This window comes from Falsarthrobacter nasiphocae (assembly GCF_031456275.1).
GTDB classification, from domain to species: Bacteria; Actinomycetota; Actinomycetes; order Actinomycetales; family Micrococcaceae; genus Falsarthrobacter; species Falsarthrobacter nasiphocae.
Genome location: NZ_JAVDUI010000001.1, coordinates 1255751 through 1371093, shown reverse-complemented (window position 1 = coordinate 1371093; position 115343 = coordinate 1255751). Strand labels below are relative to the sequence as shown.

Genomic DNA, 115343 nt, shown 5'->3' with positions numbered 1-115343 from the left:
CACCTGCGCGGCCTGCTCGAGCGCATGGACAGCGCGGACACGCCCGCCGAGGAGTTCCACCTGCTCGACACCCAGTTCCACACCGAGGCCACCGCCCTCGCAGGGAATGTCGTCATCGAGACGGTCATGGGGTCCCTGCGTGAGGCGATCCGCTCGTACGTCACGGCCGCCGTTGCCACAATGCCGCACTGGGGCGAGGTGGCGGGCTGCCTGCGCCAGCAGCACCACGAGATCCTCGACGCGCTCGCGGAGGGGCGCGGCGACGACGCGGCGGGTCTCGTGGAGTCCCACATCCGCTGGTTCGACGCCCTGCGGCGCGGCATGGCCGCCGATTTTGACGCGACGCCGTGCTCCTGATAGAGTCATATCCACATGCGGCTATAGCTCAATGGTAGAGCGCCTGCTTCCCAAGCAGGATACGTCAGTTCGATTCTGTCTAGCCGCTCCAAGAGAAGCAAGGAGGGACTCGCCACGCGGCGAGTCCCTCCTTGCTTTGCCTGCGCGTGCCGTGCGCACGGCAGCGCCCCCGAGTTCGCCCCGAGCTCGTCGCCCCGCCGACGCGCGCCGACTGAGCCCAAGGCGCAGGCCCATTCCCACCCCACCCTTTTGCGCAGGAGGGCCACTCGCCCATGAGGGCGCAAAGAATGACCCGGCCGAATTCAACGCCCGGGCCACTCGCCCCGCTCACAAAGTCAGCAGCCGATTGTCTTCTGGTAACGGAAAGAGATGTTGCTGAGGAAGATCTTCTGATCCGTGTCCACACCGCTGAAGTATGTCGCGGCACTCCAATAGGCGATCGAGAAGCCGCCCGTCTTCGGGTAGAAGACCTGCGCGCTGCCCTGGCCCGAGTGATTCGGGACGGGGCCGTTCTCGGCGGTGGTCCGCAGCGGATCCGACGTCGTGCCGGAGCCATGGACTCCCGCGCCGAGGCTCGTGAGCGCGAAGCCGGAGGACAGGGCCACGCAGTCCCAGAAGTCGCCCGCGGTGGAGTCGATGTCCGTGATCGTGAACCTGAGATTGGAGACCACCACGGGGGCGCCGGCCCCGTCCGTGAATGCCACGGAGTAGATGACCCGGTTGTTCCACCCGCCGGGCTGGGCAGAGGTCTGGGACTGGTGGAAAGTCAGCCCGGGGTCCGGCGTTCCGCCGATGGGCTCGGGGCTGAGCGCCAGGCTGTCGTTGCCCTTGGCACCGTCAATCGATCCGAGGCGCATCGAGCCGACGATCCTCGTCGCCACGGTCATGCGCAGTTCGTTCGGCTTGCCCGCATTGAGGACCGCGCGCGCCCAGGCGCCACCCGGGTCGCGGGTCCAAACGGCCTGGTTGGACCAGTCGACGACGAGGTCCTGCGGGACGCATGGATCCTCGGGACGAGGGGGAGTCGAGGCCGATACGGCGGGCGCCGTCGAGCAGAGAGCGATGGCCGGGGCGGACCAGGCCGCCCCTCGCGCCACAGTCCGGCGCGTGACACGGGGGGCGATGGCGCCAGAGGGATGGTCGGACATGAGGGACTACTCCTGAGATTGAGGGGGATGTCGGCGGGCCGGAAAAATCAGGCCGCACACCGAGCAAGACCACTCAACAATAATCAAGGAAATGCGCCGCGAGCAAACCCTCTGAAAGAATTAGAGCCGCTAACACTCAGCACTTCCCCGAAAGGGCGCGGAATGGCTCATAAAAAAACATCCCGCTCAAAACTGCGCTGAATTGAATTCAATTCGTTATATAACATTCGGCACACTCCCCCGGCACCCGGTGCGAGCCCCGCCACCGCCCCTCGGGTGCCCGTCCACATCAACCGGACGGTGGAGCCCGCCGGGCGCCTGCCCCCGATACGGTGGTTGTTATGAGAAAGCTCTTCACGTCCGCAGCCCTGTACGCAACGCTCGGCCTCCTCGCCGGCCTCTTCTACCGCGAGTTCACGAAGTCCCGCGGCTTCACCGGGGAGACCATGCTCTCCGTCGTGCACACGCACGCGCTGGCCCTCGGCATGATCGTCTTCCTCGTGGCACTCGCCCTCGACAAGGTCTTCGACCTCTCCTCAGCGCAGTCCCCGGCCAAGACCCTCTTCTCCCTGTTCTTCTGGTTCTACAACGCGGGCCTCCTCGTCACGCTGACCATGCTCACCACGCACGGCGTCATGCAGGTCCTCGGCGTGCACGCCTCCGCGGCCGTCTCGGGCATCGCTGGCCTCGGGCACATCGCGCTGACCATCGGCATCGTCCACCTCTTCCTCGCCCTCAACAAGGCCATGAAGCACGGGCAGGAGCCCGTCCGGCACTGACGCAAGGCCGCCCCGGGGCGAGGTCGAGGGCCTAGACTCGGAACCATGACCAGCGCACCCGATCTCTCCGACCTCATCCGGGAGGGCCGCGCAGGCCGGCTCTCGCAGCCGGACTTCGCCCGCGCGTTCGCGGAGACCCGCATCCTCGTCCTCCTCGCCACGCCGGCGGAGGGGGACTCGGTGCAGCCGCTCGTGCTCGAACTGCCGAATGGCGAGCCCGCGGTGGCCGCCTTCAGCGGGCCCGGCGCCGTCGTCGACGACTACCTCCAGGCCGCCCCGCACCCCATTGCCATGACGGGACGGGAGCTCCTTGAGATGCTGCCGGAGGGCGTGGGCCTCGCGCTCAACCCGGGGCAGGAGCACAGCCTCCCCATTGAGCCTGACGAGGTCCGCCTCTTCGGCTTCGTGGCCCTCTCCCCCGCATCCGCGCCCGACGACGCGGCTGGCGCCCCCGCCGAGCCCGCCGGAGGGCCCGAGGACACCGCACACGGTGACGCCGCCGCGCCGGAGGGCGCCCCCAGCCGAGAGCAGTAGCACACCCCATGCTCAAGGTCGTCGAGGGGTACGCCATCATCTGGCTCGTGATCGCGGTGGGCTACATCCTCGGCAAGCGAAACCTCCTCGGGGAAGGCGCCCAGCCGATGCTGGGCCGGCTCGCGTTCTGGGTGACCGGGCCCGCGATCATGTTCCAGATGCTCTCCACGGCGGACCTCAAGGCCGTCTTCGGGGCGCCCCTGACCATCGCGGCAACATCCTCGGCAATCGCCTGGGCCATCATGTTCGCCTGGTTCCGGGCCCGCCGACGCCCTGCTGATGAGGCGGTGATCGGCGCCCTGACGGGCAGCTACGCGAATGTCGGGAACCTGGGCCTGCCGTTCGCGGCGTTCGTCCTCGGCAGCCCCTCCTACCTCGTGGCGCCGATGATCTTCCAGTTCGTCCTGCTCCAGCCCCTCACCGTCATCCTCATGGACACGACAGCGCCCGGACGCTCCCGGAACCCCCTGAGGGTGATCGTCCAGCTGCTGCTCAACCCGATGATCTGGGGAACGATCCTCGGAATCGTCATCTCTCTGGCGCGGATTGACCTGCCTGACGTCATCACCGAGCCCGTCCACCTCCTCGCTGCCGCGCAAGTGCCCGTGCTGCTGCTCGGGTTCGGCATCTCGCTCGTGGGCGCGCGACTCTTCGGCGCGCGTGCCGGGCGGACAGACATCGTGGCGGCGTCCATCATGAAGATCGTCGGCATGCCGCTCATCGCCTGGCTCATGACCCTGGCCATGGGGCTCGACGCCGAGGCCACGTTCATCATCGTCAGCCTCGCTGCGCTGCCCTCGGCCCAGAACGTCTTCGTCACCGCCACCCGCTACGGCGTGGCCACGGCCCACGCCAGGCAGACCGTGCTCCTGACCACCGTGGCCTCGGCTCCCATCATGATCGGCCTGGCAGGGCTGCTGACCTGACGGCCGCCAGGCAACGTCGTCGGACACTTGTCCACAGAACGCGAGGCGAGGCCGCGGGCGAGGCCCTCCACTCGGTACTCTGGGGCCATGGCTACTGACGACCAGCTCTCCGCGATCTCCACCGGCTACACCTTCACAGGGGAGGTGATCCGGCTCGGTGCCGCGCTGACCGAGGGGCAACCCCACCCCGAGGTGCAGGTGGGCCTGCCTCTGTCCATGATGACTCGGCACGGGCTCGTGGCCGGCGCCACGGGCACCGGCAAGACCAAGACCCTCCAGTCCATGGCGGAGCAGCTCTCCGCACACGGCGTGCCCGTGTTCCTCGCGGACATGAAGGGTGACCTCTCGGGGCTCGCGGCGCCCGGCGAGGCGAACGAGAAGCTCACGGCGCGCACCCAGGGGATCGGCCAGGACTGGGCGCCCGCATCCTTCCCCGTGGAGTTCTACGCGCTCGGCGGGGACGGCCAGGGTGTGCCCGTGCGGGCCACGGTGTCCTCGTTCGGGCCCATCCTCCTCTCCCGCGTCATGGACCTCAACGAGACGCAGGAGTCCAGCCTCCAGCTGATCTTCCACTACGCGGACCAGAACGGACTCGAGCTCTACAACCTCGCGGACCTCCGCGCCGTCATCCAGTACCTAACGTCCCCGGACGGCAAGGCCGCGCTGGCGGACCTCGGCGGGCTCTCCAAGGCCACAGCCGGTGTCATCCTCCGCGAGCTCGTGGGCCTCGAGGCAGACGGCATGGACGCCTTCTTCGGCGAGCCGGAGTTCGACACGTCCGAGCTCCTGCGCACCGCCGCCGACGGCCGCGGCATCATCTCCGCGCTGGAGCTCTCCAACGTGCAGGCCAAGCCGCAGCTCTTCTCCACGTTCCTCATGTGGCTCCTCGCGGACCTGTTCCAGGACCTGCCCGAGGTGGGAGACGTCGACAAGCCCAAGCTCGTCTTCTTCCTCGACGAGGCGCACCTGCTCTTCAACGGCGCGTCCAAGGCGTTCCTCTCCGCCATCACTCAGACCGTCCGGCTCATCCGCTCCAAGGGCGTCGGCATCTTCTTCGTCACGCAGACCCCCAAGGACGTGCCGGCCGACGTCCTGGGGCAGCTGGCCAACCGCGTCCAGCACGCCCTGCGCGCGTTCACCCCGGACGATCAGAAGGCCCTCACGGCCACCGTCAAGACCTTCCCCAAGTCCGGGTACGACCTCGAGTCCGTCCTGACGAGCGCCGGCATCGGCGAGGCCGTGGTCACCGTCATGACCGAGACGGGCGCCCCCTCGCCGGTGGCATGGACGCGCATGTTCGCGCCGCAGTCCCGGATGGCCCCGGCCCCCGAGGCCATCGCGGCAGCCGTGTCCTCGAGCCCACTCATGGGCAGGTACGGGACGGTGCAGGACTCCTACTCCGCGTTTGAGAAGCTGCGGGACGCGCGGGGCGGAGGGGCCGACGCCACGGCTGGCGCCGGGGCCGGGCCGGGCGAGGCTCAGGGCGCGCCGGACAACGGCGGCTTCCGCCCCTATGGCGAGGGTGCGCCCGCAGGGGACGCGAAGGCCGCCGAACGCGCCGCTCGCGAAGAGCGCCAGGCCGCCGAACGCGCCGCCAAGGAGGAGGCGGCCCGCCAGAAGGCCGAGGAGCGGGAGCGCCAGAAGCGCAACGACGCCATCATGCGCGTGGGGACCAACGTGGCCTCGACGCTCGGGCGGGAGATCGTCCGCAGCGTGTTCGGCACGTCCCGGTCCCGCAGCCGCAAGGGCGGCGGGGGCCTGCTCGGGGGCCTGTTCGGCTAGGCCGGGTCTGCCCGCGTCCGCCGCCCCGGGGCGCTCACCCCGGGGCCGGACGCACAAGACTCAGTGTGCGGGACCTTGCCCGCAGGCCGGGCGGGATGGTCCGTCGGGCCCTACAGGGCCATGGCCCGGAAGTCGGCGGCCCCGATGAACACAAGCCGCTGGCCCGCAAGCCGGTATTGCGCGGCCTTGCGCTCCTTGGCGCTGCCGAGGAGGGGGTTGTAGTCCGGCCCAATCCGTTCCCGCCCCGCGACGACGAGCACGCTCGTCCGCTTCGTCACGCCCTTCTCCACCTGAGCCCCGCACCGGGCCAAGGCCTCAAAGGCGTCCCACCGGGAGCACCCCGGGATCTCCCCCGTGATGCACACCCGCTGCCCGTAGAAGAAGTGGGCGGGGTCCGCGTCCGGGCTGGGCGCGGGCAGCTCGGCCACGCTGGCCGAGTATCCGCGCCCCGTGTAGGCACCCATCCCGGCGCCGCGCGAACGGGCCGGCGGCCAGAGCTCGTCCACGCTCACGGCCCCGGACCGCCCGGCCATGCGCAGGACCGCCTCCGCGGTGACGGCGGCGTCTGACCCCGCGTCGTGGTGCGTGTGCCCCTCGATCCCGAGGTGGTCCACCACCGTCGAGAGCCTGTGGTTCGGCAGGTCGAGGACGCGCCGACTCACGCTCAGCGAATCGAGCCAGCGGCGCTCGGGCAGGGTCAGGCCGAATGCGTCGCAGCACCATCCGAACACCGTTCTGTCGAACGCAACGTTGTGCGCCACAAACGGCAGGTCCCCCGCGAATGCGTGCATGCGCTCCACCGTGGCAGGCCAGTCCAGCGGCGATCCGCGCAGGAGCGCCTCGGGGGTGATCCCGTGGATCCGCACGTTGGCCGCCTCGAAGGAGTCGAGCCCCGTGGGCGGGATGATGAGCCACGCCTCGACGGCCTCGAGCCTCCCACCCCGCACGCGTGCCAGTCCCACTTGGCAGGCCGACTCGTGACGCCGGTTGGCGGTCTCAAAGTCGACGACGACGAAGTCGAGCCCCGTCACGCCCGCGCGGCACCGGCCACAGACTCGACGGCCGCGCGGAGGCCCCGGCCCAGGTCGGCGAACGTCAGCGACGGCGCCGAGACGCGGTCCGCGAGGGCGCCGTCCGTCTCGGCACCCACGGTGGCCTCGCCCTGCGAGCGCACCGCCGGGACGTGGATGAACCCGGCCCGCGCCCCGCGGGACTGCGCCAAGCGCACGCCCTCGTAGAAGACGTGGTTGCAGACGAAGAGGCCGGCGTCGTCGGATGCCTCTGCGGGGAGGTCCACCGCCCGGATGGCCTCGACGAGCGCCTCCACGTCCACGAGGGACTCGAGATCGGTGCCGTTCGGGTCGATGGGCTCGTTGACTGGCTGTGCGCCCTCGTTGTCCGGGATGCGAGCGTTGTCCAGGTTCCGGGCGTTGCGCTCCGGCGTGATGGCCGCGCGTCCCCCGGCCTCGCCGATGCTGAGGATGACGTCGGGCTCGTGGCGGTCCACGAGCTCCGCGAGGACGCGCCCCGAGCCGGCGAACGTCACCGGGAGGATTTCGATGGCCACATAGGGCTCCTCGCCGTCGACGGTGAGAGGCTCCGCGGTGAGGAGGCGGCTCAGCTCCGCCACCGCCTGCCCGCTCGCGTTCTCCTGGTCTCCCCCGAAGGGCTCAAAGCCGGTCACAAGAATTCTCATGAATCCATCATCCTATGAAAAAGCGGGCACCCCGCAGATTGGGGGCGGCTCCCAGAGACAAGGCGTCTTCTGGCAGCCGTCCCCGAATCACACGGGGTGCGGTGCGCTGTTGCGCGGGGTGATTCAGCGGCGAGGCTACTTGGCTGCGTCCTCGGCGGCCTGGCGCTCGGCCATTTCGCGGTCGAGGCGGAGCAGGCCGGGGCCGTCGTTGCCGACGAGCTCGAGCTGCGCGATGATCTCGGAGACCGTGGCCTCCTCCTCAAGCTGCTCGTCGACGAACCAGTTGAGGAGCGGGATCGAGTCGATGTCCCCGTCCTTCTGAGCCTGGCGGTAGAGGTCGCGGATGGACTCCGAGACCTTCTGCTCGTGCTTCAGGGCTGCCTTGAACGCGTCGAGGGCCGTGGGGGCCTTGACGGCGGGAGCCTTGATGTCCCCGATGCGCGCGTGGGCCTCGCGGTCCGACATGTGATCGATGAACTTGTTGGCGTGGACGATCTCCTCTTCCGCCTGTGCGCGGAACCAGCCGGCAATGCCGGGGAGGTCGATGACATCCATCTCAATGGCGAGCTGGCGGTACACGATCGAGGCCTCGACCTCGAGCGTGACCTGATCGTTGATGGCCTTGGCAAAATCTCCGGTGAGCTTCATGTCTCTGACATTAGTCAGAGCAACTGGGTAAATGCTAGAGAGTTGAGGCACAGCTTCTTGAGGCCAGGCTCGCCTTAGCGCTTTTCAGCGGCGGACGACGACGCGCCTGGCGGCGGTTTCAGCCCCTGGCGCGCGGCCGCTCTGCGGCGGGTGGCGGGCTGCAGGAAATCCAATCCCCGAGTTTGATTGACAAGTACCAACCACTGGGCGGCATACTGTTCCCATGATCACGTATTCATGGACGCCGCTCTCCGAGGACAGCACCGCACTCCTTGAGCAGGTGTGCGCCCTGCACAACGCCGAGGCCCGCACGCACGTTGGGGACGCCGCCTCGCTCCTGACCCCCCGGGCCCTCCTCGCGAGCGCCGCCTCCCCCGACATGGAGATCCGCGTGCTCGTGGCGAGCGAGGACGGGCAGGTCCTCGGCTCCGCGGAGGTCTGGGCACCGCTTCTGGAGAACCGCCAGCTGGGCGTCGTCGACCTCGTCGTGGCCCCCGAGCGGCGCCGCGAGGGGATCGGCACCGCACTCGCGACCGAGGCCCTCGCCGAGTGCCAGCGCATGGGGCGGACGACGATCGACTCCTACACCTCCCACCGACAGGACACCCTCGTCCCGGGCGGCGACACGGTCAACGCAGGAGACGAGGCCGACGGGGAGACCCAGCCCGCCGCCTCGATCTCCGTCCCCGAGACCACGTGGCGGCTCCCCGCGGAGGACCCCTCCGTGGCCTTCGCCCGCTCGTGGGGGTTCAGGCCCGCCCTCATGGAGCGCGTCTCGACGCTGGAGCTCTTCTCGCCAGCGGCGGACGAGTTCCTCGCGGCCACGCCGTCGTCCGCCCCTGAGGGGTACCGCACGGTGACGTACGAGGACGCCGCGCCCGAGGAGCACGCCGAGGCGCTGTGCACCCTGCTGTCCATCTTCGCGGACGACATCCCGGTCGGCGAGGCCACCACCGAGTCCGAGATCTGGACGCCCGAGCGCCTGCGCCGCACCGAGGAGCGGCTGCGGTCGCAGGGGCGCACCACGGTGGACACGCTCATCATCCACGAGGCCACCGGGGCCGTCGCCGCACAGACCTCCTACGCCTGGAAGAAGGAGCAGCCGCACCTCGTGCAGCAGCGCGGCACCGTCGTGGCGCGGGAGCACCGCGGGCGTGGGCTCGGGGCCATCGTCAAGCGGGCCAACCTCGCGGCGGCCCGGGCGGCCTGGCCTGAGGGGCGGGTCATCGTCACGGAGAACTCGGACCACAACGTGCACATGCTCCGGATCAACAGCGCCATGGGCTTCGCGGCCGCCGCTGCCGATGTGGCCTGGCGGCGCACGCTGGACGAGGAGCGTGGTTGAACTGCGTCACGATTGATCAAACTGCGTCAGGATCGAGGCGAGTTTTCGCGGGCCAAACCCGGGAAACGTGACGTGGATTCGTCAAAGGCGGCATGGATTGACAAGGCCGTTGGCGCAGAGACGGACGCGGCCCGGAACCCCTCACGGGAACCGGGCCGCTTGCGCCGCTCCCACGCCACGTCTGCGTGACTGCGGGGGTGCGCGGAACTAGCCGATGAGGTCGCGGACGACGATCGTCTGATCGCGGTCCGGGCCCACGCCGATGGCCGAGAAGCGGGCGCCGCTGCGCTCCTCCAAGGCCAGGACGTAGTTGCGCGCGTTCTCGGGGAGGTCCTCGAGGGTCTTGGCGCCGCTGATGTCCTCCGTCCAGCCCGGGAAGTACTCGAAGATCGGCTTGGCGTGGTGGAACTCGGTCTGCGTCATGGGCATCTCGTCGTGGCGCTCACCGTCCACGTCGTACGCGACGCACACCGGGATCTGCTCGATCCCCGTGAGGACGTCCAGCTTCGTCAGGAAGTAGTCCGTGAAGCCGTTGACGCGCGATGCGTGGCGGGCCATGACCGCGTCATACCAGCCGCAGCGGCGCGGGCGCCCCGTGTTGACGCCGTACTCGCCGCCGGTCTTCTGCAGGTGGATGCCCATCTCGTCGAAGAGCTCCGTGGGGAACGGGCCGGCGCCGACACGGGTCGTGTACGCCTTGATGATGCCGATCGTCCGCGTAATCCGCGTAGGGCCCACGCCCGAGCCGACGCACGCGCCGCCCGCCGTGGGGTTCGAGGACGTCACGAACGGGTACGTGCCGTGGTCCACGTCGAGGAACGTCGCCTGGCCGCCCTCCATGAGGACCACCTTGCCCTCGTCGAGGGCCGTGTTGATGAAGTACGTCGAGTCCACGACGAGCGGGCGCAGCCGCTCCGCGAAGCCGAGGAAGTACTGCACAATCTCCTCGATCTCCACGCTGCGGCGGTTGTACACCTTGACGAGAAGCTGGTTCTTCTCCCGAAGCGACCCCTCGACCTTCTGGCGGAGGATGGACTCGTCGAAGACATCCTGGACGCGCAGGCCCAGGCGAGCGACCTTGTCCTGGTAGGCGGGGCCGATTCCGCGGCCCGTCGTGCCGATGGCGCGCTTGCCGAGGAAGCGCTCAGAGACCTTGTCCAGCACCTGGTGGTACGGCGCCACGAGGTGGGCGTTGGCGCTGACCTTGAGGCGGGAGGCGTCGCCGCCCCGGGCCTCGAGCCCGTCGATCTCCTCGAAGAGCGCCTCGAGGTTGACCACGCAGCCGTTGCCGATGACCGGAGTGGCATTAGGGGACAGGATGCCGGCGGGAAGGAGCTTGAGCTCGTACTTCTCGCCGCCGACGACCACCGTGTGGCCCGCGTTGTTTCCGCCGTTCGGCTTGACGACGACGTCAACGCGTCCGCCGAGCAGATCCGTGGCCTTTCCCTTGCCTTCGTCGCCCCACTGGGCGCCGACGATCATGATGGCTGGCATGGGATTCCTCCCTCATTCGGCTGATTCGCAGCCTGTGCATGGGGCAGCCCCAGACAGGGGCCCTTACGTGGCGAGTTTACCGGACGCGCCTCCCCGGGGCCTGTGGGTCTCTCCAGGCGGGCCCCCGGGCTCCACGGGCCGGACCTCACGGTACCGCCGGGCAGGCCCCGCGCCGCCGTGGCGGCCGGGCCCCTGAGGCGTCGCGTCTAGTTGACGCCGCGCAGGTCGAGAACGAGCTCGCCGTCCACCTCCGCGGCGCCGGGCTCCACGACCGTCACCGGGATGCCCCAGTCCTGCTGGTACAGGTGGCATGCCGCATGGTCGGGAATCTCGCCCCCTGGCTCACCATCGCAGGCCGCGGCCCGGGCGGTGATGTGGAGGACGCCCTCGGAGACCTCGGGATTGATGCTCAGCTCCCGGGTCAGGCCCGTGCTCGTGCCGGCCCCTCCCAGGAGGAGCTCCTCCGGCGAGGAGCTGACCTTCAGCTGGGTCGGGTCCCCCCAGCGGTCGTCCAGCTTCTGGCCCGTGGGCGCGGCGAAGCGGACCGTGAGCGGCAGGGCACCGGCGGCGAACGGCGTGCGCGGGCGCTGCGTGGCCGCCGCGCCCTCATCCACGGTGAGCGCCTCCTTGGGCAGGGGGACGCGGATGACGGCGTGCTTGTTCGTCTCGACGACGAGCAGCCGCGGCTCCTCTCCCCCGCCTGCGGCGCCGGCCTCCAGGAGCACGTCTGACGGCTCGGCGAGCCCGCGCGCCAGGGTGGACACGGTGCCCGTGGCGGGCTCGTACCGGCGGACGGCCCCGTTGTAGGTGTCGGCGAAGGCCACGGAGCCGTCCGGCAGCGCGGTCACGCCGAGGGGATGCTGGGCGCGGGCCTCGGCGGAAGCGCCGTCCCGGTAGCCGAAGTCGTACAGGCCGACACCGAGTGCGGTCTCGACGGCGACCGCCCCGTCGTCGTCAATTCTCAGGACGCGCAGGGCGCTGGTCTCAGAGTCGGCAAGCCAGATGTCGCCGTCCGCGTCCTCGGCGAGGCCGGACGTCTGAGCGAACCATGCCTCGTCCGCCGGGCCGTCCAGCAGGCCCTCGTTCCCCGTGCCGGCGAGGAGGCTCACGCGCCCGGTCACGGGCTCGAACGCGAAGATCTGGTGGGTGCCGGCCATGGCCACGACGGCCTGGCCCAGCTTGCGGGACCACACGAGGTCCCACGGGGAGGACAGGGCCACCTCGACGGCCGGGTGGTCGGCGAGATCGGCGGCCTCGCGCGCGGCCGCTCCCGGGTCCTGGATGAGGCGCTGCACGCCGTTGCCGGCCACCGTGGTGACCTGCCCCGTGGCCGTGTTGAGGCCGCGGAGGCGGTGATTGACGGTGTCTGCCACGAGGACGTCGTACCCGGCCGCCGCCGCGACGTCCGCGGGGAGGGGCAGGACACCCTGCGGCTCGTTGAACTGGACCGACCCCGCGTCCCCGTCCGCGAACCCCTTGACGCCGGACCCGTAGGCCTGGCGGAGGGTCTGCGCGTCCGCCTCGAGGTGCGTGATGCGGTGGTGCCCCGAGTCCCCGACGAGGTAAGAGCCGTCCGGGAGCGCGGCGATCTTGCCCGGGAATCGGAGGTCCCCGGACTGGGCGGGGGCCGGCACGTATGGCCCGTCCCCGCGGTGGAGGGTTCCCTTGGCCTCGTGCTCCTCGATGAGCTCCTCGATGAGCCGGCCGAGCCCGCCTCCGTGCCCCTCGCCGGAGAGGCTCGCGGCGATGTACCCCTCAGGGTCGACGACGACGAGCGTGGGCCAGGCCCGCGCCCCGTAGGACTGCCAGGTGATGAGCTCGGGGTCGTCGAGGACCGGGTGGTGGATCTCGTAGCGCTCGACGGCCGCGGCGAGCGCGTCCGGGTCTGCCTCGTGCTCGAACTTGGGCGAGTGGACGCCCACCGTCACGAGCACGTCCGAGTACTTCTCCTCGATGGGCCGGAGCTCGTCCAGGACGTGGAGGCAGTTGATGCAGCAGAACGTCCAGAAGTCCAGCAGCACGATCTTCCCGCGCAGCTTCTCCAGGCTGAGCTCTGCGCCGCCCGTGTTGAGCCAGCCGCGGCCTTCGAGCTCGGAGGCGCGGACGCGCCCCTGGATTCGGATGGACTTCTCGGCGCTCACGGTGCCTCCTCGCTCGACATGCATGGTTCTTCCACCCTAGGCCACGGCGCCGGGCGGGCCGGTCGGCTTCCCGCAGGGCGGACGGCGAAACGCCGCGGCCGCTTGCCTAGTCGAGTTCGAGCGCCTCGATCTCGTCCCAGAAGACGTTGCGCATCTCCTGCCTGTGCCACGAGGGGATGTCCATGTCCGGGTCCCCGAGCGCGAGGCAGACGTCGATGAGCAGCGCCCTGTCGATGTCAGAGGGGATGCTGGGCCGCGTCCACTTCCGCAGCACGGACTCCACGCGCCCCACGGCCACGAGGGACGCCACGGTCTGGCGCACCACCTGCTCGATGGCCTCGTACATCGTGGCCGCCTCTTGCTTCTCGATGTCCTCGAGGCGGGCCCCTGGCGAGGGCGAGCGGTAGACGATCTCCTGCTTCTTGATCGGCACCAGCTTCGGGGTGATGGGCATGGGCACGCGCGGGGCGGCCTCCTGCTGCTGGGCCCCGGGGCGCGCCACGGGAGTGGACGACGACGGTGCTGGCGCGGCGCCTTCGCCGCCGCTCGCGCTGGACTCGGCCCGGACGGCCCTCCCCGGGGCGGCGGAGCCCGCGGGCGCACTGCCCCCGGCGGCCGCCGCCTCACCGGGGCGGCCCGCAGCGCTGGGCACCGCCGGCACGGCAGGGGCCCGCCCCGCGGTGACCGCGCTGGGCGTGTCCGTGGGCCGGGGCGGAGCCTGCGTGCCCCCGGCCTCAACAGCGAGGCCGCCGGTGGCCACCGCCTCCGGCGAACCGGCGGGCTCAAGGGCCGCAAGGTCGGCATCGGCCCCTGCCCCTGCGCCCGCAGCCGCCTCGGAGACCGCTGCGGCCACCGCCTCAGCAGACCCGGACCCGGCCGCTGCGGCCGCCATGCGAGCCACGGCGCCGATCCTGTCCTCGCCGTCCTCTTCCCGCAGGATGCGCGGCGCGATGCTCGCGGCGCGCTGGATGACCTCGGGGGAGATCGTGTGGCGCTCGTCCGCGCGGCGGGCGAGGTTCGTGGCCGTGGAATAGAGGCCGAACCGGGCCTTCGCGGGCGAGCCCTCGATGGCCGCGACGTTGTAGAGGTGAACGCGGACGCCATAGTCCTGGGCGATCTCGACGGCCTCGGTCAGGTCGTCATCCCCCGAGACGAGATACATGTCCGTGACGAGCCCGCGCATGGCCAGGTTGACGATGTCCAGGGCGAGCTTGACGTCCACACCCTTCTGGTTGCCGAAGCTCGTGCGGCCGATCCGCGTCTTGGTGCGGGAGATCGCGTCGATCGCATAGAACGCCTCCTCCGCGGAGCGCTTGCCCTCCGAATCCTCGGGCGGCGAGTCATACCACTGCACTCGCAACAGCTGCGAGCCCGGGGACTGGCTCTCCTGGCGCTCAGCGATCTCAAGTTTCATCTGGGCCACGAGCTTCTCCCACGACACCTGGATCATGTTGCGGTTGGACGAGCCCGTCAAGACCCGGGCCATTGAAGCGAGAAGGTATCCAGCATCTACAAGGACGACGTAACGGTTCATCTCAAGCCTCCAGAGCAATGTTCATCATGCGATATGTATATGTTCTGTCCGGTAACACCACCCCCACGGTATCCGACGGCACCGAACGAACCCTGAGTGGGCCCCGGCCAACATCGTCCATATTTTGAGACGGCACAAAGCGGGGAAGGGCCGTAAGACATACGAGACTCGGGCGAGCCGTCCAGTCCCTGTTTCAGGGAGGGCGAGACAGCGTACGCCCTAAGACAAAAGATGGCCCTAGCACTGGGACGGCCAAGCATACAAACGGAGCCTAACAATCTGCGTAGGATCGACCTGTTCCGCCCTCTCGCCGCCCAACTGCACGCCGGGCACGGCAGCCAGCCCCCGCGGCCTGCCGATTCCCCCGCGCGAGGGGGCGGGACCACGTCTCACGCCCGGCGGCCAGCCGGCCCGCAGCCCCGACGAGCCGAGAGGCCCCCACCGGGCCGCCGCGCGACCAGGCCTACGGGCGGGGCCCACCCATGCGGGCCCGCTGGGCAAGCATCTCGTTGTAGGCGCGCAGCTCGGCGTCGTCATCCCGGTCCGCCGCGCGGTCCTTGCGGGCAGACTCCCGCGTGTCCGCGCGAGACCACTGGAGCATCACGCCAAGGGCCACGACCAGGGTGGGCAGCTCGCCCACGCCCCACGTGATGCCGCCGCCGAGCTGCTGATCCCCGATGGCGTCAAGGCCCCACGGCCGCCCCATGTTGCCGAACCAGAACGGCTGCAGAAGCACGTCCGAGCCCATGAGCGTCACGCCGAAGAACGCGTGGAAGGCCATCGTGGCGAAGAGCAGCACGAGACGCAGCGGATACGGGTACCGCTTGGGCAGCGGATCCTGGCCGATCATCGTCAGCACGAAGATGTAGCCCGTGAGCGTGAAGTGCAGAACCATGAGCTCGTGACCCACGTGGTAGGTCATCGTCAGGCCGAAGAGGTCCGTGTAGTAGAAGAGGATGATCGAGCCGACGAAATTCGCGGCCGCGACGAGCGGGTGCGTCACCAACCGGGACCACCACGAGTGGACGAGGATGAGGATCCACTCGCGCGGCCCCCGCGTGCCGTCCTGCCTGGGCGCAAGGGCGCGCAGGGCGAGGGTCACGGGTGCGCCCATGACGAGGAACATCGGCACGAACATCGTCAGCGCCATGTGCTCCAGCATGTGCTGCGAGAACAGCACCTGGCCGTAGACGGCCGGCGCCCCGGACGTGAAGTACGTCAGCGCCGCGAGCCCCACGACGAACGCGGCGAACCGGGCAATGGGCCACGAGTCCCCGCGCCGGTGCAGCCGCACGACGCCGCGCGCGTACGCGACGAGGAGCGCCACGGCCACCGCGATCCACAGCCAGTCCGGCCGCCACACATCGACGAAGCGCTCCGCCGTCAGCTCGGGCGGGAGGTCGTACCCCGTGAGAATGCGCGCGGGGGTCGCCGCAGGCGGCAGCTCCTCCGGGCGGGGCGGCGACGTGCGCCCGAGGCCCGCCGCGAGCCCCGACACGAGCCCCAGCACCAGGGCCTCGACGAGGATGAGGCGGCCGAAGAGGCGCGGGGCCTCCGGCAGGCGGGGAATGGTCACGCTGCGATGCAGCCAGCCGAGGTAGCCGGCCGCGAGGGCGAGGACCGTCTTGAGGAGAATGATCGTGCCCCAGGGGGTCAGCAGCTGAGCCGGCTCGGTGATGCGGACGAGCGCGTTGACCACGCCCGACGCGACGACGAGCACGAGCGAGACCGCCGCCACCGGCGAGAAGCGCGCTGCCGCCACAGCGAGGTCCTCCGCGACGATGTCCTTGCGGGCCAGGGCCCGAACGCCGACGACCGCGAGGACGAGCACGCCGCCCACCCAGAGGCTCGCCCCGAGCAGGTGCAGCCCCATCGAGTTGACGGCGGCCATGTGGTCGTCACCGCTCGCGGAGTGCCCGGTGAGCGCCATGGGCACAATCCCGAGGACCGCCAGAATGAGCGTCAGCCCCAACGCGGTCAGGGAGCGCACGGCGAAGGTCAGTGTGGTCACCACACACGCCACGAGGAACGCGGCGAGCCATGCGCGCCCCAGGTCGAACTGCGTGAAGAACTCCCCGAGCGCCTGGGTGTAGGCCGCGTCCCCGGAGAGCGGGAGCCCGGAGGCGTCCGCGTAGGTCAGGATTCCGACGGCGGCGGCCATGGCCGTCCAGACGAGCGCCGCGGCGCCCGCGAGCCCAGTGGCGGCGCGCTGCACCGGCGAGTCCGGGCGGACGATGCAGGACGCAAAGAGAAGGCCGCCGATCGCGGCGGCGGAGGCCACGTCATAGATCGAGCGCGCCAGGGGCAGCCCCCAGCGGACGGCGGGGCCGGGATCGCCGAGGTCCCGCGGCGCGGCCGCGCCCGTCATGACGAGCGCGGCCACCACCCCGGCGAGCGCCGCCGCAAGCGTCAGGCTTGCGGCAAGCGCCCACCGGGGCACGCGAGAGGACACTGGACTAGTGATGGTGACCGCCTGCGGCCGCCTCGCCCGCGACCAGGTCGAGGTGCGCCGGGCCGTCGGTCGTGGTCAGCGTGATCTCGAGGCTGTCCCCCTTCTTCATCCCCGCCTTGAGATCCTTGACGGCGATGTGGAACCCGTCGTCCTTGAGCTCGAGGGTCTTGCCGGGCTCGATCGTCCAGCCCTCGGTGTCGACGCTCATCGTGCCATCGGCTGCGGTCTTGTGGAGCTCGACCGTGCCCGCGTACTTGCTCGAGGCGCTCTTGATGGTGATCGCCGTGGTGCCCGTGTTCTTGAGCGTGCCGAGAACGTACGTCTTCCCGCCCTTCTCAGCGGGGGCGAACGTCGCCGACACGGACTCGATGGGCGCGTGGTGGTGCGGCTTGGACTCGTTGACCGAGGCGCTCGGCGACGCGGCCGGCGAGGCGGCGGACGCCGAGGCACTCGGTGCTGCGGACGCGCTGGCCGAAGCCGAGGGCTGCGCGGTGCCGCCCCCGTTGGAGCAGGCGGCGAGGCTGAGGGCCAGGGCGCCGGCGGCCGCGAGGGTGAGGATGGGCTTCGTGGACTTCGTGGAGAGGTTCTTCATGGCTGATCAATCCTTCTTGCGCATGCGCATCCCGAGGATGCCCCCGGCGATGCCGCACGCGACTGCTGTGATTCCGACGATGAGGAGCGGCCAGTTGACGCCCGGCTGCTCCTGGTAGGGCACGGCCGTCGTCTTCGGCTGAGAGGCCGGCGACGAGGCCGTCGGAGTCGCAGTCGTGCTCGCGCCCGGATCCGCAACAGTGAAGGCAATGATCCCCTCGATCGGGTGTCCGTCCGAGGACACAACCCTCCAGCGGAGGGTGCCCTCCCCGAGCGGCAAGTCCTCATCCAGCGTGAGCCGGAGCTGGTCCCGCGAGATCTGCGGGGTCAGGGTCCGGCGCTTGCCCTTGGCGTCCTCGAGGATGACCTCGGCGCCGAACGTCTGGATCTTGTCCGAGTACGTCAGCGTGAACGCCCGCTGGGACGCGGGGATGGTCTGGCCGTCTCTCGGGTCAGAGGAGACGAGGAGATCGTGGGCCGTGGCAGGGACTGTGGCCCCAGCAGTCAGCCCGAAGAGGAGAAGTGCGGCGAGGAGGACTCGCCTGAATGCGGCTCTCATGGGAATTGCCTTTCGTGGGTCCTGACGTGAGTGGAGACTGCGTCAGGACACGGGCGGCCCGCGCACCCCGAGGGGCGCCGAGAGAATGCTGGACCTCGCGCAGCGCGGCGAGGCCTCCGCCTCGAGCCGCACGGTGCGCAGACGGGACTCGAGCCGCGCGCGGACGGCCGCGAACGTCTCGAAGAGAATGAGGGCGGCGCCCGGGCCGAAGAAGCCCGCCGGCGCCGGCGAGTGGGCCATCCTCACGGCGCCAGCGGTGCGGTCCGCTGCGCGCAGGGCCCAGAGGACGACGACGACGCTGGCCAGCCACGCGGCCCCGTGCAGGGAGAGCATCGCGGGCTCGAGGAACGAGGCGAAGGCACTCTGGCCCGCGCCCGCAGCGTGCGGCACGGGCACGGCCGGGTAGCCGTGAGCGGCGTGGCCGCCCAGCACCGCGGGAGCCGAGGCGGCGGCGGAGGCCGCCGCGGCGTGGGCGTCGTCGTGAGAAGCGCCGTGGGCGGTGAGAATGAAGATCGCGTGGAAGCCCAGCTGCCCGAGGCCCAGGATGGCCGCGAGGCCAGCCGCCGAGCGCCGGAAGCGCGTCAAGACGGAGGCGACCATGACGGCCATGAGCCACGCCACCGCGAAGCCGCCGAGCGAGAGCCCGTGGCCCCCACCGCCCGCCAGCGAGGCGAGCGCGTGACCGGCGGACGCGAAGAGCGTGGCGAGCGCGGCCAGAAGGGCAGCGCGCGTCAGAGTGCTCATCAGCCGCCCCTTCCGTTGCCGTCCGCCGTACCCGTCCATTCTACGCGTCGGCCGCGAAACGCCGAAGGCCGCCCTCCCCTGCTCGGGGAAGGCGGCCTCTCGCCGTCAGACGGCGACTGAGAACTACTTGGCGACGGCGGCCTTGAGCTTGGAGCCGGCGGTCAGCTTGACGCCGTGGCCGGCCGGGATCTCGATCTCGGCGCCGGTCTGCGGGTTGCGGCCCTTGCGAGCGGCACGGTCCGTGCGCTCGACGGCGAGCCAGCCGGGGATCGTGACCTTCTCGCCCTTGGAGATCTGGGCGGTGAAGACCTCGAAAACGGCGTCGAGAACGCCGTTGACGGCGGCCTGCGAGTTGCCCGACTTCTCTGCGACGGCTGCGACGAGTTCGCTGCGATTCATTGCCATAGTGTCCTCCTGGACCTGGTTGGTATGCGGTGAGCTCGGAGCGAGCTCCGGCTTCTGCCTCCGAACATACCAGCGTTCGAGCCCTCGATGGCAAGATTCGGCCCGGATTCGCGGGGTTTTCACGGATGGCGGGGCCTGTGACGGCGGAGGGAACGCCGAAAGGCGCCATCCCCGTGAGGGAATGACGCCTTTCGGTCTGCACACAGGCGGCCTGCCCTGTGCTGGGCCGGGCCGCGGGGCGCGTCCTACCAGGAGGACTTGGTGATGCCCGGGAGCTCGCCCTTGTGGGCCATCTCGCGGAAGCGAACGCGCGAGATGCCGAACTTCTGGAAGGTGCCGCGCGGGCGGCCGTCGATCATGTCGCGGTTGCGAACACGAACGGGCGACGCGTTGCGGGGAAGCTTCTGAAGACCCAGGCGGGCCTCCTCGCGAGCCTCGTCCGTCGCGTTTTCGTCGACGAGCGTCTTCTTGAGCTCGGCGCGCTTCGCGGCGTAACGCTCGACAATGGCCTTGCGCTGCTCGTTGCGAGCGATCTTGGACTTCTTAGCCATGGTCTAGCGCTCCTCTCGGAAATCAACGTGCTGGCGAACAACCGGATCATACTTCTTGAGGACCATGCGGTCCGGGTTGTTCCGGCGGTTCTTGCGGGTCACGTACGTGAAGCCCGTGCCAGCGGTGGACTTGAGCTTGATGATCGGACGAACGTCCTTGTCCTTCTTGGCCACTAGAGCTTCACTCCCTTCGCGATGAGGTCGGCGACGACGGCGTCAATGCCGCGGACGTCGATCACCTTGATGCCACGGGCCGACAGGGTCAGCGTGACGTTGCGGCGCAGGGACGGGACCCAGTAGCGCTTCTTCTGAATATTCGGATCGAACCGACGCTTGGTGCGGCGGTGCGAGTGCGAAATGCTGTGGCCGAACCCAGGCTGGGCTCCGGTCACCTGGCAATGTGCTGCCATGATCACTCCTCAAAGATGTAGTAACTAGCGGGGGTTCTTTTCTACAGATCCCTCTGCGATCGAAGTGCCCCCGCCGCCAGTAGTGACACCGTGCGTACTGCAGCTTTCGAAGAGGGTGACCAAGCTGGGTGAGATCCAGCCGCGGGCCCCCCGCCGCGAGAAAACCGGTGAGAACCAGCTCTCCCGTTTTTCCCCAGGAGAGCGGTCTGCGTTGCGGGTGCTGCGCCCGCCAGCGCCTCCTGCGGATCAGACCGAAGTGAAGGCACGGCAAAGCGCGACTTAACGCCTTCCCATCCTAGTCGCCCAAACCCCTCAGGCCAAACCCGGGCCACTTGGCCCTCGTCACACCCGCGCCCCGCAGGACGCGGAACGGCGCCCCGCCCGCCGGATCTCTCCGGGCAGACGGGGCGCCGTCGCTGACGCGGGGGTCGCCGTGGAGCGGCGTCCCCCAGGCGGGTCAGTCCGCCGCGCGGCGGGGCGCCGCCGGGTGCGGGTCCACGTCCGGGTCCACGCCCAGGCCGGCGGCAGGGTCGACGCCGAGGCCGCCCGCGGCGCCCGCTCCCTGGCCGGCGGTGTGCGTGCGCGCCTCGGCCAGGACGTCGTCGCCCATGGAGGACAGCGGAACCTCAAGGGTCTCCGCAGAGTCCGCAGGCAGCGCGTCCGGGTGGCGCACCGGCACGACGTCGAGGGGAAGGAGATCGTGATCGATGTTCTCGTTCTCCACCTGGTTCTCGACGATCTCACGCGCCTCCTCGTCCGTCTCCACGGAAGGCATCGAGCCCGGGAGCGGGCGGTTCGCCGACTCCTTGAGGAAGATCACCGCAATGGCGCCGACGACGCTCGTCGCCATGAGCCAGTAGGCGGGCATCATCGTGTTGCCCGTCGCCTGAATGAGGGACTCCATGATGAGGCCGGCAGTGCCGCCGAAGATCGCCACGGCGAGGTTGTAGGCGATGCCCATGCCCGCGTAGCGCGAGGCGGTCGGGAACTGCGCCGGCAGGGCCGAGGCCAGGTTGGCCACGTAGAAGAGCACCGAGAGGGCCATCATGCCGAGGCCCAGCGCGGTGGCCCAGACCTCGCCGCGCTGCATGAGCATGAACGCGGGGATCGCCAGGACGATCGTCAGGCCCGACGCCAGCCAGAGCACCGGGCGGCGGCCGATCTTGTCAGAGAGCTTGCCGCCGAACGGGATGAGGAGCGCCATGGCGACGAGGACCGGCACCGTGACGGCCGTGCCCTTGAGCACGTCGTAGCCGAGGCTCTCCGTGAGGTAGGTCGGCATGTACGAGGTGAGCGCGTAGCCCGCCGTGTTCGCGGCGGCCACGAGCGTGAAGGCCACGAGGATCTCGCGCCAGTAGTGCTTGAGGACGCCCTTCGTGCCCGTCTCCGTCATCTTCGGATCGATGGCGTCCTCGTTGCGGGCCTCCGCCTGGTCCAGGGCCGCGGCGTACGCCGGGGACTCCTCGATCTTGAGGCGGAAGTAGATCGCCGAGGCACCGAGCGGGATGGCCACGAGGAACGGGATGCGCCAGCCCCACGCGAGCATGGTCTCCTCGCCGAGGCCGACCTCGAGCAGCGTCACGAGGAGCGCGCCGGAGGCGAAGCCCAGGTAGGAGCCGAGGTCGAGGAAGGACGCGAAGAAGCCGCGCTTCTTGTCCGGCGCGTACTCCGAGACGAACGTCGTGGCGCCCGCGTACTCGCCGCCCGTCGAGAAGCCCTGGATGAGCTTGAGGAGGATGAGGATGCCGGTGGCCCAGACGCCCCACGTCGCGGCCGTGGGCAGGATGCCGATGATGGCCGTGCTCGCGGCCATCATGATGAGGGTCAGCGCGAGGATCTTCTGGCGGCCGATCTTGTCACCGAAGTGACCGAAGACGACGCCGCCGAGCGGGCGGGCGATGAAGGTGACGGCGAAGGTCGCGAGGCCGAAGAGGCTCTGCGCGGCCTCGCTTCCCTCGGGCAGGAACAGGCGACCCATCGTCACGGCAAGGTAGCCGTAGACTCCGACGTCGTACCACTCCATGAAGTTGCCCACGAGGGTGCCGCCCATGGCGGTCTTGAGGGTCGGCTTGTCGACGACGTTGACGTCGTCCTGTTCGATCCGGCGCTTGCGGACCTTGATTGTGTTCTTCCGGGCGGCCGGGGACTTGGCCTCAGCCGGGGTAGCGGGGGGCATAGGATGCCTTCTCTCCGTTATTCGGCGACGAGGCCGCGCGGCGGCGGCCCCGGCTGGGGCACTCGGCCCCAGGCACGGCAAGCAACCTTACAGAAGGCAAGCGAACGACCCGAGTTGAGCCCCTCGAATCCGGCCCTTCACCCTGTGCAGGGACCCGGCACATCCCCTGAAATCACGGAGGATCAGGCGGACTCGGTGAGATCTGCCACAAACTCCGGGTACTTGGGCTTCATGCCGTCTCCGGACGAGACGCCGCGCACCCTGCGCCCCACCCATGGCACAAAGTGCTTGCGGGCCCAAACCAGGTCCGCCTCGATGGCCTCCAGGCGCCTCAGGCGAGGGGCCTCACCGAGGTCCGGGACCTCCACCTCCTCGGCCTTCCCGAGCGCCGCCAGGACGTTCTCGGCCATGCGCGCGTGACCCAGCGAGGCAAGGTGGAGCCGGTCCTCGTCCCAGTACCGCCAGTCCTGGAACTCCTTCATCCTCCAGAAGTCGACGACGGCGAACCCCTCGCGGTCAGCGCCCTCCCGCAACAGCTCGTTGTAGAGCGCCGCGCGGCTGCGGGTGGCTGTGAACGTCTTGGAGGCGCCGCTGTCGAACGCCGTGAACACGGCGACCTCGCAGCCCGCATCCACGAGGCGAGCCAGGCCTGCGACATACGCGGACACGACCGCGTCGAGGTCCACGCTTGGGCGGAGGAAGTCGTTGCCGCCCGCGTAGCAGGTCACGAGCGTGGGCTTGAGGCGGAGCGCCTCGGGGAGCTGCTCAGCGAGAACCTGGCCCGCCTTCTTCCCGCGCACGGCGAGGTTCGCGTAGCTCCACTCCCCCGTGGCGATGAGCTGCTCGCCCACCCGGTCCGCCCACCCGCGCACGCCGTTCGGGCGAGAGGCGTCCCAGTCTCCGACGCCCTCAGTGAAGGAGTCTCCGAGGGCCAGGTAACGGTGGGGGCGGTCCGCAGGGTTTTTCACCGGATCAGCCTACGCCCCGAGCGCACCGGATTTCGAGCCTCGCAGCGCACCGCGCGGCGGCTACGAGGCCTGGGCCTGTCCTCGCTTCCAATAGCCCATGAAGGCCACCGAGCGGCGGTCGATCCCGCACTCCTGGACGTAGAAGCGGCGGACGTCCCGGACGGCCCCCTGCTCGCCCGCGACCCACACATACGTGGATGCGCCCTCTGCGGCGTCCCCGGCCTCCCAGAGGAGGCCCTCGGCGGCGTCCGCGTCGTCGTCGCCCGCAGTGTCCGCCGGAGGCGAGGCGGGCAGCACGACCGGCAGGGCAGGGAGGGGCTCCCCCGCGAGGAAGCGCGCATGCGCGGCGCCCCGAGCCCCCCAGACCTCCTCGACGAGGCGAGCCCCGAGCGTCTCGCCGGAGACGACCCACTCGACCTCGACGCCCTCGCGCTCGAGGGGGCGGCGGTCGGCCTCGTGCGGGATCTCAACGAGGACGCGCGCCTCAGCGCCCGGCCTGGCGGCCGCGTCCCAGTCCCGGAGGATGGACTCGATGGCGGGCAGCGCGGTCGCGTCCCCGACGATGACGATCCGCCCGGCCTCCCCCGGCGCGAACTCGATCGCGTGGTTCCGGGCCCCGCTGCGGCTCCAGTAGGCGAGCTCGGGGCCGATCACGTCGAGCTCGTCCCCGACGGCCGCGGAGTCGATCCACTCCGCCGCGGGCCCCCGCCCCTCGTGCGGGGCGTGGAGGGCGAACTCGACGTCGATCTCCCCGGGGCGGGCCGCCACGATGCTGAACGTGCGCATGGCACCGCGCTCCTCCGGGGCCTGCTCGCGCCACTGCGAGTACCAGCGCGAGCCTCGAATGGGCCCCTCGGCCAGCCGCGCCCCCTCGGACCCGCCGAAGATGATCTTGATGCGGCAGTCCAGGTACGGGCCGCCGTCCCCCATGAGGGTGAAGCCCTCGGAGGCGAGCGTGACGCGGGCGAACCCGGGCGAGACGCGGCGGATCTCGGTGACGGCGCCGCGGACGCAGCGCAGCAGGGCGGGCTCGCTGGGGGTCTCGGTGGCGGTCTCAGGCATGGCTGGTCCTCTCGGCTGCGGTGGATGCGGGCACGACGAGCGGCTTGCCCGTCTCGGGGCACTCGGTCACGGTGGACTCGAGGCCGAAGATCTCGCGGACGGCCTCCCTCGTCAGGACGTCCTCCGGCCGCCCCTCGCCGACAACCCGCCCGCCCCGCATGGCGATGAGGTGGTCAGCGAAACGGGCCGCGAGATTGAGGTCGTGCAGCACCATGACGACGCTGCCCCCGCGCTCGCGCTGCGTCTTGAGGACGAGGGAGAGGACGTCCATCTGGTGGGCGAGGTCGAGGTACGTCGTCGGCTCGTCAAGGAGGAGGATGGGCGTCTCCTGCGCGAGCGCGAGGGCGATCCACACCCGCTGCCGCTGGCCGCCCGAGAGCTCGGCGACGTCCCGCGACGCGAGCTCGAGCGTTCCCGTCTCCGTCAGGGCGCGGCCCACCGCGTGCCGGTCCGCGTCCGTGAAGCGGCGGAAGAGGCCCTGGTGCGGGTGGCGGCCCCGGCCCACGAGGTCGCGGACCGTGATCCCCTCCGGGGCGATGGGCTGCTGCGGGAGCAGGCCCAGGCGCTTCGCCGACTCCTTGAGCGGCATGGCGGCGAGCCGCTCGCCCTCCACGAAGAACGTCCCCCGCGTGGGCGGCAGGAGGCGGGCGAACCCCCGCAAGAGGGTCGACTTCCCACAGCCGTTGGGGCCGACGATGACCGTCACCTTGCCCCGGGGGATCGTCACGCTCAGGTTCTCGACGACGACCCGGCGGTCGTACGCCAGGCTGACCCCCTCCGCGCGGAGGGCGGGGTGGGGCGACTGCGAGGCATTCACTTAGGCAGCCTTTCCGCGGCGGGACTGGGCCCGTCCGCTCAGCAACAGAAGAATCAAGGCGGGAGCGCCCACCACGGCGGTGATGATGCCCACCGGAAGCCCCCAATCGTAGAGGAGCCCTGAAGACAGGAACTGCGCCCCAAGGACAATGACGGCACCCGTCAGCGCAGCCGCCCCGAGAGACAGCCTGCGCCCCGTCAGCCACCGCGAGAGCGGACCGGCCAGGAACGCCACAAACGCAAGGGGGCCGACGACGGCGGTGGCAAGCGCCGACAATAGGACGCCGGCCGCAATGACAAGAAGCCGGGAGCGCCCCACATCCACGCCCAGCCCCTGCGCCAGGTCATCCCCCAGCTCCAGCATCCGCAGCCGGCGGGCAATGAGCGCGACGCCAGGCAGCAGCACGGCGAGGGCCGCCGCAAGGATCCCAATCCGCTCCCACGTCACCCGGCCGAGCGAGCCGCTCATCCACAGGAGCGCCTCCTGGGCCTGGTTGATGCCGACGCGCGTCAAAAGCCAGCTCGTCAGCGCGCTCGTCATGGCGGCGAGGCCGATGCCAATGAGGATGAGCCTGCCGCCGGCCTGCGTCGTCGTCCTCCCCCTCATGGAGAGCACATAGATGACGGCCGCGACCAGGAGGCCGCCGGCCACCGCCGCGCCGCTGATCTGCATGCCCTGCGCGCCCCAGAGGAGGATCGCGAGGACCGCGCCCGTCGACGCGCCGCTGTTGACCCCGATGATGTCGGGGCTCGCCAGCGGGTTGCGCAGAAGCGTCTGGAAGAGGGCGCCGGAGAGGCCGAACGCGAGCCCCACGAGGAGCGCCGCAACGGCCTTGGGGAGCTTGGACTCCATGACGATGTAGCTCGCGCCGGGGATCGTCTCGCCGCCGAGGATGCGGAAGAAGTCGGGGATCGTCACGGTGTAGTCGCCGAGGAGGACGCAGCCCGCAAAGAGCGCGACCACCGCCACGGAGAGGGTGATGACGGCCTTCACTGGGTCATCGCCCCCTTCTTCGAGGCCGCGAGCCAGACGAGCACCGGCGCGCCGACGACGGCCGTCAGCACGCCCGCCGCCACCTCCGACGGAGGCGCGACCACGCGGCCGAGCACGTCCGCCGCCAGCACAAGCACCGCCCCGCCCAGCAGGCTGAGGGGCATGATCCGCCGATGGTCCCCGCCGAGCAAGAGCCGGAGCATGTGCGGGACGGCGAGCCCCACGAAGCCGATGGGCCCCGCGACCGCCGTGGCTCCCGCCGCGAGGAGGACGAAGCCGCCGCCCACCGTCCAGCGGGCCCGGCCCAGGGACACGCCCAGGCCGCGCGCGACGTCCTCGCCCAGCGCGATCGCGTTGAGCGCGCCCGCGTTGGTGAGCAGGAGCGCCGCGCCCGCAAGGAGCAGCGGCAGCACGGGCACAAAGGACTCGAACGAGTTCGTCGCCACCGAGCCGATCTGCCACCGCCGGAAGACGTCCAGCGTCACCTGGCTGTTGAGGAGGATGGCGCCGATGACGGCGCTGCACGCGGCGCCCACGGCCGCGCCCGCGATGGCGAGATTGACCGCCGAGCCGTTCGAGGGGCCGAACTCCGCGATGAGGAACACGAGCAGGCTCGCGGCGGCGGCCCCGATGAGGGCGGCCGCCATCGTTCCCACGAGCCCGCTCACGCCGAACGCGAAAATGCCGACGACGACGGCGAGCGCCGCCCCCGAGTTCACCCCGAGGATGCCCGGGTCCGCGAGCGGGTTGCGGGTCAGGCCCTGCATGCCTGTGCCCGCGAGCCCGAGGGCCGCCCCCGCGCAGGCCGCGAGGACCGTGCGGGGGACGCGGGCGCTGACCACGGCGGCCTCAAAGGAGCCGTCATCCGCCGTCAGCCCGCGCCACACGTCCCCCAGAGGGACGCTGCGCGCGCCGACGGCAAGACTCAGCAGGATGCTGATGGCGAGGAGGGCCAGCAGGATCACGCCGGCCCCCCACGCGGTCATCCGCCGCCGCCTCTGCTGCGCCGGGTTCTCAACGGGGTGACTCATCGACGGGTTACGCGTTCTTGACGGCCTCGGCGATCTTCGGCACGTAGTTGTCGATCGCGTACTGCATGCTGAGGATCGAGATCGCGGACAGGGCGATCGTCGTCGTGTTGTTCGAATCGAAGACGGCCGCGTTCCGCTTGACCGCGGGGATCTGACTGAGGAGCTTGTCCTTCTTGATCGCCTCGGCGGTCTTGGCGTCCGGGACCCAGGTCAGGAGGATGTCCGAGGCGAGGTCCTTCGAGTTCTCTGCGGAGAACTGGACGTTGAACTTCTTCTCCCCCGCCTTCTTCTCCGCGTCGACGACGACCTGCGCGGGCTTGAACCCGAGGGACTCCATGAAACGGGGCCGGTTGTCGATGCTCGTGTAGGCGGCGACGCCGTCCGTCTTGCCGGGGGTGAGGTTCGCGAAGATGAACGTCTTGTCCGCGAAGTCCGGGTGGTCCTTCTTGACCTTCTCGAGCTTGGCGTTGCCCTCATCGAGGAGGCGCTTGGCCTCGCCGGAGCGGCCCAGTGCCTTGCCGACGATGGTGAGGGAGTCCTGCCAGGACGTGCCCCACGCGACCTCGGGGTACGCGATGGTGGGGGCGATCTTGGAGAGCTTCTCGTAGTCCTCCTTGGTCATGCCCGAGTACACGCCCACGATGAGGTCCGGGGTCGCCTTGGCCAGGGCGTCGAAGTTGATGCCGTCCGCGTCGGAGTACTGGACCGGGGCCTTGTCCGAGCCGATCGGGGCGCCGAGCTTCTCCAGCGCCTCGTCCTTCCAGGGGAGGGAGCCCTTCTCGTTCTGACCGAACGTGTCCTTGGCCATGGCCACGGGGACCACGCCCAGCGCCAGCACGACGTCGGCATTGACCCAGGAGATCGTGGCGACGCGCTTGGGCTCCGCCTTGATCTCGGTGGAGCCGAACGCGTGCTCAATGGTGACGGGGAACGCGCCGCTGTCCGCAGCGGCAGACCCGGAGGGCGAAGAGGCGCTCTTGTCGGACGAGCCGGTGGAGCAGGCGGAGAGGAGGGCGGCCGCGGTGAGGCTGCCGAAGGCCAGGAGGCCCGTGCGACGAGAGAAGTCCACAGTGAATCCTTGTCTAGGGTCGGTCGATCATACGCAGCGACGAGTCGCTTAGGTAAGACTAACCTGAGCTTGGCCTATTAGGAAACCTGGACCTTTCCTAATAAACGCCGATTTTCGTCTCGTAGGCTGTCCCCATGCAGACGACACCGACCCGACAGGTCACCTCACGAGACCGCATCACCTACACCGTGGAGACAGCTCGCGACCCGAAGGAGCTCTTCGAGACGCTGGCCAACCCGCACCGGCACCACGAACTCGACGGCAGCGGCAGCGTCCAGGCAGAAGTGACTGGACCGGAGCGCCTCACCCTGGGCGACGAGTTCGTCACCCACATGGAGCTCAACCACCTGCGCTACAAGATCCGTAACCGCGTCACGGCCTTCGAGGACGGCCGGCTCATCGAGTGGACCCACCCCGGCGGCCACCAGTGGCGCTGGGAGATCGAGCCCCTCGCCGAGGGCGGCGCCCGCGTGACAGAGACCTGGAACACGGCCGGGGCCAAGATGCCGCGGCTCGGGTACGTCATCGTGGGCGCCTTCCGCCGCAATGACGACGGCATCCGCGAGACTCTCGCCCGGCTCGCCTCCTAGCGAGACCCGCCCTTCCCCACCCCCTGCCCCAGCCCCGCAGCGGGGCGCGGGGCGCGGGGAAGAGACCAGGGGCAAGGGGCGAGCGGCCCCGGGATGAGACCAGGGGCCAGAAGCCCAGCATGTGGGCAGGCCCACGAGGGGACTTGCGCAGAGCGCCCGCTCGATGCATTCTAGAAACACGAACCATCCAGAGCGGCCGAGAGACTTGGCTCCATGACGCCGCAGCAACCCTGATTCAGCAGGGTGCTTCCGCCAAGATCGATGGAGTGATTTTCCGTGGTCAAGGCCGCCGCGCCTCTGCGCACCCGCACATCCCCAGGCGCTCCGGGACTCACCGCAGCCGCCGCTCTCGCCAGCCCCCGCCGGGCCCGCGCCTCGGAGCTCGAGTCCCTCTTGCCAGACGGGCCCCTCACCGCCCCGGCCGCACAGCACCCCACCCTGGACCCGCAGTTCCTCGCGCACCCCACCACCGAGGCCGAGCGCCAGCGCTACTGGGCCGACGCCGCCCGCCGGCTTCACTGGGACGAGCCCTGGCACACCGTCCACGCCGAGTCCGTCAGCCCAGACGGCGTCCCCGCCTTCACGTGGTTCGAGGGCGGCCGCCTCAACGTCGCCGTCAACTGCGTGGACCGCCACGTGGCGGCGGGCCGCGGCTCCGAGGTCGCACTGCACCTTGAGGGAGAGCCCGGCGACCGGCAGACCGTGACGTACCGCCGCCTCCAGGAGCTCGTCTCCCAGGCGGCCCACGCCCTGGAGTCGCTGGGCGTCGGGCCGGGGGACCGTGTGGTCATCCACCTCCCGGTGATCCTGGAGACCGTCGTCGCCGCCTTGGCCTGCGCGCGCATCGGCGCGGTCCACGCCCTCGTCTTCGGGGGTTTCAGCGCGGAGGCGCTGAAGTTCCGCATTGAGGACACCGGCGCCAAGGTGCTCATCACAAGCGACGGCCAGAATCGCCGCGGCCTGCCGGTGCCGGTCAAGCCTCTCGCGGATGAGGCCCTGTCTGGGGACAACCGGGTCGAGGCCGTTCTCGTGGTCCGCCGCACGGGCCTGGACGTCCCGCTGACTCCCGGCCGAGACCGGGTGTGGGACACGTTCGTCGGCGGCTTTCCCACCGTGCACGAGCCAGCCTCCTTCGACGCAGAGCACCCCCTCTTCATCATGTACACCTCGGGCACGACCGGCCGCCCCAAGGGCCTCGTGCACACCTCGGGCGGGTATCTCACGCAAGCGAGCCTGACGTTCGAGCAGCTCTTCGGCGTCGCCGGCCGCCGCGTCCACTGGTGCACCGCGGACCTCGCCTGGGTCACGGCCCACACGTACGCGCTCTACGGCCCGCTCTCGAACGGCGCTGCGCAGGTCCTCTACGAGGGGACGCCTGACACGCCCCACCCCGGCCGGCACCTGGAGATCATCGAGCGCTACGGTGTGACGAGCTACTACACGGCGCCCACCCTCGTCCGCACCCTGCGCTCCTGGTTCCCGGACGGGCTGCCCACCCACTACAACCTCGCAAGCCTCGCCATCCTCGGCACGGTGGGCGAGCCCATCGACCCCGACACCCACGCCTGGTTTGCGCGCGCCTTCGGCCCCCTTCCCCACGTGGACACGTGGTGGCAGTCAGAGACCGGCGCCACCGTGTGCTCCCCCCTCCCCTGGGAGATGGGAGAGGGCGACGACGCTGCCGCCGCGCCCGTCCCCGCCGGCTCCGTCCACGCTGCCCTGCCGGGCTCGCGGGCGCTCGTCGTGGATGACGCGGGCCGCCCCGTGAGCCCGGGCCAGTCGGGGCACCTCGTCCTGGGCGCCGTCCCGCCGGGGATCGCCCGCACCGTGTGGGGGAACCCGGGCCGGTACCGGGACTCGTACTTCGGCGCGTTCGCGGAGCGGGGCTGGTTCTCTTCCGGGGACGGGGCGACGCTCGACCGCGACGGCCACCTCTGGGTCTCCGGCCGGGCGGACGATGTCCTCAACGTGTCCGGGCACCGCCTGTCCAGCATCGAGATCGAGTCCGCGGTCCTGACGCTGCCCGAGGCCACGGAGGCGGGCGTGTGCGCGGTGCCTGATGCGCGAACGGGGCAGGCTGTGGCGGTTTTCGTCGTCGGCCCCTCCACGCGCACGGATGACGCCGCAGCGGTCCGCGAACGCGTGAGGCAAGCGGTAGCCGCCGCGATTGGCCCGGTGGCCAAGCCCGCGCACGTCGTGGCCGTCGAGGACGTGCCGAAGACCCGCTCCGGCAAGATCATGCGCAGGCTGCTGGGCCAGATCTTCACGGAGACCCCACTCGGGGACACCTCGAGCCTCGCCAACGAGCCCGCCCTTGCCGGCGTTCGCGAGCGCGTGACCGGGCTCCGGTCCGCGGGGATTCTTCCCCGCCTCTGAACCACGGCGCCGCCCTCGCGGCCCGTCTCCTTTCCCTTCACCTCACCCTTCCCTACCCAGGAGGCTCCCATGAGCACACTCTCGTCCACCCTCAAGACCCCCGTTTCCGCCCTGGAGACGCCGCTGAAGTTCGCGTACTGGGTGCCGAACGTCTCGGGCGGGCTCGTCGTCTCGACGATCGAGCAGCGCACGGACTGGCAGTTCCCGTACAACCGCGAGCTGGCGCGGATCGCCGAGCGCTCCGGGTTCGAGTACGCGCTGACCCAGACCCGGTACGCGGCCAGCTACGGCGCGGACAAGCAGCACGAGGCGACCTCGTTCAGCCTCGCTCTCCTCGGGGCCACGGAGCGTCTCAACGTCATCTCCGCCATCCACCCTGGGCTGTGGCACCCCGGCGTGCTGGCGAAGTGGCTCATCACGGCGGACCACCTCTCGGGCGGCCGGTCTGCGGTGAACATCGTCTCCGGGTGGCTCAAGAACGAGTTCACCGGCTTCGGGCTGGAGTGGCTGGAGCACGACGAGCGCTACGTGCGCACGGAGGAGTTCATCACCGCGCTCCGGGGCCTGCTCACCGAGGACGGGTACTCGCAGAGCGGCTCGTACTACGACATCTCCGACTTCACCCTTAGCCCCAAGCCCCTGCCTCAGGCGGCTCGACCGCACCCGGAGATCTTCTTCGGCGGGAACTCGACGGCGGCGCAGGCCGCGGCAGGGCGGACGGCGGACTGGTACTTCTCCAATGGCCGCTCGCTTGAGGGGTATGCGGAGAACGTCGACGGCGTCCTCGCCGCCGCGCGGGAGGCCGGCCGCACGCCGAAGTTCGGGATCAACGGCTTCGCGATCGTGCGGGAGAGTGAGGCGGAGGCCCGCGAGACGCTCCGGGAGATCATCGCCAAGGCCCACCGGCCCGCCGTCGAGGGGTTCCAGAGCGCCGTCAAGGAGGCCGGGCAGTCCACGAAGGACGGCAAGGGCATGTGGGCAGACTCCTCGTTCGAGGACCTCGTCCAGTACAACGACGGGTTCAAGACGCAGCTCATCGGGACGCCGGAGCAGGTGGCGGAGCGGGTCATCGAGTACAAGAAGCTCGGCGTGAACCTTCTCCTCACCGGGTACCTGCACTTCCAGGAGGAGGTCGCCGCGTTCGGGCGCGACGTCCTGCCGATTGTCCGCGAGCTCGAGGCGGACCTCGCCCGCGCCCACGGCACGGAACTGGACTCGAGCCTCGTTCCGGACGTGCCGGGCGTCAGCGCCGAGGAGGCCACCGCCTCCGCCGACGCCACCCTGTCCCCCGAGAGGAGCGCGGCATGAGCCAGGACCGCACCTTCGGGCTCCGCACGCGGGCCCTCCACGCCGGGGGGACCCCGGATGCCGAGCATGGCTCGCGGGCCGTCCCCATCCACCAGACCACGTCCTACGTCTTCACGAGCACGGAGGACGCGGCGAGCCTCTTCGCCCTCCAGAAGTACGGCAACATCTACTCGCGGATCGGCAACCCCACGGTGGCCGCGTTCGAGGAGCGCATCGCCTCCCTCGAGGGCGGGATCGGAGCCGTGGCCACCGCGTCGGGCATGTCGGCGATTTTCCTGGTCTTCGCAGCGCTGGCGGGCTCGGGGGACCACATCCTCGCCTCCTCGAAGCTCTATGGGGGGACCGTGACGCAGCTGGACGTGACACTGCGCCGGTTCGGGATCGAGACCACGTTCGTCGACAGCAACGAGGCGGCGGACTTCGCTGAGCACCTCCGCCCCGAGACGAAGGCGATCTTCACGGAGGTCGTCGCGAATCCCTCCGGCGAGATCGCGGACATCGAGGGGCTCGCCGCTCTCGCCCGCGAGCACGGCGTGCCGCTCATCGTCGACTCCACGCTGACGCCGCCGGTCCTCTTCCGCCCGCTGGAGCACGGCGCGGACATCGTGGTCCACTCGGCCACAAAGTTCCTCGGCGGGCACGGGACGACGCTCGGCGGGGTCGTCGTCGAGTCCGGGCGCTTCGACTGGGGCAACGGGCGCTTCCCCGGCCTGACCGAGCCGGTGCCGAGCTACGGCGGCATCCGCTGGTGGGGGAACTTCGGCGAGTACGGGTTCCTCACGAAGCTGCGCTGCGAGCAGCTGCGGGACGTGGGGCCTGCCCTCGCGCCGCAGTCCGCGTTCCAGCTGCTTCAGGGCGTGGAGACACTGCCGCTGCGGATCGAGGCGCACATCGCCAACGCCCAGGCCGTGGCGGAGTGGCTCGAGGCGGACCCGCGCGTCACCTACGTCAACCACGCCGGACTGCCGAGCCACCCGCAGCATGAGCGCGCGCGGCAGCTTCTGCCCCGGGGCGTGGGCTCCGTGTTCAGCTTCGGGGTGGCCGGCGGGCGGGAGGCGGGGGCCGCGTTCATCAACTCCCTTCAGCTGGTCAGCCACCTGGCCAACGTGGGGGACGCCAAGACCCTGGCGATCCACCCCGCCTCGACCACGCACCAGCAGCTCAGCGCCGAGCAGCTCGCAGCGGCGGGCGTCCCTGACGACCTGGTCCGCCTCTCGGTGGGCCTCGAGGACCTCGACGACATCCTGTGGGACCTGGACCAGGCGCTCACGACCGCGACAGGAGAGCAGCGATGACTGCGCAGACGACGGCCTGCACCCTGGCGCCCGAGCCCGCCCCGGGCTCCCCGGCCCCCGCCGAGCGCCGCTGGCAGGGGCCCGGGGCCTCCGAGCGCCTGAGGATCCTCCGCGCCGCCCAGAGCATCGCCCTTGTGGGGGCGAGCGCGAACCCTGCCCGCGCCAGCTACTTCGTGGCCACGTACCTGCTGGCGTCTGCGAACTACCGCGTGTACTTCGTCAACCCCGCGGCCACGGAGATCCTCGGCCAGCCTGTCTACCCCTCGCTCGCGGACCTGCCCGAGGTCCCTGACATCGTGGACGTGTTCCGCAAGGACTCGGACCTCCCAGGGGTCCTCGCTGAGGTCTCCGCTTTGGGGACGACGACGAGGGGCGGCCGCCCGGTCCTGTGGCTCCAGCTCGGCTCGTGGAACGAGTCTGTGGCTGAGGCCGCCGAGGCCGCCGGGCATCCCGTGGTCATGGACCGCTGCGTGAAGATCGAGCACGCCCGGTTCCACGGCGGGCTGCGGCTCGCCGGGTTCGACACGGGGGTCATCTCGAGCCGGCGCCAGGTCCTCGCGTGAGCGGCGGCGCGGCCCTGCCCCTGCTGGTTGAGGGCGTGGGGCAGCGGTTCGGCCGCGGACAAGCCAGCCGGGCCGTCCTCAGCGGCGTCTCCTTCGGCGCCGAGGCGGGCGAGATTCTTGCCGTCGTCGGCGCCTCGGGCTGCGGCAAGTCCACCCTCCTGCGGCTCATCGGCGGGTTGGACGCGCCGAGCAGTGGGCGGGTGCTCGTCGGGGACAGCTCGGCGTCCGGACGCGATGCTCGCACGGCCTTCGCCTTTCAGGAGCCGCGCCTGCTGCCGTGGCGCTCCCTGGAGGAGAACGTCCGCCTCGGCCTTCCGCCCGGCCTCGATAGCGAGGAGGCGGCGGAGCGCGTCCGCTCCCTCCTCGCGGAGGTGGGCCTGGCTGACCGCGCCTCCCAGCGCCCGCGCCAGGTCTCCGGCGGGATGGCCCAGCGGGTCTCGCTGGCCCGCGCTCTCGCCCGCCGTCCCGGCGTCCTGCTCCTCGACGAGCCGTTCGGGGCCCTCGACGCGCTGACGCGCCTGCGCATGCAGGGCCTCCTCCTCGAGCTCCATTCCCGCCACCCGGCCACGGTCATTCTCGTGACCCATGACGTCGACGAGGCGCTCGCCCTCGCCGACCGCGTGCTGGTGCTCGGCACCAACGGGGCCGACGACGGGGCCGGTCTCGTCGAGGACATCCCCGTCGCGGCGCCGAGGCCCCGTGACCGGGGCGGGGCCGAGCACGCCGAGCTCCGCTCCCGGCTGCTCCGCCTGCTCGGCGTCGACTCTGCCCATTCCACCAACCCCCTCCGGAGGATCTCAGCATGACCCGCACACACTCCACGACCTCGCGCAGGGCCGCCCTGAGCCTCGCAGCCGCTTCCGCGGCGGCTGTCCTCGCCAGCTGCGCCGGCGAGGGGCGCAGCGGTCAGGCCGGCGGCACCGCTCCTTCCGGCACGGTGACCCTGGACTACGCCACGTACAACCCGCTCAGCCTCGTCCTCAAGTCCAAGGGCTGGCTGGAGGCCACGCTCAAGGACCGCGGCATCGACGTGGCCTGGGTGAAGTCCACCGGGTCCAACAAGGCGAACGAGGCTCTCCGAGCGCACGCCATCGACGTCGGCTCCACCGCAGGCTCCGCGGCTCTCCTCGCGAGGTCCAACGGATCCCCCATCCGCACGATCTCCGTGTTCTCCAAGCCGGAATGGGCCGCCCTCGTGGCGCCGAAGGGCTCGGACATCACCACCGTGGCGGGCCTCAAGGGCGCCACCGTGGCGGCGACGAAGGGCACCGACCCGTACTTCTTCCTCCTCCAGGCGCTCGAGGCCGAGGGGCTCAGCCCGAAGGACGTCACCGTGCAGAACCTCCAGCACGCCGACGGCTGGGCGGCCGCCCAGAACGGCTCTGTGGCCGCGTGGGCCGGCCTGGACCCCATCATGGCCGGGGCCCAGGAGAAGGGCGCCTCGCTCTTCTTCCGCAGGGTGGACTTCAACACCTATGGCCTGCTCAACGCGCACGAGGACTTCCTCAAGAACTCGCCTGAGACCGCGCAGGCCGTCGTCGACGCCTATGAGAAGGCGCGCGCCTGGGCCCTGGCGCACCTCGACGAGACGGCCGCGATCCTGGCCGCAGAGGCAGGCCTGAGCACAACGGTGGCAGGCACCGTGGTCCGGGAGCGATCCAACCTCGGCGTGTCCGGCGTGCCGGGTGAGCACCAGCGGGCGGTCCTGGCCAGGGTGGGCCCGCTGCTCGTTGAGACGGGGGACGTGCCGGGACAATCGGCCGTCGACTCGGCGCTTGGCTCGCTCTTCGAACCGCGCTTCGCATCGGCTGCCGACTCCTCTCGCGTTAAGGACGCCTAATGTCTCACCTCACCACTGTTGAGAGCGCGACGACGGGGCCGCCCGCACCGAGCGCCGCCACGTTCGCGGACGGCCGGAGTCCCCGGCGCCTGGTACTCCGGGGGCCATCTGCGATGCGAGCGGCGACGCCGACGCGAGTCGCAGCTCGGTGGGCGGCGGGGGCTCTCATCCCCCTCGCCCTCCTTCTGGCCTGGCACGCCGCCAGCACGAGCGGTGCGCTGAGCCCGGCCCTGCTCCCCTCCCCCGGCTCGGTCCTTGCAGCGGGGCAGGAGCTCATCCAGCGCGGTGAGCTCCTGCCGCATGTGGCGATCTCCGCCCAGCGTGTCGTTCTCGGGTTTGTCGTCGGCGGTGCCGCTGGGGTCGCGGTGGGCTGTCTGCTCGGGCTCTCACGGGCCGCCGAAGCTCTCCTCGCGCCGCTCGTGGGGGCGCTGCGCGCCGTGCCCTCTCTCGCGTGGGTCCCGCTCTTGATCCTGTGGATGCGGATCGGGGAGGACTCGAAGGTCACGCTCATCGCGATCGGCGCCTTCTTCCCCGCGATGACGACGGTCTTTGCGGCCCTGCGGCACGTGGACCCGAAGCTCGTGGAGATGGCACGCACCTTTGGAGTGCGCGGGCTCTCACTCCTGCGGACCGTTCAGCTGCCCTCGATCGTGCCCAGCGTCTTCGCCGGGCTCAGGCTTGCACTGGCCCAGGCCTGGCTGTTTCTCGTCGCCGCGGAGCTCATCGCCTCGTCGATGGGGCTGGGGTTCCTCTTGGTGGACTCCCAGAACAACGGCCGCACGGACCGGCTCATCCTCGCCATCCTCCTCCTCGCCCTCCTCGGCAAGGCATCGGACGCCCTGCTCGGGTGGGCCGAACGGCGAGCCCTGGCCCGATGGGGCACGCCGGGGTGACGGTCTCGACGCGCTCGCGAGCAGCACTTCACACATTCGTTACACGCACGCTAGTATGAGCTTGTGTGGTCTTTCACGGTCCACACGCCACCTCCATCGAGCATTTATTGGGGAAATAACGCTCGGAGGCGCCAATCGAGACCGCTCGTCGGGCCCGTGCGGCGGCGCTGCGGCCCCACTGGGGATCAGGGGCCGCAGCGTTCCCCCAGCACACCGGGCCGGTCATCCCGGTGCCGCAGTTGATTGATACCGAACAGTAATCTCATTGCGACCGACGCGTGACCTCGGCGCGAGAGCATGGACAACAGCGGAACCTCTAGGGGCCCGAACTGACAGACGGGCCCCCCGCGCAGTCGAAAGGACCGTGTTCTCCATGCCGCAGACACCCCGGATCAGCCAGCGCTTCTCCGCCCGCGCCGCCCTGGCCTCGAGCCTCCTCGCCGCGAGCCTCGGCCTGGCCGGCACCGGTGCCGCCGCCCAGACCGCAGCCCCCGCCGACAACCCGCCCGCCGCCGCGGCGCCCCACGCCTCGGCTGCCGCCGCCGGCGCCACAGCCGCCGCGGAGAACCCTGGCGGCGTCGTCGTCACCTACCCCCTGGAGCTCAACCCGGTGGTCACAACGAGCCCCGATGGCTCCTACTTCGGCCTCGAGGGCGGGGCCCCCGCCGTCACCGCGCCCCTGTCCTACGTGGCCACCCCCATCAACGCCCCCGGCGCCACCGGGCCCGTGAGCTCCCGCGGGGCCAAGGCCGAGCCGCTCGCGGACGGCGCGTGGAAGGTCAGCGTCGCGGGAGTGGACGCGTCTGGCCGGGAGCTCCAAGGGGAATCGTTCGTCACCGTGCGCAACGGGCGCGTGACCCAGACCATCCAGATCCGCGAGAACCTCGCCCTGCCGATCGCCTGGGACACCTCCAACGGCGCCACCTCCCTCACCGTCACGCCCGCAGACCTGACCGGCGCCAGCGGGTACGGCTGGACGCTCGTCAACCAGACCACCGGCCGCATCCAGGCGTCGTCGCCGGTCCACCCGGCAGGAACCGCCTCCCAGGAGACGGCCACCCTGACCGGGCTGCCGGACGGGCGCTACGCCTTCCACGCCGAGTCCGCCATCAACGGCTACCCCGGGTTCCTCCCCGACCGCCGGGCCACCGTCACCTTCACCGTGCGCGGGGGCGTCATCTACGCCCGGTAGGCGGGCGTCCCCCGGTCCTGCCGGGGAATGGAGAACGACGGCGGGGCCGCCGAGCCCAGCCCCGCGGAGACGGCGGGGCCGAGTGCAGCGGCCCCGTCGTCGTGCGCTTCAGGAGCGGCCGAGGAAGGCGAGCATCGCGGCAGCGGACGCCACCACGCCGCCCGTGAGGGTGGGCTGAAGGGCGGGAAGGAAGTGCGGGTTGTGGTTCCCCACGGGGTCCTGGTCCGGTGTGAACCCGCCGAGCGCCCAGTACGCGTACGGCACCCCGAGGGCGTCCGGGATGATGCTGAAGTCCTCCGAGGCCGTGACCCGCTCCATGGCGTGCACGCCGTCCGCCCCGAACGCCCCCGAGAAGGCGCTGCGGAGGGTCTCGACCGCCCGCTCGTCGTTGACGGTCAGCGGGAACGGGTCATAGCGCTGGATCTCGGGCTCGCGGGGGCAGCGCCCCGCCTGGCATTCGGCCCGCACAATGCGCTCCACGCCCTCCTCGAGCGCCGCGAGCGTCTCCTCCGAGTACGCCCGCAGGTTGAGAAGGAGCTCCGCGGAGTCCGGGATGATGTTGGCCGTGTCGCCGGCGCGCATGCTGCCGACCGTCACGACCCCGAACTCGTCCGGGGACAGCTCCCGTGCCACGAGCGACTGAAGCCGGGTGACGACGGCCGCCGCCAGCACAACCGAGTCGATGGCCAGGTGCGGCATGGATCCGTGGCCGCCCTTGCCGAAGAGCCGGACCCGCAGCGACACCGCCGTTGAGAAGACGGGGCCGGCGCTGATAGCCACCTCGCCCGCGGGCGGGCCCGCCATGACGTGCTGGCCAAGCGCCACCACGGGGGCCGGGATGCGCTTCGCCAGGCCCGCGTCCACCATGGAGCGCGCGCCCCGGGCGACCTCCTCTCCCGGCTGGAACAGCATGATCGCCGTCCCCGACCACTCCTTCCGGTGCGCCGCGAGCAGCGACGCCGCGCCGAGCGCGCACGCGGTGTGGACATCGTGCCCGCACGCGTGCATGACCGGGACCTCGACGCCGTCCCGCTGCGCTGTGGCCGTGGACGCGTAGTCCGCGCCCGTCTCCTCGCGGACGGGGAGGCCGTCCATGTCGGCCCGGAACAGGACCGCGGGCCCCTCGCCGTTCTCCAAGACGCCCACCACGCCCCCGCCAAGCCGGGTCACCGCATACCCGAACCCTTCGAGCCGCTCCGCCACGAGCGCCGCCGTGCGCTCCTCCTGCATGGACAGCTCCGGGTGCGCGTGAAGGTCTTTGTAGAGGGGCTCGAGCCACTCCATCGTCGCGTCGAGGTCGGCGGCGATGCTCTCGGGAAGGGACATGGCGGCTCCTGGGCTGGGCTCTGAGGACGGGTGGGACGCGGCGGGGCCTTCGGAGCGCCCGACGACGAGCCTGCGGCGGCGGCGTCCCCGCGGGACCCGGACAAGCTGGCCGGCGGGGACGAGAGCGGCGGCTGCGTCGTCGTCATGATCCGTGCGCCGACGCAGCCGTGCCCGCGAGGCCTACGGGGTGGGCTGACCGCCGTTGACGTTGAGCGTCTCGCCGAGGACGAAGCTGGACTCCGGCGACGCCAGGAACACGTACGCGGGGGCGAGCTCAACAGGCTGGCCCGCGCGCCCCAGGTACGTGTCCTTGCCGAACTTGGGCAGCTTCTCCTTGGGCTGGCCGTCCGTCACCTGAAGCACCGTCCACACGGGGCCGGGGGCCACGGCGTTGACACGGATGCCCTTCGGGCCGAGCTGCTGGGCGAGGCCCTTCGTGAAGGCGTTGATCGCGCCCTTCGTGGCCGCGTAGTCGAGGAGGTGGCCCGAGGGGCGGTAGGCCTGGACGCTGGTCGTGTTGATGATGGACGAACCGGGCGTCAGGTGCTCCAGCGCCGCCCGCGTCACGCGGTACATGGCGAGGATGTTGACGTCGAACGTCGCCTCGACCTGCTCGTCCGTCAGCTCGCCCAGCTCGGGGACCGAGATCTGCTTGCCCGCATTGTTGACGAGGATGTCGAGCCCGCCGAGCTCCTTCGCGGCCTTGCCCGGCAGCTCGCTGGAGAAGTCGCGGTCGCGGAGGTCGCCCGGAATGAGGACGGCGGTGCGGCCCGCCTCCTCGATGTGCTTGCGGATGACCTGGGCGTCCTCCTCCTCATCCGGGAGGTAGTTGATGGCGACGTCGGCGCCCTCGCGGGCGAACGCGATGGCGACGGCGCCGCCGATCCCTGAGTCGCCGCCCGTGATGAGGGCCTTGCGGCCGGTCAGGCGGCCTGTCCCGCGGTACGAGGTCTCGCCGCGGTCCGGCTGGGGCTCGAGCTTGAGGTCAAGCCCGGGCTCCTCCTGGTGCTGCTTCGGCGGCTCGATGGACTCGAACGCCGTGACGGGGTTCTGGAAGGTGAGCTGGTCCTGCGGCATGGGTCCTCCTGAGATTGGGGATGGTGAGGGTGCCAAAACGCCCTCATGTCCAACCTACGCCTTACGCGCCGGCGTTCGTGCCGACGTTCGCGGCGGCGTGCGTGCCGACCAGGCGGGAGGTGAGCTCGTCGAGAATCTCGGCGGGGTGCCGCCGCGTCTCTGAGGGTGTGTCCGCGAGAATCACGGCAAGGCTGGCCCGCTTCGGCTTGTCTCCGAGGACCTCGCACCACTCCGCCCCGAGGCTCCGGGCAAACGAGACCACCTCAGCCGGGTCGTGCCCCTTGAGGGCCTCCGGGCCGAACACGGCCGCGGCCGGCACCGGCGCCCCCGTGTAGAACGGGGCCACCACGCCCGGGTCCCCGCCCACGAGCTGGAACGCCGTCCCCCACCGCACGGACTGCCCGTGAAGCATGTGGGCCAGCGAGACCCGCTCATCGAGGGTGAGCGGCTCTGTTCGCTCCAGGGCCGCCTCGACGTGCTCCACCACGCCGTTGCGAGGCTTCTGGATCTGAAGGGACCCAGTCAATCGCCGCTCCCCCAAAGGGCCCACGAAGTGCAGGAAGTGGCCCGCGGCCTTCTCCCGGGAGTAGGTGCTGCTGATGTCCTTGACCGACCACGGCTGCGTGACAGGCTCCTGCACGCCCCAACCGATCGGCGCCGAGCCGGTCAGCTCGGTGCAGACGGCTTCAGCGAGATGCCCGACCGTCGTCGTGATCCTCCGGGGACGGAGGGCCTCGGCGCGGAGGAAGATGCCGCCGCGGTCCTGCGCGAGCCCTTCGCGAGCGTAATGATCGGAGACGCTGTCCTCACCCTCGAAGATCCCGTCCGGCCGGCGCGAGACACGCTGGCCGGTGTCTCCGACGAACCAGCCGCCGCGGCCGTCCTCGACGATCCACCCCGCCCCCACCTCGCTCAAAAGACGCGAGAGGGAACGGGTGATTTTGGTCGTGTTGGGCGTGAGCAGCACGAAGCCGCGCCCGCTGGTCTTCGCCTCGCTCAGCGCCTTCGCGAGCCACTGCGTGTGGCCCACGAGGGGTGCGTCAGAGCGCAGGACAATGCTGCCGGCCACGGCCTCGCCGCCGCCCATCGTCATGCCGTTGATCTCACTCATGGTCAGTCCTTCCACTCCGGACGAAGAAGCTCGTCCGCCTCGCCGAGATGGGTGAAGACGGGCCCGTGCTGCACGGCCGTCCCGAGTCCGAGGTGTGCGCAGAGCTGCGCGAACTTCGCCGCCGCCGCCTCCGCCCGCTCGCTTCCCCGCACCGCGTTGACGTCCATCCAGTACGTGGGCTGCTCGCCGCCGAGGGGCTCGAAGTTGAGCCCTGCAGTCGAGCCGAAGAGCCGCGCGATCTCCCCCGGCACCTGCACGTAGTAGGCGGCGTCCACGGTGAAGAGGAGGGTGGTGTCGTCGGTGTCGTACACCTCCCACTGCTGCTTCTCCTGGCTGACCACAAGGTAGAAGTCCGGGTTGATGTCCGCGACGGCCCAGGCAAGCGCCGCCGGGTCCGGCTCGTTGAGCGTGATGACGGTGTAGCGGTTACTCATAGTCCTCTTCGTCCTTGTCGAGGGAAGGGTCATAGGCGGCTTGGACAGTCTTCGGCGCGCGGCCGCCCTGAATGAACAGGCCGCGGCCCGGAGGGAAGTGGCGGGCTCGGACGCCGTTGACGAGCGCGCCCTCGGTTCGGTCTCCGTCCATGAGGAACGTTGCGGCCCCAGACTCGCGGACAGCTGCTGTCACGGACTCGAACATACCGCGAGAGGCTCCAGCGACCTTTCGCGTCATGATGACGTGCAGCCCGATCTCGCTCGCCATCGAGACGAACGGCGCGATAGCCGCCAGGGGGCTCGTGCCCCCGGACGTGAGGACGTCGTAGTCCTCAAGCACCAGCACGATCCTCGGCTTCGGCACGACAACGGGCCCGGAGGCCGTGGGGTCCTTCGGAACCCGGTTCTCCAGCTCCTGTGCGATAGACGCCGCGAGACCCTGCGCGAGCATGGAGCTCTTCGCGTGACCGCCGAGAAACTCGTCCGGCACGGCGCCGTCGAGCTCCTGCCGCGGGTCGAAGAGGGCGACGACGAGCGAGTCCGGGTCCGCGCCGTCCACGAGCTGGCGCAGCACGCTGCGGACCAAGTTCGTCTTTCCGCTCTGCGAGTCCCCCATGACGAGCAGGTGGCGATCCCGCCCGAAGAGACTGACGAACTGGGTGGAGAAGTCGTGCTCCACGAGCCCGAGCTGGAGGACGCCCTCGCGGGGCGCGGGATCGAGCCGCTCAAACGGCAGAACCTGCGGCAGGACGCGGACCGGCGCCACGCAGGACGCGTCTGTATGCTCCGCGAGCTCACGGCTGATCGCCGCGAACGCGTCCGCGAGCCCCTCCGCGCTCGCCTCGCCGTCCATGCGCGGGAGGGCGAAGTGGCCGATGAGCGAATCGTCCTGCAGCGCCCGGCCTGGGCGGCCCACGGGCAGCGCCTCGCCTTTCTTCTTGCCGAACACGGACTCGGACGGCTCCGTCATGCGGAACTCGACCTTGCTGCCGAAGAAGGACTGCTGGGCGATCCGGATCTCGTTCCAGCGGGTTGCTGTGGCGACGACGTGCACACCGTACCCGGACCCGCGGGCGAGGATCTCGTGGACCGGCTTCTCGATCTCCTCGAACTCGTCCGCGATCTGCCCGTAGCCGTCAATGAGCAGGACGATGTCTGCCACCGGCAGCTCGGGGATCTCGCCACGGCGGTGCCGCTCGCGCATCGTCTCCAGGGAGTCGAGGCCATAGCGCTCGAACACCTCCTCGCGGTGGATGAGCATCGCGTGCACTTCCTCGACCGTGCGGCGGACGTTCTCGCGCACTGTGCGCACGCCGACCCCACCCACGTGCGGCAGCTGCTCGAGCGTGAGCAGGGCGCTGCCTTTGAGGTCCACGCCGTACAGAGCGAGCTCTGACGGCGAGTGGGTCAGGGCGGCTGAGAGCGCAAGCGTGCGCAGCGCCGTGGACTTGCCCGTCTGGGGTCCGCCGATGAAGGCCACGCTGCCGCCGGCACGCGTCAAATCGATGTCCCACTGGCCCTGCCACTGCTTGGACGGGTCATCGAGCAGGCCCACGGGGATGCGCAGGGCCCCACCCGTGGGGGCGGCGAAGCCCTCGGCGGTGACCTGCGGCTCCCCGAGCACGGTGTCCAGCGCCAGCGCGTTCGGCAGCGGCGGAAGCCAGATCTCACTCGTGGCTCGTGGGAACTCACGGAGAATGTCCACGAGGTGGCTCATGACGGTCTCGCCGGTGGTCCGCTCGCTCTCCTCGGGCTCCTCGTCCTCCGGCGCGCGCCGGTCCTCGGCAAGGCGGGCGACGACGGCCTGCTGCTCCCCGACCCCGAAGGGCGCCTCAAGGACGCCGAGGGGGCGGTCCGTCCTGTGGTCGGTCTCCTCCTCGACCTGGGACGGCAGCGGACCGGAGACGAACCCTGCCTTGAAGCGGTCGTACACGGTCGTATCCACCTTGAGGTATCCGTAGCCGGGGATGGCCGGCAGGTGGAAGGCGTCCGGGGTGTCCAGCACGGTGCGGGACTCGGCCTCGGAGAGGGTGCGCAGGCCGAGGCGGTAGGAGAGGTACGTGTCCAGGCCTCGCAGCTTGCCGGACTCGATCCGCTGGCTCGAGAGCATGAGGTGAACGCCGATCGAGCGGCCGATCCGACCGATCGAGAGGAAGAGGTCGATGAAGTCCGGCTGTGCGGTGAGGAGCTCACCGAACTCGTCGATGATGACCAGCAGGTGCGGGAGAGGCGCCCACTCCTCGCCGCGGGCGCTGGCCTCGCGGCGGTGCAGCTCGTAGTCCGTGACGTTGGCGATGTTGCCCGCTGCCTTGAGGACCTCCTGGCGGCGGAGGATCTCCCCGGCGAGCGAGTCGTGCACGCGGTCGATGAGCGAGGTCTCCTCGGAGAGATTCGTGATGATGCCGCTGACATGCGGCGCGCCCTCGAAGGGCGCGAACGTGGCGCCGCCCTTGAAGTCCACGAGCACCATGTTGAGTCGCTCCGGCGAGTGCGTCGTCATGAGAGCCAGGACGATCGTGCGCAGAAGCTCCGACTTTCCGGAGCCCGTAGCACCGACGCACAGACCGTGCGGCCCCATGCCGAGCTGAGCCGACTCCTTGAGGTCGAGCAGGAGCGGCTTGCCGCCGTCGTCCGGCCCCAGCGGGATGCGCAGGAAGTCCGCATCCGAGCGGGAGCCCCAGTTGCGCTCGATCTCGCCACGGCTGAGCTCGTTGAGACTCAGCATCTCCGTGAAGCGCTCGGAGTTGACGCTCTCGTTGTGCTCGAGCGAGTCCGGCGCGAGACGCAGCGGGGCAAGCAGGCGGCTCAGGGCCTGGGCCTGCGCCTGGCTGACGTCCTCGAGCATGAACTCCAGGGGTTCGGGGTGGGACTCCTCGTCGCGCAGGTCCTCGTAGCGGGCGGAGACCCGCCCGTCGTCGGCTCCCGTGACTGTGAAGCGGGCCGCGATGCGGTCCGGCTCGTGCAGGCGCTCCTCGAGGAATCGCACGCAGGTCAGGCCCAGGTCGGCGGCGGACAGCAGCGCGTCCGGCGACGCGAGAGCCACGGCCGGCCCCTCCTCGGACAGATCGACGACGAGCATCGCCGGGAGCAGCGTGTCCAGGTCCAGGTCCCGGCTGTTCTTGCGCGCCTCAGCCGCGAGCTTGGCCCGCTTGAGGAGCTCGCCCCGCAGGTCCGCGGCCATCTCCTCCCTGCTCGTGTAGACGCGCTTGAGAGGACCGAGCCGCGAAGGGCGGTCCTGCGCGTTGACGTGCGGGAGGGACGCGGCCCATTCCCACTCGTGTCGGCGCGGCTCGGGAACGACGAGGGCGAGGTACAGGTCCTCCGGGGAGTGGAGGACGGCTGCGCGGCTCATGATCTGGCGCGCCAGCGGCGAGGCCGCCTCGCGGGGGCCGACCACCGTCACCTCACCGAGCGAGCGGAACGAGAACTCGCACGGCACGCCCGGCGCCACGCTGTAGCGTCGGCGGACGTTCTCGGCCTCCCCGGCGAGGAAGTAGTCCGGCCGTTCGATCGACTGGGCTTCCGTGCGAATCTCGAGGTCCCGGACCGGGCGCTCCCCGACGCCGAGGCGAAGGCGGAGGAAGTCGCTGTGGCCGCGCCGACGCTCCCAGAGGCGCGCGGGGTCCCTGACGATATTGGGCAGAAGCGCGAACTCTGGGCTGTTGACCCTGGCGCTCGCGCGCAGCCTGGCGTCCTCCTCGGTGAACTCCCGGCGCTTGTCGTCGAGATACTCGAGATAGGCGTCCCGCTTGACCTGCCGCTCACGCCGCGCTTTTCCACGCTGCGTGAAGAGGAGCAGGATCGACGCGATGACGGTGACCACCATCATGATGGCGCCCACGGCTGCAAAAGGGGACCCTCGGAAGAGCATCATGACGGTCATCGACGTGGCCGCGCCGAGCAGCGGCACGATCGTCAGGAAGTTGACCTTGCCGCCCGTCTGGTCAAGGACCGGCGGCGGCTCAAGGTAGACGCGCTCGCCCGTCTTCTGCGGGCGGGTAGAGCGGGCCGGGCGATGGACGACGCGGTAGGTCACGAGGACGCCGCCCCCGTCCGGGCGAGTGTCAGCGCCGTCGAGGCAATCCGGAAGACCTCAAGCCGCACGGGCTCCGGCAGCGCATCGAGGGACAGTGGCTGCCCGGAGCGGAAGCGCCGCTGATGCCTGAGGCCCTGGAAGGCAACGCCGGTCTCACGGGCGGTGCGGCGGGCGCGGCGCAGCACCGAGGAGCGGCCCGCGCTGCGCTCGTTCCCGAGGAGGAGCACGGGGAGGTCAAACCCGTCCTCACGCATCGCGTCGAGGAGCGCCTGAGCGTCCTGGAAGCCTGACTCGCTCATGTCCGCCACGAGCACGGCCGTGTGGGCGCGGCGAAGGACGGCGCGAGTCCGCTCGTCGTCGATCCCCGGCGGGCACTCGACGAGGGTCACCGCGCAGTGGCGGGAGAACTCGGCGACGAGGGCCGTGGCCCCGCGCTCGTCGAGAGGCTTCTCATGCTGCGAGGCACCGACCACGACGGGCCGCCCCTCCTCTGCTGAGAGCGCCGCGAGGAACTCTGAGCGGCCGTGGGGTGCCGCGACGCTCAGGGACCCGAGGCTCGCACGCGGCCCGCCGTGGGCCGTGTGGAGCAGACTCGGCGCGAGGCCCGAGCGCAGGCTCGCCAGGTCCACGAGCCCCACGGCATCGCGCCGGACCTCGGCGAGGGCCAAGGCCACCAGTGAGGCTGCCGTGGATGCGCCGGCCCCTCCGCCGGCCGAGATGACAGCGATGCGCCGCCCGGTGGAGACGGGCTGCTGTGCGCCCTGGACCGTGCGGGCCAGCTCGGAGGGGTAGGCGTCATGGATGGCGGCGCGCCCGGCTGTGAGGGCCAGGCGTCCGTAACGGGCCCAGCGGGGCTCGTCCGCCTCCGCGAGGGAGGTCGCACTGGCCTGGAGGAAAGAGCGGTCACCGGCTCGTCGTGAGGCCATCGTGGGGGTCCTTTCCTACTTCTGGAACGTGGTCACGAGGGACGCGTACACGTCGAAGCCCCCGATGAGGATGGGGATCATGGACAGCGCAATCAGCGCCTCGGCGCGGTCTGCGAGCATGCGCTGGCGGGCCTGGATATGCTCCGGCAGGCGGATCGCCACACTGCCGAGGAGCGCGAGGGCGGCAAGGAGGAACACTCCAGCCCCCACCGCCGTCCACACCGGGTTGCGGAGGACCGCTGCGAGCGCGGCGAAGAGGGAGACGACGACGACGCCTGCGGCAGCTCCCAGCACGACTCGCTGGACAACGAGCGGGAAGTGGCGCAGACGCAGCAGCAGGACGAGCGCCCATGCCGCGAGGAGGGAGATGTGCCAAGCGGGGCTGGGCCCGCCGTCGTCGAGCAGCACCGAGGCGAGGGCGACAGAGGCGCCGATCCAGACGAAGGAGGACTGAAGGATCCGGTGGGCCGCCGCGAGTGACGTCGTCACGGAGAGCCGGGTGACTTCCGCTGACCGGGCGCGGCGATCGTCGAGCGAGTTGAGGCCGGCGAGGCCGAGGGCCCAGCGGGGAACAAGACCGAGGAGCACCACCGAGACCGAACCCGCCACAGCGGCGGCGTCCCCGAGGCGCGGTGTCAGCTGGAGCGCGAGCATCCACGCGGCCCCCGTAAAGAGCGCCACTGCAAGGATGGCGACGGCGCTGCGCGCTGAGCGGCGGCTGGCCTCCCGGGCGAGCTGGGTGAGCAGGACGGCACCCGCAGCGATCCAGATCCTCACGTCCATGGTCCACGTGCCGATGATGAGAGACCACGCGCAGACAACGAGCGGGACGAGCGAGAGCACGCGGCTGACGAGTCCCGCCCGCCACGGGATCACCGCGCTGGCCACCCAGCACAGGGCCGCGATGACGAGCGCCGCGACCGGCACGGCCTGGGGCGTCCAGGCGGCGAAGAGACCGAATGCCGCGATGAGGGAGAGGCCACCGAACAGCGAGGCGAGGAGGTCCCGCGCCTGCGGACTGCCGGCACGCTGGAGTGCGGGGAGCTCTTCTTCGACGACGTCCGCGACGTCGTACACCACAGGCTCCGGAAGCGCGTCCTCGGTCGCGGTGAGGAGCAGCCAGGCTCCATCCTCCACGTTTGCCTCGCGGAGAGAGGCGCCGTCCGGAAGGGCTGGGCCGCCGAGCCGGTTGAGAGCCACACGGCCCACACCGGTGGCCCCAGAGAAGCGCAGGACCTCGACAAGGCAGGGAAGAAGGGCGCTGACCGGCTCGTCAGACGGAAGCAGAAGCTCGGCATTGCGGCCGTCAGCTGAGACGGTGACGCGGGTAAGAGACGTTGTCACGAAAGGAGACCTTCGCTGCCGTGGGTGTAGATCTGGGTGACCGAGGCCGGGGCGGCGCCGCGGCGGTACTTGGCCTGTTCTGCCTGCTGCTTCTCGATGAGGTTGACGATGAAGGAGGTGGCGATGCACCCGGCAGCGATGACCGCCGCCACGATGACTCCCATGAGCAGGGGCCGGAGCTGGTCCGGGAGCTGGCGCCGCCACCGAGCGCTCCCGAAGAAGACGGCGTTCTGGACCCGCTGGCGCCGCAGGGTGACTGCCTCGACCACTTGCTGATCGTATTGGCGCACAGATTCCCCCTACCCGGTGAGCTCGCGTCCACGACCTCAGGCCGCTGGTCCGCGCGAACGGCATCTATCAGTCAACTCTAAGGGAAGTTCGCACTTGATTCGGGAGCCTCGGCGTGCTGGGCCAGAAAACATGCGGCAAACAGCGGCGTGTGCACCATGACGCATCCCGGTGAAACTAGACCGGAATACGGAACGAGCAGGAGGCAATTGCCCCCGCAGGGGTTGCGCGCCCGCAGGAAATCATGGTTAGGGTATCTCGTCAACTCAAGCCTCTACGGGCGATCCCGATGGGGGAGATCAACACAGTGAGGACGGTTCGCTGATGAAGTTCGATATGGGCGCACAGGCGCTTGGAACGCTGACCCGGGACACCGGCTCGAGCGCAGACGAGCTCACGAGCCTGGTCCGCCAGCTGGTGGACGCCGCGCAGCCCCTCGAGGGCAAGTTCAACGGCGCGGGCAAGGCCAAGTTCGACGAGTTCAAGTCCCGCGTGGACGAGGTCACCAACGACCTCAACACCTCCCTCGCGGCCATCAACCAGGGTCAGAGCGAGATGGACCAGCACACGCAGACCGGCGACCAGGACACCGCCGACAACTCCCAGCGCGCACAGGGCACTGCCAACTTCGACGGCGCCCGATTCGCCGCCCGCTGATCCCGCCCCGACGAGACTTCAAGGACACGTGACATGAGCGCAGACCGCATTTCCTTTGACACCGACGCCTCCCAGAACGTCCAGGGAGACATCCAGGGCATTGTCTCCCGCCTCGAGACTCTGATGAGCCAGCGCGATCAGCAGGTTGCCACGGCCATGTCTGACTTCCAGATGGACGGCGCCTCGGATGAGTACCAGCACGTGGAGACCCGCTGGAAGAACGCCTCCGGCGAGGTGAAGCAGATCATCCACCTGATCAAGACGACGCTGGGCGACAACGACCAGACCGCCACGCAGACGCAGTCCAAGACGCGCACCGCCATCTCGAACATCGGCTAGCGCACACCCGCTCACAGGCGGCACAGGGTTTCCCCTCGGGGAGCCCGCAGGGGCTCTCCCTGCAGCACGTGCCTCCGGCTGGGGCGGGCGGAGACACCAGACCTTCGCCCGCCCCACTCTGTCTTCACATGGGGGTTTGAAGGGCACATGAAGTACGACATCAGCGTCCCGGGCTGCAACTCGGTCATCACCAACGTGGTCACCGAGTCCAAGCCCTTCGAGACGGCCAGCAAGGGCATGGCGAAGGACGTGCCCAATGCGGCCAAGGCCTCGAGGTCGGGGATCGTGGGCAAGGCCCTCATCGGCTATTACGAGCGCTCGTTCGGCAAGGATGTCGAATCGATCGCGACGCTCACAGGCAACGGCACGACCAAGCTGAGCGAAGCCCTGACCGAGTTCCAGCAAGGGGACGAGACGATGGTGCAGCGTTCCGTCACGTCCATCGGCCACACCGAGAGCAAGGGCGATGATGCCCCGGGCGCTGCCAAGGGTGGCGCCGCGCAGTCGGCCGGTGCGTCTGACCACGGCCCGCGAAAGGATGAGCGATGACCGCTTCCGGTATCGATGCCTCTCAGATCCCTGACCTTGCGGACGCTGACTCCGTCGAGGAGCATGCGCGCAGCATTCGCAGCCACGGCTCGAGTGTTGAGAGCGCGACCACGAAGATCGACACGGAGTGGAAGAAGCTCCGCACGCACTTCGTCTCGCCTGACACCGAGACGCTCGTCAACGCGCTCAATCCGAACCTGGGCGATGGTGATGACGTCAAGACCAACGCTGACCACGTCGCCAAGGCCCTCGAGACCTACGCCAAGACCGAGCGGGCGCTTGCCAAGACCAAGGCCACACTCGTCGCTGACATCGCATCCTTCGAGAACGAGGTCTCCGGCGACAGCGAGTGGAAGAAGGACGAGGAGAAGGTCAAGCGCCAGCAGGCGCTGCTGGACCGCATCAGCGGGCTCGTCCAGAGCCACCAGGATGCCGAGCGCGATTGCGCCAATGCGATCAACGCGATCTATGGCGGCACTCAGTACCGCGAGACCGCCGCAGACGGCTCCCCCGCCGGCAGCGGTGAGGAGTACTACGGCTACAGCAAGGACATGCTCAACTCTGCGGCCGGCGCTGGCCAGGCCCCGTGGGGCAAGCCCGCTGAGTGGGACAAGCCCTGGTACCGGGACCTCTGGGAAGGCGCCAAGGACTTCGGCTCGGGCCTCTGGGAGAGCGTCAAGGGCACGTTTACGGGCCTCGTGTCCCTTGTGAATGTCTTTGACTGGGAGACGTTCTCCACCACGTGGAAGGGCATCGGCACGCTCGCTGTCGATGTTGCAGTGACGACTTCCCCCGTCATGGCCGCCGTCGCCCCGGGCCGCTACCGCGAGTCCGCTGGGCGTTTGAAGAACGTCGGCGAGGCCATGCTCAACGTGGAGGAATGGAAGCGGAACCCGGCCAAGGCCGCGGGCATGCTCACCGGCGACGTGCTCCAGACCGTGGCCACCGGTGGCGCCGGTGCGGGCCTGAAGGGAGCGGCCGCCGCAGGCAAGGCCGGCCGGCTCGCGGGCAAGGCGGGGAACATCGCGGGCAAGGCCGGTGATCTTGCCAGCGCTCTCGGCGGCAAGCTCGGCAAGCTGAGCCCGGTGAAGATGCCGGAGATCCGTCTGCGGGACATTCACCTGAGCATCAAGAACCAGGTGTCCCTGGGGCTGGAAGGCGTGAACAACGCCGCCTACCGGGCGAGTGAGAGCGTGAAGCGTGCTGTGTTGCCGCAGGCGCAGCGGGCGGCGGCGACGTTTGACCGGTTCAGTGCGTACGTCTCGGCTGGGGTGCGGACGGTGGGTCAGAATCTCGCCTACGCGGGAGAGCGACTTGCCGGGCGCTTGGACGGTGGGGGTGCGCTCGCCCTTGCGGACGGGCACCTGGCTGATGGGGCGAGGGTGAATTCGTTCCAGGAGAACCTTCAGATGGCCATGGCCTCACAGCGCACCGGTACCGGTGCGGGCTCTGGGTTTGGCAGCGGGCCCGGTGGTGCCGGTCTTGGGGGCCGGGTCTCTGATGACCCGGCCCGGGGCATTGTGGGGCTCAACCGCAAAGAGGGCTGGAACGATATCCAGCATCGGGAGTTCGACAAGAAGGTCACCGGCCTCGACGAGGAAGCCAAGGCGGCAAGCGCCAGAGGCGAGCCAATGGCCTTCAAGGAGGCTCCTAAGAAGCGCTACTGGAGCAAGAGGCGCATGCTCGACCATCACCCGGAGGTGGGATACGACCTGTTGCCGGATCATCTGAAGTCCAAGGAACTGACAGAGGCTTGGGATGCTCTGAACAAGAGAGGCGACCTGTCCGAGGCGAGCCTGCGGCGGGAGCGCCGTGAACTCGTCCGCGAAGCGGTAAAGGGCTACGATCTCGACCACAAAATCGACTTCCAACTTGGCGGCAAAGATTCGCTGGGCAACGTTCAGTGGCTTGACTTGTCTGTCAACCGGAGCGTCGGGTCTCAGCTGCGGTGGAAGGTCGGCGACCCGGAGGCAGGCAAGTTCGTCCGCCAGGTCGCGGGAGACCCCACCAAGCCAGGCACGTCCGTCGAAGGCTTCCGGTCAAACTAATGCAAGGGGCAGATTTCCACTCATGAGCGAATCGCACTATGACCCTATTCTTGAGAAAGAGGCGGATCAGCTCTTCAAGGAGGCTGTCGGCCTCGCCCACGCTTCGGGCATCAAGGATGTAAAAAGGTACTTGGGCAAGGAAGCCGACAAGGAACTCGCTTGCAACTCAGAGTACAACTCACATGCACTCCTGCAAGAACTCTCGATTATGTTCTCCATGGCCGAGCTGACCGAACCACTCGAGCTACTCTTCCGAGGAAGGATCACACAAGTCCTAGCCTTGCCCCCACATGCATGGAAAGCGATCTACTACTCCATGCCAACCCTGCGGTGGTGCGCGGAAGTGACAAACCTGACCGGGTATACCGAGCTCTTCAGTAAACCCACCAACGCCGAATGCAGGCTCGATTCGCCCTATCGCTCGATCGCCTCCCGGGAACTCAAACGGCTCATTGAACCGGGGCGAATAGAAGAACTATTCTACGGGAGCCTCGAAAATCCCAGTATGGGCTGGCGCCCAGATCCAGTCTCCATGTACCACACCTATTTTGAAGAGATGATAGATCTCACCAACTTCATCAGCGGCTTCCCGTTCGGCAACGATATCGGCTGGAGTCGAGAAGACTATGCACGCGCGCTGGAGACCGATGCTCTGATCATTCGCCAGCAGCTCGGCTTCCCTGAGACGATGCCAAACCTGCCCGAAAACCCCAATGTAATCCTCCCCGATGATTTCCCTGGGTTCCCCGAATGGACCCCAGATCCGCGACACATCCCCAAGCGCCCCGCTCAGGACGACCAGTAAATCTACGTTTCAGGAAAGTCGAAGGGGCAGTGTCGACTGACGCTTCTTTGGTCTTGTGATGATCTGCATGAATTGGAATCGGAACGCCCCCGTGGCCTTAGGGGTGCAGGTGAGCGGCTTTGCTGCGCTGGTGCCCCAGGACCGGGAGGCCGCGGTGGATGACTCCGTCGCGGCCACCGTCGTCGTCGTTGATCCGGCCCAAAGAAGCCGCAGGGCCAGTGAGAGCCCCAAGCGCGCGGTGTTGCCGCAGGCGCAGCGGGCGGCGGCGACGTTTGACCGGTTCAGTGCGTACGCCTCGGCTGGGGTGCGGACGGTGGGTCAGAATCTCGCCTACGCGGGAGAGCGACTTGCCGGGCGCTTGGACGGTGGGGGTGCACTCGCCCTTGCGGACGGGCACCTGGCTGATGGGGCGAGGGTGAATTCGTTCCAGGAGAACCTTCAGATGGCGATGGCCTCGCAGCGCACCGGCGCGGGCTCTGGCCTTGGCAGCGGGCCCGGTGGTGCCGGTGTTGGGGGCCGGGTGTCTGATGACCCGGCCCGGGGCATTGTGGGGCTCAACCGCAAGGATGGCTGGAATGATATCCAGCACCGGGAGTTCGACAAGAAGGTCACCGGCCTCGACGAGGAAGCCAAGGCGGCAAACGCCAGAGGCGAGTCGATGAAGTTCCAGAAGCCGGGCGACCGCTACTGGAGCAAGGAGCGCATACTCAACCAATACCCGGAGAAAGCGTACGACCTATTGCCGGATCATCTGAAGTCCAAGGAGCTGAGCGATGCCTGGGAGGCGCTGAACAAGAGAAGCGATCTCTCTGAAGCGAGTCTGCGGCGGGAGCGCCGGGAGCTCGTCCGTGAGACGCTGAAGGGTTACGATCTGGACCACAAGGTCGATCTCCAACTCGGCGGCAAAGATTCACTGGACAACATTCAGTGGCTTGACATGTCCGTCAACCGGAGCGTCGGCTCTCAGTTGCGGTGGAAGGTCGGCAACCCAGAATCTGGAAAATTTGCACGTCTGAGCGACAACGGGGAGAAGCCAGGCACACCTATCCGCGAGTTTCTCGCCCAACCGAAATAAGGAAGAGGTCCGATCTGCCGCATGGAGCCATCACCCTACGATCCCAAACTCGAACTCGAAGCTAATCGGCTTTACGCCGAGGCCATCGCCTCCGCGAAGGATTCAGGCATCAAGGATGTCAAGAGATACCTCGGACGTAAAGCATTCGAGGAAATTAAGTGCGGGTCCGAGTACAACGCCTGGAAGATTCAGCTTGAGTTCGCCACGCTCTTCGCCATGGCGGAACTGACCGAAGCGCTCGAGCTTCTCTTCCGAGGGAAGATCACCCAGACCATGGCTCTGCAGCCGCAGGGAGGCAGAGGAATCCATCGATCCCTTCCCACCTTCCGGTGGTGCGCGGAGAAGACGAATCTGACCGGATATGCTGAGCTATTCAGCAAACCCAACAATGCTGCTTCAAGGGTCGATTCGCCTTATAGGTCGATTGCGTCTCGGGAAATCAGGCGGATCGCTTATCCGGACCCTTGGGAAGAGTCTTTCTACGGGACCCTCGAGAACCCCAGCAGGGGATGGAGGCCGGATCCGGTCCCGATGTACCACACCTATCTCGAAGAGATGGTTGATCTCACGAATTTTGTCAGCGGGTTCCCTTTCGGCAACGATATCGGGTGGTCGCGCGAAGACTACGTTCGCGCGCTGGAGACAGATGCTCTGATCGTTCGTCAGCAGCTTGGCTTCCCTGAGACGATGCCGGACCTGCCTGAGAACCCGCGCGTGATCCTCCCTGAGAGCTTCCAAGGCCTCCCGGAATGGACGCCGGATCCGCAGCCCGTGTTCCCCGCTGACAACGACAGCGGGGGATCGTCTCCGCAACGACATGAACCTGTGCCGGACCTTCAACACCAAGATCTACAACAAAGTCAAGAAGATTCCCACGAGACCCCCCGCCTCGAAGATCAGCCCCAGACGATCCACGCCGCAAAGGAGAACCCCCTGAGCATCGAAGAGATCAAAAAGCACCTCGAGCGCATCGCCGAAGAGGTCGGCATCGAGGCCGACGAATGGAACGAACCGGCCACAGAAGAGGAAATCTCGGAGGCCGAAAAGGCGTTCGGCGTGACCTTCCCCGAGACGTACAAGCAGATGCTCCGGATTCACAACGGCACGGGCATGGGCGACTTCCCCAGTCTCAAGGAGGCCCTCGCGACCTCCAAGGAGCTCGAGGAAATCGAGGAGGAGTTCGGCGAGGGCTCCGAAAAGTCGAAGAATCTGAGCGAGGACAAGCCGGGGGTCCTGAAGAACGGCGTCTACCGTCGTGGCTGGGTGCCGCTGTATGACTTCGGCACGGGCGTGGTGGACTGCTTGGACTGCGATCCGGGCCCCAACGGGACTCTGGGCCAGGTCGTGCGCTACGACCCGGGTGGCGTTGAAGGCGTCGACTATGCCTCTCTCGAGGAGTGGCTCGAGGAATTCGACGGCTCTTAGCTTTTTGAGGTCGTGGCGCTAGCTCCACAGGCAGGGACTGGGCTGAATCGTCCCGGGTTTCGCCCCGGCGCACTCACCCACAGAGACGGAACGCCTCCCATGCAATTGGGGGTGGGCGTGAGTGGCTTGGCCTCGCAGGCGACTCAGTGTCGGGAGCCTGCGGTGGATGACTCCCCCGCGGGCCCCGTCGTCGTCGTTGATCCGGCCCAAAGAAACGGCCGGGCCAGTGAGAGCCTGAAGCGTGCTGTGTTGCCGCAGGCGCAGCGGGCGGCGGCAACGCTGGACCGGTTCCGTGCGTATGCCTCGGCTGGGGTGCGGACGGTGGGTCAGAATCTCGCCTACGCGGGAGAGCGACTTGCCGGGCGCCTGGACGGTGGGGGTGCGCTCGCCCTTGCGGACGGGCACCTGACTGATGGGGCGAGGGTGAATTCGTTCCAGGAGAACCTTCAGATGGCGATGTCCGCGCAGCGCACCGGTACCGGTGCGGGCTCTGGGTTTGGCAGCGGGCCCGGTGGTGCCGGTCTTGGGGGCCGGGTCTCTGATGACCCGGCCCGGGGCATTGTGGGGCTCAACCGCAAGGATGGCTGGAATGATATCCAGCACCGGGAGTTCGACAAGAAGGTCACCGGCCTCGACGAGGAAGCCAAAGCAGCAAGCGCCAGAGGCGAGTCGATGAAGTTCCAGAAGCCGGACGAACGGTACTGGAACAAGCGGCGCTTCCTCAACCAGCATCCGGACCTCGCGTATGACCAGTTGCCCGATCATCTGAAGTCGAAGGAGCTGACGGAAGCTTGGGATGCTCTGGAGAAGCGAAGCGATCTCTCTGAGGAGAGTCTGCGGCGGGAGCGCCGGGAGCTCGTCCGTAAGACGCTCAAGGGCTACGATCTGGACCACAAGATCGACCTCCAGCTCGGCGGCCTCGATGAAATTCCCAACCTTCAGTGGCTGGATCAGTCCGTCAACCGCAGTGTGGGTGCTCAGCTGCGATGGAAGGTCGGCAACCCGGAGGCAGGTAAATTTGCGCGTCTGAGCGACAACGGGGAGAAGTCAGGCACACCTGTCCGCGAGTTTCTCGCCCAACCGAAATAAGGAGGAGGTCCGATCTACCGCATGGAGCCATCACCCTACGATCCCGAACTCGAACTCGAAGCTAATCGACTTTACGCCGAGGCCATCGCCTCCGCGAAGGATTCAGGCATCAAGGATGTCAAGAGATACCTCGGACGCAAAGCATTCGAGGAAATTAAGTGCGGGTCCGAGTACAACGCCTGGAAGATTCAGCTTGAGTTCGCCACGCTCTTCGCCATGGCGGAACTGACCGAAGCGCTCGAGCTTCTCTTCCGAGGGAAGATCACCCAGACCATGGCCCTGCAACCTCAGGGAGGCAGAGGAATCCATCGGTCCCTTCCCACCTTCCGGTGGTGCGCGGAGAAGACGAATCTGACCGGATATGCTGAGCTCTTCAGCAAGCCCACCGGTGCTTCTTCGCGCCTGGAGTCCCCATTCAAAGGAGTAGCTTCTCGGGATGCGAAAAGACTCGCGGAGAATCTGTATCCAAGCTTCTATGGAACCGTCGAGAACCCCAGTAAAGGCTGGCGGCCAGATCCGGTTCCCATGTATCATACATTTCTCCAGGAAATGACCAGACTGCACTATCTCGTGGCACAGTACCCCTTCGGAAATGACATCGGCTGGACGCGGGAGGACTACGCCCGCGCGCTGGAGACAGATGCCCTGATCATTCGGCAGCAGCTCGGGTTCCCCGAAACGATGCCGGACCTGCCGGAGAACCCGAATGTGAACCTCCCTGAAGGCTTCCAGAGCCTTCCCGAATGGACGCCGGACCCGGTGGACTGAATCGTGCTGGGTTGCCTTCCACGTCACCTCCTCCTGCACGATCCGCCCCATGCCCATGATGTTGGGTACGGGGCGATCTGCTTGGCTGTTCGGGCGGTGCAGGACCGGGATCCCGCGGTGGATGACTTCCGCGTGGCCGCCGTCGCCCCGGGCCGCTACCGCGAGTCCGCTGGGCGCTTGAAGAACGTCGGTGAGGCCATGCTCAACGTTGAGGAATGGAAGCGGAACCCGGCCAAGGCCGCGGGCATGCTCACCGGTGACGTGCTCCAGACCGTGGCCACCGGTGGCGCCGGTGCGGGCCTGAAGGGAGCGGCCGCCGCAGGCAAGGCCGGCCGGCTCGCGGGCAAGGCGGGGGACATCGCGGGCAAGGCCGGTGATCTTGCCAGCGCTCTCGGCGGCAAGCTCGGCAAGCTGAGCCCGGTGAAGCTGCCGGAGATCCGTCTGCGGGACATTCATCTGAGCATCAAGAACCAGGTGTCCCTGGGGCTGGAGGACGTGAACAACGCTGCCTACCGGGCCAGTGAGAGCGTGAAGCGTGCTGTGTTGCGCTGGGGGTCAGGCTGGTTGTGAGTCACTCCGGCTCGCAACCAGCCCACAGACAAGGACCCCTCACCATGCGTGCGCGCTACACCGCCGAGGAAAAACGAGCAGCCATCCTGGCCTACCACCAAGTTCCTTACGGAAGGAAAGGGGCTTGGCTCCGCGAGCAGCCCTTCTCTCGCCATCAGCTAACCTCGTGGCGTTCCGCGTACTTCGAAGGCGATCTTGACCGCGGCCTGATCCCCCGAGACACTGCCTCTATGCCTTCAAATCCCGCACGTCTTCCCCACCTGGAGAAGCTCCTTGCCGCCCGAGAGCAAGAAATCCAAGACCTGAAAGACCAACACGCCGCGCAGATCGCGCAGCTGCGAGAAGAAGCACAAGCCCACCGCACCGTGAGTGAAGCGCTGGGAAAAGCTATCGGGATGATGCACACGATGAGCGAGCATTCATCCGATCCCACCCCGAGGACCAACGCTCCCTCGACTTTCTACAGCGCGAACACGACCTCGTCGACACCATCTGTGCCCAGCCCGGATACTCCCTGCGAGGAACCCTGAGCCTTTTAGGCATTGCCCGCTCCACCTGGCACTACCGGCAGAAGCCGCGCGCGAAAGTCCCCTCCCCAACACCCCAAGCAGACCGGGTGCAGCCCGCCGCGCTCAGCCCCCAGGAACGAGAGGAAATCGCTGGGGCCATCACACAGGGCTGGGCTGAAGGGAGCAGCGTGAGCGACACGTTCGCCAAGCACTGGTCCCAGGGGCGCATGCTCGGCTCGTTGAGCACGTGGTCGAGGATCGCGCGCACCCTGCCCCGCGGCAACCGCCCCGTCGTGCGGTCCAAGCGGGCCCGCCGGGCCCCGGTGAAAGCGCCAGTGGTGTTCGCCTCGGCGGCGAATCAGGCCTGGTGCTGGGACATCACACTGCTGCCAGGCCCGTACGTCGGACAGCACTTCCACGCCTACAGCGTCATGGACCTGTACTCGCGCAAGATCGTCGGGTTCGCGGTTCACGACAGCGAGCAGGACGTTCTGGCCCGGGACGTGTTCCTGGAGGCCATCACCACAGCCGGCGGAGTCATTCCGGATGTGGTCCATTCGGATTCAGGCTCGGCGATGCGCTCGAATCTTCTGACAGGGTTCCTCACGGGCCTGGGAGTCCGGATGAGTTTCAATCGCCCGCGAGTGAGCAACGACAACGCGTTCAAGGAATCCGAGTTCCGCACGATGAAATACCGTCCCGGCGCTCCGGCTGTGTTCACGGACTTGGAGCATGCCCGAGAGTTCGTTACCGCGCATGTGAATTGGTACAACAGGGAGCATTACCACCGTGGCATCGGGTACTTCACTCCGGACGAGGTGTATTCCGGGGCATGGAAGCGCTCCCATCAGGCGCGAGAGAAGACGCTGCGCTCGTACGCGAAGACGCACCCCTCCCGCTTCCGGGGTGGGGTCCCGGTCGTTGTGAGGCAGCCCGGGTGGGCTGGGATCAATACCCCATGCCCTGAACTGGCCCGACACTGACTCCACACAGGTTGACAACCACCGTTGCCGCAGGCGCAGCGGGCGGCGGCAACGTTTGACCGGTTCCGTGCGTACGCCTCGGCTGGGGCGCGGACGGTGGGTCAGAATCTCGCCTACGCGGGAGAGCGACTTGCCGGGCGCTTGGACGGTGGGGGTGCACTCGCCCTTGCGGACGGGCACCTGGCTGATGGGGCGAGGGTGAATTCGTTCCAGGAGAACCTTCAGATGGCGATGGCCTCGCAGCGCACCGGCGCGGGCTCTGGCCTTGGCAGCGGGCCCGGTGGTGCCGGTGTTGGGGGCCGGGTGTCTGATGACCCGGCCCGGGGCATTGTGGGGCTCAACCGCAAGGATGGCTGGAATGATATCCAGCACCGGGAGTTCGACAAGAAGGTCACCGGCCTCGACGAGGAAGCCAAGGCGGCAAACGCCAGAGGCGAGTCGATGAAGTTCCAGAAGCCGGGCGACCGCTACTGGAGCAAGGAGCGCATACTCAACCAATACCCGGAGAAAGCGTACGACCTATTGCCGGATCATCTGAAGTCCAAGGAGCTGAGCGATGCCTGGGAGGCGCTGAACAAGAGAAGCGATCTCTCTGAAGCGAGTCTGCGGCGGGAGCGCCGGGAGCTCGTCCGTGAGACGCTGAAGGGTTACGATCTGGACCACAAGGTCGATCTCCAACTCGGCGGCAAAGATTCACTGGACAACATTCAGTGGCTTGACATGTCCGTCAACCGGAGCGTCGGCTCTCAGTTGCGGTGGAAGGTCGGCAACCCAGAATCTGGAAAATTTGCACGTCTGAGCGACAACGGGGAGAAGCCAGGCACACCTATCCGCGAGTTTCTCGCCCAACCGAAATAAGGAAGAGGTCCGATCTGCCGCATGGAGCCATCACCCTACGATCCCAAACTCGAACTCGAAGCTAATCGGCTTTACGCCGAGGCCATCGCCTCCGCGAAGGATTCAGGCATCAAGGATGTCAAGAGATACCTCGGACGTAAAGCATTCGAGGAAATTAAGTGCGGGTCCGAGTACAACGCCTGGAAGATTCAGCTTGAGTTCGCCACGCTCTTCGCCATGGCGGAACTGACCGAAGCGCTCGAGCTTCTCTTCCGAGGGAAGATCACCCAGACCATGGCTCTGCAGCCGCAGGGAGGCAGAGGAATCCATCGATCCCTTCCCACCTTCCGGTGGTGCGCGGAGAAGACGAATCTGACCGGATATGCTGAGCTATTCAGCAAACCCAACAATGCTGCTTCAAGGGTCGATTCGCCTTATAGGTCGATTGCGTCTCGGGAAATCAGGCGGATCGCTTATCCGGACCCTTGGGAAGAGTCTTTCTACGGGACCCTCGAGAACCCCAGCAGGGGATGGAGGCCGGATCCGGTCCCGATGTACCACACCTATCTCGAAGAGATGGTTGATCTCACGAATTTTGTCAGCGGGTTCCCTTTCGGCAACGATATCGGGTGGTCGCGCGAAGACTACGTTCGCGCGCTGGAGACAGATGCTCTGATCGTTCGTCAGCAGCTTGGCTTCCCTGAGACGATGCCGGACCTGCCTGAGAACCCGCGCGTGATCCTCCCTGAGAGCTTCCAAGGCCTCCCGGAATGGACGCCGGATCCGCAGCCCGTGTTCCCCGCTGACAACGACAGCGGGGGATCGTCTCCGCAACGACATGAACCTGTGCCGGACCTTCAACACCAAGATCTACAACAAAGTCAAGAAGATTCCCACGAGACCCCCCGCCTCGAAGATCAGCCCCAGACGATCCACGCCGCAAAGGAGAACCCCCTGAGCATCGAAGAGATCAAAAAGCACCTCGAGCGCATCGCCGAAGAGGTCGGCATCGAGGCCGACGAATGGAACGAACCGGCCACAGAAGAGGAAATCTCGGAGGCCGAAAAGGCGTTCGGCGTGACCTTCCCCGAGACGTACAAGCAGATGCTCCGGATTCACAACGGCACGGGCATGGGCGACTTCCCCAGTCTCAAGGAGGCCCTCGCGACCTCCAAGGAGCTCGAGGAAATCGAGGAGGAGTTCGGCGAGGGCTCCGAAAAGTCGAAGAATCTGAGCGAGGACAAGCCGGGGGTCCTGAAGAACGGCGTCTACCGTCGTGGCTGGGTGCCGCTGTATGACTTCGGCACGGGCGTGGTGGACTGCTTGGACTGCGATCCGGGCCCCAACGGGACTCTGGGCCAGGTCGTGCGCTACGACCCGGGTGGCGTTGAAGGCGTCGACTATGCCTCTCTCGAGGAGTGGCTCGAGGAATTCGACGGCTCTTAGCTTTTTGAGGTCGTGGCGCTAGCTCCACAGGCAGGGACTGGGCTGAATCGTCCCGGGTTTCGCCCCGGCGCACTCACCCACAGAGACGGAACGCCTCCCATGCAATTGGGGGTGGGCGTGAGTGGCTTGGCCTCGCAGGCGACTCAGTGTCGGGAGCCTGCGGTGGATGACTCCCCCGCGGGCCCCGTCGTCGTCGTTGATCCGGCCCAAAGAAACGGCCGGGCCAGTGAGAGCCTGAAGCGTGCTGTGTTGCCGCAGGCGCAGCGGGCGGCGGCAACGCTGGACCGGTTCCGTGCGTATGCCTCGGCTGGGGTGCGGACGGTGGGTCAGAATCTCGCCTACGCGGGAGAGCGACTTGCCGGGCGCCTGGACGGTGGGGGTGCGCTCGCCCTTGCGGACGGGCACCTGACTGATGGGGCGAGGGTGAATTCGTTCCAGGAGAACCTTCAGATGGCGATGTCCGCGCAGCGCACCGGTACCGGTGCGGGCTCTGGGTTTGGCAGCGGGCCCGGTGGTGCCGGTCTTGGGGGCCGGGTCTCTGATGACCCGGCCCGGGGCATTGTGGGGCTCAACCGCAAGGATGGCTGGAATGATATCCAGCACCGGGAGTTCGACAAGAAGGTCACCGGCCTCGACGAGGAAGCCAAAGCAGCAAGCGCCAGAGGCGAGTCGATGAAGTTCCAGAAGCCGGACGAACGGTACTGGAACAAGCGGCGCTTCCTCAACCAGCATCCGGACCTCGCGTATGACCAGTTGCCCGATCATCTGAAGTCGAAGGAGCTGACGGAAGCTTGGGATGCTCTGGAGAAGCGAAGCGATCTCTCTGAGGAGAGTCTGCGGCGGGAGCGCCGGGAGCTCGTCCGTAAGACGCTCAAGGGCTACGATCTGGACCACAAGATCGACCTCCAGCTCGGCGGCCTCGATGAAATTCCCAACCTTCAGTGGCTGGATCAGTCCGTCAACCGCAGTGTGGGTGCTCAGCTGCGATGGAAGGTCGGCAACCCGGAGGCAGGTAAATTTGCGCGTCTGAGCGACAACGGGGAGAAGTCAGGCACACCTGTCCGCGAGTTTCTCGCCCAACCGAAATAAGGAGGAGGTCCGATCTACCGCATGGAGCCATCACCCTACGATCCCGAACTCGAACTCGAAGCTAATCGACTTTACGCCGAGGCCATCGCCTCCGCGAAGGATTCAGGCATCAAGGATGTCAAGAGATACCTCGGACGCAAAGCATTCGAGGAAATTAAGTGCGGGTCCGAGTACAACGCCTGGAAGATTCAGCTTGAGTTCGCCACGCTCTTCGCCATGGCGGAACTGACCGAAGCGCTCGAGCTTCTCTTCCGAGGGAAGATCACCCAGACCATGGCCCTGCAACCTCAGGGAGGCAGAGGAATCCATCGGTCCCTTCCCACCTTCCGGTGGTGCGCGGAGAAGACGAATCTGACCGGATATGGGCTCTTCACAATTGAGGGTGTAGCCCCCAGGGCGGTGGTCGGCGTGTCGGTGCCCGCATAGAGGTCGAGGCCTCCCGATGATGGAAGTTCTCACACTGCCCATCTGGAAGACCTCGACATGCCCCAGGCTACCCTCACGGCCCCCGATCTCGACGCGTTCTGCCGACTGAACGACCTCGGACTCACAGTCACCGGCCAGCACATCGCTCCCGACAAGGCCGTCCTGGAATGCCGGATCCGCCCCACAGACGATACTGATCGGTGGTGTCGCCAGTGCGGCCAGCAAGGCATCGCCCGTGGCACCGTCACCCGCCACCTCGCCCACGTTCCCTTCGGGCACCGGCCCACGCAGCTGAAGCTGCGGATCCGCCGCTACCGGTGCCCGGACTGCCAGAGCGTGTGGAGACAGAACACCATGGCCGCGGCCTGGCCCAGGACGAAACTCTCTCGCCACGCCGCCCTATGGGCACTGCGTGCCGTGGTCATCGACCGCCTCTCGATCACCCGGGTCGCCGCAGGCCTCGGGGTCGCCTGGAACACGGCCAACGACGCCGTGCTGGACACTGGGCGTCGCCTGCTCATCAATGCTCCCGGACGCCTGGACGGCGTACAGGTCATCGGCGTCGATGAGCACGTCTGGTCCCATACCGGCACCGGGTCGAAGTACGTCACCGTCATCATCGATCTCACCCCGATCCGCGCCGGTACTGGGACCTCGCGCCTGTTGGACATGGTGCCGGGGCGTTCAAAGCAGGTCTTCAAGACCTGGCTCGCTGAGCGCACGCCCGAGTTCAGGAACGGGATCGAGATCGTGGCGATGGACGGCTTCACCGGCTACAAGAGCGCCGCTACCGAAGAGATCCCGGCTGCCAGAGCGGTGATGGACCCGTTCCATGTCGTGGCCCTGGCCGGGGAGAAGATCGATCAGTGCCGCCAGCGAGTGCAGCAGGCCACGCTCGGGCGCCGGGGTCGTTCAGCAGACCCGCTGTACGGGATCCGGCGGGTGCTGCATACCGGGGCCGGGCTGCTGACCAGCCGTCAGGCAGCCAGGTTGGCGGCCGTCTTCGCGTGCGAGGCCCACGTGGAGGTCGAGGTGACGTGGAGCGTGTATCAGCGGATCGTGGCTGCCTACCGCGACCCTGACCGCGTAGCTGGACGGCGGCGGATGCAGGCAGTTATCGCTTCGCTGGCCCGCGGGGTGCCAGAGGCGCTGACGGAGCTGATCACGCTAGGTCGGACCTTGAAGCGCAGGGCTGCAGATGTGTTGGCGTTCTTCGATCATCCAGGCTCGAGCAACGGGCCGACTGAGGCGATCAACGGCCGTCTGGAGCACTTACGGGGCACGGCACTGGGATTCCGGAACCTGGCCCACTACATCGCTCGATCCCTGCTGGACGTCGGCGGGTTCAGAACAGCACTACACCCTCATCTGTGAAGAGCCCGGATATGCTGAGCTCTTCAGCAAGCCCACCGGTGCTTCTTCGCGCCTGGAGTCCCCATTCAAAGGAGTAGCTTCTCGGGATGCGAAAAGACTCGCGGAGAATCTGTATCCAAGCTTCTATGGAACCGTCGAGAACCCCAGTAAAGGCTGGCGGCCAGATCCGGTTCCCATGTATCATACATTTCTCCAGGAAATGACCAGACTGCACTATCTCGTGGCACAGTACCCCTTCGGAAATGACATCGGCTGGACGCGGGAGGACTACGCCCGCGCGCTGGAGACAGATGCCCTGATCATTCGGCAGCAGCTCGGGTTCCCCGAAACGATGCCGGACCTGCCGGAGAACCCGAATGTGAACCTCCCTGAAGGCTTCCAGAGCCTTCCCGAATGGACGCCGGACCCGGTGGACTGAATCGTGCTGGGTTGCCTTCCACGTCACCTCCTCCTGCACGATCCGCCCCATGCCCATGATGTTGGGTACGGGGCGATCTGCTTGGCTGTTCGGGCGGTGCAGGACCGGGATCCCGCGGTGGATGACTTCCGCGTGGCCGCCGTCGCCCCGGGCCGCTACCGCGAGTCCGCTGGGCGCTTGAAGAACGTCGGTGAGGCCATGCTCAACGTTGAGGAATGGAAGCGGAACCCGGCCAAGGCCGCGGGCATGCTCACCGGTGACGTGCTCCAGACCGTGGCCACCGGTGGCGCCGGTGCGGGCCTGAAGGGAGCGGCCGCCGCAGGCAAGGCCGGCCGGCTCGCGGGCAAGGCGGGGGACATCGCGGGCAAGGCCGGTGATCTTGCCAGCGCTCTCGGCGGCAAGCTCGGCAAGCTGAGCCCGGTGAAGCTGCCGGAGATCCGTCTGCGGGACATTCATCTGAGCATCAAGAACCAGGTGTCCCTGGGGCTGGAGGACGTGAACAACGCTGCCTACCGGGCCAGTGAGAGCGTGAAGCGTGCTGTGTTGCGCTGGGGGTCAGGCTGGTTGTGAGTCACTCCGGCTCGCAACCAGCCCACAGACAAGGACCCCTCACCATGCGTGCGCGCTACACCGCCGAGGAAAAACGAGCAGCCATCCTGGCCTACCACCAAGTTCCTTACGGAAGGAAAGGGGCTTGGCTCCGCGAGCAGCCCTTCTCTCGCCATCAGCTAACCTCGTGGCGTTCCGCGTACTTCGAAGGCGATCTTGACCGCGGCCTGATCCCCCGAGACACTGCCTCTATGCCTTCAAATCCCGCACGTCTTCCCCACCTGGAGAAGCTCCTTGCCGCCCGAGAGCAAGAAATCCAAGACCTGAAAGACCAACACGCCGCGCAGATCGCGCAGCTGCGAGAAGAAGCACAAGCCCACCGCACCGTGAGTGAAGCGCTGGGAAAAGCTATCGGGATGATGCACACGATGAGCGAGCATTCATCCGATCCCACCCCGAGGACCAACGCTCCCTCGACTTTCTACAGCGCGAACACGACCTCGTCGACACCATCTGTGCCCAGCCCGGATACTCCCTGCGAGGAACCCTGAGCCTTTTAGGCATTGCCCGCTCCACCTGGCACTACCGGCAGAAGCCGCGCGCGAAAGTCCCCTCCCCAACACCCCAAGCAGACCGGGTGCAGCCCGCCGCGCTCAGCCCCCAGGAACGAGAGGAAATCGCTGGGGCCATCACACAGGGCTGGGCTGAAGGGAGCAGCGTGAGCGACACGTTCGCCAAGCACTGGTCCCAGGGGCGCATGCTCGGCTCGTTGAGCACGTGGTCGAGGATCGCGCGCACCCTGCCCCGCGGCAACCGCCCCGTCGTGCGGTCCAAGCGGGCCCGCCGGGCCCCGGTGAAAGCGCCAGTGGTGTTCGCCTCGGCGGCGAATCAGGCCTGGTGCTGGGACATCACACTGCTGCCAGGCCCGTACGTCGGACAGCACTTCCACGCCTACAGCGTCATGGACCTGTACTCGCGCAAGATCGTCGGGTTCGCGGTTCACGACAGCGAGCAGGACGTTCTGGCCCGGGACGTGTTCCTGGAGGCCATCACCACAGCCGGCGGAGTCATTCCGGATGTGGTCCATTCGGATTCAGGCTCGGCGATGCGCTCGAATCTTCTGACAGGGTTCCTCACGGGCCTGGGAGTCCGGATGAGTTTCAATCGCCCGCGAGTGAGCAACGACAACGCGTTCAAGGAATCCGAGTTCCGCACGATGAAATACCGTCCCGGCGCTCCGGCTGTGTTCACGGACTTGGAGCATGCCCGAGAGTTCGTTACCGCGCATGTGAATTGGTACAACAGGGAGCATTACCACCGTGGCATCGGGTACTTCACTCCGGACGAGGTGTATTCCGGGGCATGGAAGCGCTCCCATCAGGCGCGAGAGAAGACGCTGCGCTCGTACGCGAAGACGCACCCCTCCCGCTTCCGGGGTGGGGTCCCGGTCGTTGTGAGGCAGCCCGGGTGGGCTGGGATCAATACCCCATGCCCTGAACTGGCCCGACACTGACTCCACACAGGTTGACAACCACCGTTGCCGCAGGCGCAGCGGGCGGCGGCAACGTTTGACCGGTTCCGTGCGTACGCCTCGGCTGGGGCGCGGACGGTGGGTCAGAATCTCGCCTACGCGGGAGAGCGACTTGCCGGGCGCTTGGACGGTGGGGGTGCACTCGCCCTTGCGGACGGGCACCTGGCTGATGGGGCGAGGGTGAATTCGTTCCAGGAGAACCTTCAGATGGCGATGGCCTCGCAGCGCACCGGCGCGGGCTCTGGCCTTGGCAGCGGGCCCGGTGGTGCCGGTGTTGGGGGCCGGGTGTCTGATGACCCGGCCCGGGGCATTGTGGGGCTCAACCGCAAGGATGGCTGGAATGATATCCAGCACCGGGAGTTCGACAAGAAGGTCACCGGCCTCGACGAGGAAGCCAAGGCGGCAAACGCCAGAGGCGAGTCGATGAAGTTCCAGAAGCCGGGCGACCGCTACTGGAGCAAGGAGCGCATACTCAACCAATACCCGGAGAAAGCGTACGACCTATTGCCGGATCATCTGAAGTCCAAGGAGCTGAGCGATGCCTGGGAGGCGCTGAACAAGAGAAGCGATCTCTCTGAAGCGAGTCTGCGGCGGGAGCGCCGGGAGCTCGTCCGTGAGACGCTGAAGGGTTACGATCTGGACCACAAGGTCGATCTCCAACTCGGCGGCAAAGATTCACTGGACAACATTCAGTGGCTTGACATGTCCGTCAACCGGAGCGTCGGCTCTCAGTTGCGGTGGAAGGTCGGCAACCCAGAATCTGGAAAATTTGCACGTCTGAGCGACAACGGGGAGAAGCCAGGCACACCTATCCGCGAGTTTCTCGCCCAACCGAAATAAGGAAGAGGTCCGATCTGCCGCATGGAGCCATCACCCTACGATCCCAAACTCGAACTCGAAGCTAATCGGCTTTACGCCGAGGCCATCGCCTCCGCGAAGGATTCAGGCATCAAGGATGTCAAGAGATACCTCGGACGTAAAGCATTCGAGGAAATTAAGTGCGGGTCCGAGTACAACGCCTGGAAGATTCAGCTTGAGTTCGCCACGCTCTTCGCCATGGCGGAACTGACCGAAGCGCTCGAGCTTCTCTTCCGAGGGAAGATCACCCAGACCATGGCTCTGCAGCCGCAGGGAGGCAGAGGAATCCATCGATCCCTTCCCACCTTCCGGTGGTGCGCGGAGAAGACGAATCTGACCGGATATGCTGAGCTATTCAGCAAACCCAACAATGCTGCTTCAAGGGTCGATTCGCCTTATAGGTCGATTGCGTCTCGGGAAATCAGGCGGATCGCTTATCCGGACCCTTGGGAAGAGTCTTTCTACGGGACCCTCGAGAACCCCAGCAGGGGATGGAGGCCGGATCCGGTCCCGATGTACCACACCTATCTCGAAGAGATGGTTGATCTCACGAATTTTGTCAGCGGGTTCCCTTTCGGCAACGATATCGGGTGGTCGCGCGAAGACTACGTTCGCGCGCTGGAGACAGATGCTCTGATCGTTCGTCAGCAGCTTGGCTTCCCTGAGACGATGCCGGACCTGCCTGAGAACCCGCGCGTGATCCTCCCTGAGAGCTTCCAAGGCCTCCCGGAATGGACGCCGGATCCGCAGCCCGTGTTCCCCGCTGACAACGACAGCGGGGGATCGTCTCCGCAACGACATGAACCTGTGCCGGACCTTCAACACCAAGATCTACAACAAAGTCAAGAAGATTCCCACGAGACCCCCCGCCTCGAAGATCAGCCCCAGACGATCCACGCCGCAAAGGAGAACCCCCTGAGCATCGAAGAGATCAAAAAGCACCTCGAGCGCATCGCCGAAGAGGTCGGCATCGAGGCCGACGAATGGAACGAACCGGCCACAGAAGAGGAAATCGCGGAAGCCGAAAAGGCGTTCGGCGTGACCTTCCCCGAGACGTACAAGCAGATGCTCCGAATTCACAACGGCACGGACATGGGCGACTTCCCCAGCCTCAAGGAGGCCCTCGCAACCTCCAAGGAGCTCGAGGAAATCGAGGAGGAGTTCGGCGAGGGCTCCGAAAAGTCGAAGAACCTGAGCGAGGACAAGCCAGGGGTCCTGAAGAACGGCGTCTACCGTCGTGGCTGGGTGCCGCTGTATGACTTCGGCACGGGCGTGGTGGACTGCTTGGACTGCGATCCGGGCCCCAACGGGACACTCGGGCAGGTCGTGCGCTACGACCCCGGTGGCGTTGAAGGCGTCGACTATGCCTCTCTCGAGGAGTGGCTCAAGGAATTCGACGGCTCCTAGGTCCACGAGGACGTGGCCTCAGCTACACCAGCATCGACCCGGGTGAGGCGTCCAGGATTTCCCTCTGGCCCACTCACTTGCGGAAAAGGGGAACGTAGCCGCGAAGTGCTGCCCGGGGCCGTGCCAACGTGCAGTCCGGATGGATTGGAAATGTTGGCTCGCCCCGCGATTGGATGATCCGGTTCACCGAAGGAGCTGCCGGAGGCCTGGGAGTCTTTGAACCAGAGAAGTGATCCGTCCCCGGCGAGCCTGCGGCGCGGACGCCGGGAGCTCGTCCGCAAGGCGCTGAAGGGGTACGATCTGGACCACAAGGTCGACCTTCAGTTCGGCGGGAAAGACAGGGTTGACGACCTTCAGCGCCTGGATCAGTCGGTCAACCGCGGTGTTGGTGCCCAGCTGCGATGGAAGGTCGGCAGCCTGGAGGCAAGAAAGTTTGCACGCCAGTCGGCCGTAAAAGACGCACCTCCAGCTACCCCTGTGACCGAATTCCATTCAAACTAGGGAAGGGGTGTATTTCCACTCATGAGTGACCCGATCTTCGACCCTGTCCTGGAAAAAGAGGCCGACCGACTCCTCAAGGCGGCCGTTAACCTCGCGCACACCTCCGGCATCAAAGACGTGAAGAAGTATCTTGGCCGCAAAGCAGCCGGCCAGATCAAGTGCCGCTCTAAGTACGATGCATGGCAGATCCAACTTGAGTTTGCTTTGCTCTTCGCGATGGCCGAGCTGACCGAGCCACTCGAGCTTCTCTTCCGAGGGAAAGTAACGCAAGTTTTGGCACTCCCTCCACACGCATGGAAATCAATTTACTACTCCATGCCTACTTTTCGGTGGTGCGCGGAAAAGACGAATCTGACGGGGTATGCCAACCTCTTTAGCAAACCAACCAATGCCAAATCCAGGCTCGATTCACCCTACCGCTCGGTTGCTTCTCGGAAAATAAAAAGACTCGCTTACCACGACCTGCGGGAAGATTCTTTTTATGGAACTCTCGAAAACCCAAGCAGGGGGTGGAGGCCCGACCCTGTGTCGATGTACCACACCTACTTCGAGGAAATGATCGCCCTCACCAACCTCGTCAATGGGTTCCCCTTCGGCAACGATATCGGCTGGAGCCGGGAGGACTACGCCCGCGCACTGGAGACAGATGCCCTGATCATCCGCCAGCAGCTGGGTTTCCCGGAGACCCTGCCTAACCTGCCCGAAAACTCGCGCGTGAACCTCCCTGAGGGTTTCGAAGGCTTCCCCGATTGGACCCCGGACCCGCAACCTCCACTCCCCCACTGAACGACACGGAGGGGTAGCGCTCAGCCCGGCATGCTGTCATAGGCTGGCATCACCACTCCTCTTCAGGAAGGCAGCATCGTGGCACTCACTCTCACGACGACAGAACCCAACACCCGCCCCTACGCCCCTGAGGTCCTCGGCCCTGTCATCACCGAGAACAACCTCCCAGGGACCACGTTCAACAATGGCCTGCTCCGCTTCCACAATGAGGAATCGGGCGCCCTCGCGCTCGAGAACCTCCGGGACTTCTTCGGCGAGCGCGCGAACGAGCTCACCCCCTTCGCTGTGGACTGGCGCGGTCGCCACTTCTGCCGCGTTCAGATCGAGGGTAACGATGTCGCCCTCCGCGCGGATTCGGCCTTCATGGAAGCCAGCCCGCTCGCGGACTACCAGGAGACCATTGCGTTTCTTCTCCAGAGCGATGACGCCACGAATCTGCTCGAGGCCGACGTCATGGAGAAGTCCTTCGACGCCCTGGGCGTGTACGGACTGAAGTTCACCGACTGCATCGGCCTCAAGGTCCCCGCCTTCCTGGGCGGGGAGGAAGAGATCTCGAACTTCGAGGTCAACAACATGGACGTGTACTGGACCTTCAACGCCCAGGTCTACAACAAGGTCAAGGATCTTCCCCCGGGTACCCCCATCACCGACATCAATCTCGCCTGACCAGCACCGCGAAGGAGAACACCATGAACAGTGAAGACGTCAAGAAGCACCTCGACCGCATCACCGAGGAACTGGACTTTGATGCCGATGACTGGAACGGCCCGGCCACTGACGAGGAGATCGCGGAAGCCGAGAAGGCCTTCGGCGTGACGTTCCCTGAGACGTACAAGCAGGTGCTCCGGGTTCACAACGGCATGAGCTTGGGTGAATTCCCCAGCCTCGAAGCTGCCCTGGAGATCGCCGAGGAGCTCGAGGAGCTCCAGGAGGAGTACGGCGACGGCTCCGCAGACTCGCAGAACCTGAGCGAGGACAAGCCCGGCGTCCTCAAGAACGGCTTCTACCGCCGCGGCTGGGTCCCGCTGTATGACTTCGGCACGGGCGGCTTCGACTGCGTCGACTGCGATCCGGGCCCCAACGGCACCGCCGGCCAGATCGTCCGCTACGACCCGGATGGCCCTCAGGGAATCCAGTACGCGTCCCTCGAGGAGTGGCTCGAGGAGTTCGACGGCTCCTAGTCGTCGAGCCACCGACACAACGACTGCGGCCGCTCGGAACGGAGGAATCCATTCCGAGCGGCCGCAGTCGTGAGGCGGATCGCGGGGCGGCCAGCCACCCCGAGGCCAACCGCCCTACGGCCAGCCGCCTCGCGGTCAGTTCCTACAGCACCAGGGCCGGGACCGGGTTGCCGAAGCGGTGCGCGGTGCGGCTGACGGCCTGCTCGCGCAGGAACGGCAGCAGCTCAACGCGGCCGGCCGAGACGACTTCGCCCGCGTAGACGGCCACGTCGGGGCGCCCGTCCACGGCCTCCATGAGCTCGCGCGCAATCGTGGCCCGCGCGGCGGCGTCCGACCCGGCGACGAGGCGGACGCGGCCCGCACCGGACACGCCCTTGGGCCGGCGGCTCGCGCGCGTCAGCCACTCATGGCGGGACTCGACATTGACCTTCCAGCCGCGAGAGTGAGCCGCAGCCATGAGGGCCGCCGGGAGCTCGACGTCGGAGGACACCGTGAGCTCGCCGCCCACCGTGGCCGCGGCGCCGAGCACGCGGACGAGGTCCCCGAGGGACGCGGAGTCCTCGTAGCGGATCTCAACGCCGGGCATCGGCAGGTAGCGGAACATGTTCTGCTCCGCCACGAGTCCGCAGACGTCCTTGACCACGCCGAACTCGGTGCCCCACGCGGAGGCGTCGTTCGCCAGGGCCTGCCGGACAAAGCCGAGCTCCTCGCCGCCGAGCACCGCACGGGCCGCGTCGAGGATGACGCGCGCCTGGACGGTGGACTCGCCGTGCTCCAGCGCGCCGTCCGTGAGCTCGCGGCCCTGGCCGCCGCGGTACTTGGACTTCTTCCATGAGCCGAGGCCGATGAGGTAGTTCGGGCCGCCAGCCTTCGTGCCCGCACCCACGGCGGAGCGCTTCCAGCCGCCGAACGGCTGCCGGCGCACGATGGCCCCCGTGATGCCGCGGTTGATGTAGAGGTTGCCCGCCTGGACACGCTCCACCCAGTACCGCTGCTCGTCCATGTTCAGGGAGTGGAGACCCGCAGTGAGGCCATACTCCACCTGGTTCTGGACGCGGACGGCCTCGGCGAGGGTCTTGACGCGGATGATGCCGAGGATCGGCCCGAAGTACTCGGTGAGGTGGTACTCGCTGCCGGGCTTGACGTTGTCTCGCACGCCAGGGGTCCAGAGGCGGCCGCTCTCGTCGAGCTTCTTGGGCTCAACGAGCCAGGACTCGCCCGGGCCGAGCTTCGTCAGGCCGTCGAGCAGCTTCCCCTGGGCCGGCTCGATGACCGGCCCCATCTGCGTGGTCGCCTGGCGCGGGAGGCCGACGACGAGGGAGGACACCGCATCGACAAGCTGCCGCTGGAACCGCTCGGACTTGCCCACGGATCCCACGAGGATGACGAGAGACGCGGCGGAGCACTTCTGGCCGGCGTGCCCGAAGGCGGAGGCCACGAGGTCCTTGACCGCGAGGTCGAGGTCCGCGCTCGGCGTGACGATGAGGGCGTTCTTGCCGCTCGTCTCTGCGAGGACGGGCAGGTCCTTGCGGAAGGAGCGGAAGAGCTCGGCCGTCTCGAATGCGCCCGTGAGGATGACGCGGTCAACGCGGGAGTCCGCGATGAGGCGCTCGCCGAGCCGCTGCTCGTCCGAGAGGACGACAAGGCGCGCGATGTCGGGATCGTGCCCGGCCTCCTGAAGGGCGCGGCGGATGAGACCGACGACGACGGCGCCGCAGCGGTTGGCCTGGGGCGCCGGTTTGAAGATGACTGCGGAGCCTGCCGCGAGCGCGGAGAGCGCAGACCCGGCCGGGATGGCCACGGGGAAGTTCCACGGCGGCGTGACGACGGTCAGGTTCGAGGGCACGAACTCGGCGCCGGGGACGGAGTCGAGCTCACGAGCGCGCTCCGCGTAGTAGTGAGCGAAGTCCGCGGCCTCGGAGACCTCCGGGTCGCCCTGGTCCAGGGTCTTGCCGGCCTCGGACGCCATGACCTCGAGCAGCTCGGCGCGGTGCTCGGTGATGAGCTGGCCCACGCGGTCGAGGACGTTCGCGCGCTCCTCGGCGGGCAGCGCGCCCCAGGTCTTGCCGAGCTCGACGCCGCGGGCGAGGACCTTCTCGATGGTGGCCTCGTTGGAGATGGTGGCCTGCGTGACCTCGTCCGTGCCGAACTTGGAGCCCGTGGCCCGGGAGAGGATCTTGCGTCCCCACGCCCGGTTGGCGGGGAGCGCCGGGTCCGTGTCCGGCTCGTTGTGGAAGCCGTCCGTGCTGACAAGCGAGTTGGACGCCTTGGACTGGTCCTGCGTGCGGGCGGGGCCGGGGACGAGGTCCCGGTTGGCCATGAGCGCCTCGAGGGAGGCCACGAACCGCTGCTTCTCCCGCTGGAAGAGCTCCTCGTTCTTGTCCAGCTCGAAGACGGCGGACATGAAGTTCTCCTGGCTCGCCCCTTCCTCGAGGCGGCGGATGAGGTAGGCGATGGCGACGTCGAACTCTGAGGGGTGGACCACCGGCGTGTAGAGGAGGAGGCCGCCGACGTCCCGGCGCACCGCCTCCGCCTGGCCGCTGGCCATGCCGAGGAGCATCTCGAAGTCGATGCCGTCGCGCACGCCCCGGCGCCCGGCGAGGATCCACGCGAAGGCGACGTCGAAGAGGTTGTGGCCCGCCACACCGATCTTGACGTGCTTGACGTTCTCCGGCTTGAGGGCGTGGTCGAGGACTCGCTTGTAGTTGGTGTCCGCGTCCTGCTTGGAGGACACGGTGGCCACGGGCCAGTCGTGGAGGGAGGCCTCGACGATCTCCATGGGCAGGTTGGCGCCCTTGACGAGGCGGATCTTGATGGGTGCCCCGCCGCCGATGCGCCGCTTCTTGGACCATTCGAGGAGGTTCATGTAGGCCCCGAGCGCGTCGGGCAGGTACGCCTGGAGGACGATGCCCGCCTCGAGGTCCTTGAACTCGGCCTGGTCGAGGATCCGCTGGAAGACCTCGATGGTCATGCCGAGGTCCTTGTACTCCTCCATGTCGAGGTTGATGAACTTCGGCGTGGGGCTCTCCTTGGCGAGCCGGTAGAGCGGCGTCAGGGACTGCACGACGTGGTCGACGGCTTCGTCGAAGGCCCACGGGTTGTGGGGCTTGACCGTCGAGGAGACCTTGATGGAGACGTAGTCGACGTCATCCCGCGCCAGCAGGGTGCGCGTGCCCTCGAGGCGGTGCGCGGCCTCGCCGGAGCCGAGGATGGCCTCGCCGAGGAGGTTGATGTTGAGGCGGATGCCTTCGCGCTCCTTGAGGTGCTTGATGGCGGGGCCGAGCTTGTCCTCGCTCGCGTCCACGATCAGGTGGCCGACCATGTCCCGGAGCACCTTCCGCGCGGCGGGGACGACGACCTCGGCACCAGGGCGGCCAGCGCGGCCGACGATGCCGCCGGCCTGGACCGCGCCGCGCATGTACCAGGGGAGGAACTTGGGCGCGCGGGGCGCGAGCTCGGCGAGCTTGCGGGCGGCCACACGGGAATCCTCGGGGCGGATCACGCCGTCGACGAACCCGACCGTGAAGTCGAGGCCGTCCGGGTCCTTGAGGAGGTCCGCAAGCTGCTGCGCCGAGGAGTCTGCGGGGATGGTCTGAGCGGTTTCCAGCCAGGCGCGGACCTGTGCCTCGACCTCGTCGACGAAGTTGAGGTCGTCGTGCCCCGGGCCGGCGAAGCGCGGTTCCCGACTGTCATGCGTGCGGTGGGTCTCAGACACAAGTCCTCCTCGACAAGGTTGGGTGATATCACAACACTATCCCGCCGCCCGCCTGCGAGAATACTAAGGTGACCCCATCTGATTCCCCTCGCTCCGCTGAGCCGCCGAGCACCCGCCCCACTCCCGTCATCCTCCTCGTCGGCGACGAGTGCCTCCCCACCCTGGACCGCGAATTCGCGCGCTACGCGCAGGACTACCGCGTCGAGTGCTTCTCCTCCGGCTCGGAGGCCATCGCCTTTGTCCACGAGCTCGACGACGCCCCGCTGGCGCTCGTCGTGTCCGAGTATGAGCTCTCGGACGGGATTGGCCTGGATGTCATGGAGGCGATCCACCGCCTCGTCCCCACGGCCAAGCGTCTCGGCGCCATGACCCGGTGGGTCTCTGAAGACTCCCAGCAGGCCTACCTCCCGGCTGTGGCCGAGGGCAGGATCGATCTCGCGTTCGTCGTCCCCCGAGGCCTCCGGGACGAGGAGTTCCACACGGCCGTCACGGAGATGCTCTCCGAGTGGGCATGGACATCGTCCCGTCCGGAGGTCTTCGTCATCGAGGCCGTGGCGCCGAAGAGCACGCCGCGCCTGGCGCGCCTCCTCGACTTCACCTCGCGCATGGGCGTGCCCTCCACGGTCCACCACCCCGAGAGCGAGGACGGCCAGCGGGTTCTCGCCGCCGCCAAGGACCACGGGGTCGAGGGCGAATACCCCATCGTTGCCATCGGCGAGAAGTCCTACTACTCCGACCCGTCGGTCGAGGAAGTGGCTCGCCCAATCAACGCAGACATCAACGGCCTTGAGGATGGCGTGCTCGACCTCGCCATCGTGGGCGCCGGACCCGCGGGCCTTGCTGCGGCGGTGTACGGGGCGTCGGAGGGGCTCACCACGGCCGTCTTCGACGCGGATGCCATTGGCGGCCAGGCCGGGACGAGCTCGATGATCCGCAACTACCTCGGCTTTCCGCGGGGGATCTCCGGCATGCGCCTGACCCAGCGCGCCCGCTCCCAGGCGGCGCGCTTTGGCGCGCGGTTCTACGCAGCCATGCCGGTGCAGGACATCACCAAGGACGACGACGGCCTGTTCACCCTCGGCCTCCCCGGCAGGACGGTCCGGTCTCGGGCCGTCGTCGCCGCTGCAGGTGTGTCCTACCGCCGGATCGGGATTGACTCGGTGGATGAGTTAACCGGCGCGGGCGTCCACTACGGGGCGGCCTCGGCCACGGCGCAGGCGATGGCCGGCAAGACGGTCTTCGTCGTCGGTGGCGGAAACTCCGCAGGCCAGGCGGCCATCCACCTCTCGAAGTTCGCTCAGCACGTGGCCATCATCATCCGCAGGGACAGCCTGGAGGACACGATGAGCGACTACCTCATCCGCGAGATCAACGCGAACTACCGCATCACCGTCAAGCCGGGCACGGAGGTCGTGGACGCGGGCGGCGACGGGCATCTTGAGTGGCTGACTCTCCGCAAGCGGATCGGCAGCTACGCGACCAACCACACGGTGCCGGCGGACGGCCTGTACCTGCTTCTCGGCGCGACGGCGGACACCTCGTGGTTCCCCGAGGAGCTCGGCCGGGATCAGAACGGGTTCATCTGCACGGGCTCGGACGTCGACCAGCGCCTCTGGCGGGGCGGCCGCCCGCCGGCGCCGCTCGCGACCTCGATCCCGGGCCTCTTCGCGGCCGGGGACATCCGGGCCAACTCGATGAAGCGCGTGGCCTCGGCTGCAGGTGAGGGCGCGGGCGTCATTCCGCTCGTCCACGCCTACCTCTCGGGCAGCTGATCACGGCGGACGGGGGCCGAGTCCCGCGGCCCCCGTCGTCGTCCGCCTCCTGAGCCGCCGGGGCGACAGAAAGGAGAGACGCGTCACAGTATGCACAGAGTGCAGAAAGATGCGTCTAGGCTGAAGTCATGCCCAAAGCCCCGCCCCCGCGCCCCCAGCTCTCGCTGCGGCTGTGCGCGCCCGCGAGGCACGCCTCCAAGCACGCCCTCAACCGCCAGCGGACCCGGGACGCCATCGTCACCGCCACCGCCGACCTCCTTCTCACGCGCGGATTCGGGGAGTTCACGGCGTCCGACGTCGCCGGGGCCGCGGGATGCTCGCGCCGCACGTTCTTCAACTACTTCAGCTCCATCACCGAGGCCGCCCTCGCGCCGCTGACCGCCCTCATCGAAGAGCTCGGGGAGGTCCTCGCGGCCCAGCCGGACGACATGCCCGTCGAGGACGTCCTCGACGCCGCCCTGCGCACCGTCGCCCCAGACGAGAAGACCGCACGCGTGATCGCCCGCCTCCATCCCCTCACGAGCCACACGCCTGAGCTGCACGCCTTCCGCCTCCAAGGCTGGGACCACTTGTGCGAGCAGCTCGAGGCGACCCTCGCCCCGCGCGTCCACAACAAGGACCCCCTCGTGCTCCGGGCGCTCGTCAAAGCCATCACCGCGAGCGGAGACGCGGGCTGCGAGGCCATCGCCGCCGCGCACCGCGAGAACCCCACAGCACCCCTGAGGCCCGTCCTTGTCGACACCGTGGACCGCATGATGTCCCTCTTCCTCGCGGGCCTCGGCCCCCATCTCGACCACCCGAACTTCAGCTCCACCCCAACCGAAAGCTAGGCACACATGGCTTCTCTTCTGTACCGACTCGGTCGGGCCGCCGCCCGCCACAAGGCAGCGTTTATCGGCGTCTGGCTTGTGATCCTCATGGCCGTTGGCGGCTCCGCGGCCGCGTTCCACGGCACGTTCGTCAACTCGTTCAAGCTCCCCGCCTCGGAGTCCTACCAGACCCTGGAGCGCCTCAAGACGGAGCTCCCCTCCGCCTCGGGCGGGCAGGGCCAGGTGGCCCTCACGTCCTCCACGCCCTTCACGGAAGAGCAGAAGAAGGCTGTTGCTGACTCGGTCAAGGAGCTGAAGAAGCTCAACCACGTTGACTCCGTCCGCGACCCCTTCGCCATGCAGAAGCAGCTGGACGACGGCAAGAAGAAGGTCGCCGAGTTCCCTGCCCAGCAGAAGGCGGCCCAGGCCAAGATCGACGCGGGCAAGAAGAAGCTCGACGACTCCCAGAAGCAGCTCGACGCCGGCAAGAAGCAGCTCGCCGCCGCCCAGGCCCAGATCGCCCAGCTCAAGGCCGCCGGCATGACTGAGCAGGCCGCCGCAGCGGAGCAGCAGATCGCGCCCCAGCTGGCCCAGCTCAAGGAGGGCCAGGCCAAGATCGACGCCGGCCGCAAGGAGCTCGCCGCCGCCCAGAAGAAGCTGGACGACGGGGCCAAGCAGGTCGCCGAGGGCAAGAAGCAGACCGACTCCACGGAGGGCCTGAGGTTCGTCTCCGAGAACGGCAAGGCCGCACTCGTGTCCCTCCAGTTCGATGTCCAGGCCGAGTCCCTCCAGGAAGAGGACCGCCAGGCCATCCAGGACGCCTTGAAGCCCCTCGCGGACAAGGGCATCAACGTCGAGTACTCCAGGGAGATCGTCGGCCAGACTCCCTCCCTCGCAGGCCCCAGCGAGATCATCGGCGTGGTCATCGCCGGCATCCTCCTCTTCATCATGCTCGGCACGCTCATCGCCGCTGGCCTGCCGCTGCTGACCGCAATCGTTGGCGTCGGCGTCGGAATCGGCGGCACGGTCGCTCTCTCCGGTCTCATCGAGTTCACGTCCGTCTCCATGACGCTCGGCTCCATGCTCGGCCTCGCCGTCGGCATTGACTACTCGCTCTTCATCATCAACCGCTACCGCTCCAACCGGCTCAAGGGCCTCGACAAGATCGAGTCCATTGCCCTCGCCGTCGGCACTGCGGGCAACGCCGTGACGTTCGCCGGCCTGACGGTCATCATCGCCCTCGCCGCGCTCACCGTCACGGGCATCCCCTTCCTCGGCACCATGGGCCTCGTCGGTGCCGCGACGATCGCCGTGTCCGTTCTTGTGGCGCTGACGCTGACCCCCGCGCTCATCTCCCTCATCGGCCGCCATGCGATGCCGAAGAAGATGCGGGCCATCGCGGAGAAGAACGAGAAGCAGATCACCTCCGGCAGCACCGTCGCCGACCACCAGGTCGCCGACCGCCGCTGGGGGGCCATCGTCACGCGGATGCCGTGGCTGACGGTCGCGGTGTCCGTGATCGCCCTCGGGCTCCTCGCCATCCCGGCCGCCCACCTCAAGCTGGCCCTCCCGGACGCCAGCTCCGAGGCCTCCGAGTCCACCCAGTACAAGGCCTACAAGGTCGTCGCCGACAACTTCGGGGAAGGCGCCAACGGCCCCCTCGTCATCGTCACCGACCTGCCCGAGGGCCTCAGCGAGAAGGAAGCGAAGGACATCCAGTACAAGGTTGCGGACCGCGTCCGCGCCAACGACGACGTCGTGGCCGCCGTGCCCGGGGCCCTCTCCGAGAACCGACAGACGGGCGTCATCCAGGTGATCCCCAAGGAGGGCCCGGCCTCTGACTCAACAAAGGACCTCGTCAACACGCTCAAGTCCGAGCAGGCCTCTGTGAAGGACGAGACAGGCGCGCTCATGCACGTCTCCGGCCAGTCGGCCATCCAGATCGACGTCTCGCAGACGCTCGCGAAGGCGCTTCCCGTCTACCTCGCGGTGGTCGTGGGCCTCTCGCTCATCCTTCTGCTCCTCGTGTTCCGCTCCATCCTCGTTCCGCTCATCGCCACGGCCGGATTCCTGCTCTCGCTCTTTGCCACGCTGGGCGCCGTCGTCGCGATCTACCAGGACGGCTTCCTGGCGGACCTGTTCCAGGTGAACCAGCCGGGGCCGATCCTCAGCTTCCTGCCGACCATGGTCGTGGGCATCCTCTTCGGGCTCGCGATGGACTACCAGATGTTCCTCGTCTCCGGCATGCGGGAGGCCCACGTCCACGGCGAGGACGCACGCCGCGCCGTGCGAACCGGCTTCAACCACGGCGCCCGTGTGGTGACCGTCGCGGCGCTCATCATGGTGTCCGTGTTTGCGGGCTTCATCTTCTCGCACGAGACGATGATCAAGCCCATGGGCTTCGGGCTCGCGTTCGGCGTGCTCATCGACGCCTTCGTCATCCGCATGACGCTCACCCCCGCTGTGCTGCACCTGCTCGGCGACAAGGCCTGGTGGATTCCGGGCTGGCTTGACCGGATCCTGCCGGACGCTGACGTCGAGGGAGCCAAGCTCGAAGCCTCCCGGGCCTCGCACGCCCGTGAGACAAACGACTAGGCTGGCAGTCAGCACATCAGGACGCCAGCGGAGGATCCCCATGAACCCGAGTGACCAGAGCCCGGACAACCGACAGCCCCTCGACGAAGGACTCCCCCGGGAGGCATCGCCCGAGACGCGCCCAAGCGGCTCCAGCGCACTGAGGCACACGCGGCGCTACGGGGACTCCTCTGCGGTGAGCCAGCACCAGCCGGGGGACGACGACGCCCCCGCCGCCCCGACCCTCGGCGAGCGCCTAGCGCGTGACGCCGCAGCGGCTCGGGGCGGCGGGGCCCGTCCCGCCGGGGACGACCCAAACCCGCCGACCGGCTTCGTCGGCACCGCGCCGTCGCCCAACGCGCCGGCCACGCAGGCTTTCGAGCATGTCGGCTCGGCCGGCATCTCCCCCGCTGGCTCGGCCCACGCGGCCGGCCAGGACGAGGTGACCCGGGGTGCGGCCCCCGCATCCTCGGGTGCGGGCCCGGCCGCCTCGCCGTCCCGCAACTCGGTCGTCGAGAACGCTGACCGCCCCTCGGGCCTCGCGGGCGTCGGCGCCCAGGGGACCCGCCCGGAGCCGGACTTCCTCAACGGGTTCGACGACGACGAGGTCGGGGAGTACGTCCCCGGCCAGTGGGACGAGCCTGCGGAGGAGACGACGACGCGCGCTCACCGCCCCGTCCCCGCTCAGCCGGCAGGCACCCCGTCCGCGGTGCGGCCCGTGTCCTCTGACACGAGCGCCATGCCGGTCTCCTCGAGCGCCGGCCTGGCCGGCGCGGCGGCGGTCGCGGCCGACGAGGACCGCCTCACGGCGGAGCGCCGCAAGGACGAGGACACCCCCTTCCTCCGCCGCGCGGACACCAGCGCCGAGGACACCCTGGCCTCGAACCGCCGGAGCGCGAACGACTCCGAGTACCGGAACCGCCTCGCCGTGCTCGAGTACGAGAAGGCCGCGTTCGGCGGAATCCGGCTGGGCAGCGGCTTCTTCGGGTGGATCACGGCCATGGGCATGCTCGGGCTGCTCTCCCTCCTGACGGGAGCGATCTTCGGTGTGGCGTCCTACGTCAACAACACGACGAGCGCCCAGGCGACGCGCCAGATCCAGTCCTACACGACCGGCCAGGCCCTGACCGGCCAGAACGGCATCATCGCAGCCGTCGTCGCGGGCCTCATCCTGGCCATCGCCTTCGCGGCGGGCGGCTACGTGGCTGGCCGGATGGCCCGCTTCTCCGGTGTGGCCCAGGGCCTCGGCGTGTGGCTGTGGTTCGTGGCCGTGACGGCCGCTCTCACGGTTGCGGGCATCTTCGGGATCTCGGCCCTGCCGTCCGGCACCGTGAGCAAGTGGGTCCCGAGCATGGACACGCTCTCCAGCCCGGCCGCCCTCATCTCCATGGCCGCCGTGCTGGTCCTCTCGCTCCTCGCGGCCATGGCCGGCGGCGCAGCGGGCATGCGCTACCACCGCAAGATCGACCGCGCGGACTTCGCCTCCGAGCTGGGCGAGGACTGGCGGGACGCCTGATCGCACTGGCACGGACGCGATGACGCGGGGGTGAATGCCCTTCCGCGGGCGCGTGAACGCCACGAGCGGCGCGGACTCCTGACGGGGGTCCGCGCCGCTCCCGTTTGTGGGGTTCTGCGCCGCGCGCGTTGTGGGTTCTCTGGCTCGGTCCCACGCCAGCCACGGCGCCTGGTCAAACCACGACATGTTCAACCAAAGGGCGCCACCTTTGGGGCTTCCGAGCCGCGGAATCTCGCCTCAATCCATGCGTGGATGGGTCAATCATGACGTAGTTCGGCAGGCGGGCCGGGGAGGAATCGTGGGAGCACGTTTGCAGACGCGCAGCCCCGCCTTATCGTTCCTGGGCGCGCTTGTTGCCCCGCTCCCGGATCTCGCGAAGGGCCTGGAAGTCGGCCTCCCGCTTTTGGAGCAGGGGCGTGAGGTACTGGGCGAGCAGCTTCTCCATCCGAGGCTCGAACTTCACGGATTCCCGGCAGGTGGCGTCCTTGACCGCAAGCTCGCGATCGTTCTTCCTGCCCATCTCCATCTCAGATTGAAGGGCCTCCGGCGCGCCATACCGAGTCTCCCCGGATTTCTTCATGCACGCGGCCCAGTCGGCCCGGATCTCCTTCACCCCCTCGTCCTCCAACACCTGGTGGACGGTTGGGCCGAGTGCGCCGGGAGGGACAGACGTGGCCACAATCCCGTCACTCACTGACCCGTAGAAGGCGGACAGGCTCTCTGCCTCGCAGCCGCCGTTGGCTTTTTGCAGAGAGACCCCGAGCCACTCCCCGCTCGCCCAACCGCTCTCCATCGATCCATGGACCAGCTCCCCGACCTTGGGGTCTTCCCGGGGCGCGCCCGCTTCCCCCGCCCCCGCGGGCCATGCATAGCCGCGCGCACGGGCGTCACTGACAGACAGGGGCCGGGGTGCGAGAAGGCCGCGCACCGTCTGACGAGCGGCCAGCGGGGGCGGCGTCCAGCGGTGGCCCTTCTTCTCCACGCACGCGAGGATGTGACGGTTCCGCGCCTGCTCCACGGCCGGGTCCTCGGTCAGAAGGGGGTCAATCTTGCTGAGGCTCAGCGGGTCCGCGGCGGAGGGGTCCACCTTTCCCAGCTGAACGGGCGAGCGCGCCCCTTTCTCAGGCTCTGAGCTCGGCGCCGACTGTCAGGCGGTCAGCAACACGGCCACCGCAGCCGTGGCAGCTGCGAGGCGGGCGGTGGAAAGGAATGAGCGGCGCGGCACGGGACCCTCCTGCGGGAGAGGACAAGTGAGACGTGTTTAATATAACGCACGTCCACTCTCTTGATATGCGGCCCCGCCTCAGAGTGCCTTGAGCTCCTCCAGCCCCTGCCCCAGCCTGATGGAGTGCGTGTATCCCGCCTCGCCGAGGCGCGCGAAGAACGCGCCGGACGGCTTCCGCGGGAGCGTCACCGGGATGGCGACGGCGGCCTTGCGGGCCTCCACCCCGCCCGCAAGGGCCTTGTCCCGGAGCGCGCGGGTCACGTCACGCTTGGCTCGGGCCACCTCGAGCGGGTCCGCCCCCGCCGGGCAGAGGAGGGCCACGCGCGGGGACTCGTCCTCCGGCAGCTCCACGAGGTCCACGATGCGCTCGAACCCGATGGAGAACCCGCACGCGGGGACGTCCCGCCCGAGCCACTTGCCGACCACGCCGTCATAGCGGCCGCCGCCGGCCACGGACGAGCCGGAGCCAGCGTGCGAGACCTCGAAGATCGGCCCCGTGTAGTACCCCATGCCCCGAACGAGAGTCGGATCGAAGACCAAACGCGCCTGCGGGAAGGCCTCCGTGACGGCCTGGGCGACGACGCCGAGGTCGTACAGCGAGATCCCCGCCTGCTCCGCCTTGCCGCCTGCCATCTCGGCAAGCGGGGTCTCGGTGCCGATGGACTCCAGGGTCCCCGTCAGTGCGTCGACCACCCCGGGCTCGAGGCCCACGGCCTCGGCGAGCTCGGAGCGCACCCCGTCCATGCCGATCTTGTCCAGCTTGTCCACGGTGATGAGGGTGCGGGCCTGGAGCTCGGCGGGCACGCCCGCGCGGCCAAGCAGGTCCGTGAGGATCCGGCGGTCGTTGACGCGAACGCTGGCGCCGTCGAGCAGTCCCAGGCGACCGAGGGCATCCAGGGTTGCCGTGACGAGCTCCACCTCGGCGAGGATGCCGGGCTCGCCGATGATGTCGATGTCGCACTGGACAAACTGGCGGTAGCGCCCCTTCTGGGGGCGCTCGGCCCGCCACACGGGGCCAGTCTGGAAGGCGCGGAAGACCTCGGGCAGCTCCGCCCGGTTGGACGCATAGAAGCGCGTGAGGGGGACGGTGAGGTCGTAGCGGAGGGCGGAGTCGACGGCGTCCCGCGGGAGCACGGGCGCCTCCGGATCGAGGCCTCGCCGCTGGATTTCATAGAGCATGGACTCGTTGTCGCCGCCCTGTCCGGAGCGCATGCGCTCGATGGGCTCGACGGCGGGCGTCTCGATCTGAGCGAACCCGTGGTCCTCGTAAGCCCCCCGAATCAGGTCCAGGACGCGCTGGCGGCGGCGGAACGAAGCGGGTGGGATATCGCGCATTCCGCGCGCGGGGACGACCTTTGGGCTCATGGGTCCATTCTAGGCGTCGCGGCCTCGTTGCGGCGGGGTGCAGCGGCCCCGGCGCCGGCCGACCCGCCGTGGGGGCTATTCAAGAACGCTTCGGACGCCTAGCATGTGACCAGGGCCACCCGGGTGGCCTGACCTGGGAGGGCCCTCTCGCCCTCCCCGCCCTGCTTGACCCACACCCTGGAGGCACTCATGACTCACTCCCGTTGCACCCGCGCTCTCTCCGGCGCCGCTGCTCTCATCTCACTGGCAGCCCTCTCCGCCCCCGCCGCGTCCGCGACACCCGCGTCCGCCCCGTCCTCCTCCACGGGGTTCGCCTACTCCTCCAAGACGGGCGAGCTCGTGGACCCGTACGCGCAGATCGAGGTCAAGGGCACGTCCGCCAGCGCCGGCTTCGCGAGCGGCAACGGGCAGACGTCCTCCGTCCCGGCCCGCCGCGCAGTGGCCTCCCAGTACGCGGCCGGCCTTGTCCGCGCCGTCATCTACTACAACGACGCCAACGCGCCGAGCTACCGGACGCTCATCTCGCAGTCCGCCCAGATCTGGAACGGCTCCCTCACCCGCGTCACCCTCCAGCGGACCACGGGCCGCGGCGACATCACGTACTACGAGGGCAACTACGGCAGCGAGGGCTCAACGGCCCGCTGGAACTCCCCGGGCCACGGCACCATCCAGATCGACTACTCGCAGACCAACCAGTACCCCGCCCTCCGCGTCGTCGCCCACGAGACCGGGCACGTCCTCGGCAACCTGCCTGACCACTACTCGGGCCCGTGCTCCGAGCTCATGTCCGGCGGCGGCCCCGGCCCCAGCTGCACCAACGTCTACCCGAACTACTCCGAGCGCCAGCGGGCCGACTCGAACTACTGATCCGCCGCACCCGGCGAGATCACCAGCGCTCAGCGCTGACAGCGCGGGCACCAGAACACCCGCCGCGCCGCTGCGAGCCCCGGCAGGTCCTCACGCCTGACCGGGGTTCCGCAGCGGAAGCACGGCGCGCCCTCACGGCCGTAGACCCAGGTGGCCTCGGCCCAGTCCGCCGGGGTCGTCCGGCGGGAGCGGTCCGCGTTGATCCGCAGGACGTCCCGGCTCATGCGCGCAAGGTGGAGGGCCAGGGCGGGGTCGACGGCGTTCAGGGCCCGCCGCGGCTCAACCTCCGCGAGAAACAGGACCTCGGACCGGATGACGTTGCCCACCCCGGCAATCCGCCGCTGGTCCAAGAGGGCCGCGCCGATGCTCGTGTCCGAGGCGTCGCCCCGCGTCTCGACAAGGCGGCGGGCCGCCTCGGCCTCGTCAAACGGGACAGCCTCGTCCAGGGGGTCCGGACCCAGATGGGCGATCACGCGCGGAACGTCCCGCGTGTCCACGAGGCGCAGCTCCCCGAGGCTCGCGCCCACAAGCCGGTACTCCGCCTCCCCCAGCCTGAGCGTGAGGACAGCCCGAACCCGGTGCCCGCGCAGACCCGGGTTTCCCTCTGAGACGCGAAACGCCCGCCAGCGCCCCTCCATCCGGAGGTGGCTGACGAGCGTGACACTGCGCCCCGCGGCGGCGAACTCCATGAGGAGGTACTTGCCCGCGGACCGCACCGAGGTGAGCCGGGCGCCGTCGAGCACCACCGTGGCGAGAGACGGCCACCGGAAGTCCGTGCGGAGCACCTCGGCACCCGTGAGCCCCTGCAAGGAGGCCGCGAGCCGCGCGAGCGTGTCCCCTTCCGGCATGGCCGCTAGACGGAGCTCGAGAAGAGGAGCGCCCCCACGAAGATCGTGGCCGCGATCGCTGCCAGGCCGAACTCGACGAGGATCCCGACTCCCGTGGCCTTGAGCGCCGCCACGGACGAGCGCGTGGCCAGGCCGATGTCCCGCTGCCGGGCGAGCTCCATGCCGAACAGTCCGGCCGCGAACCCGAGGGGCAGGCCCACGATCGGGACGATGAACATGAGGATGACGCCGGCAACAACGCCGACGACGACGCTGCGGTTCGGGATGCGATGCCGCCGCATCGTCCGCCCCGTCATGAGGATCTGCATGGACGCCCCGGCCGCGAGCAGAATCCCGCAGACGGCGAAGACGCCCCAGCCGACCGGGTTGGACTCGCCGATGGCCCAGACGAGCAGGCCCGCGAGGGCGATGAAGGACCCCGGGAGGACGGGGAGGATCGTGAAGATCACTCCCGCGGTGACGGCGATGAGGCCGATGAGCGTGAAGACGTTGAAATCCATGGGCTAGGCGTTCTTCAGCTCGCGCTGACGACGCTTGTGCTCTTTGCGTGCGGCCTTCTCGGCCTCTTTCTGCCGCTTCTTCTCTCTCTTGACCTCGTCCTCAGGCATCACTGGGGCGCCCCTGCCTCGGAAGACCTTGATCCAGTGCCAGCCCACGGCGGCCATCGGGACGGCGAGCACGGCGCCGGCGATCCCGCCCACCGTGGAGCCGGCGGCGAGGGTCAGGAGGATGACGAGGCCGTGGAGGCTCAGCGCATCGCCCATGAGGCGCGGCTGCAGGATGTTGCCCTCGATCTGCTGGACGAGGACGACGATGATCGTCACGATGATCGCCGTGGTGAGGCCCTTGGTCACGAGCGCGACGAGCGCCGCGAGGATGCCGCCGATGACCGCTCCGACGACCGGGATGAACGCGCCGAGGAACGTGAGGATGGCCAGCGGGATGGCCAGCGGCACACCGAGGACCACGAGGCCGGTGCCGATGAACACGGCGTCGATCGAGGCGACGGCCGCGGTGCCGCGGATGTACTGGCCCAGCACCTTGACGGTGCCCTTGCCCGCCTCGAGGAACTTGTCCTCGTAGCGGGACGGCACGAAGTCGACGAAGAAGCGCCAGATGCGGGGTCCATCGAGGAGGAAGAAGAAGAGGCAAACCGCCATGAGGACGAAGCCCGTGGCGAAGTTTCCGACGGCGGACAGGCCCGTGAGCGCCTGCTGTGACACCTGCGAGGTGGAGGACGAGAGCGTCTCCAGTGCCTTGTCCTGCCACTGCTGAATCTGCTCGTTCGAGATGCTGAACGGCAGCTCATTCACCCAGTTCTGCACGGTGGAGACGCCGCTGACGGCCTGCTGGGCCAGCTGGCCGGACTGGCGCACCACGGACTCGACGACGAGGTAGATGACGCCGGACAGAACGAGGATGGACCCCACGAACGTGGTCACGGCAGCGAAGACGTTGTTCATCCCCTCCTTCTTGAGCCAGCGCACCACCGGGCGGAGGGCGCAGCCGAGGATCGTGGCCACCACGAGGGCGATGAAGATGACACTCACGCTCATGAGGCCCTGGATCACGAACCATGCGACGACGCCGATGAGGAGAATCTGGGCCGCGCGGGAGCCGAAGCGGCCGAGGCCGTCACTCCAGACGTTCTCGAGCGAGGGCGGTGCGTCCTCCGAGTGGGAGACGCCAGCCCCGGCTGGGCGCGCCTCTACCGCGTGGGACCGCTGCTCGGCAGGCTGGTGCTGCTCCACCTGCTGTGCCTGCGGCCTGGCCGGGCGGGGATGCTTGAGGGATGAGAGGAAACCCATGAAGAGCCGTTCCGTGGTGGTGAGGTGCTATCGCGTGCAACTTCCCATCATACGTGCTGGCCGCCCCGCTCGCGGAGGCCCGTTGCCCACGGGGCGAGGTCCGGCGGCAGGAACGTCCCCGGCGCCACATGCACCCGCGCGCGGCGCTTCGCGTTCCACTTCATGCCCTGCGCGGGTCGGATGGGGTACGGCCACTTGGGCTCGAGCTCGTCCCCCAGTGTGATGCCGCGGGCCCGGCGCACAAGCATGGGGCCCACCCATCGGCGCAGCCACGCCTCCTCCTCGGCCAGGGCCCGGCCGAGGCGCGCCGCCCGGCGGAGGATCTCCCGGCTCGCCTCGGCTGTGTTGCGCGGGATGTCGGACGCCTCATCCAGGCCCTCACTGGACGGCCGGTCCCACAGCTCGTCGCCCGGGCCGCCAGGGCGGATCGTGTGCCGCACGTCGAGGGTCTCGAGGACGCGGCGGGCCAACTGGCGGTGCCCCGTCGTGCTCATGTGCAGGCGGTCCTCCGCCCAGCAGGCCGGCTCGGCGAACTCCTCGAACGCCCAGTAGTCCACGAGGATGGCCCCGCGCCGCTCGGCAATCTCCCGCACGGCGTCGTTGAACTCCCAGTTCCGGCGGCGCATCGGCGCCACGAGGGGGGACAGGCTCACGTCGAACCCCGTGAAGAGGAGGACCTCGGATCCGGCGGCCTTGATGCGGGCCACGGCGTCGTCGTACTCCTCCATGAGCGCTGGGACGTCAGCGCTCCACTCAAGGAGGTCATTGCCGCCCGCGTAGAGGCTCGTCAGGGTGGGGCGGAGGGCGAGGCCCTGCTCAAGCTGCTCGTCGAGGATGCCGCGCAGGCGCTTGGAACGCACGGCGAGGTTCGCGTACGTCCACGCGGGGTCCTGCTTGGCGAGCTGGCGGGCCACCCGGTCCGCCCACCCCCGGCAGCCGTTGGGGAAGCGGGGGTTGGGGTCTCCGACGCCCTCCGTGAAGGAGTCGCCGATCGCCAGGAATCGCGGAGTCATGCGGACACCGTGCCATCCGGCGGTGGCCCGCAGTCAACGAGAGGGTGAACTCCCCGGCGGGATTACGCGTTCCAGAGGCCGTAGGAGTCCGCGAGGTCCGCGATCTTCTGCGCGCGGGCCAGGCGGGGCAGGTAGGAGCCGTCGCCGACCTTGGCGCCCTTGGCGTGGGCGTCGAGCATCTCGTGCGCCCACTCGATCTCGTCCTCCTGCGGGGACAGCCCACGGTTGACGTCGACCGCCTGATCAGGCGTGAGCATGAGCTTGCCGGTCATGCCCATCTTCTGCGTGACGGCGCAGGCCTCCAGGAGCGCGGCGCCGGAGAGGCCGCCGGCCGGGCCGTCGATGGGGCCGGGCAGCTGGCCCACGCGGGACGCGATGACGAGGCGGGAGCGTGCGTAGGCGAGGGCCATGGGGTCCTCGGAGACGCCCGTGTCCTTTCGGAAGTCGTTGGTGCCGAACGCGAGGCGGAACGTGCCGGGCGCGGACGCGATGGCGGTGGCGTTCTCGAGGCCGACGGCGGATTCGACGAGCGCCAGGACCGGCGTGCCGGCCCGCAGTCGCATGGCCGTGTACGTGACCTGCTCGGGCTTCTCGGTGGACGCGAGCATGACGCCGCGCAGGCCCGGGGCCTTGGACAGGGCCGCGAGGTCCTCCGCCCAGTGCTCGGTCTCCTGCCCGTTGACGCGCACCCAGGCGGTCATGCCCGTGGAGAGGGCCTCGACGACGCGCTCGCGCGCCTCCGCCTTGCCGTCCTCCGGCACGGCGGCCTCCATGTCGAAGATGACGGAATCCGCCTCCGAGGCCAGGGCCGGGGCGAAGTTCTTCTCATCCACGGCCGAGGCGAGAAGCCAGGACCGGGAGAGCTTGGCGGGGAGGGCTGCGGCACGGGCGTTACGGAGAACGGGCATGCATCAAAGTTTATGCCAGGCCCCCGGGGAACGCCTCGGCGAAACGGCTACGATGGCGGCAGGCCCCCACCGGAAGGATCCCCCGCCATGACCGACTTCACACCCGGCTCCCCCGCATGGGCCGACCTCACGACCTCCGACCTCGACGGCGCCCAGCGCTTCTACGGCGCGCTCTTCGGCTGGACCTTCGAGCCCACCCAGGATGACTTCGGCGGGTACGTCAACGTCCTCAGCGGCTCGGACCGCGTGGCGGGCCTTATGGCCAAGGACGCGTCCATGCAGGAGTACCCGGACTTCTGGAGCCTCTATCTCGCGAGCGACGACGCGGCCGCCACAGTCTCCGCCGCGGAGGCGGCTGGGGGCGCCGTCCACATGCCGGCCACCGAGGTCGGGGACCTCGGCCGCATGGCCATGATCACGGATGCCGACGGCGCAAGCCTCGGCGTGTGGGAGGCCGGCGCCCACACCGGGTTCGGCCGCCTCGCGTCCCCGGGTGCGCCGTGCTGGTTCGAGCTCTCCACCCGAGGCTTCGCGGGGGTGGGCGACTTCTACGGGAAGACGTTCGGCCTGACTCTGCACCCCATGGCGGACACGGACGAGTTCCGGTACTCGACGTTCGGCGAGCCCGGCAGCCCCACCGCGGGCGTCATGGACGCCGCCGCGTTCCTGCCGGAGGGCGTCCCGTCCCACTGGCAGATCTACTGGGGCGTCGAGGACACAGATGCCGCCGTGGAGCTGGCCGAGAAGAACGGCGGCACGCTCCTGCTGCCCGCGGAGGACTCCCCGTATGGCCGCGTGGCCGCCCTCATGGACCCGTTCGGCGCGGCCTTCAAGGTGGTCCAGGCGGTCTGAAGATCGCGGGCGGTCTGCCCCGGGACTGGAGCGGGCCCAGACAGGCCCGGAAGCCACTTCTTCCTGCGCGCGTGATATAAACATCCCATCGTGGCGCCCGTCACGAGGAGATGTCTTCTGCGTGCGAGGTCATCATGCACTCACCCTCCAAGGCCCCGTCGACTGCCGAGCCCGGGATGCTGTCCAGGCTCCTTGTGACCATTGCGTTCGTGGCGGTGCCCCAAGCCCTCCTGTGCCTGGGGCTCGCATGGGTCATGGTCAACGTCTGGGACGGCCCGCCCGCCCCCCTTGGAGCAGCACCCGGTGCGGACTGCCCTCCTCGCCTCGTCCACCCTCCTCCTGGCTGAGTGGCTCGAACGGAACGTGCGTGTGGCCGCGGCCGGGCTTCACGCCCCGCTGGGGGTGGCCACCGCCCTGGCCCGCGCCGCCGAGTTCCTGCTGATGATCCTGGCCGCCCGCATGCTCGTGGGGGGACCTCCCGAGGGCTGTCGCCCTCGCGGCGGTCTTGGCGGTGGTGACGGTGGCCTTCTCGGCGGGCCTGGACCGCCTCGAACGCCGCTGGCCGAGCGAGGGCAGCCCCGCAGCGGACACCCCATCATCGGCATAATGAGGCCATGACCAATCTCTGTGTCGTCGAACTGACCTACGTCCAGGGCCCCGAAGCGGCTGACCGTCACATGGAGGCTCACCGCGAGTTCCTCCGGGGAGGATACGAGGACGGGCTCTTCGTCGCCTCAGGACGAAAAGTGCCTCGCACGGGAGGGGTCATCCTCGCGCGGGGTTCCCGCGAGGTAATCCTCGAGCGTCTTGCGCTAGACCCCTTCTCGGTGCACGGAGTCGCAGAGTACGCGGTCACGGAATTCGTCCCGACGATGACGTCTGACGAGCTGAGAGGACTCCGCGCAGAGGGCTAACCAGCCGCCTGCTGCTTGTGCAACAAGGAGAGTCGAAGCTCCATCTCAGTGCTGACCCCCTCATGCAACAGCCCTTGCAAAGGGAGTAGACTGGGCTACGCGGACCCGCCCCACACTCGTGGAATGGCGGGTCCTGCTGTCTGTTCCTTCAAATCGGCCGCGGTCCCTGGGTTAGCGGCCAAAAGTGTGTTTTTCTCGGGTGCGTCACGGCTGTCCTGAAGCACCCCGGGGTTTCGGTCCGGGGCCCGGACTTCCCGAACGCTGCGCCCGGCCGCCAAGGACCAGCCACCTCGACCACCGCAGGGTGTCCGGCGTGAGGCCGGAGAGCTCTGCCATGGCGGCGATGCTGATGGGGTTTCTCATGTCCCCGATGCTAGGAGTTGGAGTGCACTCCAACGCAAGGGACCGCCCTTTCAGCCCGGGTCTCACACGTGAGGCGGCTCGTCCCCCATTGACCGGTCCACGTCCGATTCCAGGACCGAGACCTCCACGTACCGCGGCGGCTCCGGCTCAAACCGGGTCCACGCCGCAAGCAGCAGCGCCGCCACGCACATGCCCGCGATGAACGGCGGCACCGCGGCCGCGCTCCCCCACGCGTCAATCGCCGCACCCAGCGCAATGATCGGCACCGCGGAGCCCATGTACGTGATGACGTACATGAGGCTGATCGTCGTGGCATGCCGGCTCCGCGGCACGGACGCGGACATGTACGTGAAGAGCGTCCGGAACGCCACACCCTGCCCCAGCCCCAGCAGAACGGATCCCGTGAGGAGGAGCGCGGCGCTCTGCCTCCCCCACAGGAGCACGACGGCGAGGCCTGCGGCCACGAGAAGCAGCCCGCCCGCTCCGCGGTGCTTGGGCCGCAGCGTGACGAGCTGCGCGACGGCGGACGAGCCGAGGACCGTCGCGGCGAGGACGCCCGTCATGATGCGGGAGGACCCGAGCACGCCCGCGAAGTAGCCGGGGGCCAGCGAGAGGTAGAACCCGAACATGCAGAAGCTGAGGAAGCCCGTGAAGCTCGTCAGGTAGAAGATGCGCCGGGCCTCGCCGGGCGGGGTGGGCCTCAGCGGCATGAGGACGCGGGCCCGGGGCCCCTCGCCGGGCCGCTGCGGCGCGGGGCGGGCATTGAGGAGGAGCAGGGGGACGAGGACGAGCCCGAGCGAGACGAGGTGCAGCCCGAACGGCAAGAGGACCGGGTCTCCGAGCGTGGACAACCACCCGCCCAGGAGTGGGCCCGAGGCCACTCCCCCGGCAGAGCTGAGGAGAGTGATGCGGGTTGCGGCGTCGGGCGAGTCAGAAAGAAGATCACGGACCGCCGCCGCCGACGCACCCGTGGCGAGCGCGACACCGATCCCCTGGAAGAGACGGCCGCCGACAAGCCCCTCCAGGCCCGTCGCCGTCCCGAAGATCACCGCGCCCACGATGCCCGCTGCAACGGCCGCGACGAGGACGGCGCGGCGCCCCATGTACTCGGACCAATGGCTCGCGCAGAGGAGACCCACGATGAGGCTGATGACGTATGTGGCGAACGTGACCGTCGTGGCCGTTGAGCTCAGGCCCATCTGCTCCCGGAGGTACGGGTAGAGGGGCGTGGCGAGGTTGGCACCGATGAGCAAGAGGTAGATCGTGAACCCGGACAGGGCCACCCGGAGGCCCAGCGGCGCGTCCCATCCGCGACGGCGAGCTGGCTCCCGGAGGGTCAGTTCGTGGAAGAAGGTCACGGATCTCCTCGGCGAGTCTCGGCATGCGGACAGGTGTCGACAAGGCTCAGCGTATCGGCATCACCCGCGCGAGGGGAATGGTTACGACACAGGAAACCCCCAGCGGCGGGAGGCCACTGGGGGTTGGCTGTGTCAGTCAGACAGGGAGGCGCGGCTCAGTAGCCGTAGGCCTTCTGGACGCCCGTGCGGTCCACGGAGGTGAAGCTCAAGGACTGCGAGGAGCCGTTGCACTGCGGGTAGTGCATGATCGAGGCCGAGTCGTACGGCGTCAGAGGGGCCCAGTTGTTGTCCTCGAAGCACGTGCCGGCCTCGGGCCGCGTGTGCTCGTGGCGGAAGCCGAGGACGTGGCCCAGCTCGTGGCCGATGATGTTCGCGGGCGACCAGCCGGAGGTCGTCAGCGTCTGCGAGACGAGGACGTTGCGGCCGGACTTCGGCGTGTTCGGGAAGAAGGCGCGGGCGATGTACTGGGTCGTCGTCACCGGCTCGACCGAGAAGACCACGTTGTTGTTGCGCGTGGTGCAGTTGCGGTCCTCGGTCGACTTGTAGACGAACCGAATGCCGGAGCTCGCGTTCTGCCAGAGGGCGGCGCCGCCCTGCATCGCGTTGATCACCGTGCTCTTTCGGGTGCCGAACTTGTCGGAGACGCAGTAGGTGAGGTTTCGCGCCTGTGTGGCGGTCCAGAGCGTCTTGGTCCCATAGGCGTCCGTGTTGGCGATGAGGTCGCCGGTGCCGGGCGTGCCGCTCGGGAGGGTCGCGTAGAACGCCTTGAGCTCGGAGGTGGAGGAGACTGGGATATCGCCGTTGACGATGTACTGACCGTCGAAGTCCTTGTACGTACTTGCCTTGAACTCGTTCCACGAGGGCTTGCCCTCGTCGATCGTGGGCGCGGCGGTGGCCGCAGAGCTGATGGCCATGAGAGTGGCGCCGATGAGAGCTCCGGCGAGGGCCTGCTTCTTCATGCTGGATTCCTAACATCTTGTGCGTGAAAGGCCGCACGGTGAGTGAATCTGAGCTGACATTCCAGACGGTCTCGCATGCCCGGAACGTGAGCTGTGTTACACACTTAAACACATTTCGGCCCCCTTGGGAAGCTCTTCTTGCAGGCCAGTCACAGCCTCATCACAGGAAGCCGGCCGAGCGGCGGCACGGAGGCAGGCCCCACACGCAGAAAAGCGCGGGCAGGCCGAAGCCTGCCCGCGCTGAGGGCCGCCGCCATCCCGCGACGCCGAAGTCAGAGCCCGGTCAGCACTCCACGACGTTGACGGCCAGGCCGCCCATGGCGGTCTCCTTGTACTTGTCGCTCATGTCCCGGCCCGTCTCACGCATGGTCACGATGACCTCGTCGAGGGAGACACGGTGCTCGCCGTCGCCCCACAGGGCCATCTTCGCCGCGTTGATCGCCTTGGCCGCCGCGATGGCGTTGCGCTCAATGCACGGCACCTGCACCAGGCCGCCGATCGGGTCGCACGTGAGCCCAAGGTTGTGCTCCATGGCGATCTCCGCCGCGTTCTCGATCTGCTCGGGCGTGCCGCCCATGACCTCGGCGAGGCCCGCCGCGGCCATCGACGAGGCCGAGCCGACCTCGCCCTGACAGCCGACCTCGGCGCCGGAGATCGAGGCCTGCTCCTTGTAGAGCACGCCCACGGCGCCCGAGGCAAGGAGGAACCTGACCGTGGCCTCGTCCTTCACCTCCTGGCTCTTGCCGCGGCACGCCTTCGTGTAATTGACGGCGTAGTGGAGGACGGCGGGGATGATGCCCGCGGCCCCGTTCGTGGGGGCGGTGACGATGCGCCCGCCGGAGGCGTTCTCCTCGTTGACCGCGAGCGCCACGAAGTTCACCCACTCCTGCCAGAACTCGGGCCCGCGGTCCGGGTCCTCCTCTTCGAGACGCTGGAACCAGCCCGGCGCGCGCCGCCGCACCTTGAGCCCCCCGGGCAGGACGCCGGTCCGCTTGACGGAGGTCTCCACGGCGTCGTTCATGACGTCCCGGATCTTCAAAAGGCCCGCGCGCACCTGCGCCTCGGGGCGCACCACGAGCTCGTTGGCGAGCATGACGTCCGCGAAGGACTTGCCCTCGCGGTGGCAGATCTCAAGGAGCTCGGCGGCCGTGCGGAAGGGGAACGGCTGCTCCTGCTTGGTCTCCTCGAGCTCCTCCTTCTCGGCCGCGACCTCGCCCTCCTTGACGATGAAGCCGCCGCCCACGGAGAAGTACGTCGCCTCGTGCAGGGTCTCCCCCGCGGCGTTCTTGACGGCCATCTTCATGCCGTTCGTGTGGAAGGGGAGGACGGTGAGGGGGCGCAGCGTGATGTCGTCCACACCGAACGGCAGCTCAACACGGCCCGCGAGCGTGATGGTGCCCGTTCGCTCCATCGCCGCGAGGCGCTCCTCAACCTGGTCCGGGAGGATGAGCTCCGGCTCGAAGCCCTCGAGGCCCAGCAGCGTTGCGGTGAGCGTGCCGTGGCCGTGGCCTGTGGCGGCAAGGGACCCGTACAGGTCCACGCTCAGGCTGGCCACATCCTCGATGACCTGCGCTTTGACGATCTCCTGCGCGAACTGCGCGGCAGCCCTCATGGGCCCCACGGTGTGCGAAGACGAGGGGCCAATGCCAATAGAGAAGAGATCAAAGACTCCAACGGCCACGGTGGTGCTCTCCTTGGGATAGAGAAATGCGGGGGTTCCCGCCGCGGCCCCGCCGTCGTCTCCCTGATGGTCAGGAGAGGACGACGACGGGGCCGCCGGGGGTGAGGACTACGCGAGGGGCGCGAGGTCCTGGTAGAGCGGGTGCTTCGCCGCGAGGGCGGAGACCCGGCCCGCGAGGGCGTCGATGTCCGCGCCCTCGCCGCCGACGAGGAGCTGCGCGATGACGTCCGCGACCTCCTCGAAGTCCTCCGCCTGGAACCCGCGGGTGGCCAGCGCCGGCGTGCCGATCCGGAGGCCCGAGGTCACCATGGGCGGCCGCGGGTCGTTCGGCACCGAGTTGCGGTTCACGGTGATGTGGATCCGCTTGAGGAGGTCCTCGGCCTGCTTGCCGTCCAGCTCGGCGTCCACGAGGTCGACAAGGACCAGGTGCACATCCGTGCCGCCCGAGACGAGCTTGACGCCCGCACCCTTGACGTCGTCCTGCATGAGACGCTCGGCGAGGATGCGCGCGCCCTCGAGGGTGCGCTTCTGGCGGTCCTTGAACTCGTCGGTCGCGGCGATCTTGAAGGCCACGGCCTTCGCTGCGATGACGTGCTCAAGCGGGCCGCCCTGCTGGCCCGGGAAGACCGCGGAGTTGATCTTCTTGGCGATGTCAGCCTCGTTGGAGAGGATGACGCCGCCTCGAGGACCGCCCAGGGTCTTGTGGGTCGTGGACGTCGTGACGTGGGCGTGCGGGACGGGGCTGGGGTGCAGCCCGGCCGCGACGAGGCCCGCGAAGTGAGCCATGTCCACCCAGAGGTAGGCGCCGACCTCGTCCGCGATGCGGCGGAACTCGGCGAAGTCCAGCTGGCGCACGTACGCGGACCAGCCGGCCACGATCATCTTGGGCTTGTGCTCCTTGGCGAGGCGCTCGACCTCGGCCATGTCCACGCGGCCCTCGGCGTCCAGCTCGTACGGGACGATGTCGTAGTACTTGCCGGAGAAGTTGAGCTTCATGCCGTGCGTGAGGTGGCCGCCGTGCGCGAGGGACAGGCCCATGACGGTGTCACCGGGCATGACGAGCGCGTGGAAGACCGCCGCGTTCGCCTGGGCGCCCGAGTGGGGCTGGACGTTGGCGAAGCCGGCCCCGAAGAGGGCCTTGAGGCGGTCGATGGCGAGCTGCTCGATGACATCCACGTAGTCGCAGCCACCGTAGTAGCGGCGCCCCGGGTAGCCCTCGGCGTACTTGTTCGTCAGGACAGAGCCCTGTGCCTGCATCGCTGCAACGGCGGCGAAGTTCTCCGAGGCGATCATCTCGAGCCCGTCCTGCTGACGGCGGAGCTCGTTGTCAATCTGCTCGGCGACCTCCGGATCGACGTCGCGCAGGGCGGCGTTGAGGAAGTCCGTCATGGCTTAGAGCTCGCCGCCGTTCTTGGACGCGTACTCCTCGGCGGTCATGAGCTCGCCCTCGGCGTCCACCTTGACCGTGAAGAGCCAGCCCGCGCCGTACGGGTCCTCGTTGAGGATCGCCGGGTTGTCGATGGCCTCCTGGTTGACCTCGACGACCTCGCCCGTCACAGGCGAGTAGAGGTCGGAGACGGACTTCGTGGACTCGACCTCGCCGCAGGTCTGGCCTGCGGTGACGACGGAGCCCGCCTCGGGGAGGTCAACGTAGACAACGTCGCCGAGGGCGTCGGCTGCCACCTGGGAGATGCCGACCTTGGCCGGGGAGGAGTCGTCGATCCACTCGTGCTCGGCCGAGTAGCGCAATCCGGTCTGAACCTTGCTCATGGGTGAACCTTTCGGTTGTGCCTCGTCCGCGTCACGTGCGCGGCAGGCGGGGTTGATGGCGTTTTTACTTCTCGCGGCGGTAGAACGGGAGTTCCACGACCGTGAACGACTCAGGCTTTCCGCGGAGATCCACGGAGAGCTCGGTCCCGACCTCGGCGAGCTCGTTCGGGACGTAGGCCATAGCTACAGGGTAGCCAAGGGTGGGGCTCGGGGCCCCCGAGGTGACGACGCCGACCTCGTTGCCGTCCGCGTCGAGGACCGCGTACCCGGAGCGGGCGGCCCGGCGGCCAGCGCCCTTGAGGCCCACGAGGGACTTCGTCTTGCCCTGCTCCTTGCGGGCCGCGAGGGCGTCGCGTCCCACGAAGCGCTCCTTCGTCTTGAGGGCGACGACGGGGCCCAGTCCGGCCTCGAACGGCGTCACGTCGAGGCTGAGCTCGTTGCCGTAGAGCGGCATGCCGGCCTCGAGGCGCAGCGAGTCGCGGCTCGCGAGGCCGCACGGTGTCAGGCCGAGGGGCTCTCCCGCCGCGAGGACGGCGCGCCACAGCTCCGCGGCCTTCTCGTTGGGGACGTAGAGCTCGAACCCGTCCTCGCCCGTGTACCCGGTGCGGGCCACGAGGACCTCGATCCCGGAGAGCACACCGGGCTGGGCCGCGTAGTACCCGAGGGCCTCGAGCATGGCGGCCGTGTCGTCGTCGGCCACTGAGCGGAGGATCTCCTCCGCCCGCGGACCCTGGACGGCGATGAGGCTCGTGTCAGCCGACTGGTTCTCAAGCTGGACGTCGAAGCCCTCGGCGCGGGCCTGGAACTCGCCCCAGACGGTGTCCGCGTTGCCCGCGTTGGGAACGACGAGGTACTCGTCCTCCCCGAGGCGGTACGTGATGAGGTCGTCGATGATGCCGCCGTCCTCGTTGCAGATGAGCGAGTACTTCGCCTTGCCCACGGCGACGGCCGAGATGCGGCCGGCGAGGGCGTAGTCGAGGAACGCCGCGGCGTCCGCTCCCTTGACCGAGATCTCGCCCATGTGCGAGATGTCGAAGATGCCTGCAGCCGAGCGGACGGCCTTGTGCTCGGTGAGCTCGGAGGCGTACTTGAGCGGCATGTCCCAGCCGCCGAAGTCGGTGAAGCTCGCTCCGAGTGCCTCGTGCTCGGCGCGGAGCGCAGTGTGCTTGGTCATTGGTGTTCTCCGTTGTATCCGTGGGGCGCGCCGCCCGGGCGGCGCAGGGGCCTAGTTCTCGAAGGACTCGATGGGCGGGCAGGAGCAGACGAGGTTGCGGTCTCCCCCGGCGCCGTCGATGCGGCCCACGGGCGGGAAGTACTTGTCCTGCCGGCTCGTCGTGCCGGGGAACGCGCCCTCCTCGCGGGAGTACGCGCGGTCCCAGGAGGAGTCGACGACGGCGGCCGCCGTGTGGGGCGAGCGGCGCAGCGGGGACGCCTCGAGGTCGATCTCGTGGTGGGCCACGGCGTCGATCTCGGCGCGGATGGAGATCATCGCCTCGATGAAGCGCTCGATCTCCCCGAGGTCCTCGGACTCCGTCGGCTCGACCATGAGCGTGCCCGCCACGGGGAACGCGAGGGTCGGGGCGTGGAAGCCGTAGTCGATGAGGCGCTTGGCCACGTCCTCCGCGGTGACTCCGGACTTGGCGGTGAGCTCGCGCAGGTCGAGGATGCACTCGTGGGCCACGAGGCCGCTCTGGCCCGTGTAGAGGGTCGGGTAGTAGTCCGCGAGGCGCTTGGAGACGTAGTTCGCCGCGAGGAGCGCCGCCTGGGTGGCGCGGGTCAGGCCCGCCCCGCCCATGAGCTTGACGTACGCCCACGAGATCGGCAGGACGCCGGCCGAGCCGAAGCGGGAGGCCGAGACCGGCACGTCCGCACCGCCGTGCCACGCGTTGGCGTCGCCCGGCAGGAACGGCGCGAGGTGCTTGCGGACCGCGACCGGGCCGACGCCGGGGCCGCCGCCGCCGTGCGGGATGCAGAACGTCTTGTGGAGGTTGAGGTGGGAGACGTCGCCGCCGAACTTGCCCGGCTGGGCGAGGCCCACGAGCGCGTTCATGTTGGCGCCGTCGATGTACACCTGGCCGCCGGCCGCGTGAACGGCCTCGCACACGTCGCGGACGTCGCCGTCGTAGACGCCGTGCGTGGACGGGTAGGTGATCATGATGGCGGCGATCCGGCCCTCGTTGGCCTCGATCTTCGCGGTGAGGTCCGCGGCGTCGATCGTGCCGTCCTCCGCGGTGGCGACGACGACGACCCGCATGCCGGCGAGCACCGCGGACGCGGCGTTCGTGCCGTGGGCGGAGGCCGGGATGAGGCAGACGTCGCGGTTCGAGTCCCCGTTGGCGAGGTGGTAGCCGCGGATCGCGAGGAGGCCCGCGAGCTCGCCCTGGGAGCCGGCGTTCGGCTGGATGGAGACGCGGTCGTAGCCCGTGATGGCGGCGAGGTCGTCCTCGAGGCCCGAGATGAGCTCGCGCCAGCCCACGGTCTGCTCGTCCGGGGCGAACGGGTGGATCGAGGCGAACTCGGGCCAGCTGATGGCCTCCATCTCGGCGGTGGCGTTGAGCTTCATCGTGCAGGAGCCGAGCGGGATCATCGTCCGGTCCAGCGCGAGGTCGCGGTCCGAGAGCTTGCGCAGGTAGCGGAGCATCTGCGTCTCGGAGCGGTGCGAGTGGAAGATCGGGTGCGTGAGGAACTCGGACTCGCGGCGCGTGGACTCGGGGATCTCGAAACCCTCGGCGGCGTCCGCGGAGACGAGCTCGCCCTCGAGCCCCAGGGTCTCCGTGAAGGCGGCGACGACGTCCGCGATGACGGCCTCCGTCGTCGTCTCATCCGCGGAGATGCCGACGGCGTCCGTGCCGGCGAGGCGCAGGTTGATTCCGCGCTCCTTCGCGGCGGCGACGACGTCCGCCGCGCGGCGGGGCACCGAGACGGTGACCGTGTCGAACGGGGCGTCGTGGAGCAGCTCGAGGCCGGCGCCGGCGAGGCTGGCCGCGAGGGAGCGGGCGTGCCCGTGGACGCGCTCGGCGATCCGGGTCAGGCCGTCCGGGCCGTGGTAGACGGCGTACATGCTGGCGACGATGGCGAGGAGCGCCTGGGCCGTGCAGATGTTGCTCGTGGCCTTCTCGCGGCGGATGTGCTGCTCGCGCGTCTGGAGGGCCAGGCGGTAGGCGGGCAGGCCGGCGTCGTCGACCGAGACGCCCACGAGGCGGCCCGGGAGGGAGCGCTCGAGGCCCTTGGCCACGGCCATGTACGCGGCGTGCGGGCCGCCGAAGAAGAGGGGGACGCCGAAGCGCTGGGCCGAGCCCACCGCGACGTCCGCGCCCTGGAGGCCCGGGGCCTCGATGAGCGTCAGGGAGAGGAGGTCGGCGGCCACGGTCACCATGGCGCCGCGGCCCTTGGCCTCGGCGATGACGTCCTTGAGGTCCCGGACCACGCCGGAGACGCCGGGCTGCTGCAGGACGAGGCCCACGACGTCGCCCTCGTACTGCGCGAGGCCGTTCGCGACGTCGATGACGACGACGTCGAAGCCGAGCGCCTCGGAGCGGCCCTGGAGCACCGCGAGGCTCTGCGGGAGGATCTCCGAGTCAACGAGGATGGCGCCCTCCTTGACCTTCTTGTTGGCGCGGCGCATGAAGAGCGCGGCCTCGGCGACGGCGGAGGCTTCGTCGAGCAGGGAGGCGTTGGCGATCGGCAGGCCCGTGAGGTCCTGGACCATCGTCTGGAAGTTGAGGAGGGCCTCGAGACGGCCCTGGGAGATCTCGGGCTGGTACGGCGTGTAGGCGGTGTACCAGGCCGGGTCCTCGAGGATGTTGCGGCGGAGGACCGGCGGGGTGATCGTGTCGTAGTAGCCCTGGCCGATCATCTGCACGGCCGTCTGGTTCTTCTTCGCGAGCGCGCGGAGCTCGGCGAGGACCTCGGCCTCCGTGCGGGGGTCCTCGAGCGCGAGGGCCTCTTCCTGGCGGATCGTCGAGGGCACCGCGGCGTCCGCGAGGGCGTCGAGGGACTCGTACCCGACGACGTCCAGCATGGCCTTCTGGGCGCTCTCGTCGGCACCGATGTGGCGCAGGGAGAAGTCGCCGACGCGCTGGCCCCGGAGGGTTTCGTCGGAGGGATGGGTCTCAGGGGCGTTGGCCGTCATGGAGAACTCCTGGCGTTGGATCGTGGAAAAGCCGGCGTTCTCCCCGCTCTGTTCTGTGACCTGAGAGATTCCGCTGTCCCTTGGCCGACGACGGCGCTGGCGCCGCGTGAGCCCTGTGGACGGCGTTGCACCGTCGGTGTCCGGCCCCGCGCGCTCTCCCCCTTAGGGGTGGGCCCACGGAGGCCGATGCTTTCCAGAGTTGCCCTGCCGTCCGTCAGCGGCGCCCCGTGGGGCGGGCTCGCGGCCGGCTCGCGTGCGCGGTACAGATGCCTGAGAGATTCCCGGGGAGGTTTGCTCCTACGGCGCTGGGCTGCCCGGCAAGGGCGCCAGCTCTCCCGCGTGCGCGAGGCGAAGATGAAGTTGTGATCTACCAGACAACGATACCCCGGGGCGCGGAAGTGTGACGAGCCCCCGTCACACTGCGCTGGGCACCCCGCATGCGCCCTCGCGTCGCGCGCCCTCCGCCCCCGGGGCCGACAGAGCAAACACGACCACATACCCCCTGGGGTATAGTGGGGGGCGAGTTCACCCGACCAGGCAGGCAGGCGCCCTTCATGATTCTTCTCGTTCTCGGCGGCATCGCGGTCGGACTCCTCATGGGCGCGCTCGGGGGAGGCGGCGCGATTCTGGCGATCCCCCTCCTCGTGTTCGGCCTCGGGCTGAGCCCGCAGGAGGCGACGGTCATCTCCCTCATCGTCGTGGGCGTCGGCGCAGTGACAGGCGCGGCCTCCCACGCCAAGGCCGGCAACGTCCGCCTCAGACAGGGCCTCCTGTTCGGCCTGCTGGGCGCCGGCGGAGCCTTCATTGGCACGCGGCTCGCACAGGGCATCAACGGCGATTTTCTGCTGGTGATGTTCGCAGTGCTGCTCGTCGTCGTGGCCGCCACGATGATCCGCAAAGCCCTCGGCACCGGACGCGCTGAGACCCGAGAGACGCCCATGGACGCCCGCGGCGTCACCCTGCTCGTCTGTGCCGCCTCAGGGGTCGGGTTCCTCACCGGGTTCTTCGGCGTCGGCGGCGGCTTCGCCATTGTCCCCGCGCTCGTCCTCGTGCTCGGCTTCGACATGACGGCAGCCGTAGGGACGTCTCTCCTGGTCATCGCCGTGAACAGCGCGATCTCCTTCGCGATGCACGCCGACCAGGCCGCGAGCCTTCGCTGGGACCTCGCCATCCCCTTCGCGGCAACCGTGATGGCCGCCACGCTGATCGGGGGATGGCTCGGCAAGCGCGTCCCGAAGAAGGGCCTCCAGCTCGGCTTTGCGAGCTTCCTGCTCGTCGCCGCCGCCTACACCGCCAGCCAGAGCCTGCCCAACCTCTTCTAGGCCACGCGCCCAACTCTCAACTACCCCGCACCCAACACAGGAGCACCATGCCCGTCTCACCCCACCTCGCCCCGTCTGACCTCCAGAACCTCCCGGCGGACACACTGCTGCTCGACGTCCGCACGAAGGCGGAGCACGAGGCCGCCCACATTCCCGGCAGCGTCAACGTCCCGCTGAGCCTCATCGAGGGGAGCCCCCAGGACATCAGCGATGAGCTCCCGACCCAGACCGTCATCATCTGCCGCTCCGGCGCGCGAGCACAGCGGGCTCAGCAGCTCCTGGCCTCCGCAGGAGCCCTGGGTACGAGCGTCCTCGAGGGTGGGATTCAGGCATGGTCAGCCGAGGGGCGCACCGCCAACCAGGGCCTGGTCCGCTGGGATCTGGAGCGCCAAGTGCGGCTGGTCGCCGGAGCACTCGTCGCCGGCGGCGTGGCACTGAGCACGGTTGCGCCCAAGGCCAAGTGGCTCTCCGGAGCAGTGGGAACAGGCCTCGTCTACGCCGCCGTCAGCAACTCCTGCATGATGGGCTCACTGCTCGCTAAGCTCCCGTACAACCAGACGGGCGATGTCTCTCTGGCGGAGGCCCTGCAGCGCCTGAGGGCCTCCGCGAACTGACAACAGTCAAGGACGCCCCGTGGGTGTCTCACAGGGCAGCACCCGGTGGCGGATAGTGTGTCCGCAGATGATCCGCCGACGACCGCTCCCCAGAGAGGACGCACGATGACCCACCCCGAGTCCGCATGAGGCTCTGGTCCCTTCATCCCTCGCTGCTCGACCGCCAAGCGCTCGTCGCCGGGTGGCGGGAGGCGCTCCTCGCACAGAAGGTCCTCCAGGGCCTCACGCGCGGCTACACCCGCCATCCGCAGCTGGAGCGCTTCCGCGCAGCCCCCGATCCCCTCGCCTGCATCACCGCGTACCTCCACGGCCTCGCCGACGAGGCGGACAGCCGCGGCTATCGCTTCGACCGCTCGCGGATCGCGCCCAGCCCCGAGGGGCCGACGACGACCGGCCCGGCGCTGGCCCTCCCCGTCACCGAGGGGCAGCTCGACTACGAGCTCCGCCTCCTCAAGACCAAGGTCCGCGAGCGCAGCCCCGAGTGGGAGCCAGTCCTCGACACGGACCCGGCGCCGCACCCCCTGTTCCGCAGCGTGGCGGGCGGCATTGAGAGCTGGGAGCGCGTGAAGCCGGAGCTCGGCGCCCCCTCGTCACGCCGAGAGCCGCCTCACGAGATCGACTAGTTGCGCCGAGCGATCCAGCCGCTCAGGGCCGTGGCGAACGCGGTCCAGGCGGCATACGGGGCGAGAACGGCGCCCCGCTCCGGCGAGGACTGCGCGGCGAGCCGGACGAGGTCTGCCGAGCTCGCGGCGAGCACGGCGGCGCCCCCTGCAGCGAGCCACGGCTTTCGGGCCCGGAAGAAGAGGCCCGTCCACCCCGCGTTGAGGATGAGGTTCCCGGTCAGGCGGCGGATGTAGCGGCGGGCCGCGTCGTCGTCTCCCTTCTCCTGAGCGTCCGCGATGACAAGCGCGCTCACGAGGGCGATGTCCGCGTACAGGGCCGTCCACACGAGGGGGAACGCCGCGCTGGGAGGCTGCCACGAGGGCTTGCGGAGGCCGCGATACCAGGCGCTGTCCGGATCGGTGAGGAGCGAGCCCGTGACCGCCGTGAGGGCGACACCCGCGCCCACGCGGCGCACGGTGCGCATCCATCGGCCCGTGTCGACCCCGTCCACGGCGAGCCGGATCGCCTCGCGGAGACCCTGCAGACCGCCCGAGGGGGTGCCGACGAGGGACTCGAGGTCGCGCTCCTGCACCACCGTGTCGTGAACGAGGCTGCCGATGAGCGGCACCGTCATCCGCTGGCTGACGGGCGTCATGAACGCGATGCCCCAAGCGGCGATGCGCTGGTTGAGAATGGGCGCCGTCTTGGCGATCCTCGGAACGCTGAGGCACTCCTGGGCGTAGACCCTGAGCATGTCGCTGTACGGCATCGTATCCGGGGAGCCGATGTCGAAGGCCCGGTTGACCTCGGGCGGCAGGTCCGCGGCAGCCCGGAGGAAGAAGAGGACGTCCCGGATGGAGATCGGGGTGATCTCGTTGGACATCCAGGCGGGGCCGACTGAGCCGGGGAGGCGCTCGGACAAGTGGCGGAGCATGGCGAAGGACTCCGAGCCGTCTCCGACGACCACTCCGGCCTGGAGCGCCGCCGTGGGCACGGCGGAGTCGAGGAGGATCTCGCCGACGTCGACGCGGGAGGCCAGGTGGTCCGAGAGCTCGACGCCGTCCGGGTGCAGCCCGCCGAGGTAGACGATCCGGGAGACCCCGGCTCGCTCAGCGGCCGCCGCGAAGGCCTCGGCCATCTCGTGGTCCTCGCGGGCGAAGTCGCCGCCGGATGCCATCGAGTGGACGAGGAACCACGCGGCGTCGACGCCCCTCATGGCCTCTTCCAGCGCCTCGGCGTCGGAGAGGTCGGCCTCGACGACCTCGACCGCCCCCGGGCCGGGGCCTTGCTCGGCCCCGTGGTCGCGGACGATGCGAGTGCTCCAGGGCTGGTCCTCGGCCTTGCTCGCCGAGCGAGTGACGGCCTTGACCGCCCAGCCGTGGGAGGCGAGCTCCTCGACGAGGTTCCGCCCGATGTATCCCGTCGACCCCGTGACGAGCGCCGTGCGATGCGACTGTCCGGCCATGACCTCTTCCCCTGCTCCGCGTAACTTTGTTGGTCACCTTACATGTAGGAGGTGGACGTATGGGATCATCGAGCCATGGCCCCGGAGCAGACGAGCGCGAGCCCTCAGCACGAGCCCAACGGCGTCACCCGCTGGGCGGCCCTGCTCGTTCCCTCGGGCGCTGCAGCCGCCGGCCTCGCCATCGCGAGCGCGGCACCCCGCGGCGGTGCGATCTTCTATGCGGCGACCTTCGGCGTGGCAGCCGTCTATGCGGTCGCGTGGGTGCTCTGGGGCCGCGGTGTCCGTGGGGGTGCCCCGATGCCTGCCTCGCCGGCTCTCCCCGCCCGCGCGGAGCTGCGCCGCGGCGTGCTCATCGGCCTCGGCCTCCTTGCCCTCTTCCTCATCGGGGCGCAAGTGGTCCGCGTGGTGCCGTCACTCCTCGGGCCGGTGCAGAGCCTCCTGGACAACGCCCGGGTCGGCCCGCTCTGGCTCACCGCAATGACCACGGCTCTCAACGGCCTCGGGGAGGAGGCCTACTTCCGCCGCGTCATCCCCCGGAGCCTCCGCGGCAGCCTGCTCTTCCGCGCGATCATCAGCATGGGTCTCTACCTCGCGGTGACGGCGGCCCTGGGCGTGCCGCTGCTCGCCGTGGCCGCGCTGCTCGTGGGCGGCGCCGCCTTCTGGGAGGCTGAGCGCTCGGGCTCCCTCGTCTCTCCGACAGCCCTCCACCTCACGTGGAGCCTCGGGATGCTCGTGGCCCTGCCCCTCGTGCTCTGAGGCCCCTGGCCCGACTGTTCTCCGTCAGGCGAGGCTGAGGAACATCTTCTCGAGCTGCTTGGCGTCAATCTCCGAGTTCCCCTCGCTGATGCACTGCTGAAGGCCAGTGGAGATGATGACGAACCCCGCACGGTCCACGGCCTTGGAGACCGCAGCGAGCTGGGTGACGACCTCCTGGCACTCCTGCCCGTCTTCGATCATGCGGATGACAGCGCCAAGCTGGCCCTGAGCGCGCTTGAGTCGGTTGACGGCCGACTTCATCTCCTGGGGGTCGAGCTTCATGCGAGTCTGCCCTTCATCTATCGGACGGCTAGTCCGATCACTATACCCCTAGGGGTGTCCAGCCCCCACTCAAACACAGCGCAACGACCTTCGTTGATTTATACCCCCAGGGGTATTAGGGTGGATGACATGAATACCCGCCCGGGTATCGATCCGTCTCATCTGAGGAGCTCCAGTGCTGTTCGAGCGCATTTACGAGGAAGGCCTCGCCCAGGCCAGCTACTTCATCGGCTGCCAGCGTGAAGGCAAGGCGATCGTCGTCGACCCCCGCCGCGACATCCAGGTCTACCTTGACCTCGCAGCGAAAAACGGCATGGACATCACCGCCGTCACCGAGACGCACATCCACGCCGACTACCTCTCCGGCACACGCGAGCTCGCAGCAGCCACGGGGGCCGAGATCTTCCTCTCCGCGGAGGGCGGACCGGACTGGCAGTACGCCTTCGAGGGCACAGACCTGCGCCACGACGATACGATCCAGCTCGGCAAGATCACCGTCACCGCCAAGCACACGCCCGGCCACACACCCGAGCACTTGTCATTCCTCATCACGGACGGCGCGGTTTCATCAGACCCGGGCTACCTGCTCTCGGGCGACTTCGTCTTTGTCGGCGACCTCGGCCGCCCCGATCTCCTCGACGAGGCCGCAGGCGGCGTCGACACCCGCTTCGCCGGGGCGAAGGACCTCTTCCGCAGTCTCCGAGAGGTCTTCCTCACCCTGCCCGACTACGTGCAGGTCCACCCGGCTCATGGCGCAGGCAGCCCCTGCGGAAAGGCGCTCGGGGCCGTCCCCTCAACGACGGTCGGCTACGAGCGCGCCCACGCATGGTGGTCGCGTCACCTCCTCAACAACGACGAGGCTGGATTCGTGGCCGAACTCCTGGACGGGCAGCCCGACGCACACGCGTACTTCGCGCGCATGAAGCGCGAGAATCGAGTCGGGCCTGCAGTGCTCGGCCCCTTGGCCCCCCTCGAGGCCCTGAGCGCGACCGAGGTCCAGGCCAAGCTCGACGCCGACGCGGCCATCTTCATCGACACCCGAGACAGGGACTCCGTGCTGGAAGGGACTGTCGACGGCGCCCTCGTCGTGCCCGCAGGCAATTCCGCCTCAAACTTCGGAGCCTGGGTGATCGACCCCGAAAAGGAGAAGCGCCCGCTCATTGCTCTGGCCCCCTCCGAAGACGCGGCTGAGAGTTTTCGGGCGTCGCTGCATCGCGTGGGCATCGACTCGCTCTGCTGCTACGCCGAAAGCCTCGACGGGCTGCGGAGCTTCGTCCCTCCGACGATCTCCGTCGACGAGCTGGACTCCACGGACCGCGACGCGCTCGTGGACATCCGCGCGAAATCCGAGTACGCGGACGGCACCATCCCCGGGGCACAGCACCTCTCCGGCGGCTCCGCCATGTGGCGGCTAGACGAGCTTCCCCACGACCCCGCCACCGGCAAACCCGGCGCAATCATCACCTTCTGCCAATCGGGAGCCCGCAACGTCGTCGTCTCAAGCGCCCTGCGACGCGCAGGCTTCACGGTGACCGAGCTCAAGGGCAGCTACGCCGCCTGGGCCGCCGCCTCCTGACCACGCTCCCTCTCCCCGTCCCGCTGTGTGGTGCTTTGGGTGCCCGCAACCGCGCTTTCACGCACCGCAAGCACCACACAGCATTCACTCGATCGAAAGGAATCACCATGTGCCGAGCAGTTACCTGCCGCAAGTGCGGAAAATCCACATGGGCCGGATGCGGCCAGCATGTCGACCAGGTGATGAAGAACGTCCCCCCTGCTGACCGCTGCCAGGGCCACGAGAACGAGCCCAAAGAGCCCGGCTTCCTCGCCAAGCTCTTCGGCCGCTGAGCACCGGCGGCACTCTGCGCGCTCGTCCTGCGGCGCTATTTCCCGCAGCACATGCAAGAAGACCCCGAGATTCTGCGAAATCTCGGGGTCTTCGCTGTTCGCGAGAGGCTGAGCCGGCTCAGGACCGACCGCGTTCAGTCAGCGGGAGGCGGACGCCGTCAAGGTGCTCACAAGCGCAGCCAGCCAGCCTCGCACGAGGCGGGAGGCGGGACTGACGGTCATGGCACAGGGTCCTCAGGAGACGGTGCTGCTGGCGCGAATCCAAGCCTATACCCGCCCACTAGACTGATCCGCAGTCCCCGTCACCCCGCATTCAACCAGGACATCATCCGCATATGCAGGTCTCCTCAGCAGAGCGCACACCCGCGCAGCCGTTCCGCATCCTGGGCCTCGACGCCTTCCGGGCCGTCGCGGTCCTCGCCGTGCTCGCCTTCCACGTCCACCCGGCGCTGCTGCCCGGCGGGTTCATCGGCGTGGACGTCTTCTTCGTGGTCTCCGGGTTCCTCATCACCACGCTCCTGCTCCGCGAGCATGCGCGCACCGGGCGGATCGATCTCGGCCAGTTCTGGGTCAGGCGGGCCCGGCGGCTTCTCCCCGCGCTCGCCGTCGTCGTCGTCATCTCCATTGCCGCGAGCCTCGCGGGGAGCCCCGACCTCCGGGTCGGCATCCTGCGGCAGACGCTCGGGGCGCTGACGTTCTCGACCAACTGGATCGAGATCGCCCACGGCTCGAGCTACTTCAACCACACCTCGCCCGTTCTCTTCATGAACTTCTGGTCCCTCGCGGTCGAGGAGCAGTTCTATCTCGTGTGGCCGCTGCTCTTCATCCTCGTCATGAAGGCGGTGCCGGGGCGCCGGGCGCGCGTGGGGCTCGCCGCGACGGCTGCGCTCCTCTCGGCCGTCCTCATGGCCGTCCTCGTCGCCCCCGGCCAGGACGCCACGCGAGCGTACTACGGCACGGACTCGCACTCGTTCGGCCTCTTCGCGGGCATCGCGCTCGCCTTCGCCTGGGCGGCCGGGCAAGGGTTCGACGCCGACACGCGCGCCGTCCGCCAGGCCCGCCGCGGGGCGGTCCTCGCCGGCCTCGCAGGGCTCGCCGCGTGCCTCGCGCTCGTCACCGAGGACGGGACCTTCACCTACCGCGGCGGGCTGTTCTTCGCAAGCCTCGCGACGGCCGCGCTGATCTTCAGCCAGCTCGGCTCCAGCGCGCCGCTCCAGCCGGTCTTCGAGTCCGCGCCCGTCCGGTGGGTCGGCGAGCGCTCCTACGGGATCTACCTCTGGCACTGGCCCGCGCTCAAGATCGTCAACGACCTCGCGCCGGCCGCACCGTTCTCCGCGGCCTGGTGGGGCGTGCAGGCCGTCGCCGTGGCGCTGACCTTCGGGGCCGCGGCCGCGTCCGCGCGGTGGATTGAGGCGCCCATCCGCCGCAACGGGTTCCGGGCCACGTGGGCCGCCGCTCGGGCGGCGCTGCTCGGGGACGGCTCCCCCGGGGCGAGGCCCCTCGCGGCCCGGATCGCGGCGGGAGTCACGGCAGCAGCGGTGCTCCTGGCCGCCGCCGGCATCGCCACCGCCCCCGCGCGCTCCACCGTGGAGCAGAGCATCAAGGACAACGAGCGGCTCCTCGCCGAGAGCCAGGCCAAGGCCAAGCAGCGCGCGTCCTCCCGCGGGGGCAGCGCCGCGCCAGCACCGCCGTCGCCCTCCCCCGCCCCTGGGGACCGCAAGGCCTTCGACTACCCCAAGAGCGAGGACATCCTGTTCCTCGGGGACTCGATCGTCTCGACGAGCGCGCAGGGCATCGTGGACCGCTTCCCCGACGCCGCCGTGGACGGGGTGCCCAACCGCAAGTGGGACGAGGCCGAGGCGCTCGTCAAGCAGCATGCCGCGGACGGGACGCTGCCCCGGGCCGTCGTCGTGGACTTCGGGACCAACGGCGGGGTGCCCGACGCCGGGGCGGTCACGCGCGTGCTCGACGCCCTCGGGCCCGACCGCGCCGTCGTGCTCATGACCATCTACGGGCAGAGCACGTTCATCGACGCCGCGAACGCCGCCTACCGTGACGCGGCCAAGGGGCGGCCCAACGTCATCATCGGCGAATGGCACGCCGCCGTGAAGAAGGACCCGAGCGTCCTCCAAGCGGACGGAACGCACCCGGACATCGCTGGGCTCTACCTTTACGGGGACGTCGTCAAACAGGCGTTCCACGACCTCGCAGAGCGCAGCGGCGGGGCCATCCCCAAGGGGTGGAAGATCACGCCGGGGCCGAGCGCGCCCTAGACGGGGCGGCCGCGCGGCGGGGCCGGGCTGGCCGCGCGGCGGGGCCGGGGACGGGCCGGGCGGAGCTGACGCTGCGAGGGCCCGGACCGAGACCCCCACCTCGGGGCCCTAGAATTCAGGGTGCCGAATTCGACGAGGCGGGTGCCTCGCCCGCGCAGACCCCATAGCTCGGCCCACTGAGAGAAGGACCCTATGGCCATCATCGACAACGCCGTCTATGTCGACGGGCGACGCGTCGCGACCCCCGCGAGCCTCGACGTCACGTTCGATCTCCTCCGGGAGCACTCCGGCATGGCGTGGATCGGCATGTACCGGCCCAGCGAGGAGGAGATCCGCGCCGTCGCCCGCGAGTTCGACCTCCACGAGCTCGCCGTCGAGGACGCCATGAGCGGCCACCAGCGCTCCAAGCTGGAGCAGTACGGAGACACGCTCTTCGCCGTCCTCCGGCCCGCACGCTATATCGACGCGGACGAGCGCGTGGAGTTCGGGGAGCTCCACGTCTTCGCCGGCCCCAACTTCGTCGTGACCATCCGCCACGCCGAGCGCCCGAGCCTCACGCCCGTCCGCGAGCGCCTCGAGGAAGACCCCGAGATGCTCTCTCTCGGCCCGGACGCGGTTCTCTACGCCACCCTGGACGAGGTTGTGGACGAGTACGAGCCCGTCGTGGCCGGCCTCGAGAACGACATCGACGAGATCGAGACCGAGCTCTTCGCCGCCGCGGACGACGACGCCCTGTCCCGCCGCATCTATCAGCTCTCCCGCGAGGTCATCCAGTTCCAGAGGGCCACGGCCCCGCTGACCGGGATGCTCGAGGGGCTGCTCCGCCACATCCGGGACGTCAAAGGGGAGGTCGAGCTTCAGCGCCACCTCCGCGACGTCCACGACCACGCCATCCGCCTCAGCGAGCGCGTCAACTCGTTCCGGTCCATCCTCGACAACGCCCTGACAGTGCACTCCACCCTCGTCACGCAGCGGATGACCGAGCAGAGCATCACCCAGAACGACCAGGTCAAGAAGATCTCCTCGTGGGCCGCCATCTTCTTCGCTCCCCAGCTCGTGGCGGGCATCTACGGGATGAACTTCGACGAGATGCCGGAGCTCCACTGGGCGTTCGGGTACCCGTTCGCGGTGCTCCTCATGGTGGTCTTCGCGGCCTTGCTCTGGGGGATCTTCCGTCTGAAGAAGTGGCTCTAGCGGCCCCGGGCCGCTGGCGATTCACGCCGCCAACGAACAAACCACGCCACCTTCGCCGCGAGATCTAGCGGCGTGGAGGCCCCGAAGAAGACCGGGATTTTCCAATGGTGACGTGGTTTGACAGCGCGGAGCCGCGGGCTCGGGCTCCGGCTCGGGCTACACGAGCTTCGCCGCGAGCTCCTGGACCTTGCCCGCGAGCTCATCGCTCAGGACCTCGCCGGCCGGGTCGATGTCCTTGTTGAAGTGCACGTGGACGACGCCGCGCTCGTCGGCCTGGACGTTCTTGAGGACGGGCGAGAGCGCCGCCGTCGCCCGCGCTCCGCCACCCCACCCGTAGCCGATGACGCCGATCGGCTTCTCGTTCCACTCCGCGAAGAGGGTGTCAATGGCGTTCTTGAGCGGCGCCGTGAAGGACGCGTTGTACTCCGGGGTGAGGATGATGAGCGCGTCAGCCTCGCTCACGGTCTTGGCCCAGGCGAGCGTGTGCGGGCGGGTGTAGTTCCCCAGGCGCGGGACGTCGTCTTCATCCAGCATGGGCAGGTCCAGCGCGCCGAGGTCGAGAAGTTCCACGTCCCACTCCTCGGGGGAAATCTGATCCGCGACCCACTGGCCGAGGCGGCCCCCGATACGGGTCGGACGGGTCGAGGTCACAACAATGCGAAGTTTCTTCATGATTGAAAGGAACCCGCATCGTTCCGGAGTTATTCCGGCCCGCGTATCGTGGGCCAGGACCAGTGCGCGGCCAGGTCTGTGCCGGCCAAACGCACGCACGCTGCCACCAATCGAGAGGCCGTGATGCCCCACCTGACCTCCGGCGCCGAGACGTCGCACCGCCGACGCCTCGCCAGCGCCGCTCGTTTAGGGCTCCTCGCCGCGCCCGTCCTCTTCTTCGCCCTGGAGTTCGCCGGGTCCCTGGGCTGGCCCGAGCCCGGCTACAGCTACGTCCACAACTATGTGAGCGACCTCGGGGCCGCCACGTGCCGCCACTCCAACGGCCGCCTCGTCTGTCCCCCGCATCCGGGGTGGTTCAATGCGGGCCTCATCGGGGCGGGGGTTCTCGTCGCGGCCCTCCTTCCCCTGGTCCTCCTCAGAGAACGACGACGGCGCGCCCCGTGGGTGTGGGTCGCCGCCGCCATCGTGTGCGGCGCGGGGATCGCGGGGGTGGGGCTCTTCCCCGGCTCGTACGCCGAGGTGCTCGTGGGCAACACGACGCACATGATGATCCACGGCACGGCTGCGGCGGTCGGTGTCCTCGCTGCCAGCGTTCTCGCGATCTGCCAGGGCGTCGGCCGGCTGCGTGCGGGGCGGGGCGCGGGGTGGGCAGACGTGGCTCTCGGCGCGGTGGCGCCCCTGATCCTCGGCGCCCAGGCGGCCACCGGGGTCAAGGACCTCGGGATGCCCATCGGCGTGTTCGAGCGCCTGGGGATCTACGCCCCGATCCTCTGGATCGCCTGGACCGCGTTCTCTGCCCGCCGGGCCCGCCCCGCTACAGGCGCGGGCGCCTCTCCCACCGCATCGCCTTGAGCGCCAGGTGGATCTCCAGGCGCACGGGGCCGTGGAGGGGGTCAACGCCGATCAGCTCGCGAACGCGCCCCAGCTTGTTGTAGACGCTGGAGCGGTGGACGTGGAGCCGCTCCGCGACGGCCGTGACGGACTCGTTGCGGTCGTAGACGGCCTCCAGCAGTGCGAGGAGCTCCGCCCCGTCCTCTTGGCGCGCGATCCGCGTGACGTGCGAGGAGTGGACGGGAGACTGGCCCATGCGCGTCCCCGCAAGAAATTGATAGACGCCCAGCCCGCTGAACGGCGCCTCGGCGGCCTCGGACAGCCCGGCGACCCCAGGCTGGCCCCAGCGCTCGCCCACAGAGGGGTCCACCGCGGCCCCCTGCAGGGCTGCCACGGCCTGCCCATAGTGCTGCGGCAAATGGTGGACGGACCGGAACACTCCAGAGCGTCCGACGACGAGCCGCGCGCCTCGAACTGATCCTCGAGCCGCGGCCTCACGCCCGTACGCGCGGTTCACCGCCCGCACGTCCCGGTTCAGCCCGGCGACGTCCTCAGCGGACACGAGGACGAGGGCGCAGGTCTTGTCCCCTGCGGAGAAGACGGCGCTCGCCCTCCCCAGCGTCGCCTGAAGTGCGGAGGTTCGGTGGACGATGTCGACGTCGTCCCCGGAGAGGGCGAGCTTCTCCCCGCGCCCGCCCAGGCTCGGCGCGGTCTCCTGAGACGGTTCGAGCAGCGTCATCGCCGTCAGGATCCACGGGCCTGTGCCGTGGATCTCGGGCCAGTCCTCCAGTTCGGCCGCGGAGCGGGGGCGTCCGTGGCACGCCCCGAGGAACACCGCCTCCCTGGCCCGGCGGTGCTCCGTCTGGCCTGTGTTGGTGTCCAGGATGCGCTGGGCGAGAAGGGCCGTTGAGCCGGCCCCCGCCGCAAGACGGTCCAAGACCTCCGGGGCCTCGTCTTCCTCCGCCAGCTGGACCCAGAAATACCCGACCCGGAACCCCCGCTC

105 protein-coding genes, 1 tRNA gene and 2 riboswitches (2 of these 108 running past the window's edge) are annotated in these 115343 nt (G+C 68.7%); of the genes, 57 read left to right on the top strand and 49 right to left on the bottom strand.

Features of this window, described 5'->3' with window-relative positions:
• Both J2S35_RS06180 and J2S35_RS06175 read left to right on the top strand, forming a co-directional pair.
• Positions 1–357 carry the end of a FadR/GntR family transcriptional regulator gene (locus J2S35_RS06180; protein WP_309851025.1) on the top strand. 405 nt of this gene lie to the left of the window's left edge, so only the last 357 of its 762 coding nucleotides appear in the window; its start codon lies beyond the left edge, outside the window; its stop codon occupies positions 355–357.
• A 17-nt stretch (positions 358–374) separates the two neighbouring features.
• Positions 375–448 (top strand) — tRNA-Gly (locus J2S35_RS06175).
• Positions 449–692: 244 nt separating this feature from the next.
• Here J2S35_RS06175 and J2S35_RS06170 read toward each other — a convergent pair.
• A complete protein-coding gene (locus J2S35_RS06170) occupies positions 693–1505 on the bottom strand; it encodes a hypothetical protein (RefSeq protein WP_309851022.1) in 813 nt (270 codons plus the stop codon).
• A 341-nt stretch (positions 1506–1846) separates the two neighbouring features.
• On the opposite strand from J2S35_RS06170, the gene J2S35_RS06165 reads away from it, so the two are divergent.
• From J2S35_RS06165 to J2S35_RS06150, 4 genes are all read left to right on the top strand, one after another.
• On the top strand, positions 1847–2284 hold the full coding sequence (locus J2S35_RS06165; RefSeq protein ID WP_309851021.1) for a DUF2871 domain-containing protein: 438 nt from the start codon (positions 1847–1849) through the stop codon (positions 2282–2284).
• A gap of 45 nt (positions 2285–2329) precedes the next feature.
• Complete coding sequence (locus J2S35_RS06160) at positions 2330–2818, top strand: SseB family protein (protein ID WP_309851019.1); 489 nt, start codon at positions 2330–2332, stop codon at positions 2816–2818.
• An 8-nt stretch (positions 2819–2826) separates the two neighbouring features.
• Positions 2827–3744 (top strand): AEC family transporter, encoded by a 918-nt coding sequence (locus J2S35_RS06155; protein ID WP_309851016.1) that lies wholly within the window; start codon positions 2827–2829, stop codon positions 3742–3744.
• 87 nt (positions 3745–3831) lie between these two features.
• A complete protein-coding gene (locus tag J2S35_RS06150; RefSeq protein ID WP_309851014.1) occupies positions 3832–5526 on the top strand; it encodes a helicase HerA-like domain-containing protein in 1695 nt (564 codons plus the stop codon).
• 110 nt (positions 5527–5636) lie between these two features.
• Here the strand turns inward: J2S35_RS06150 and J2S35_RS06145 are convergent, their stop codons facing one another.
• From J2S35_RS06145 to J2S35_RS06135, 3 genes are all read right to left on the bottom strand, one after another.
• Positions 5637–6557: an exonuclease domain-containing protein gene (locus J2S35_RS06145; protein WP_309851011.1), complete on the bottom strand. Its 921-nt coding sequence runs from the start codon at positions 6555–6557 to the stop codon at positions 5637–5639.
• Positions 6554–7222 (bottom strand): pyroglutamyl-peptidase I family protein, encoded by a 669-nt coding sequence (locus J2S35_RS06140; RefSeq protein ID WP_309851009.1) that lies wholly within the window; start codon positions 7220–7222, stop codon positions 6554–6556. The genes J2S35_RS06145 and J2S35_RS06140 overlap by 4 nt, the downstream gene beginning before the upstream one ends.
• A gap of 135 nt (positions 7223–7357) precedes the next feature.
• Positions 7358–7870, bottom strand: coding sequence for a ferritin (locus tag J2S35_RS06135; protein WP_309851007.1), 513 nt, complete (start codon positions 7868–7870; stop codon positions 7358–7360).
• Between the two features lie 223 nt (positions 7871–8093).
• Here J2S35_RS06135 and J2S35_RS06130 point away from each other — a divergent pair, with 223 nt between their 5' ends.
• The gene (locus J2S35_RS06130) at positions 8094–9215 is read left to right on the top strand and encodes a GNAT family N-acetyltransferase (RefSeq protein WP_309851004.1); all 1122 of its coding nucleotides are present in this window, start codon (positions 8094–8096) and stop codon (positions 9213–9215) included.
• 207 nt (positions 9216–9422) lie between these two features.
• Here J2S35_RS06130 and J2S35_RS06125 read toward each other — a convergent pair whose 3' ends face one another.
• The 18 genes from J2S35_RS06125 to J2S35_RS06040 form a co-directional block, all read right to left on the bottom strand.
• Positions 9423–10709, bottom strand: coding sequence for an adenylosuccinate synthase (locus tag J2S35_RS06125; RefSeq protein WP_309851001.1), 1287 nt, complete (start codon positions 10707–10709; stop codon positions 9423–9425).
• A gap of 206 nt (positions 10710–10915) precedes the next feature.
• Positions 10916–12874, bottom strand: a complete 1959-nt coding sequence (locus J2S35_RS06120) for an NHL domain-containing thioredoxin family protein (RefSeq protein ID WP_309850998.1) — start codon at positions 12872–12874, stop codon at positions 10916–10918.
• A gap of 82 nt (positions 12875–12956) precedes the next feature.
• Entirely contained in the window at positions 12957–14384 is a 1428-nt protein-coding gene (locus tag J2S35_RS06115) for an NYN domain-containing protein (RefSeq protein WP_309850995.1), read from the bottom strand.
• Positions 14385–14847: 463 nt separating this feature from the next.
• Entirely contained in the window at positions 14848–16824 is a 1977-nt protein-coding gene (locus J2S35_RS06110) for a cytochrome c oxidase assembly protein (RefSeq protein ID WP_309850993.1), read from the bottom strand.
• A gap of 16 nt (positions 16825–16840) precedes the next feature.
• Positions 16841–17428, bottom strand: a complete 588-nt coding sequence (locus J2S35_RS06105) for a copper chaperone PCu(A)C (RefSeq protein ID WP_309850992.1) — start codon at positions 17426–17428, stop codon at positions 16841–16843.
• A gap of 6 nt (positions 17429–17434) precedes the next feature.
• Positions 17435–17986 (bottom strand): copper resistance CopC family protein, encoded by a 552-nt coding sequence (locus J2S35_RS06100; RefSeq protein ID WP_309850990.1) that lies wholly within the window; start codon positions 17984–17986, stop codon positions 17435–17437.
• Positions 17987–18028: 42 nt separating this feature from the next.
• Positions 18029–18730 (bottom strand): hypothetical protein, encoded by a 702-nt coding sequence (locus tag J2S35_RS06095; RefSeq protein WP_309850988.1) that lies wholly within the window; start codon positions 18728–18730, stop codon positions 18029–18031.
• A gap of 123 nt (positions 18731–18853) precedes the next feature.
• Positions 18854–19135, bottom strand: coding sequence for an HU family DNA-binding protein (locus J2S35_RS06090; protein ID WP_309850986.1), 282 nt, complete (start codon positions 19133–19135; stop codon positions 18854–18856).
• A 245-nt stretch (positions 19136–19380) separates the two neighbouring features.
• Entirely contained in the window at positions 19381–19686 is a 306-nt protein-coding gene (gene rpsN, locus J2S35_RS06085) for a 30S ribosomal protein S14 (protein ID WP_309850984.1), read from the bottom strand.
• Positions 19687–19689: 3 nt separating this feature from the next.
• Positions 19690–19860, bottom strand: a complete 171-nt coding sequence (gene rpmG, locus J2S35_RS06080) for a 50S ribosomal protein L33 (protein ID WP_309850983.1) — start codon at positions 19858–19860, stop codon at positions 19690–19692.
• Positions 19860–20096, bottom strand: coding sequence for a 50S ribosomal protein L28 (gene rpmB, locus J2S35_RS06075; protein ID WP_309850980.1), 237 nt, complete (start codon positions 20094–20096; stop codon positions 19860–19862). The genes rpmG and rpmB overlap by 1 nt, the downstream gene beginning before the upstream one ends.
• 457 nt (positions 20097–20553) lie before the next feature.
• Positions 20554–22272 carry an MFS transporter gene (locus J2S35_RS06070; RefSeq protein ID WP_309850979.1) on the bottom strand — a complete coding sequence of 573 codons (1719 nt, stop codon included), beginning with the start codon at positions 22270–22272 and terminating at the stop codon, positions 20554–20556.
• A 182-nt stretch (positions 22273–22454) separates the two neighbouring features.
• Entirely contained in the window at positions 22455–23240 is a 786-nt protein-coding gene (locus J2S35_RS06065) for an SGNH/GDSL hydrolase family protein (RefSeq protein WP_309850976.1), read from the bottom strand.
• A 60-nt stretch (positions 23241–23300) separates the two neighbouring features.
• Positions 23301–24302, bottom strand: coding sequence for a siderophore-interacting protein (locus J2S35_RS06060; RefSeq protein WP_309850974.1), 1002 nt, complete (start codon positions 24300–24302; stop codon positions 23301–23303).
• A complete protein-coding gene (locus J2S35_RS06055; protein ID WP_309850971.1) occupies positions 24295–25119 on the bottom strand; it encodes an ABC transporter ATP-binding protein in 825 nt (274 codons plus the stop codon). The genes J2S35_RS06060 and J2S35_RS06055 overlap by 8 nt, the downstream gene beginning before the upstream one ends.
• Positions 25120–26112 carry a FecCD family ABC transporter permease gene (locus tag J2S35_RS06050; protein WP_309850968.1) on the bottom strand — a complete coding sequence of 331 codons (993 nt, stop codon included), beginning with the start codon at positions 26110–26112 and terminating at the stop codon, positions 25120–25122.
• The gene (locus J2S35_RS06045; RefSeq protein WP_309850965.1) at positions 26109–27098 is read right to left on the bottom strand and encodes a FecCD family ABC transporter permease; all 990 of its coding nucleotides are present in this window, start codon (positions 27096–27098) and stop codon (positions 26109–26111) included. The genes J2S35_RS06050 and J2S35_RS06045 overlap by 4 nt, the downstream gene beginning before the upstream one ends.
• A 52-nt stretch (positions 27099–27150) precedes the next feature.
• The gene (locus J2S35_RS06040) at positions 27151–28212 is read right to left on the bottom strand and encodes an iron-siderophore ABC transporter substrate-binding protein (protein ID WP_309850961.1); all 1062 of its coding nucleotides are present in this window, start codon (positions 28210–28212) and stop codon (positions 27151–27153) included.
• A 134-nt stretch (positions 28213–28346) separates the two neighbouring features.
• Between J2S35_RS06040 and J2S35_RS06035 the strand changes: the two genes are divergently transcribed.
• The 9 genes from J2S35_RS06035 to J2S35_RS05995 all read left to right on the top strand — a co-directional run bounded on the left by J2S35_RS06035 (position 28347) and on the right by J2S35_RS05995 (position 38269).
• Positions 28347–28802 carry an SRPBCC family protein gene (locus J2S35_RS06035; RefSeq protein WP_309850958.1) on the top strand — a complete coding sequence of 152 codons (456 nt, stop codon included), beginning with the start codon at positions 28347–28349 and terminating at the stop codon, positions 28800–28802.
• A gap of 180 nt (positions 28803–28982) precedes the next feature.
• Positions 28983–29070, top strand: a riboswitch (SAM riboswitch).
• A 125-nt stretch (positions 29071–29195) separates the two neighbouring features.
• Positions 29196–31178, top strand: coding sequence for an acetate--CoA ligase (locus tag J2S35_RS06030; protein ID WP_380083849.1), 1983 nt, complete (start codon positions 29196–29198; stop codon positions 31176–31178).
• A 69-nt stretch (positions 31179–31247) separates the two neighbouring features.
• Positions 31248–32486, top strand: coding sequence for a dimethylsulfone monooxygenase SfnG (sfnG, locus tag J2S35_RS06025; RefSeq protein WP_309850956.1), 1239 nt, complete (start codon positions 31248–31250; stop codon positions 32484–32486).
• The gene (locus J2S35_RS06020) at positions 32483–33781 is read left to right on the top strand and encodes an O-acetylhomoserine aminocarboxypropyltransferase/cysteine synthase family protein (protein ID WP_309850955.1); all 1299 of its coding nucleotides are present in this window, start codon (positions 32483–32485) and stop codon (positions 33779–33781) included. The genes sfnG and J2S35_RS06020 overlap by 4 nt, the downstream gene beginning before the upstream one ends.
• The gene (locus tag J2S35_RS06015; RefSeq protein WP_309850953.1) at positions 33778–34344 is read left to right on the top strand and encodes a CoA-binding protein; all 567 of its coding nucleotides are present in this window, start codon (positions 33778–33780) and stop codon (positions 34342–34344) included. The genes J2S35_RS06020 and J2S35_RS06015 overlap by 4 nt, the downstream gene beginning before the upstream one ends.
• Positions 34341–35150, top strand: a complete 810-nt coding sequence (locus J2S35_RS06010) for an ABC transporter ATP-binding protein (RefSeq protein WP_309850951.1) — start codon at positions 34341–34343, stop codon at positions 35148–35150. The genes J2S35_RS06015 and J2S35_RS06010 overlap by 4 nt, the downstream gene beginning before the upstream one ends.
• On the top strand, positions 35147–36184 hold the full coding sequence (locus J2S35_RS06005) for an aliphatic sulfonate ABC transporter substrate-binding protein (protein WP_309850949.1): 1038 nt from the start codon (positions 35147–35149) through the stop codon (positions 36182–36184). Before J2S35_RS06010 ends, J2S35_RS06005 begins: the two co-directional genes overlap by 4 nt.
• Positions 36184–37077, top strand: a complete 894-nt coding sequence (locus tag J2S35_RS06000; protein WP_309850946.1) for an ABC transporter permease — start codon at positions 36184–36186, stop codon at positions 37075–37077. The genes J2S35_RS06005 and J2S35_RS06000 overlap by 1 nt, the downstream gene beginning before the upstream one ends.
• A 373-nt stretch (positions 37078–37450) precedes the next feature.
• Positions 37451–38269 carry a hypothetical protein gene (locus tag J2S35_RS05995; protein ID WP_309850943.1) on the top strand — a complete coding sequence of 273 codons (819 nt, stop codon included), beginning with the start codon at positions 37451–37453 and terminating at the stop codon, positions 38267–38269.
• Positions 38270–38377: 108 nt separating this feature from the next.
• Here the strand turns inward: J2S35_RS05995 and J2S35_RS05990 are convergent, their stop codons facing one another.
• The 8 genes from J2S35_RS05990 to J2S35_RS05955 all read right to left on the bottom strand — a co-directional run bounded on the left by J2S35_RS05990 (position 38378) and on the right by J2S35_RS05955 (position 48813).
• Positions 38378–39595, bottom strand: a complete 1218-nt coding sequence (locus J2S35_RS05990; RefSeq protein ID WP_309850940.1) for an amidohydrolase — start codon at positions 39593–39595, stop codon at positions 38378–38380.
• Positions 39596–39775: 180 nt separating this feature from the next.
• Positions 39776–40672 (bottom strand): SDR family oxidoreductase, encoded by an 897-nt coding sequence (locus tag J2S35_RS05985; RefSeq protein ID WP_309850938.1) that lies wholly within the window; start codon positions 40670–40672, stop codon positions 39776–39778.
• 61 nt (positions 40673–40733) lie between these two features.
• Positions 40734–41783 carry a DUF6177 family protein gene (locus J2S35_RS05980; RefSeq protein ID WP_309850936.1) on the bottom strand — a complete coding sequence of 350 codons (1050 nt, stop codon included), beginning with the start codon at positions 41781–41783 and terminating at the stop codon, positions 40734–40736.
• Positions 41784–41785: 2 nt separating this feature from the next.
• A complete protein-coding gene (locus J2S35_RS05975) occupies positions 41786–42217 on the bottom strand; it encodes a hypothetical protein (protein WP_309850934.1) in 432 nt (143 codons plus the stop codon).
• Entirely contained in the window at positions 42210–46253 is a 4044-nt protein-coding gene (eccCa, locus tag J2S35_RS05970; protein WP_309850932.1) for a type VII secretion protein EccCa, read from the bottom strand. The genes J2S35_RS05975 and eccCa overlap by 8 nt, the downstream gene beginning before the upstream one ends.
• Positions 46250–47179: a GTPase domain-containing protein gene (locus J2S35_RS05965; RefSeq protein WP_309850930.1), complete on the bottom strand. Its 930-nt coding sequence runs from the start codon at positions 47177–47179 to the stop codon at positions 46250–46252. The genes eccCa and J2S35_RS05965 overlap by 4 nt, the downstream gene beginning before the upstream one ends.
• Positions 47180–47194: 15 nt before the next feature.
• Positions 47195–48523 (bottom strand): EsaB/YukD family protein, encoded by a 1329-nt coding sequence (locus J2S35_RS05960; protein WP_309850928.1) that lies wholly within the window; start codon positions 48521–48523, stop codon positions 47195–47197.
• Complete coding sequence (locus J2S35_RS05955; RefSeq protein WP_309850925.1) at positions 48520–48813, bottom strand: hypothetical protein; 294 nt, start codon at positions 48811–48813, stop codon at positions 48520–48522. Before J2S35_RS05955 ends, J2S35_RS05960 begins: the two co-directional genes overlap by 4 nt.
• A gap of 322 nt (positions 48814–49135) precedes the next feature.
• On the opposite strand from J2S35_RS05955, the gene J2S35_RS05950 reads away from it, so the two are divergent.
• From J2S35_RS05950 to J2S35_RS05825, 26 genes are all read left to right on the top strand, one after another.
• Positions 49136–49468 carry a hypothetical protein gene (locus J2S35_RS05950; RefSeq protein ID WP_309850922.1) on the top strand — a complete coding sequence of 111 codons (333 nt, stop codon included), beginning with the start codon at positions 49136–49138 and terminating at the stop codon, positions 49466–49468.
• Between the two features lie 33 nt (positions 49469–49501).
• A complete protein-coding gene (locus J2S35_RS05945; RefSeq protein ID WP_309850919.1) occupies positions 49502–49807 on the top strand; it encodes a pore-forming ESAT-6 family protein in 306 nt (101 codons plus the stop codon).
• A 147-nt stretch (positions 49808–49954) separates the two neighbouring features.
• Positions 49955–50356 (top strand): DUF6507 family protein, encoded by a 402-nt coding sequence (locus tag J2S35_RS05940; RefSeq protein ID WP_309850916.1) that lies wholly within the window; start codon positions 49955–49957, stop codon positions 50354–50356.
• Positions 50353–52404, top strand: coding sequence for a hypothetical protein (locus J2S35_RS05935; protein ID WP_309850913.1), 2052 nt, complete (start codon positions 50353–50355; stop codon positions 52402–52404). The genes J2S35_RS05940 and J2S35_RS05935 overlap by 4 nt, the downstream gene beginning before the upstream one ends.
• A 22-nt stretch (positions 52405–52426) precedes the next feature.
• Positions 52427–53209 carry a hypothetical protein gene (locus J2S35_RS05930; RefSeq protein ID WP_309850911.1) on the top strand — a complete coding sequence of 261 codons (783 nt, stop codon included), beginning with the start codon at positions 52427–52429 and terminating at the stop codon, positions 53207–53209.
• Between the two features lie 67 nt (positions 53210–53276).
• Positions 53277–54284 carry an HNH endonuclease signature motif containing protein gene (locus J2S35_RS05925; protein ID WP_309850907.1) on the top strand — a complete coding sequence of 336 codons (1008 nt, stop codon included), beginning with the start codon at positions 53277–53279 and terminating at the stop codon, positions 54282–54284.
• A gap of 21 nt (positions 54285–54305) precedes the next feature.
• Complete coding sequence (locus tag J2S35_RS05920) at positions 54306–55709, top strand: SMI1/KNR4 family protein (RefSeq protein WP_309850902.1); 1404 nt, start codon at positions 54306–54308, stop codon at positions 55707–55709.
• A gap of 162 nt (positions 55710–55871) precedes the next feature.
• Positions 55872–56798 (top strand): hypothetical protein, encoded by a 927-nt coding sequence (locus J2S35_RS05915; protein ID WP_309850899.1) that lies wholly within the window; start codon positions 55872–55874, stop codon positions 56796–56798.
• 21 nt (positions 56799–56819) lie between these two features.
• On the top strand, positions 56820–57566 hold the full coding sequence (locus J2S35_RS05910; protein WP_309850905.1) for a hypothetical protein: 747 nt from the start codon (positions 56820–56822) through the stop codon (positions 57564–57566).
• A gap of 81 nt (positions 57567–57647) precedes the next feature.
• Entirely contained in the window at positions 57648–58136 is a 489-nt protein-coding gene (locus J2S35_RS05905; protein WP_309850891.1) for a hypothetical protein, read from the top strand.
• 44 nt (positions 58137–58180) lie between these two features.
• Positions 58181–58666 carry a hypothetical protein gene (locus tag J2S35_RS05900; protein ID WP_309849395.1) on the top strand — a complete coding sequence of 162 codons (486 nt, stop codon included), beginning with the start codon at positions 58181–58183 and terminating at the stop codon, positions 58664–58666.
• A 167-nt stretch (positions 58667–58833) separates the two neighbouring features.
• Positions 58834–59628 (top strand): DDE-type integrase/transposase/recombinase, encoded by a 795-nt coding sequence (locus tag J2S35_RS05895; protein ID WP_309849397.1) that lies wholly within the window; start codon positions 58834–58836, stop codon positions 59626–59628.
• A 198-nt stretch (positions 59629–59826) separates the two neighbouring features.
• Complete coding sequence (locus tag J2S35_RS05890) at positions 59827–60486, top strand: HNH endonuclease signature motif containing protein (RefSeq protein ID WP_309850888.1); 660 nt, start codon at positions 59827–59829, stop codon at positions 60484–60486.
• A gap of 21 nt (positions 60487–60507) precedes the next feature.
• Entirely contained in the window at positions 60508–61911 is a 1404-nt protein-coding gene (locus J2S35_RS05885) for an SMI1/KNR4 family protein (RefSeq protein ID WP_309850902.1), read from the top strand.
• 162 nt (positions 61912–62073) lie between these two features.
• Positions 62074–63000 (top strand): hypothetical protein, encoded by a 927-nt coding sequence (locus J2S35_RS05880; RefSeq protein ID WP_309850899.1) that lies wholly within the window; start codon positions 62074–62076, stop codon positions 62998–63000.
• A 21-nt stretch (positions 63001–63021) separates the two neighbouring features.
• Entirely contained in the window at positions 63022–63426 is a 405-nt protein-coding gene (locus J2S35_RS05875; protein ID WP_309850897.1) for a hypothetical protein, read from the top strand.
• A gap of 57 nt (positions 63427–63483) precedes the next feature.
• A complete protein-coding gene (locus tag J2S35_RS05870; RefSeq protein ID WP_309849065.1) occupies positions 63484–64800 on the top strand; it encodes an ISL3 family transposase in 1317 nt (438 codons plus the stop codon).
• 220 nt (positions 64801–65020) lie between these two features.
• A complete protein-coding gene (locus J2S35_RS05865) occupies positions 65021–65218 on the top strand; it encodes a hypothetical protein (protein WP_309850894.1) in 198 nt (65 codons plus the stop codon).
• A gap of 81 nt (positions 65219–65299) precedes the next feature.
• A complete protein-coding gene (locus J2S35_RS05860; RefSeq protein WP_309850891.1) occupies positions 65300–65788 on the top strand; it encodes a hypothetical protein in 489 nt (162 codons plus the stop codon).
• A 44-nt stretch (positions 65789–65832) separates the two neighbouring features.
• Positions 65833–66318 (top strand): hypothetical protein, encoded by a 486-nt coding sequence (locus J2S35_RS05855; protein ID WP_309849395.1) that lies wholly within the window; start codon positions 65833–65835, stop codon positions 66316–66318.
• 167 nt (positions 66319–66485) lie between these two features.
• Entirely contained in the window at positions 66486–67280 is a 795-nt protein-coding gene (locus J2S35_RS05850) for a DDE-type integrase/transposase/recombinase (RefSeq protein ID WP_309849397.1), read from the top strand.
• A 198-nt stretch (positions 67281–67478) separates the two neighbouring features.
• A complete protein-coding gene (locus J2S35_RS05845; RefSeq protein ID WP_309850888.1) occupies positions 67479–68138 on the top strand; it encodes an HNH endonuclease signature motif containing protein in 660 nt (219 codons plus the stop codon).
• A gap of 21 nt (positions 68139–68159) precedes the next feature.
• The gene (locus J2S35_RS05840; protein ID WP_309850886.1) at positions 68160–69563 is read left to right on the top strand and encodes an SMI1/KNR4 family protein; all 1404 of its coding nucleotides are present in this window, start codon (positions 68160–68162) and stop codon (positions 69561–69563) included.
• Between the two features lie 522 nt (positions 69564–70085).
• Positions 70086–70850 (top strand): hypothetical protein, encoded by a 765-nt coding sequence (locus tag J2S35_RS05835; RefSeq protein ID WP_309850884.1) that lies wholly within the window; start codon positions 70086–70088, stop codon positions 70848–70850.
• Between the two features lie 78 nt (positions 70851–70928).
• The gene (locus tag J2S35_RS05830) at positions 70929–71516 is read left to right on the top strand and encodes a T6SS immunity protein Tdi1 domain-containing protein (protein ID WP_309850881.1); all 588 of its coding nucleotides are present in this window, start codon (positions 70929–70931) and stop codon (positions 71514–71516) included.
• Positions 71517–71539: 23 nt separating this feature from the next.
• Positions 71540–72031 (top strand): SMI1/KNR4 family protein, encoded by a 492-nt coding sequence (locus tag J2S35_RS05825; RefSeq protein WP_309850878.1) that lies wholly within the window; start codon positions 71540–71542, stop codon positions 72029–72031.
• Between the two features lie 142 nt (positions 72032–72173).
• Here J2S35_RS05825 and J2S35_RS05820 read toward each other — a convergent pair whose 3' ends face one another.
• On the bottom strand, positions 72174–75746 hold the full coding sequence (locus J2S35_RS05820; RefSeq protein WP_309850875.1) for a bifunctional proline dehydrogenase/L-glutamate gamma-semialdehyde dehydrogenase: 3573 nt from the start codon (positions 75744–75746) through the stop codon (positions 72174–72176).
• A 68-nt stretch (positions 75747–75814) separates the two neighbouring features.
• Between J2S35_RS05820 and J2S35_RS05815 the strand changes: the two genes are divergently transcribed.
• From J2S35_RS05815 to J2S35_RS05800, 4 genes are all read left to right on the top strand, one after another.
• Positions 75815–77518, top strand: a complete 1704-nt coding sequence (locus J2S35_RS05815; protein ID WP_309850873.1) for an FAD-dependent oxidoreductase — start codon at positions 75815–75817, stop codon at positions 77516–77518.
• Between the two features lie 128 nt (positions 77519–77646).
• Complete coding sequence (locus J2S35_RS05810; RefSeq protein ID WP_309850872.1) at positions 77647–78348, top strand: TetR family transcriptional regulator; 702 nt, start codon at positions 77647–77649, stop codon at positions 78346–78348.
• Positions 78349–78354: 6 nt separating this feature from the next.
• Entirely contained in the window at positions 78355–80922 is a 2568-nt protein-coding gene (locus tag J2S35_RS05805; protein ID WP_309850871.1) for an MMPL family transporter, read from the top strand.
• A gap of 40 nt (positions 80923–80962) precedes the next feature.
• Positions 80963–82417, top strand: a complete 1455-nt coding sequence (locus J2S35_RS05800; RefSeq protein ID WP_309850870.1) for a hypothetical protein — start codon at positions 80963–80965, stop codon at positions 82415–82417.
• A gap of 331 nt (positions 82418–82748) precedes the next feature.
• On the opposite strand, the gene J2S35_RS05795 is transcribed toward J2S35_RS05800, so the two are convergent.
• The gene (locus J2S35_RS05795) at positions 82749–83504 is read right to left on the bottom strand and encodes a hypothetical protein (protein ID WP_309850869.1); all 756 of its coding nucleotides are present in this window, start codon (positions 83502–83504) and stop codon (positions 82749–82751) included.
• A gap of 216 nt (positions 83505–83720) precedes the next feature.
• Positions 83721–85007, bottom strand: coding sequence for a histidine--tRNA ligase (locus J2S35_RS05790; RefSeq protein WP_309850858.1), 1287 nt, complete (start codon positions 85005–85007; stop codon positions 83721–83723).
• Between the two features lie 189 nt (positions 85008–85196).
• Between J2S35_RS05790 and J2S35_RS05785 the strand changes: the two genes are divergently transcribed.
• Positions 85197–85874 (top strand): snapalysin family zinc-dependent metalloprotease, encoded by a 678-nt coding sequence (locus tag J2S35_RS05785; RefSeq protein WP_309850857.1) that lies wholly within the window; start codon positions 85197–85199, stop codon positions 85872–85874.
• A 29-nt stretch (positions 85875–85903) separates the two neighbouring features.
• Here the strand turns inward: J2S35_RS05785 and J2S35_RS05780 are convergent, their stop codons facing one another.
• The 5 genes from J2S35_RS05780 to J2S35_RS05760 form a co-directional block, all read right to left on the bottom strand.
• On the bottom strand, positions 85904–86722 hold the full coding sequence (locus J2S35_RS05780; RefSeq protein ID WP_309850854.1) for an Fpg/Nei family DNA glycosylase: 819 nt from the start codon (positions 86720–86722) through the stop codon (positions 85904–85906).
• A 5-nt stretch (positions 86723–86727) separates the two neighbouring features.
• The gene (locus J2S35_RS05775) at positions 86728–87222 is read right to left on the bottom strand and encodes a DUF456 domain-containing protein (protein WP_309850853.1); all 495 of its coding nucleotides are present in this window, start codon (positions 87220–87222) and stop codon (positions 86728–86730) included.
• 3 nt (positions 87223–87225) lie between these two features.
• Positions 87226–88530, bottom strand: a complete 1305-nt coding sequence (locus J2S35_RS05770; RefSeq protein WP_309850852.1) for an AI-2E family transporter — start codon at positions 88528–88530, stop codon at positions 87226–87228.
• A gap of 47 nt (positions 88531–88577) precedes the next feature.
• Positions 88578–89543, bottom strand: coding sequence for an SGNH/GDSL hydrolase family protein (locus J2S35_RS05765; RefSeq protein WP_309850851.1), 966 nt, complete (start codon positions 89541–89543; stop codon positions 88578–88580).
• A 62-nt stretch (positions 89544–89605) separates the two neighbouring features.
• Positions 89606–90451 carry an HpcH/HpaI aldolase/citrate lyase family protein gene (locus J2S35_RS05760; RefSeq protein ID WP_309850849.1) on the bottom strand — a complete coding sequence of 282 codons (846 nt, stop codon included), beginning with the start codon at positions 90449–90451 and terminating at the stop codon, positions 89606–89608.
• Between the two features lie 87 nt (positions 90452–90538).
• Between J2S35_RS05760 and J2S35_RS05755 the strand changes: the two genes are divergently transcribed.
• Positions 90539–91303 carry a VOC family protein gene (locus J2S35_RS05755; RefSeq protein ID WP_309850848.1) on the top strand — a complete coding sequence of 255 codons (765 nt, stop codon included), beginning with the start codon at positions 90539–90541 and terminating at the stop codon, positions 91301–91303.
• 614 nt (positions 91304–91917) lie between these two features.
• Positions 91918–92217, top strand: coding sequence for a YciI family protein (locus J2S35_RS05750; protein ID WP_309850846.1), 300 nt, complete (start codon positions 91918–91920; stop codon positions 92215–92217).
• Between the two features lie 425 nt (positions 92218–92642).
• On the opposite strand, the gene J2S35_RS05745 is transcribed toward J2S35_RS05750, so the two are convergent.
• The 7 genes from J2S35_RS05745 to gcvP all read right to left on the bottom strand — a co-directional run bounded on the left by J2S35_RS05745 (position 92643) and on the right by gcvP (position 102369).
• Positions 92643–93938, bottom strand: coding sequence for an MFS transporter (locus tag J2S35_RS05745; protein WP_309850844.1), 1296 nt, complete (start codon positions 93936–93938; stop codon positions 92643–92645).
• 155 nt (positions 93939–94093) lie between these two features.
• Positions 94094–94897: a M57 family metalloprotease gene (locus tag J2S35_RS05740; protein WP_309850838.1), complete on the bottom strand. Its 804-nt coding sequence runs from the start codon at positions 94895–94897 to the stop codon at positions 94094–94096.
• A gap of 283 nt (positions 94898–95180) precedes the next feature.
• The gene (locus J2S35_RS05735; RefSeq protein WP_309850836.1) at positions 95181–96578 is read right to left on the bottom strand and encodes an L-serine ammonia-lyase; all 1398 of its coding nucleotides are present in this window, start codon (positions 96576–96578) and stop codon (positions 95181–95183) included.
• A 108-nt stretch (positions 96579–96686) separates the two neighbouring features.
• Entirely contained in the window at positions 96687–97967 is a 1281-nt protein-coding gene (gene glyA, locus J2S35_RS05730; protein WP_309850832.1) for a serine hydroxymethyltransferase, read from the bottom strand.
• 3 nt (positions 97968–97970) lie between these two features.
• Positions 97971–98348, bottom strand: coding sequence for a glycine cleavage system protein GcvH (gene gcvH / locus J2S35_RS05725; protein ID WP_309850830.1), 378 nt, complete (start codon positions 98346–98348; stop codon positions 97971–97973).
• Positions 98349–98412: 64 nt separating this feature from the next.
• Entirely contained in the window at positions 98413–99522 is a 1110-nt protein-coding gene (gcvT, locus tag J2S35_RS05720; protein ID WP_309850827.1) for a glycine cleavage system aminomethyltransferase GcvT, read from the bottom strand.
• 51 nt (positions 99523–99573) lie between these two features.
• The gene (gene gcvP, locus J2S35_RS05715; protein ID WP_380083847.1) at positions 99574–102369 is read right to left on the bottom strand and encodes an aminomethyl-transferring glycine dehydrogenase; all 2796 of its coding nucleotides are present in this window, start codon (positions 102367–102369) and stop codon (positions 99574–99576) included.
• Between the two features lie 359 nt (positions 102370–102728).
• Positions 102729–102828, bottom strand: a riboswitch (glycine riboswitch).
• Positions 102829–103034: 206 nt separating this feature from the next.
• Between gcvP and J2S35_RS05710 the strand changes: the two genes are divergently transcribed.
• The 3 genes from J2S35_RS05710 to J2S35_RS05700 all read left to right on the top strand — a co-directional run bounded on the left by J2S35_RS05710 (position 103035) and on the right by J2S35_RS05700 (position 105039).
• Positions 103035–103802: a sulfite exporter TauE/SafE family protein gene (locus J2S35_RS05710; protein ID WP_309850821.1), complete on the top strand. Its 768-nt coding sequence runs from the start codon at positions 103035–103037 to the stop codon at positions 103800–103802.
• Positions 103803–103849: 47 nt separating this feature from the next.
• The gene (locus tag J2S35_RS05705; protein WP_309850818.1) at positions 103850–104416 is read left to right on the top strand and encodes a rhodanese-like domain-containing protein; all 567 of its coding nucleotides are present in this window, start codon (positions 103850–103852) and stop codon (positions 104414–104416) included.
• A 125-nt stretch (positions 104417–104541) separates the two neighbouring features.
• Positions 104542–105039 (top strand): pyrimidine dimer DNA glycosylase/endonuclease V, encoded by a 498-nt coding sequence (locus tag J2S35_RS05700; protein ID WP_309850815.1) that lies wholly within the window; start codon positions 104542–104544, stop codon positions 105037–105039.
• Here J2S35_RS05700 and J2S35_RS05695 read toward each other — a convergent pair.
• Positions 105036–106484 carry a tryptophan-rich sensory protein gene (locus J2S35_RS05695; protein ID WP_309850814.1) on the bottom strand — a complete coding sequence of 483 codons (1449 nt, stop codon included), beginning with the start codon at positions 106482–106484 and terminating at the stop codon, positions 105036–105038. The two genes, J2S35_RS05700 and J2S35_RS05695, sit on opposite strands and share 4 nt — an antisense overlap.
• Before the next feature lie 75 nt (positions 106485–106559).
• Here J2S35_RS05695 and J2S35_RS05690 point away from each other — a divergent pair, with 75 nt between their 5' ends.
• On the top strand, positions 106560–107240 hold the full coding sequence (locus J2S35_RS05690) for a CPBP family intramembrane glutamic endopeptidase (protein ID WP_309850812.1): 681 nt from the start codon (positions 106560–106562) through the stop codon (positions 107238–107240).
• Between the two features lie 24 nt (positions 107241–107264).
• Here the strand turns inward: J2S35_RS05690 and J2S35_RS05685 are convergent, their stop codons facing one another.
• On the bottom strand, positions 107265–107522 hold the full coding sequence (locus tag J2S35_RS05685) for a metal-sensitive transcriptional regulator (RefSeq protein WP_309850810.1): 258 nt from the start codon (positions 107520–107522) through the stop codon (positions 107265–107267).
• Between the two features lie 175 nt (positions 107523–107697).
• On the opposite strand from J2S35_RS05685, the gene J2S35_RS05680 reads away from it, so the two are divergent.
• The 3 genes from J2S35_RS05680 to corA all read left to right on the top strand — a co-directional run bounded on the left by J2S35_RS05680 (position 107698) and on the right by corA (position 112837).
• Positions 107698–109098 (top strand): MBL fold metallo-hydrolase, encoded by a 1401-nt coding sequence (locus J2S35_RS05680; protein ID WP_309850808.1) that lies wholly within the window; start codon positions 107698–107700, stop codon positions 109096–109098.
• 607 nt (positions 109099–109705) lie between these two features.
• Complete coding sequence (locus J2S35_RS05675; protein ID WP_309850804.1) at positions 109706–111643, top strand: acyltransferase family protein; 1938 nt, start codon at positions 109706–109708, stop codon at positions 111641–111643.
• A gap of 192 nt (positions 111644–111835) precedes the next feature.
• A complete protein-coding gene (corA, locus tag J2S35_RS05670; protein WP_309850802.1) occupies positions 111836–112837 on the top strand; it encodes a magnesium/cobalt transporter CorA in 1002 nt (333 codons plus the stop codon).
• 156 nt (positions 112838–112993) lie between these two features.
• Here corA and J2S35_RS05665 read toward each other — a convergent pair whose 3' ends face one another.
• On the bottom strand, positions 112994–113509 hold the full coding sequence (locus J2S35_RS05665) for an NADPH-dependent FMN reductase (protein ID WP_309850799.1): 516 nt from the start codon (positions 113507–113509) through the stop codon (positions 112994–112996).
• A gap of 123 nt (positions 113510–113632) precedes the next feature.
• Between J2S35_RS05665 and J2S35_RS05660 the strand changes: the two genes are divergently transcribed.
• Positions 113633–114361 carry a DUF998 domain-containing protein gene (locus tag J2S35_RS05660; protein WP_309850797.1) on the top strand — a complete coding sequence of 243 codons (729 nt, stop codon included), beginning with the start codon at positions 113633–113635 and terminating at the stop codon, positions 114359–114361.
• Here J2S35_RS05660 and J2S35_RS05655 read toward each other — a convergent pair.
• Positions 114324–115343, bottom strand: partial view of a PucR family transcriptional regulator gene (locus J2S35_RS05655; RefSeq protein WP_309850794.1) — the 3' portion only. The gene runs 270 nt beyond the window's last position; the window shows 1020 of its 1290 coding nt (coding positions 271–1290); its start codon lies beyond the right edge, outside the window; its stop codon occupies positions 114324–114326. The genes J2S35_RS05660 and J2S35_RS05655 overlap by 38 nt on opposite strands.

Excerpts from the sequence above, each read along its gene's own strand:
- J2S35_RS06000 (WP_309850946.1), top strand. The coding sequence starts at position 36,184 with ATGTCTCACCTCACCACTGTTGAGAGCGCGACGACGGGGCCGCCCGCA.
- J2S35_RS05675 (WP_309850804.1), top strand. The coding sequence starts at position 109,706 with ATGCAGGTCTCCTCAGCAGAGCGCACACCCGCGCAGCCGTTCCGCATC.
- J2S35_RS06135 (WP_309851007.1), bottom strand. The coding sequence starts at position 7,870 with ATGAAGCTCACCGGAGATTTTGCCAAGGCCATCAACGATCAGGTCACG.
- J2S35_RS05840 (WP_309850886.1), top strand. The coding sequence starts at position 68,160 with ATGGAGCCATCACCCTACGATCCCAAACTCGAACTCGAAGCTAATCGG.
- J2S35_RS05875 (WP_309850897.1), top strand. The coding sequence starts at position 63,022 with ATGGAGCCATCACCCTACGATCCCGAACTCGAACTCGAAGCTAATCGA.
- J2S35_RS06015 (WP_309850953.1), top strand. The coding sequence starts at position 33,778 with ATGACTGCGCAGACGACGGCCTGCACCCTGGCGCCCGAGCCCGCCCCG.
- sfnG (WP_309850956.1), top strand. The coding sequence starts at position 31,248 with ATGAGCACACTCTCGTCCACCCTCAAGACCCCCGTTTCCGCCCTGGAG.
- J2S35_RS05765 (WP_309850851.1), bottom strand. The coding sequence starts at position 89,543 with ATGACTCCGCGATTCCTGGCGATCGGCGACTCCTTCACGGAGGGCGTC.
- J2S35_RS06140 (WP_309851009.1), bottom strand. The coding sequence starts at position 7,222 with ATGAGAATTCTTGTGACCGGCTTTGAGCCCTTCGGGGGAGACCAGGAG.
- J2S35_RS05990 (WP_309850940.1), bottom strand. The coding sequence starts at position 39,595 with ATGTCCCTTCCCGAGAGCATCGCCGCCGACCTCGACGCGACGATGGAG.
- J2S35_RS05945 (WP_309850919.1), top strand. The coding sequence starts at position 49,502 with ATGAGCGCAGACCGCATTTCCTTTGACACCGACGCCTCCCAGAACGTC.
- J2S35_RS06170 (WP_309851022.1), bottom strand. The coding sequence starts at position 1,505 with ATGTCCGACCATCCCTCTGGCGCCATCGCCCCCCGTGTCACGCGCCGG.
- J2S35_RS05940 (WP_309850916.1), top strand. The coding sequence starts at position 49,955 with ATGAAGTACGACATCAGCGTCCCGGGCTGCAACTCGGTCATCACCAAC.
- J2S35_RS06130 (WP_309851004.1), top strand. The coding sequence starts at position 8,094 with ATGATCACGTATTCATGGACGCCGCTCTCCGAGGACAGCACCGCACTC.
- J2S35_RS05760 (WP_309850849.1), bottom strand. The coding sequence starts at position 90,451 with ATGCCCGTTCTCCGTAACGCCCGTGCCGCAGCCCTCCCCGCCAAGCTC.
- J2S35_RS05930 (WP_309850911.1), top strand. The coding sequence starts at position 52,427 with ATGAGCGAATCGCACTATGACCCTATTCTTGAGAAAGAGGCGGATCAG.
- J2S35_RS05700 (WP_309850815.1), top strand. The coding sequence starts at position 104,542 with ATGAGGCTCTGGTCCCTTCATCCCTCGCTGCTCGACCGCCAAGCGCTC.
- J2S35_RS05900 (WP_309849395.1), top strand. The coding sequence starts at position 58,181 with ATGCGTGCGCGCTACACCGCCGAGGAAAAACGAGCAGCCATCCTGGCC.
- J2S35_RS06160 (WP_309851019.1), top strand. The coding sequence starts at position 2,330 with ATGACCAGCGCACCCGATCTCTCCGACCTCATCCGGGAGGGCCGCGCA.
- J2S35_RS05810 (WP_309850872.1), top strand. The coding sequence starts at position 77,647 with ATGCCCAAAGCCCCGCCCCCGCGCCCCCAGCTCTCGCTGCGGCTGTGC.
- J2S35_RS05835 (WP_309850884.1), top strand. The coding sequence starts at position 70,086 with ATGAGTGACCCGATCTTCGACCCTGTCCTGGAAAAAGAGGCCGACCGA.
- J2S35_RS05870 (WP_309849065.1), top strand. The coding sequence starts at position 63,484 with ATGCCCCAGGCTACCCTCACGGCCCCCGATCTCGACGCGTTCTGCCGA.
- J2S35_RS05855 (WP_309849395.1), top strand. The coding sequence starts at position 65,833 with ATGCGTGCGCGCTACACCGCCGAGGAAAAACGAGCAGCCATCCTGGCC.
- J2S35_RS06165 (WP_309851021.1), top strand. The coding sequence starts at position 1,847 with ATGAGAAAGCTCTTCACGTCCGCAGCCCTGTACGCAACGCTCGGCCTC.
- J2S35_RS06105 (WP_309850992.1), bottom strand. The coding sequence starts at position 17,428 with ATGAAGAACCTCTCCACGAAGTCCACGAAGCCCATCCTCACCCTCGCG.
- J2S35_RS05690 (WP_309850812.1), top strand. The coding sequence starts at position 106,560 with ATGGCCCCGGAGCAGACGAGCGCGAGCCCTCAGCACGAGCCCAACGGC.
- glyA (WP_309850832.1), bottom strand. The coding sequence starts at position 97,967 with ATGACGGACTTCCTCAACGCCGCCCTGCGCGACGTCGATCCGGAGGTC.
- J2S35_RS05975 (WP_309850934.1), bottom strand. The coding sequence starts at position 42,217 with ATGAGTAACCGCTACACCGTCATCACGCTCAACGAGCCGGACCCGGCG.
- J2S35_RS05825 (WP_309850878.1), top strand. The coding sequence starts at position 71,540 with ATGAACAGTGAAGACGTCAAGAAGCACCTCGACCGCATCACCGAGGAA.
- J2S35_RS05950 (WP_309850922.1), top strand. The coding sequence starts at position 49,136 with ATGAAGTTCGATATGGGCGCACAGGCGCTTGGAACGCTGACCCGGGAC.
- J2S35_RS05665 (WP_309850799.1), bottom strand. The coding sequence starts at position 113,509 with ATGAAGAAACTTCGCATTGTTGTGACCTCGACCCGTCCGACCCGTATC.
- J2S35_RS05980 (WP_309850936.1), bottom strand. The coding sequence starts at position 41,783 with ATGAGTGAGATCAACGGCATGACGATGGGCGGCGGCGAGGCCGTGGCC.
- J2S35_RS06125 (WP_309851001.1), bottom strand. The coding sequence starts at position 10,709 with ATGCCAGCCATCATGATCGTCGGCGCCCAGTGGGGCGACGAAGGCAAG.
- J2S35_RS06150 (WP_309851014.1), top strand. The coding sequence starts at position 3,832 with ATGGCTACTGACGACCAGCTCTCCGCGATCTCCACCGGCTACACCTTC.
- J2S35_RS05750 (WP_309850846.1), top strand. The coding sequence starts at position 91,918 with ATGACCAATCTCTGTGTCGTCGAACTGACCTACGTCCAGGGCCCCGAA.
- J2S35_RS06090 (WP_309850986.1), bottom strand. The coding sequence starts at position 19,135 with ATGGCAATGAATCGCAGCGAACTCGTCGCAGCCGTCGCAGAGAAGTCG.
- J2S35_RS06100 (WP_309850990.1), bottom strand. The coding sequence starts at position 17,986 with ATGAGAGCCGCATTCAGGCGAGTCCTCCTCGCCGCACTTCTCCTCTTC.
- J2S35_RS06005 (WP_309850949.1), top strand. The coding sequence starts at position 35,147 with ATGACCCGCACACACTCCACGACCTCGCGCAGGGCCGCCCTGAGCCTC.
- J2S35_RS05710 (WP_309850821.1), top strand. The coding sequence starts at position 103,035 with ATGATTCTTCTCGTTCTCGGCGGCATCGCGGTCGGACTCCTCATGGGC.
- J2S35_RS05805 (WP_309850871.1), top strand. The coding sequence starts at position 78,355 with ATGGCTTCTCTTCTGTACCGACTCGGTCGGGCCGCCGCCCGCCACAAG.
- J2S35_RS05755 (WP_309850848.1), top strand. The coding sequence starts at position 90,539 with ATGACCGACTTCACACCCGGCTCCCCCGCATGGGCCGACCTCACGACC.
- J2S35_RS05910 (WP_309850905.1), top strand. The coding sequence starts at position 56,820 with ATGGAGCCATCACCCTACGATCCCGAACTCGAACTCGAAGCTAATCGA.
- J2S35_RS05925 (WP_309850907.1), top strand. The coding sequence starts at position 53,277 with ATGAATTGGAATCGGAACGCCCCCGTGGCCTTAGGGGTGCAGGTGAGC.
- J2S35_RS05800 (WP_309850870.1), top strand. The coding sequence starts at position 80,963 with ATGAACCCGAGTGACCAGAGCCCGGACAACCGACAGCCCCTCGACGAA.
- J2S35_RS05985 (WP_309850938.1), bottom strand. The coding sequence starts at position 40,672 with ATGCCGCAGGACCAGCTCACCTTCCAGAACCCCGTCACGGCGTTCGAG.
- J2S35_RS06035 (WP_309850958.1), top strand. The coding sequence starts at position 28,347 with ATGCAGACGACACCGACCCGACAGGTCACCTCACGAGACCGCATCACC.
- rpmB (WP_309850980.1), bottom strand. The coding sequence starts at position 20,096 with ATGGCAGCACATTGCCAGGTGACCGGAGCCCAGCCTGGGTTCGGCCAC.
- J2S35_RS05740 (WP_309850838.1), bottom strand. The coding sequence starts at position 94,897 with ATGAAGAAGCAGGCCCTCGCCGGAGCTCTCATCGGCGCCACTCTCATG.
- J2S35_RS05885 (WP_309850902.1), top strand. The coding sequence starts at position 60,508 with ATGGAGCCATCACCCTACGATCCCAAACTCGAACTCGAAGCTAATCGG.
- gcvP (WP_380083847.1), bottom strand. The coding sequence starts at position 102,369 with ATGCTGGACGTCGTCGGGTACGAGTCCCTCGACGCCCTCGCGGACGCC.
- J2S35_RS05780 (WP_309850854.1), bottom strand. The coding sequence starts at position 86,722 with ATGCCGGAAGGGGACACGCTCGCGCGGCTCGCGGCCTCCTTGCAGGGG.
- gcvT (WP_309850827.1), bottom strand. The coding sequence starts at position 99,522 with ATGACCAAGCACACTGCGCTCCGCGCCGAGCACGAGGCACTCGGAGCG.
- J2S35_RS05790 (WP_309850858.1), bottom strand. The coding sequence starts at position 85,007 with ATGAGCCCAAAGGTCGTCCCCGCGCGCGGAATGCGCGATATCCCACCC.
- J2S35_RS05920 (WP_309850902.1), top strand. The coding sequence starts at position 54,306 with ATGGAGCCATCACCCTACGATCCCAAACTCGAACTCGAAGCTAATCGG.
- J2S35_RS05685 (WP_309850810.1), bottom strand. The coding sequence starts at position 107,522 with ATGAAGCTCGACCCCCAGGAGATGAAGTCGGCCGTCAACCGACTCAAG.
- rpsN (WP_309850984.1), bottom strand. The coding sequence starts at position 19,686 with ATGGCTAAGAAGTCCAAGATCGCTCGCAACGAGCAGCGCAAGGCCATT.
- J2S35_RS05775 (WP_309850853.1), bottom strand. The coding sequence starts at position 87,222 with ATGGATTTCAACGTCTTCACGCTCATCGGCCTCATCGCCGTCACCGCG.
- J2S35_RS06060 (WP_309850974.1), bottom strand. The coding sequence starts at position 24,302 with ATGCCTGAGACCGCCACCGAGACCCCCAGCGAGCCCGCCCTGCTGCGC.
- J2S35_RS05995 (WP_309850943.1), top strand. The coding sequence starts at position 37,451 with ATGCCGCAGACACCCCGGATCAGCCAGCGCTTCTCCGCCCGCGCCGCC.
- J2S35_RS06070 (WP_309850979.1), bottom strand. The coding sequence starts at position 22,272 with ATGCCCCCCGCTACCCCGGCTGAGGCCAAGTCCCCGGCCGCCCGGAAG.
- corA (WP_309850802.1), top strand. The coding sequence starts at position 111,836 with ATGGCCATCATCGACAACGCCGTCTATGTCGACGGGCGACGCGTCGCG.
- J2S35_RS06020 (WP_309850955.1), top strand. The coding sequence starts at position 32,483 with ATGAGCCAGGACCGCACCTTCGGGCTCCGCACGCGGGCCCTCCACGCC.
- J2S35_RS05660 (WP_309850797.1), top strand. The coding sequence starts at position 113,633 with ATGCCCCACCTGACCTCCGGCGCCGAGACGTCGCACCGCCGACGCCTC.
- J2S35_RS05965 (WP_309850930.1), bottom strand. The coding sequence starts at position 47,179 with ATGGCCTCACGACGAGCCGGTGACCGCTCTTTCCTCCAGGCCAGTGCG.
- J2S35_RS05935 (WP_309850913.1), top strand. The coding sequence starts at position 50,353 with ATGACCGCTTCCGGTATCGATGCCTCTCAGATCCCTGACCTTGCGGAC.
- J2S35_RS06045 (WP_309850965.1), bottom strand. The coding sequence starts at position 27,098 with ATGACCGCGTGGGGGGCCGGCGTGATCCTGCTGGCCCTCCTCGCCATC.
- J2S35_RS05785 (WP_309850857.1), top strand. The coding sequence starts at position 85,197 with ATGACTCACTCCCGTTGCACCCGCGCTCTCTCCGGCGCCGCTGCTCTC.
- J2S35_RS06120 (WP_309850998.1), bottom strand. The coding sequence starts at position 12,874 with ATGCATGTCGAGCGAGGAGGCACCGTGAGCGCCGAGAAGTCCATCCGA.
- J2S35_RS05770 (WP_309850852.1), bottom strand. The coding sequence starts at position 88,530 with ATGGGTTTCCTCTCATCCCTCAAGCATCCCCGCCCGGCCAGGCCGCAG.
- gcvH (WP_309850830.1), bottom strand. The coding sequence starts at position 98,348 with ATGAGCAAGGTTCAGACCGGATTGCGCTACTCGGCCGAGCACGAGTGG.
- J2S35_RS06095 (WP_309850988.1), bottom strand. The coding sequence starts at position 18,730 with ATGAGCACTCTGACGCGCGCTGCCCTTCTGGCCGCGCTCGCCACGCTC.
- J2S35_RS05695 (WP_309850814.1), bottom strand. The coding sequence starts at position 106,484 with ATGGCCGGACAGTCGCATCGCACGGCGCTCGTCACGGGGTCGACGGGA.
- J2S35_RS06115 (WP_309850995.1), bottom strand. The coding sequence starts at position 14,384 with ATGAACCGTTACGTCGTCCTTGTAGATGCTGGATACCTTCTCGCTTCA.
- J2S35_RS06155 (WP_309851016.1), top strand. The coding sequence starts at position 2,827 with ATGCTCAAGGTCGTCGAGGGGTACGCCATCATCTGGCTCGTGATCGCG.
- J2S35_RS05705 (WP_309850818.1), top strand. The coding sequence starts at position 103,850 with ATGCCCGTCTCACCCCACCTCGCCCCGTCTGACCTCCAGAACCTCCCG.